The sequence below is a fragment of the Bacillus yunxiaonensis genome (genome assembly GCF_037104695.1).
GTDB lineage: Bacteria > Bacillota > Bacilli > Bacillales > Bacillaceae_G > Bacillus_A > Bacillus_A yunxiaonensis.
In genome coordinates this window covers 1-115,343 of sequence record NZ_JBAWSV010000006.1, presented here as the reverse complement: position 1 = coordinate 115,343, position 115,343 = coordinate 1, and the positions used below count along the sequence as shown (strand labels likewise).

114 protein-coding genes, 19 tRNA genes, 2 rRNA genes, 3 pseudogenes, 5 riboswitches and 2 other annotated features are annotated in these 115,343 nt (G+C 36.6%); of the genes and pseudogenes, 48 read left to right on the top strand and 90 right to left on the bottom strand.

The features are described from left to right. The first annotated feature begins 339 nt into the window (after nt 1-339). The 5 genes from WAX78_RS17950 (at nt 340) to WAX78_RS17930 (ending at nt 5,029) form a co-directional block, all read left to right on the top strand. A complete protein-coding gene (locus tag WAX78_RS17950) occupies nt 340-897 on the top strand; it encodes an NADPH-dependent FMN reductase (RefSeq protein ID WP_336483348.1) in 558 nt (185 codons plus the stop codon). Nucleotides 898-1,100: 203 nt separating this feature from the next. Next, nucleotides 1,101-1,745, top strand: coding sequence for an isochorismate family cysteine hydrolase YcaC (gene ycaC / locus WAX78_RS17945; protein WP_098308570.1), 645 nt, complete (start codon nt 1,101-1,103; stop codon nt 1,743-1,745). A 200-nt stretch (nt 1,746-1,945) separates the two neighbouring features. After that, the gene (locus WAX78_RS17940) at nt 1,946-2,590 is read left to right on the top strand and encodes a hydrolase (RefSeq protein WP_336483347.1); all 645 of its coding nucleotides are present in this window, start codon (nt 1,946-1,948) and stop codon (nt 2,588-2,590) included. Beyond that, the gene (locus tag WAX78_RS17935; protein ID WP_336483345.1) at nt 2,587-3,180 is read left to right on the top strand and encodes an antibiotic biosynthesis monooxygenase; all 594 of its coding nucleotides are present in this window, start codon (nt 2,587-2,589) and stop codon (nt 3,178-3,180) included. The genes WAX78_RS17940 and WAX78_RS17935 overlap by 4 nt, the downstream gene beginning before the upstream one ends. 13 nt (nt 3,181-3,193) lie before the next feature. After that, nucleotides 3,194-5,029: an amidohydrolase gene (locus WAX78_RS17930; protein ID WP_336483344.1), complete on the top strand. Its 1,836-nt coding sequence runs from the start codon at nt 3,194-3,196 to the stop codon at nt 5,027-5,029. A gap of 220 nt (nt 5,030-5,249) precedes the next feature. Here WAX78_RS17930 and WAX78_RS17925 read toward each other — a convergent pair. From WAX78_RS17925 to WAX78_RS17900, 6 genes and pseudogenes are all read right to left on the bottom strand, one after another. Beyond that, nucleotides 5,250-5,556, bottom strand: a pseudogene (locus WAX78_RS17925) (DDE-type integrase/transposase/recombinase); the annotation flags it as partial. 25 nt (nt 5,557-5,581) lie between these two features. Beyond that, the gene (locus tag WAX78_RS17920; protein ID WP_336483343.1) at nt 5,582-6,460 is read right to left on the bottom strand and encodes a LysR family transcriptional regulator; all 879 of its coding nucleotides are present in this window, start codon (nt 6,458-6,460) and stop codon (nt 5,582-5,584) included. A gap of 53 nt (nt 6,461-6,513) precedes the next feature. Continuing rightward, nucleotides 6,514-6,723, bottom strand: a pseudogene (locus tag WAX78_RS17915) (DMT family transporter); the annotation flags it as partial. Nucleotides 6,724-6,873: 150 nt separating this feature from the next. Further along, nucleotides 6,874-7,320 carry a MarR family winged helix-turn-helix transcriptional regulator gene (locus tag WAX78_RS17910; protein ID WP_336483342.1) on the bottom strand — a complete coding sequence of 149 codons (447 nt, stop codon included), beginning with the start codon at nt 7,318-7,320 and terminating at the stop codon, nt 6,874-6,876. Nucleotides 7,321-7,724: 404 nt separating this feature from the next. Then, entirely contained in the window at nt 7,725-8,915 is a 1,191-nt protein-coding gene (locus WAX78_RS17905; protein WP_336483341.1) for an MFS transporter, read from the bottom strand. After that, nucleotides 8,908-9,051: a hypothetical protein gene (locus WAX78_RS17900; protein WP_176524567.1), complete on the bottom strand. Its 144-nt coding sequence runs from the start codon at nt 9,049-9,051 to the stop codon at nt 8,908-8,910. The genes WAX78_RS17905 and WAX78_RS17900 overlap by 8 nt, the downstream gene beginning before the upstream one ends. A gap of 227 nt (nt 9,052-9,278) precedes the next feature. Between WAX78_RS17900 and WAX78_RS17895 the strand changes: the two genes are divergently transcribed. Further along, nucleotides 9,279-9,857 (top strand): TetR/AcrR family transcriptional regulator, encoded by a 579-nt coding sequence (locus tag WAX78_RS17895; protein ID WP_336483484.1) that lies wholly within the window; start codon nt 9,279-9,281, stop codon nt 9,855-9,857. Between the two features lie 598 nt (nt 9,858-10,455). After that, nucleotides 10,456-11,028, top strand: a complete 573-nt coding sequence (locus WAX78_RS17890; protein ID WP_336483340.1) for a manganese efflux pump — start codon at nt 10,456-10,458, stop codon at nt 11,026-11,028. A 65-nt stretch (nt 11,029-11,093) separates the two neighbouring features. Here the strand turns inward: WAX78_RS17890 and WAX78_RS17885 are convergent, their stop codons facing one another. From WAX78_RS17885 to WAX78_RS17875, 3 genes are all read right to left on the bottom strand, one after another. Further along, the gene (locus WAX78_RS17885) at nt 11,094-11,639 is read right to left on the bottom strand and encodes a GNAT family N-acetyltransferase (RefSeq protein ID WP_336483339.1); all 546 of its coding nucleotides are present in this window, start codon (nt 11,637-11,639) and stop codon (nt 11,094-11,096) included. 92 nt (nt 11,640-11,731) lie between these two features. Continuing rightward, nucleotides 11,732-12,277, bottom strand: coding sequence for a GNAT family N-acetyltransferase (locus tag WAX78_RS17880; RefSeq protein WP_336483338.1), 546 nt, complete (start codon nt 12,275-12,277; stop codon nt 11,732-11,734). A 75-nt stretch (nt 12,278-12,352) separates the two neighbouring features. Further along, the gene (locus tag WAX78_RS17875; RefSeq protein ID WP_336483337.1) at nt 12,353-13,612 is read right to left on the bottom strand and encodes an MDR family MFS transporter; all 1,260 of its coding nucleotides are present in this window, start codon (nt 13,610-13,612) and stop codon (nt 12,353-12,355) included. Between the two features lie 105 nt (nt 13,613-13,717). Here WAX78_RS17875 and WAX78_RS17870 point away from each other — a divergent pair, with 105 nt between their 5' ends. Further along, the gene (locus tag WAX78_RS17870; RefSeq protein WP_336483336.1) at nt 13,718-15,454 is read left to right on the top strand and encodes an SgrR family transcriptional regulator; all 1,737 of its coding nucleotides are present in this window, start codon (nt 13,718-13,720) and stop codon (nt 15,452-15,454) included. A 6-nt stretch (nt 15,455-15,460) separates the two neighbouring features. Here WAX78_RS17870 and WAX78_RS17865 read toward each other — a convergent pair whose 3' ends face one another. Continuing rightward, nucleotides 15,461-15,958, bottom strand: a complete 498-nt coding sequence (locus WAX78_RS17865; RefSeq protein WP_336483335.1) for an Lrp/AsnC family transcriptional regulator — start codon at nt 15,956-15,958, stop codon at nt 15,461-15,463. Between the two features lie 270 nt (nt 15,959-16,228). Between WAX78_RS17865 and WAX78_RS17860 the strand changes: the two genes are divergently transcribed. Then, entirely contained in the window at nt 16,229-17,158 is a 930-nt protein-coding gene (locus tag WAX78_RS17860) for a DMT family transporter (protein WP_336483334.1), read from the top strand. 183 nt (nt 17,159-17,341) lie between these two features. Here WAX78_RS17860 and WAX78_RS17855 read toward each other — a convergent pair whose 3' ends face one another. Together WAX78_RS17855 and WAX78_RS17850 are read right to left on the bottom strand one after the other, a co-directional pair. Further along, a complete protein-coding gene (locus WAX78_RS17855) occupies nt 17,342-18,475 on the bottom strand; it encodes a hypothetical protein (protein ID WP_336483333.1) in 1,134 nt (377 codons plus the stop codon). Between the two features lie 309 nt (nt 18,476-18,784). Beyond that, on the bottom strand, nt 18,785-19,147 hold the full coding sequence (locus WAX78_RS17850; protein WP_336483332.1) for a MerR family transcriptional regulator: 363 nt from the start codon (nt 19,145-19,147) through the stop codon (nt 18,785-18,787). Nucleotides 19,148-19,259: 112 nt separating this feature from the next. On the opposite strand from WAX78_RS17850, the gene WAX78_RS17845 reads away from it, so the two are divergent. Beyond that, nucleotides 19,260-20,021: an SDR family NAD(P)-dependent oxidoreductase gene (locus tag WAX78_RS17845; protein WP_336483331.1), complete on the top strand. Its 762-nt coding sequence runs from the start codon at nt 19,260-19,262 to the stop codon at nt 20,019-20,021. Nucleotides 20,022-20,113: 92 nt separating this feature from the next. On the opposite strand, the gene WAX78_RS17840 is transcribed toward WAX78_RS17845, so the two are convergent. After that, entirely contained in the window at nt 20,114-21,241 is a 1,128-nt protein-coding gene (locus tag WAX78_RS17840; protein WP_336483330.1) for a cation:proton antiporter, read from the bottom strand. A gap of 316 nt (nt 21,242-21,557) precedes the next feature. Here WAX78_RS17840 and WAX78_RS17835 point away from each other — a divergent pair, with 316 nt between their 5' ends. After that, entirely contained in the window at nt 21,558-22,961 is a 1,404-nt protein-coding gene (locus WAX78_RS17835; RefSeq protein WP_336483329.1) for an amino acid permease, read from the top strand. 90 nt (nt 22,962-23,051) lie between these two features. On the opposite strand, the gene WAX78_RS17830 is transcribed toward WAX78_RS17835, so the two are convergent. From WAX78_RS17830 to WAX78_RS17820, 3 genes are all read right to left on the bottom strand, one after another. Further along, the gene (locus tag WAX78_RS17830; protein WP_336483328.1) at nt 23,052-23,255 is read right to left on the bottom strand and encodes a hypothetical protein; all 204 of its coding nucleotides are present in this window, start codon (nt 23,253-23,255) and stop codon (nt 23,052-23,054) included. Between the two features lie 86 nt (nt 23,256-23,341). Further along, nucleotides 23,342-23,944, bottom strand: coding sequence for a DedA family protein (locus WAX78_RS17825; protein WP_336483327.1), 603 nt, complete (start codon nt 23,942-23,944; stop codon nt 23,342-23,344). 11 nt (nt 23,945-23,955) lie between these two features. Further along, nucleotides 23,956-24,234: a YkvA family protein gene (locus tag WAX78_RS17820; protein ID WP_336483326.1), complete on the bottom strand. Its 279-nt coding sequence runs from the start codon at nt 24,232-24,234 to the stop codon at nt 23,956-23,958. Nucleotides 24,235-24,650: 416 nt separating this feature from the next. On the opposite strand from WAX78_RS17820, the gene ku reads away from it, so the two are divergent. Beyond that, on the top strand, nt 24,651-25,472 hold the full coding sequence (gene ku / locus WAX78_RS17815) for a non-homologous end joining protein Ku (RefSeq protein ID WP_336483325.1): 822 nt from the start codon (nt 24,651-24,653) through the stop codon (nt 25,470-25,472). 90 nt (nt 25,473-25,562) lie between these two features. Here the strand turns inward: ku and WAX78_RS17810 are convergent, their stop codons facing one another. Together WAX78_RS17810 and WAX78_RS17805 are read right to left on the bottom strand one after the other, a co-directional pair. Beyond that, on the bottom strand, nt 25,563-26,342 hold the full coding sequence (locus WAX78_RS17810) for a DUF2935 domain-containing protein (RefSeq protein ID WP_336483324.1): 780 nt from the start codon (nt 26,340-26,342) through the stop codon (nt 25,563-25,565). Nucleotides 26,343-26,437: 95 nt separating this feature from the next. Next, a complete protein-coding gene (locus WAX78_RS17805; protein WP_336483323.1) occupies nt 26,438-26,827 on the bottom strand; it encodes a VOC family protein in 390 nt (129 codons plus the stop codon). Between the two features lie 107 nt (nt 26,828-26,934). Between WAX78_RS17805 and WAX78_RS17800 the strand changes: the two genes are divergently transcribed. The 4 genes from WAX78_RS17800 to brnQ2 all read left to right on the top strand — a co-directional run bounded on the left by WAX78_RS17800 (nt 26,935) and on the right by brnQ2 (nt 29,589). Next, entirely contained in the window at nt 26,935-27,150 is a 216-nt protein-coding gene (locus tag WAX78_RS17800) for a spore coat associated protein CotJA (RefSeq protein WP_336483322.1), read from the top strand. A gap of 20 nt (nt 27,151-27,170) precedes the next feature. Further along, nucleotides 27,171-27,422, top strand: coding sequence for a spore coat protein CotJB (locus tag WAX78_RS17795; RefSeq protein ID WP_098308290.1), 252 nt, complete (start codon nt 27,171-27,173; stop codon nt 27,420-27,422). A 12-nt stretch (nt 27,423-27,434) separates the two neighbouring features. Further along, nucleotides 27,435-28,004: a spore coat protein CotJC gene (gene cotJC, locus WAX78_RS17790; protein ID WP_098308199.1), complete on the top strand. Its 570-nt coding sequence runs from the start codon at nt 27,435-27,437 to the stop codon at nt 28,002-28,004. A 268-nt stretch (nt 28,005-28,272) separates the two neighbouring features. Then, on the top strand, nt 28,273-29,589 hold the full coding sequence (gene brnQ2, locus WAX78_RS17785) for a branched-chain amino acid transport system II carrier protein BrnQ2 (protein ID WP_336483321.1): 1,317 nt from the start codon (nt 28,273-28,275) through the stop codon (nt 29,587-29,589). A 156-nt stretch (nt 29,590-29,745) separates the two neighbouring features. On the opposite strand, the gene trpB is transcribed toward brnQ2, so the two are convergent. Next, complete coding sequence (trpB, locus tag WAX78_RS17780; RefSeq protein WP_336483320.1) at nt 29,746-30,942, bottom strand: tryptophan synthase subunit beta; 1,197 nt, start codon at nt 30,940-30,942, stop codon at nt 29,746-29,748. Nucleotides 30,943-31,018: 76 nt separating this feature from the next. Continuing rightward, nucleotides 31,019-31,283 (bottom strand) — a binding site (T-box leader). A gap of 262 nt (nt 31,284-31,545) precedes the next feature. Between trpB and WAX78_RS17775 the strand changes: the two genes are divergently transcribed. Next, nucleotides 31,546-32,136, top strand: coding sequence for a DUF2441 domain-containing protein (locus tag WAX78_RS17775; RefSeq protein WP_336483319.1), 591 nt, complete (start codon nt 31,546-31,548; stop codon nt 32,134-32,136). A 184-nt stretch (nt 32,137-32,320) separates the two neighbouring features. Further along, nucleotides 32,321-32,577 (top strand) — a binding site (T-box leader). Nucleotides 32,578-32,632: 55 nt separating this feature from the next. Then, nucleotides 32,633-33,991 (top strand): amino acid permease, encoded by a 1,359-nt coding sequence (locus WAX78_RS17770; protein WP_336483318.1) that lies wholly within the window; start codon nt 32,633-32,635, stop codon nt 33,989-33,991. A 350-nt stretch (nt 33,992-34,341) separates the two neighbouring features. On the opposite strand, the gene WAX78_RS17765 is transcribed toward WAX78_RS17770, so the two are convergent. From WAX78_RS17765 to WAX78_RS17750, 4 genes are all read right to left on the bottom strand, one after another. Next, nucleotides 34,342-34,908 (bottom strand): hypothetical protein, encoded by a 567-nt coding sequence (locus WAX78_RS17765; protein WP_336483317.1) that lies wholly within the window; start codon nt 34,906-34,908, stop codon nt 34,342-34,344. A gap of 576 nt (nt 34,909-35,484) precedes the next feature. Further along, nucleotides 35,485-36,477: an ABC transporter permease gene (locus tag WAX78_RS17760; protein WP_336483316.1), complete on the bottom strand. Its 993-nt coding sequence runs from the start codon at nt 36,475-36,477 to the stop codon at nt 35,485-35,487. Between the two features lies 1 nt (nt 36,478). Further along, nucleotides 36,479-37,381: an ABC transporter permease subunit gene (locus WAX78_RS17755; RefSeq protein ID WP_336483315.1), complete on the bottom strand. Its 903-nt coding sequence runs from the start codon at nt 37,379-37,381 to the stop codon at nt 36,479-36,481. A gap of 146 nt (nt 37,382-37,527) precedes the next feature. Beyond that, nucleotides 37,528-38,403, bottom strand: a complete 876-nt coding sequence (locus WAX78_RS17750; RefSeq protein ID WP_336483314.1) for an Ig-like domain-containing domain — start codon at nt 38,401-38,403, stop codon at nt 37,528-37,530. Nucleotides 38,404-38,826: 423 nt separating this feature from the next. On the opposite strand from WAX78_RS17750, the gene WAX78_RS17745 reads away from it, so the two are divergent. Further along, entirely contained in the window at nt 38,827-39,951 is a 1,125-nt protein-coding gene (locus WAX78_RS17745; protein ID WP_336483313.1) for an LCP family protein, read from the top strand. Nucleotides 39,952-40,119: 168 nt separating this feature from the next. Here the strand turns inward: WAX78_RS17745 and WAX78_RS17740 are convergent, their stop codons facing one another. From WAX78_RS17740 to WAX78_RS17680, 13 genes are all read right to left on the bottom strand, one after another. After that, nucleotides 40,120-40,899, bottom strand: coding sequence for a sulfite exporter TauE/SafE family protein (locus tag WAX78_RS17740; RefSeq protein ID WP_336483312.1), 780 nt, complete (start codon nt 40,897-40,899; stop codon nt 40,120-40,122). A gap of 100 nt (nt 40,900-40,999) precedes the next feature. Next, on the bottom strand, nt 41,000-41,479 hold the full coding sequence (locus WAX78_RS17735) for a DsrE/DsrF/DrsH-like family protein (protein WP_336483311.1): 480 nt from the start codon (nt 41,477-41,479) through the stop codon (nt 41,000-41,002). Nucleotides 41,480-41,557: 78 nt separating this feature from the next. Further along, on the bottom strand, nt 41,558-41,854 hold the full coding sequence (locus tag WAX78_RS17730; RefSeq protein ID WP_336483310.1) for a rhodanese-like domain-containing protein: 297 nt from the start codon (nt 41,852-41,854) through the stop codon (nt 41,558-41,560). A gap of 16 nt (nt 41,855-41,870) precedes the next feature. Further along, nucleotides 41,871-42,233 (bottom strand): rhodanese-like domain-containing protein, encoded by a 363-nt coding sequence (locus WAX78_RS17725; RefSeq protein ID WP_336483483.1) that lies wholly within the window; start codon nt 42,231-42,233, stop codon nt 41,871-41,873. 27 nt (nt 42,234-42,260) lie between these two features. Continuing rightward, nucleotides 42,261-42,488 carry a sulfurtransferase TusA family protein gene (locus WAX78_RS17720; RefSeq protein WP_336483309.1) on the bottom strand — a complete coding sequence of 76 codons (228 nt, stop codon included), beginning with the start codon at nt 42,486-42,488 and terminating at the stop codon, nt 42,261-42,263. 69 nt (nt 42,489-42,557) lie between these two features. Beyond that, nucleotides 42,558-43,688: an MBL fold metallo-hydrolase gene (locus tag WAX78_RS17715; RefSeq protein ID WP_336483308.1), complete on the bottom strand. Its 1,131-nt coding sequence runs from the start codon at nt 43,686-43,688 to the stop codon at nt 42,558-42,560. Nucleotides 43,689-43,736: 48 nt separating this feature from the next. Beyond that, the gene (locus WAX78_RS17710) at nt 43,737-44,306 is read right to left on the bottom strand and encodes a sulfurtransferase TusA family protein (RefSeq protein WP_336483307.1); all 570 of its coding nucleotides are present in this window, start codon (nt 44,304-44,306) and stop codon (nt 43,737-43,739) included. A gap of 87 nt (nt 44,307-44,393) precedes the next feature. After that, entirely contained in the window at nt 44,394-44,657 is a 264-nt protein-coding gene (locus tag WAX78_RS17705) for a metal-sensitive transcriptional regulator (RefSeq protein WP_035432943.1), read from the bottom strand. A 313-nt stretch (nt 44,658-44,970) separates the two neighbouring features. Next, on the bottom strand, nt 44,971-46,056 hold the full coding sequence (locus WAX78_RS17700) for a GerAB/ArcD/ProY family transporter (protein ID WP_336483306.1): 1,086 nt from the start codon (nt 46,054-46,056) through the stop codon (nt 44,971-44,973). A gap of 21 nt (nt 46,057-46,077) precedes the next feature. Next, complete coding sequence (locus tag WAX78_RS17695) at nt 46,078-46,308, bottom strand: hypothetical protein (RefSeq protein ID WP_336483305.1); 231 nt, start codon at nt 46,306-46,308, stop codon at nt 46,078-46,080. After that, nucleotides 46,305-47,501 carry a Ger(x)C family spore germination protein gene (locus WAX78_RS17690; protein ID WP_336483304.1) on the bottom strand — a complete coding sequence of 399 codons (1,197 nt, stop codon included), beginning with the start codon at nt 47,499-47,501 and terminating at the stop codon, nt 46,305-46,307. The genes WAX78_RS17695 and WAX78_RS17690 overlap by 4 nt, the downstream gene beginning before the upstream one ends. Nucleotides 47,502-47,534: 33 nt before the next feature. Continuing rightward, nucleotides 47,535-49,052: a spore germination protein gene (locus WAX78_RS17685; RefSeq protein WP_336483482.1), complete on the bottom strand. Its 1,518-nt coding sequence runs from the start codon at nt 49,050-49,052 to the stop codon at nt 47,535-47,537. Between the two features lie 144 nt (nt 49,053-49,196). Beyond that, nucleotides 49,197-49,517, bottom strand: a complete 321-nt coding sequence (locus tag WAX78_RS17680; protein WP_336483303.1) for a hypothetical protein — start codon at nt 49,515-49,517, stop codon at nt 49,197-49,199. 197 nt (nt 49,518-49,714) lie between these two features. On the opposite strand from WAX78_RS17680, the gene WAX78_RS17675 reads away from it, so the two are divergent. The 10 genes from WAX78_RS17675 to WAX78_RS17630 all read left to right on the top strand — a co-directional run bounded on the left by WAX78_RS17675 (nt 49,715) and on the right by WAX78_RS17630 (nt 63,776). Continuing rightward, entirely contained in the window at nt 49,715-50,830 is a 1,116-nt protein-coding gene (locus tag WAX78_RS17675) for a GerAB/ArcD/ProY family transporter (RefSeq protein ID WP_336483302.1), read from the top strand. 79 nt (nt 50,831-50,909) lie between these two features. Further along, a complete protein-coding gene (locus WAX78_RS17670; protein ID WP_336483301.1) occupies nt 50,910-51,032 on the top strand; it encodes a hypothetical protein in 123 nt (40 codons plus the stop codon). A gap of 522 nt (nt 51,033-51,554) precedes the next feature. Then, the gene (locus tag WAX78_RS17665; RefSeq protein WP_336483481.1) at nt 51,555-53,771 is read left to right on the top strand and encodes an MMPL family transporter; all 2,217 of its coding nucleotides are present in this window, start codon (nt 51,555-51,557) and stop codon (nt 53,769-53,771) included. A 1,083-nt stretch (nt 53,772-54,854) separates the two neighbouring features. Continuing rightward, complete coding sequence (locus tag WAX78_RS17660; RefSeq protein WP_336483480.1) at nt 54,855-58,049, top strand: bifunctional cytochrome P450/NADPH--P450 reductase; 3,195 nt, start codon at nt 54,855-54,857, stop codon at nt 58,047-58,049. 705 nt (nt 58,050-58,754) lie between these two features. Then, nucleotides 58,755-60,149 (top strand): sensor histidine kinase, encoded by a 1,395-nt coding sequence (locus WAX78_RS17655; RefSeq protein ID WP_336483300.1) that lies wholly within the window; start codon nt 58,755-58,757, stop codon nt 60,147-60,149. Nucleotides 60,150-60,306: 157 nt separating this feature from the next. Beyond that, nucleotides 60,307-61,380 carry an ABC transporter permease gene (locus tag WAX78_RS17650; protein WP_336483479.1) on the top strand — a complete coding sequence of 358 codons (1,074 nt, stop codon included), beginning with the start codon at nt 60,307-60,309 and terminating at the stop codon, nt 61,378-61,380. Then, nucleotides 61,380-62,093, top strand: coding sequence for an ABC transporter ATP-binding protein (locus WAX78_RS17645; RefSeq protein ID WP_336483299.1), 714 nt, complete (start codon nt 61,380-61,382; stop codon nt 62,091-62,093). The genes WAX78_RS17650 and WAX78_RS17645 overlap by 1 nt, the downstream gene beginning before the upstream one ends. Before the next feature lie 226 nt (nt 62,094-62,319). Next, the gene (locus WAX78_RS17640) at nt 62,320-62,688 is read left to right on the top strand and encodes an HsmA family protein (protein WP_336483478.1); all 369 of its coding nucleotides are present in this window, start codon (nt 62,320-62,322) and stop codon (nt 62,686-62,688) included. Nucleotides 62,689-62,869: 181 nt separating this feature from the next. Further along, nucleotides 62,870-63,268, top strand: a complete 399-nt coding sequence (locus WAX78_RS17635; RefSeq protein WP_336483298.1) for a DUF2871 domain-containing protein — start codon at nt 62,870-62,872, stop codon at nt 63,266-63,268. A 13-nt stretch (nt 63,269-63,281) separates the two neighbouring features. Continuing rightward, nucleotides 63,282-63,776 carry a CcdC family protein gene (locus WAX78_RS17630; RefSeq protein ID WP_413789205.1) on the top strand — a complete coding sequence of 165 codons (495 nt, stop codon included), beginning with the start codon at nt 63,282-63,284 and terminating at the stop codon, nt 63,774-63,776. Nucleotides 63,777-64,064: 288 nt separating this feature from the next. Here WAX78_RS17630 and WAX78_RS17625 read toward each other — a convergent pair whose 3' ends face one another. After that, nucleotides 64,065-64,799 (bottom strand): MerR family transcriptional regulator, encoded by a 735-nt coding sequence (locus WAX78_RS17625; RefSeq protein ID WP_336483297.1) that lies wholly within the window; start codon nt 64,797-64,799, stop codon nt 64,065-64,067. Nucleotides 64,800-65,282: 483 nt separating this feature from the next. Here WAX78_RS17625 and WAX78_RS17620 point away from each other — a divergent pair, with 483 nt between their 5' ends. Further along, nucleotides 65,283-66,485, top strand: coding sequence for a macrolide family glycosyltransferase (locus WAX78_RS17620; RefSeq protein WP_336483296.1), 1,203 nt, complete (start codon nt 65,283-65,285; stop codon nt 66,483-66,485). Nucleotides 66,486-66,545: 60 nt separating this feature from the next. Here WAX78_RS17620 and WAX78_RS17615 read toward each other — a convergent pair. The 3 genes and pseudogenes from WAX78_RS17615 to WAX78_RS17605 form a co-directional block, all read right to left on the bottom strand. Continuing rightward, nucleotides 66,546-66,887, bottom strand: a pseudogene (locus tag WAX78_RS17615) (stage V sporulation protein R); the annotation flags it as partial. 7 nt (nt 66,888-66,894) lie between these two features. After that, a complete protein-coding gene (locus tag WAX78_RS17610; protein ID WP_336483295.1) occupies nt 66,895-67,266 on the bottom strand; it encodes a hypothetical protein in 372 nt (123 codons plus the stop codon). A 327-nt stretch (nt 67,267-67,593) separates the two neighbouring features. Then, nucleotides 67,594-69,009 (bottom strand): SpoVR family protein, encoded by a 1,416-nt coding sequence (locus WAX78_RS17605; RefSeq protein WP_336483294.1) that lies wholly within the window; start codon nt 69,007-69,009, stop codon nt 67,594-67,596. A 167-nt stretch (nt 69,010-69,176) separates the two neighbouring features. Here WAX78_RS17605 and WAX78_RS17600 point away from each other — a divergent pair, with 167 nt between their 5' ends. Next, nucleotides 69,177-69,518, top strand: a complete 342-nt coding sequence (locus WAX78_RS17600; RefSeq protein ID WP_336483293.1) for a DUF952 domain-containing protein — start codon at nt 69,177-69,179, stop codon at nt 69,516-69,518. Nucleotides 69,519-69,558: 40 nt separating this feature from the next. Here the strand turns inward: WAX78_RS17600 and WAX78_RS17595 are convergent, their stop codons facing one another. The 3 genes from WAX78_RS17595 to WAX78_RS17585 all read right to left on the bottom strand — a co-directional run bounded on the left by WAX78_RS17595 (nt 69,559) and on the right by WAX78_RS17585 (nt 72,371). Next, nucleotides 69,559-70,119 carry a nitroreductase family protein gene (locus WAX78_RS17595; RefSeq protein WP_336483292.1) on the bottom strand — a complete coding sequence of 187 codons (561 nt, stop codon included), beginning with the start codon at nt 70,117-70,119 and terminating at the stop codon, nt 69,559-69,561. Nucleotides 70,120-70,291: 172 nt separating this feature from the next. Next, nucleotides 70,292-71,698 (bottom strand): sensor histidine kinase, encoded by a 1,407-nt coding sequence (locus tag WAX78_RS17590; protein ID WP_336483291.1) that lies wholly within the window; start codon nt 71,696-71,698, stop codon nt 70,292-70,294. Further along, complete coding sequence (locus tag WAX78_RS17585; RefSeq protein ID WP_336483476.1) at nt 71,685-72,371, bottom strand: response regulator transcription factor; 687 nt, start codon at nt 72,369-72,371, stop codon at nt 71,685-71,687. The genes WAX78_RS17590 and WAX78_RS17585 overlap by 14 nt, the downstream gene beginning before the upstream one ends. 183 nt (nt 72,372-72,554) lie before the next feature. Between WAX78_RS17585 and WAX78_RS17580 the strand changes: the two genes are divergently transcribed. The 5 genes from WAX78_RS17580 (at nt 72,555) to WAX78_RS17560 (ending at nt 77,786) form a co-directional block, all read left to right on the top strand. Next, a complete protein-coding gene (locus WAX78_RS17580; protein ID WP_336483290.1) occupies nt 72,555-73,187 on the top strand; it encodes a hypothetical protein in 633 nt (210 codons plus the stop codon). A gap of 241 nt (nt 73,188-73,428) precedes the next feature. Further along, a complete protein-coding gene (locus tag WAX78_RS17575) occupies nt 73,429-74,979 on the top strand; it encodes a spore germination protein (protein WP_413789204.1) in 1,551 nt (516 codons plus the stop codon). After that, on the top strand, nt 74,976-76,058 hold the full coding sequence (locus WAX78_RS17570) for a Ger(x)C family spore germination protein (RefSeq protein WP_336483289.1): 1,083 nt from the start codon (nt 74,976-74,978) through the stop codon (nt 76,056-76,058). Before WAX78_RS17575 ends, WAX78_RS17570 begins: the two co-directional genes overlap by 4 nt. A 13-nt stretch (nt 76,059-76,071) precedes the next feature. Then, a complete protein-coding gene (locus tag WAX78_RS17565) occupies nt 76,072-77,163 on the top strand; it encodes a GerAB/ArcD/ProY family transporter (protein ID WP_336483288.1) in 1,092 nt (363 codons plus the stop codon). Between the two features lie 59 nt (nt 77,164-77,222). Further along, on the top strand, nt 77,223-77,786 hold the full coding sequence (locus WAX78_RS17560) for a PCYCGC motif-containing (lipo)protein (protein ID WP_336483287.1): 564 nt from the start codon (nt 77,223-77,225) through the stop codon (nt 77,784-77,786). Nucleotides 77,787-77,861: 75 nt separating this feature from the next. Here the strand turns inward: WAX78_RS17560 and WAX78_RS17555 are convergent, their stop codons facing one another. Together WAX78_RS17555 and WAX78_RS17550 are read right to left on the bottom strand one after the other, a co-directional pair. Continuing rightward, nucleotides 77,862-79,283 carry a PH domain-containing protein gene (locus WAX78_RS17555; RefSeq protein ID WP_336483286.1) on the bottom strand — a complete coding sequence of 474 codons (1,422 nt, stop codon included), beginning with the start codon at nt 79,281-79,283 and terminating at the stop codon, nt 77,862-77,864. Beyond that, entirely contained in the window at nt 79,276-79,755 is a 480-nt protein-coding gene (locus tag WAX78_RS17550; protein WP_336483285.1) for a PH domain-containing protein, read from the bottom strand. The genes WAX78_RS17555 and WAX78_RS17550 overlap by 8 nt, the downstream gene beginning before the upstream one ends. Nucleotides 79,756-79,916: 161 nt before the next feature. Between WAX78_RS17550 and WAX78_RS17545 the strand changes: the two genes are divergently transcribed. The 6 genes from WAX78_RS17545 to WAX78_RS17520 all read left to right on the top strand — a co-directional run bounded on the left by WAX78_RS17545 (nt 79,917) and on the right by WAX78_RS17520 (nt 83,709). Next, entirely contained in the window at nt 79,917-80,183 is a 267-nt protein-coding gene (locus WAX78_RS17545) for a YhdB family protein (protein WP_336483284.1), read from the top strand. A gap of 351 nt (nt 80,184-80,534) precedes the next feature. After that, nucleotides 80,535-81,392 (top strand): LCP family protein, encoded by an 858-nt coding sequence (locus WAX78_RS17540; protein WP_336483283.1) that lies wholly within the window; start codon nt 80,535-80,537, stop codon nt 81,390-81,392. A 153-nt stretch (nt 81,393-81,545) separates the two neighbouring features. After that, nucleotides 81,546-81,977: a disulfide formation protein C gene (locus WAX78_RS17535; RefSeq protein ID WP_336483282.1), complete on the top strand. Its 432-nt coding sequence runs from the start codon at nt 81,546-81,548 to the stop codon at nt 81,975-81,977. Further along, nucleotides 81,977-82,393 (top strand): thioredoxin family protein, encoded by a 417-nt coding sequence (locus tag WAX78_RS17530; protein WP_336483281.1) that lies wholly within the window; start codon nt 81,977-81,979, stop codon nt 82,391-82,393. The genes WAX78_RS17535 and WAX78_RS17530 overlap by 1 nt, the downstream gene beginning before the upstream one ends. Before the next feature lie 74 nt (nt 82,394-82,467). Further along, complete coding sequence (locus WAX78_RS17525) at nt 82,468-82,683, top strand: DUF1540 domain-containing protein (protein WP_098308123.1); 216 nt, start codon at nt 82,468-82,470, stop codon at nt 82,681-82,683. A gap of 96 nt (nt 82,684-82,779) precedes the next feature. After that, nucleotides 82,780-83,709: a carbohydrate kinase family protein gene (locus WAX78_RS17520; RefSeq protein ID WP_336483280.1), complete on the top strand. Its 930-nt coding sequence runs from the start codon at nt 82,780-82,782 to the stop codon at nt 83,707-83,709. Nucleotides 83,710-83,994: 285 nt separating this feature from the next. On the opposite strand, the gene WAX78_RS17515 is transcribed toward WAX78_RS17520, so the two are convergent. The 3 genes from WAX78_RS17515 to WAX78_RS17505 form a co-directional block, all read right to left on the bottom strand. Beyond that, a complete protein-coding gene (locus WAX78_RS17515; protein WP_336483279.1) occupies nt 83,995-84,267 on the bottom strand; it encodes a hypothetical protein in 273 nt (90 codons plus the stop codon). Nucleotides 84,268-84,483: 216 nt separating this feature from the next. Further along, on the bottom strand, nt 84,484-85,257 hold the full coding sequence (locus tag WAX78_RS17510; RefSeq protein WP_336483278.1) for a L,D-transpeptidase: 774 nt from the start codon (nt 85,255-85,257) through the stop codon (nt 84,484-84,486). A 196-nt stretch (nt 85,258-85,453) separates the two neighbouring features. Then, nucleotides 85,454-86,323, bottom strand: a complete 870-nt coding sequence (locus tag WAX78_RS17505; protein WP_336483277.1) for an SDR family oxidoreductase — start codon at nt 86,321-86,323, stop codon at nt 85,454-85,456. A gap of 232 nt (nt 86,324-86,555) precedes the next feature. Here WAX78_RS17505 and WAX78_RS17500 point away from each other — a divergent pair, with 232 nt between their 5' ends. The 4 genes from WAX78_RS17500 (at nt 86,556) to WAX78_RS17485 (ending at nt 91,729) form a co-directional block, all read left to right on the top strand. Further along, nucleotides 86,556-87,857, top strand: coding sequence for an NCS2 family permease (locus tag WAX78_RS17500; RefSeq protein ID WP_336483276.1), 1,302 nt, complete (start codon nt 86,556-86,558; stop codon nt 87,855-87,857). Between the two features lie 89 nt (nt 87,858-87,946). Then, a riboswitch (SAM riboswitch) is annotated at nt 87,947-88,055 on the top strand. Nucleotides 88,056-88,141: 86 nt separating this feature from the next. Further along, nucleotides 88,142-89,254, top strand: coding sequence for a sugar ABC transporter substrate-binding protein (locus WAX78_RS17495; protein WP_336483275.1), 1,113 nt, complete (start codon nt 88,142-88,144; stop codon nt 89,252-89,254). Beyond that, nucleotides 89,251-90,735, top strand: a complete 1,485-nt coding sequence (locus WAX78_RS17490) for a sugar ABC transporter ATP-binding protein (protein ID WP_336483474.1) — start codon at nt 89,251-89,253, stop codon at nt 90,733-90,735. The genes WAX78_RS17495 and WAX78_RS17490 overlap by 4 nt, the downstream gene beginning before the upstream one ends. Next, nucleotides 90,719-91,729 carry an ABC transporter permease gene (locus WAX78_RS17485; RefSeq protein WP_336483274.1) on the top strand — a complete coding sequence of 337 codons (1,011 nt, stop codon included), beginning with the start codon at nt 90,719-90,721 and terminating at the stop codon, nt 91,727-91,729. Before WAX78_RS17490 ends, WAX78_RS17485 begins: the two co-directional genes overlap by 17 nt. A gap of 38 nt (nt 91,730-91,767) precedes the next feature. On the opposite strand, the gene WAX78_RS17480 is transcribed toward WAX78_RS17485, so the two are convergent. The 19 genes from WAX78_RS17480 to tenA all read right to left on the bottom strand — a co-directional run bounded on the left by WAX78_RS17480 (nt 91,768) and on the right by tenA (nt 107,770). Then, nucleotides 91,768-92,622, bottom strand: a complete 855-nt coding sequence (locus WAX78_RS17480) for a patatin-like phospholipase family protein (RefSeq protein ID WP_336483273.1) — start codon at nt 92,620-92,622, stop codon at nt 91,768-91,770. A gap of 160 nt (nt 92,623-92,782) precedes the next feature. Continuing rightward, nucleotides 92,783-93,928, bottom strand: coding sequence for a KdpD-like non-kinase potassium sensor (gene kdpDN, locus WAX78_RS17475; RefSeq protein ID WP_336483272.1), 1,146 nt, complete (start codon nt 93,926-93,928; stop codon nt 92,783-92,785). A 65-nt stretch (nt 93,929-93,993) separates the two neighbouring features. Further along, nucleotides 93,994-94,575, bottom strand: coding sequence for a K(+)-transporting ATPase subunit C (gene kdpC, locus WAX78_RS17470; RefSeq protein ID WP_336483271.1), 582 nt, complete (start codon nt 94,573-94,575; stop codon nt 93,994-93,996). An 18-nt stretch (nt 94,576-94,593) separates the two neighbouring features. Next, complete coding sequence (gene kdpB / locus WAX78_RS17465; RefSeq protein ID WP_336483270.1) at nt 94,594-96,693, bottom strand: potassium-transporting ATPase subunit KdpB; 2,100 nt, start codon at nt 96,691-96,693, stop codon at nt 94,594-94,596. A gap of 13 nt (nt 96,694-96,706) precedes the next feature. After that, nucleotides 96,707-98,374, bottom strand: coding sequence for a potassium-transporting ATPase subunit KdpA (gene kdpA / locus WAX78_RS17460; protein ID WP_336483269.1), 1,668 nt, complete (start codon nt 98,372-98,374; stop codon nt 96,707-96,709). A 19-nt stretch (nt 98,375-98,393) separates the two neighbouring features. Beyond that, nucleotides 98,394-98,474, bottom strand: a complete 81-nt coding sequence (gene kdpF, locus WAX78_RS17455; RefSeq protein ID WP_336483473.1) for a K(+)-transporting ATPase subunit F — start codon at nt 98,472-98,474, stop codon at nt 98,394-98,396. After that, the gene (locus WAX78_RS17450) at nt 98,474-98,575 is read right to left on the bottom strand and encodes a signal peptide protein (protein ID WP_336483268.1); all 102 of its coding nucleotides are present in this window, start codon (nt 98,573-98,575) and stop codon (nt 98,474-98,476) included. Before WAX78_RS17450 ends, kdpF begins: the two co-directional genes overlap by 1 nt. Before the next feature lie 97 nt (nt 98,576-98,672). Then, a riboswitch (cyclic di-AMP (ydaO/yuaA leader) is annotated at nt 98,673-98,816 on the bottom strand. Nucleotides 98,817-99,056: 240 nt separating this feature from the next. Continuing rightward, nucleotides 99,057-99,293, bottom strand: coding sequence for a hypothetical protein (locus tag WAX78_RS17445; RefSeq protein WP_336483267.1), 237 nt, complete (start codon nt 99,291-99,293; stop codon nt 99,057-99,059). A gap of 17 nt (nt 99,294-99,310) precedes the next feature. Continuing rightward, nucleotides 99,311-99,712: a hypothetical protein gene (locus tag WAX78_RS17440; RefSeq protein WP_336483266.1), complete on the bottom strand. Its 402-nt coding sequence runs from the start codon at nt 99,710-99,712 to the stop codon at nt 99,311-99,313. Nucleotides 99,713-99,805: 93 nt separating this feature from the next. Beyond that, nucleotides 99,806-99,952, bottom strand: a riboswitch (cyclic di-AMP (ydaO/yuaA leader). A gap of 93 nt (nt 99,953-100,045) precedes the next feature. Continuing rightward, a complete protein-coding gene (thiD, locus tag WAX78_RS17435; RefSeq protein WP_336483265.1) occupies nt 100,046-100,858 on the bottom strand; it encodes a bifunctional hydroxymethylpyrimidine kinase/phosphomethylpyrimidine kinase in 813 nt (270 codons plus the stop codon). 14 nt (nt 100,859-100,872) lie between these two features. Continuing rightward, nucleotides 100,873-101,892 (bottom strand): thiazole biosynthesis adenylyltransferase ThiF, encoded by a 1,020-nt coding sequence (locus WAX78_RS17430; protein WP_336483264.1) that lies wholly within the window; start codon nt 101,890-101,892, stop codon nt 100,873-100,875. Then, nucleotides 101,885-102,655 (bottom strand): thiazole synthase, encoded by a 771-nt coding sequence (locus WAX78_RS17425; protein ID WP_336483263.1) that lies wholly within the window; start codon nt 102,653-102,655, stop codon nt 101,885-101,887. The genes WAX78_RS17430 and WAX78_RS17425 overlap by 8 nt, the downstream gene beginning before the upstream one ends. 2 nt (nt 102,656-102,657) lie before the next feature. Further along, nucleotides 102,658-102,861, bottom strand: coding sequence for a sulfur carrier protein ThiS (gene thiS / locus WAX78_RS17420; RefSeq protein WP_336483262.1), 204 nt, complete (start codon nt 102,859-102,861; stop codon nt 102,658-102,660). A gap of 15 nt (nt 102,862-102,876) precedes the next feature. After that, nucleotides 102,877-103,986: a glycine oxidase ThiO gene (gene thiO / locus WAX78_RS17415; protein WP_336483261.1), complete on the bottom strand. Its 1,110-nt coding sequence runs from the start codon at nt 103,984-103,986 to the stop codon at nt 102,877-102,879. Next, nucleotides 103,970-104,599 (bottom strand): thiazole tautomerase TenI, encoded by a 630-nt coding sequence (gene tenI / locus WAX78_RS17410; RefSeq protein ID WP_336483260.1) that lies wholly within the window; start codon nt 104,597-104,599, stop codon nt 103,970-103,972. The genes thiO and tenI overlap by 17 nt, the downstream gene beginning before the upstream one ends. Nucleotides 104,600-104,609: 10 nt before the next feature. Continuing rightward, nucleotides 104,610-105,611, bottom strand: coding sequence for an ABC transporter substrate-binding protein (locus tag WAX78_RS17405; RefSeq protein WP_336483259.1), 1,002 nt, complete (start codon nt 105,609-105,611; stop codon nt 104,610-104,612). Next, nucleotides 105,608-106,360 carry an ABC transporter permease gene (locus WAX78_RS17400; protein WP_336483258.1) on the bottom strand — a complete coding sequence of 251 codons (753 nt, stop codon included), beginning with the start codon at nt 106,358-106,360 and terminating at the stop codon, nt 105,608-105,610. The genes WAX78_RS17405 and WAX78_RS17400 overlap by 4 nt, the downstream gene beginning before the upstream one ends. Next, complete coding sequence (locus WAX78_RS17395) at nt 106,357-107,106, bottom strand: ABC transporter ATP-binding protein (protein ID WP_336483257.1); 750 nt, start codon at nt 107,104-107,106, stop codon at nt 106,357-106,359. The genes WAX78_RS17400 and WAX78_RS17395 overlap by 4 nt, the downstream gene beginning before the upstream one ends. After that, the gene (tenA, locus tag WAX78_RS17390; RefSeq protein ID WP_336483256.1) at nt 107,075-107,770 is read right to left on the bottom strand and encodes a thiaminase II; all 696 of its coding nucleotides are present in this window, start codon (nt 107,768-107,770) and stop codon (nt 107,075-107,077) included. Before tenA ends, WAX78_RS17395 begins: the two co-directional genes overlap by 32 nt. A gap of 86 nt (nt 107,771-107,856) precedes the next feature. After that, a riboswitch (TPP riboswitch) is annotated at nt 107,857-107,957 on the bottom strand. Nucleotides 107,958-108,016: 59 nt separating this feature from the next. Further along, a riboswitch (TPP riboswitch) is annotated at nt 108,017-108,125 on the bottom strand. A 524-nt stretch (nt 108,126-108,649) separates the two neighbouring features. Between tenA and WAX78_RS17385 the strand changes: the two genes are divergently transcribed. Both WAX78_RS17385 and WAX78_RS17380 read left to right on the top strand, forming a co-directional pair. Beyond that, entirely contained in the window at nt 108,650-109,807 is a 1,158-nt protein-coding gene (locus WAX78_RS17385) for an SH3 domain-containing protein (protein ID WP_336483255.1), read from the top strand. A 6-nt stretch (nt 109,808-109,813) separates the two neighbouring features. After that, the gene (locus WAX78_RS17380; protein WP_336483254.1) at nt 109,814-110,149 is read left to right on the top strand and encodes a hypothetical protein; all 336 of its coding nucleotides are present in this window, start codon (nt 109,814-109,816) and stop codon (nt 110,147-110,149) included. Between the two features lie 316 nt (nt 110,150-110,465). On the opposite strand, the gene WAX78_RS17375 is transcribed toward WAX78_RS17380, so the two are convergent. The 23 genes from WAX78_RS17375 to WAX78_RS17265 form a co-directional block, all read right to left on the bottom strand. Next, complete coding sequence (locus WAX78_RS17375; protein WP_336483253.1) at nt 110,466-111,617, bottom strand: DUF3965 domain-containing protein; 1,152 nt, start codon at nt 111,615-111,617, stop codon at nt 110,466-110,468. A 659-nt stretch (nt 111,618-112,276) separates the two neighbouring features. Then, on the bottom strand, nt 112,277-112,696 hold the full coding sequence (locus WAX78_RS17370; protein ID WP_336483252.1) for a CBS domain-containing protein: 420 nt from the start codon (nt 112,694-112,696) through the stop codon (nt 112,277-112,279). Nucleotides 112,697-113,353: 657 nt separating this feature from the next. Then, nucleotides 113,354-113,425 (bottom strand) — tRNA-Glu (locus WAX78_RS17365). 1 nt (nt 113,426) lies between these two features. After that, nucleotides 113,427-113,501: transfer RNA gene (locus tag WAX78_RS17360), tRNA-Asn, on the bottom strand. 3 nt (nt 113,502-113,504) lie between these two features. Continuing rightward, nucleotides 113,505-113,581, bottom strand: a tRNA-Ile gene (locus WAX78_RS17355). A 10-nt stretch (nt 113,582-113,591) separates the two neighbouring features. Continuing rightward, a tRNA-Trp gene (locus tag WAX78_RS17350) sits at nt 113,592-113,662 on the bottom strand. A 3-nt stretch (nt 113,663-113,665) separates the two neighbouring features. Then, nucleotides 113,666-113,741, bottom strand: a tRNA-Thr gene (locus WAX78_RS17345). A 21-nt stretch (nt 113,742-113,762) separates the two neighbouring features. Continuing rightward, a tRNA-Phe gene (locus tag WAX78_RS17340) sits at nt 113,763-113,838 on the bottom strand. A gap of 12 nt (nt 113,839-113,850) precedes the next feature. Then, nucleotides 113,851-113,926: transfer RNA gene (locus WAX78_RS17335), tRNA-Asp, on the bottom strand. A gap of 2 nt (nt 113,927-113,928) precedes the next feature. Next, nucleotides 113,929-114,005 (bottom strand) — tRNA-Met (locus tag WAX78_RS17330). A 28-nt stretch (nt 114,006-114,033) separates the two neighbouring features. Then, a tRNA-Ser gene (locus WAX78_RS17325) sits at nt 114,034-114,126 on the bottom strand. An 18-nt stretch (nt 114,127-114,144) separates the two neighbouring features. Continuing rightward, nucleotides 114,145-114,220: transfer RNA gene (locus tag WAX78_RS17320), tRNA-Ala, on the bottom strand. A gap of 14 nt (nt 114,221-114,234) precedes the next feature. Continuing rightward, nucleotides 114,235-114,308 (bottom strand) — tRNA-Pro (locus tag WAX78_RS17315). A 9-nt stretch (nt 114,309-114,317) separates the two neighbouring features. Next, a tRNA-Arg gene (locus WAX78_RS17310) sits at nt 114,318-114,391 on the bottom strand. A gap of 3 nt (nt 114,392-114,394) precedes the next feature. Continuing rightward, nucleotides 114,395-114,483 (bottom strand) — tRNA-Leu (locus WAX78_RS17305). Between the two features lie 14 nt (nt 114,484-114,497). Next, a tRNA-Gly gene (locus WAX78_RS17300) sits at nt 114,498-114,572 on the bottom strand. 36 nt (nt 114,573-114,608) lie between these two features. Next, a tRNA-Leu gene (locus WAX78_RS17295) sits at nt 114,609-114,689 on the bottom strand. Nucleotides 114,690-114,706: 17 nt separating this feature from the next. Beyond that, a tRNA-Lys gene (locus WAX78_RS17290) sits at nt 114,707-114,782 on the bottom strand. Nucleotides 114,783-114,787: 5 nt separating this feature from the next. Then, nucleotides 114,788-114,862 (bottom strand) — tRNA-Gln (locus tag WAX78_RS17285). Nucleotides 114,863-114,867: 5 nt separating this feature from the next. Then, nucleotides 114,868-114,951, bottom strand: a tRNA-Tyr gene (locus WAX78_RS17280). Nucleotides 114,952-114,967: 16 nt separating this feature from the next. Further along, a tRNA-Val gene (locus WAX78_RS17275) sits at nt 114,968-115,043 on the bottom strand. A 4-nt stretch (nt 115,044-115,047) separates the two neighbouring features. Continuing rightward, nucleotides 115,048-115,163, bottom strand: a 5S ribosomal RNA gene (gene rrf, locus WAX78_RS17270). A 93-nt stretch (nt 115,164-115,256) separates the two neighbouring features. Next, a 23S ribosomal RNA gene (locus WAX78_RS17265) occupies nt 115,257-115,343 on the bottom strand; the annotation flags it as partial.

Below are 115,343 nucleotides of genomic sequence, written 5' to 3'. Positions count from 1 at the left end.
GTGGACTCTAAGCATGAAACTCTATTGTTCCGATGAATTCATTTTCTGTTTTTGTAACAATTCCCCATCTAATACCTTTTTCATCATGAAATAATTGCTGAACATTCCTCATATTCAATTCTAATAACAAAAATAGGTGACTATCAATATTGTTCTATCTATAGAATGTATAGGTAAAACCAATCAATTTTATGGTAAAAATAACTATAGTTACCATCTATACAAATTATAGATAATTTAGAATTGATTAACGAATTGGTTTTCAAATACTATAAATTTGTATAGCGCTTCATGTTCTGTGAATGCTGCTATAACTAATATAACGAAAGGAGGAAATATATGACTAAGACCATAGGCCTTATTTGTGGTAGTTTACGAAAAAACTCTTATAATCGAATCATTGCTCAATCATTAACAGGGATGGATGATTCCCATCAATTTCGCTGGATCGAGATAAATGATCTACCTTTGTTCAATGAAGACTTAGAAATAAGTGTTCCAGAAACAGTGACATCATTTAAATCTGCTATCCAGGACGTTGACGGTATCATTATTGTAAGTCCAGAGTACAATTCTGGAATTCCAGGCGTATTAAAGAATGCATTGGACTGGGCATCAAGACCTCGGGAATCTGCTGTTCTTAGCAGAAAACCGGTTGGTTTAATTGGTGCAACTCCTGGAGGATTAGGTACTGTTTATGCTCAAATGCAAATCAGAGAAATACTAGAAGCCATGCAAGTTTATGTTCTTCCATTTCAAAAAGTGCTGATTTCCCAAGTACATGAAAAGATTGATTCCGATCGGAAAGTGCTTACTGACGAACAAACAAAACGTTATCTTCAGCGTTATTTACAACAATTTGTAAATTGGATAGATAAAACTCCTATTTTAGATTAACAAAAGGAGATTGATAATTCTTAAAAATCAGTCTAATGTTTTTTTGATTTTTAAGAAAATTATTGGCGTGTCATAAGTTTATAGATAAATTAATATTAACGGTCAGTTTAGTTATAAACTAATCGTCACAAACGAAGAAATTTATGATAATATTCCACTTTTTAAACTTTCTTCGATTACTTAATTTTTAGGAGGAATACATAATGTCTGATCTCTATTCTCGTATTAACAAAGATGATGCTGTCGTTCTTTTAGTAGATCATCAAACTGGTCTTATGTCCGGACTAGTACGTGACTATGGTGTTGATGAATTCAAGAACAATGTTTTAGCTCTTGCTCACACTGCTAAGTTTTTTGATTTACCAGTTATTTTAACAACAAGCTTTGAAAACGGACCTAACGGACCTTTAATGCAAGAATTGGTTGATCTCTTTCCTCACGCACCAAAAATAGCTCGACCTGGACAAATTAACGCATGGGATAATGATGATTTTGTAAAAGCAATCGAAGAAACTGGAAAAAAACAACTTATCATCGCGGGCGTAGTTACGGATGTTTGCGTTGCTTTCCCGGCACTTTCCGCTATAAAAGCTGGATATGAAGTATTTGCTGTTACTGATGCTTCAGGAACTTTCAGTAAACAAGTTGCAGATGCTGCCAATACGCGTATGGCACATAGTGGCGTGCAACTTATGAACTGGTTTAGCGTAGCGTGCGAATTACAACGCGATTGGCGCAACGATGTCGAAGGTTTTGGCAATTTGCTTGCTAGTAATCTTCCAGGTTATCAAAATATAATTGGAAGCTATATGGGAGCTCAGCGAGATCTTAGTAAACAAAATGCATAAATTTATTCCTAAGAAATAGCTATAAATCACTTTTTTTTAAAGTGGATAGTATAAATTTAGCGCTGATTTAATCAGCGCTTCCTTTTAAATTAAGAAGTATAGCAAGCTTTTATTTTTACGATTACAGCTGAAATTAACAGAAAATATAATTGTTTCAAAAAAATTAATTTGAAACAATTCAAAAAAAGGAGTGTTTTATTATGAGTAATTTAGAATTGTTAACCCCGGAGAACAGTGCATTAATTTTGATCGATTTTCAGCCTCAAATGACTTTTGGGGTTGCAAGCATTGACAGACAAACATTGATTAATAACGTTATGCTGCTTGCTAAATCAGCAAAAGTTTTTAACGTACCTACTATTCTTACTACAGTTGAAACTCGCAGCTTTTCTGGTTATTTTTGGCCACAAATTCTTGACATATTCCCAAACCATGAAATTATAGAACGTAGTTCAATGAACTCTTGGGAAGATTCAAAATTTGTTGAGGCAGTTAAAGCAACAGGTAGAAAGAAATTGATATTTGCAGCACTTTGGACTGAAGTTTGCCTTGCATTCCCTGTGCTTGAAGCAATTAAAGCTGGATATGAAGTTTATGCAGTTGATGATGCTTCAGGTGGTACTAGTTTGACAGCACATAATGCTGCTATGCGTCGTGTAGAACAAGCTGGAGCAATTCCAGTGACAGCAATTCAAGTTTTACTTGAATACCAACGTGATTGGGCACGCAAAGACACTTATGATGCTGTTATGGAAATTGTAAAAGAACACACTGGCGCTTATGGTCAAGGCGTGGAATACGCATATACTATGGTACATGGCGCGCTTCCAAGCAGGAAAATATGAAACAAGAAAGAGTAACTGTCGGAGAAACTCATACAGGGAACACGCTGGATGCTGGCGGTGCAGTAACAACGATTGTTACATGGGAAATTCAAGAAGGTAGAGAAAAACAGTTTGAAACATGGAGACATGAAATCGAAGCTGCCGCTACTAAATTTCCAGGGCATTTAGGCGTAAATCTAATAGTCCCCAATAACGGATCCAGGGAGTATACGGTTATTTTTCGCTTTGATACGTATGAACATCTACGTGCTTGGCAAGAATCAGATATTCGTCGAGATCTGTTAAAAAAGGCAGAACAATTTCAAGCTACTAATCCAACTTACAAAACTGAAAGCAGTTTGGCTTATTGGTTTGTTACTCCGAAAACGCCAGTTCCACCGCCAAAATGGAAAATGTCTATTGTTACCCTTCTGGGTGTATGGCCTCTTAGCATGTTGGTTCCTAAAGTGATAGGACCTATTATAAAAAATATAAATCCTATTATGTCAGCTTTTTTTGTTTCTGTATGTATAGTGTCCTTACTATCATGGGTAGTCATGCCGATTCTCGGTAAAACATTTCATCCATGGTTACAGAATAATAGGAAGTAGATGAGGTGTGAACATGAATTTACCGGATATGATCTTATATAACGGAAAAATCACTACCCTTGACCCATTTCAACCTGAGGTATCGGCTATCGCCATAACTGATGGTTTAGTCACTGCAGTAGGTGGAGATGAGCTTCTTGATAGTGCCACAGAAAAAACCCAAAAAATAGACCTTAAAAGAAAGAGAGCTATTCCGGGCTTGAATGACTCTCATATACACGTTATTCGTGGAGGTCTTCATTATAATATGGAATTGCGCTGGGAAGGTGTGCCATCACTTGCTATTGCTCTGGAAATGCTTAGAGAGCAGGCAAGGCGTACACCTGCTCCTCAGTGGGTAAGAGTAGTTGGAGGTTGGTCTGAATTTCAATTTAAAGAAAGACGGATGCCAACTTTGGAAGAGATTAATGCTGTTTCTGAAGACACGCCTGTCTTTGTGCTTCATCTTTACGATAGAGCACTTGTAAATCGTGCAGGGCTGCGTGCACTGGGATACACAAAAGATACCCCAGACCCTCCGGGCTGTTTAATTGAGCGGGATAAACGAGGTAATCCAACGGGTCTTTTAATTGCCAATCCTAACGCTTCTATTCTTTATTCAAGTTTGGGTAGAGCTCCAGTACTTAATTTTGACGACCAGATTAACTCAACTCGCCATTTTATGCGCGAATTAAATAGATTAGGTATCACAAGTGCCATTGACGCAGGTGGTGGATTCCAAAATTATCCTGATGATTACAAAGTTGTTGAACATTTAGCTGAGAAGGATCAATTAACTTTGCGTATTGCTTATAATCTATTTACACAAAATCCAAATCATGAATATGAAGACTTTGCTTCATGGGCAAAAATTGTTTCTCCGGGTCAAGGAAATGATAAGTATAAAATGAATGGTGCCGGAGAAATGTTAGTATTCTCGGCAGCCGATTTTGAAAAATTTCAAATGCCACGGCCCAACCTAGCTACGGTGATGGAAGCTGACTTAAAGAAAGTAATTTCTCTATTGGTGGAAAACCGTTGGCCATTCCGTTTACATGCAACTTATGACGAGTCAATAACACGTTTCTTAAATGTTTTTGAGGAAGTCAACAGAGAAATTCCTTTTAATGGTCTACGCTGGTGGTTTGACCATGCAGAAACAATCTCAGATCGTAGTATGGAACGTGTTAAGGCTTTAAATGGCGGTATTGCCATCCAAGACCGCATGGCTTTCCAAGGTGAATACTTTGTTGATTTATACGGAAAGGAAGCTGCAAAGCGTACTCCTCCGATTTATCGTATGCTAGACCTGGGTATACCTGTTGGCGCCGGTAGTGATGCAACCAGAGTTTCTAGCTATAACCCTTGGGTTGCTCTTTACTGGATGGTTGCCGGAAAAACCATTGGTGGTCTTTCGATATACGATGAAAAAAATAAACTTGACAGAAAAGTAGCCCTGGAACTATATTCCAAAGGAAGTGCGTGGTTCTCTGGTGATGAAGGTAAAAAGGGAACCCTTGCAGTAGGTCAGTTTGCTGATATTGCTGTATTGTCTGCTGACTACTTTACTGTGCCGGAAGAAGAAATCAAAGACCTTGAATCATTACTCACCATTATGGGTGGGCAGGTTGTTTATGGAAATGATGAATTTAAAAATTTGTCACCTGAATTGCCGCCAGCATCACCTGATTGGGCACCAACGGGAGTTTATGGTTATGGTGGTGCTAACCTAGCCCACAATATACTTTCTCACGATGCCCATGATCACAAGTTACATAGTTGCAGTAACCCTCTCCATCAACACACTCATACCGTAATAGGAAAAGATGGAACTAAATGGGGTATTGGTTGTACTTGCTTTGCTTTCTAAGTCAGAACCATCGGTCTAATGCCGGTGGTTTTCTTTCTACAATAAGGGTTTGGGGTCGAGGACGGACCCAAATAGTAATGGTATTAAGATCATAATGGTAATATGGGTTCTGGTGCAAATAATATGTAGATTCGAAATAGCGGTGTATTCCTAACGGAATCTTATCTTATGCTGCATGTCCAAACAATTGATGGATGAATGCTTTCTGATTTTGAACAGACTAATCTCGCAAATTAGTCTGTTCTTTTTTGATCATATGCATGACTGCTAATCTGAAAATAATAGATGTAGCCGTGTCAAAAGACTTGAACCTTAACATTGGAAGGACTCAGCTCTTAATAAAATGAGGAACAGGCGCATATGAAAAGATACTTAGCTGATTTTATTTTTCCATTTTTCCTTAAATAAAAGTCAATGGTATTCCCTTTTGAATCGACTGCACCATACATATACATCCACTGCCCTTTGACTTTAATATAGGTCTCATTCCAAGATTTATAGATCATTTTCAACTTTCTTGAAATTTTCGTACTAGAATCATTATTGTTTCTATTATACTGATACTTTTTCAGGATCATTTAACTTCTGCATAAAGATACGTGCTGCAAAACTTAAAAATTTATCATCAAAGTGAATAAGATTAATATCTTGACTTGGTGTTGGATCAACAATACGAACTATGCTCAAAGAATCATTATTAACATAATCAGCCAGTGAGAGTGGTATTATGGCAACCCCATGTCCATTGCATACAAGACTCAATAGAGAAATAGAAGATTTTGTTTCTATATTTGCCTCAGATAAAGATAACCCTAAATTTTCACAATATATCTTAATTGATTCACGACAACTGCTTGAAACCATTATTCTACTCAGCCCTACTAATTCTCGAAAAGAAACAAATGATTTTTCATTCAAAGGATGATTTTTTGGAATGACAAGGACGAGCTCTTCGCTATACAAAAGTGTGCTTGTTAATGTGTCTGGAGTTTGAAAACTACGTGTGATCCCTATATCAATATTTTTTTCAACGATTTGATTTACAGCAACTTCTGATTCTATGATTTTTACTAAGATGTTGGGGTACTGTTGTTGAAATTGCATAATATAAGGTGTTAAATAGGTGAGGTCCTCTAATAACCCTCCTATAGTAATCACACCTCTTTTCACACCCTTTAATTCAAAGATCTCATTATGAACCTCGTCAAATAGCTGCATGATAAATTTACCTTTATCAAATAGTAACTTACCTGCTTCTGTAATTTTGATACCTCTTCCAACTCGATGAAATAAAGGTGTATCAAGTTCACCTTCTAACACACGTATTTGTTGACTTAAAGTCGGCTGTGAAATACCTAGAACTTCTGCAGCTTTAGTAAAACTACCATTATTACAAACCTGAATAAAATACTCTAAATGACGTAATTCCATTCTTGGCACCCACTCTCAGCTTTTATTAAAGATTCACTCTTAAAAGAATACTTAGCCCCTGCACTATATAAGTAGAGGGGGATTCCTTTATGAATCTTAATTTTTAATTTCCTCACTAGTAAAATAATAATAACCGCAATCAATCCAACAATGTGAATAAGAACGCTGGCTTTATAGTTTCCTATAACTTCTGATACGATGCCGTTTACTGGGATTATAGGTGCGATGAGAGCACCTATAAGTGCGGAAAGTAATTTATACATACCGCTTCCCCCTTGCATTTTTAAGGTTAATTTATCATGATTGGATTAACGAGTATTATGACATATGTCATAATACAGAGGGGATTTTTTACTTTTATTTAATTTATATTTAATTAGGATATTACTAATTCGAGATATATGTTTAAAAATTTATAGTTCTTGCGCATAATATCCTAGTTTTTTCAACTGTTCGATTATCACTTTTTTCTCACCAGAGTCCAAACCACCAAATATTTGCCGAATCGCCTCTTTATGCTGAGGGAAAATAGTATCCATCAATTCAATACCTTCTGAAGTAATTGACGCATACGTGACACGGCGGTCTTTAGGACATGGTTTTCGTATTAAGAACCTCTTCTTTTCCAACTTATCAACTACATACGTGATACTGCTACTTGCAAGTAATATTTTCTCTCCAATTTTTTGTATAGGCTGATCGCCTTTATTGTATAGTAACTCAAGAACTGCAAATTCAGTTGGATTAAGTCCATAACTTTTTATATCTTCTTCAATACGCTTTGTGATTGACTGTACTGCTCGTGATAATATAACAAATAACTTTAAAGATAAATTCTCATCATTATTAATCACACTCATAATTACCAATCCTTTGTAAAATATTTCTAATTAGAGATTTATTATATGATCGTCAAAATATTATGTCAATAATTCATTTTAGTTTTATCAAACCACTTATAATTTATTTCTCAACATGAAACGTATGGAATCGTAATAAATCAATTGGTAATATATAGACATCTCAATTGCGTTATTTCTTTTAAAGAGAGCTTGTTTTCTGACACAAGCTCTTTTTTTATCATAGTCTACATAGAATTCAGACATATTTTACATGGTGAGTTTTGTACCCTTACAGCGATAGAGACAAAAAATCTGGTTCTGGTGCAAAAACCTCAAAACAATTGCAATTAATCTCTAAAGCTTGGACATACCAAAAATTAAGCAGTCAGACGAATCCTGACTGCTTAATTTTGATTAAAGAACTATTTCTCCGTGGTAAAATAAAGCAGTGCTATGATCGGAAAAGCGATTCCCATCCATAATGCTGCACCCCATCCACCTGAGGCGTATGCCCATCCTCCGATAGAGGATCCAACAGCACCACCCAAAAAGAAAATAGCCATGAATAATCCGTTTAATCGACTACGAATTTCTGGCTCCAAAGAGAAAATCAAACGTTGACTAAGCACAAGGTTTGCGGATACTCCCATGTCCAACAGAATAGCTGCAACTACTAAAACAGCTATTCCAACGGGCGAGCTACTCCGAATCATGAGTGGTAGTAATAAAGAAACGATAACAACAGCGAGAGCTATCCCAGTGGCAAGCCGAGTCCATCCGCGATCAGCTAGACGGCCACCTACTGGCGCAGCTATCGCACCCGCAACTCCGACAAGCGCATACAGTGCTATATCTTTCTGAGAAAAATGAAAAGTAGGGCTAGACAATAATAACGGAACAGTAGTCCAGAATAAGCTGAAAGTCCCGAATACACACGCATGATAAATTGCACGACGGCGTAAGATCGGGGTAGTTCGCAGTAGTTTCCACATTGAACCGAGTAAGGCCGTATAGTTTGTGTTTGCCATTGGCCTCCTAGTAGGGAGTACTTTTGATAATATGATCGCTAAGAGAAGAATTACTGCCGCAGACAAGGCAAATATTGCATTCCATCCCCAAATGTCAGCTACTAGGCTTGATATCGGACGCGACAGCATGATGCCAAGTAACAGACCACTCATGACATTACCAACAACGCGGCCGCGTGTAGCTTCTGATGCAAGGTATGACGCAAAAGGTACGAGGACTTGTGCTGCGACCGATCCCAATCCGATGAAGAATGAAGCCACTAGGAAAAGAATGCCGTGTTTCACAAATACTGTGGCAGTCAGGGCGACTGCACTTAGAAGTAAAGATATAACTACTAGCTTTCGGTTTTCAACAATATCTCCTAAAGGCACAAGAAATAGTAAGCCGACAACATATCCAATTTGAGTTAGCGTTACAATCAATCCAGCACTACTAGTAGAAAGCCCAATTGCAGAACTAATTAACCCAACCAAGGGCTGTGCATAATAAAGATTAGCTACAATGATGCCACATGCAGTTGCTAGAAGTATGGTTAACCCCGTTGAAATATCTTTATCAATTGTTTGATTTTTTAAATTAGACATAGTTAACTCCTCCTATACCATTATCCCGAAGTTCTTGGATCATCTTGGCAAATGCTGCCGCAGTGTCAGACGCCATTTTACTAAATTGAGTCTGAACTGCATCCAACTCTTCTTTCAAGACTTTCAATTGTGCCATCTCTCTCCTCTCCCATGTATTATTGTAATAAGTTCTTGTGGAGTCTTAGGCTTAGTTGCATCAGTTAACATTGTAAGATTTTTTAACTTTCAAATACTAAACGTTTAGTTCATTAATTAAAATAAATAATATACTAAACGTTCAGTTTTGTAAATAGGCTATTTTGTTTTTTATTCAAATTAAGTATACTAAACGTATAGTTTATATTTTTGGAAGGAATGATTAATGTGCAAAGTAAAAGAGGTCGGCCGCGTAATGTCGAAACGCATAAGTCTATCCTTTCCGCATCCTATGAGTTATTGTTGGAAACGGGCTTTAAAGCGGTCACGGTCGATAAAATTGCAGATCGTGCTAAAGTTAGTAAGGCCACGATTTATAAATGGTGGCCTAACAAGGCAGCCGTGGTAATGGATGGTTTTCTTTTTGCTGCCGCTGCCAAATTGCCTGTGCCTGATACGGGCTCGGCATTAAATGATATTCTAATTCACGCCACGAGTTTAGCCAGATTTTTGACAAGTCGGGAAGGGACCATTATTACGGAGTTAATAGGCGAAGGGCAGTTTGATTCAAAATTGGCTAAGGAATATCGTACCCGATATTTTCAGCCCCGGCGACTCCAAGCTAAGCATCTTCTGGAGAAGGGAATTCAGCGAGGAGAATTGAAAGAAACTCTCGATATTGAATTAAGCATCGATCTCATTTACGGGCCGATTTTCTATCGTTTGCTCGTAACTGGCGAAAAGTTGGATGATTCCTATGTGCATCATTTGGTGATGAATGCGTTTGAAGGAATCCGATTGACCTGAATAACATTCGAACAAAAATTTATTTACCACGAAATTGCCGATTCTCCGCTCTCTCGATATAAGCCGTCATGACCTTTCATCACTTTAATATAGCTGAGCGATATCGACCATCGGAGAATCGAAGAGCACTTTTTGAATCTATACCTGACCGATAAACTGGGTTTCTAACCATATTAATGAATTGGATAGTGTGAATTTAGAGAGTATTGAGGAGCATTATATTATACGGATACAAATTTATCTTAAGTTGATGGGCATGTGTTGTGCCCCCTACTAGGAGGGAGTAGACTTTTTTGTTCATTTCATTGTTCTAAAAAAAAAGCAGAAGTATATATATTTCTACTTCATAAGTCAAATGATTTACGAAATTCCCCATTCTTATTTAAATCAGCTATATGGCTACTATCGCAAGACTGCGCATAGTAGTCTTTTTCTATTTTTCTAGGCACCAATTCCATAAAACCTTCATATAGTAAGAACAGATTTATTCCTCGGTAAAACGCCGCCGCAATATTCAGGGGAATGAAAAAAAGAAGTTCAGTGGGAGATAAAAAAAACCACTCATGGAAGTTTCACTTTATTTTTTGGAGGTTTTCCTATGCATTGGTTATCTATTTTACTTATCGGAATCGGAGCAAACTTAGATAATTTAGGAATTGGTTTATCTCTTGGAATGAAAAAAATGCACATGACAGTAATGGCTAATCTCTTTATTGCTATTATTTCTATGCTTGCGGCATATCTTTCAGTTGTAGCTGGTTCATTTATTTCGCAATATATTTCTAAAGATACTGCAAATATAAGCGGCTGCATTCTCCTTATTGGTCTAGGCACATGGACTATCTTATCTGAATATTTATCACGCCCTTCTCCTATTCTTCAAAATCCAGAGCAAGTAGACAAAGATGATAATAATACAATTTCTTGGAAAGAATCTTTTTACTTAGGAATTATTTTATCTCTAAATTGCCTTACAATGGGGTTTGGTGGTGGAATGAATGGACTTTCTCCAATTTGGACTGCAGTGTCTGTTGGATTCTTTTCATTCGTTTCCATTATGATTGGTTCGCAGTCTGGATATAAGCTGTCACAAACATTCATTGGCAAATACTCAAATGTTTTATCCGGCCTTTTACTCATTGTAATTGGTGTATATGAATTTTTTGCATGACCAGAAAATAAAAAGAATCCATTTTGGTCAAAATGGATTCTTTTTATTTCGAAGCGCCAATAAACTTAATTCCGAGTAAAAGCATTAGTTGGAAGCAAGGAGTAAACGTTCGTATCATATGGAACATTATTTTGATACATATAATTTCTAAGAACGCCTTCATTTTGAAAACCTAGTTTTGTTAGTAACACATTAGATGCTTTATTTTCTGTAAAAACAACTGCTCCAATACGAGTTAATTCAAGCTCAGTAAATCCATATGATATAACCTTTAAAACTGCTTCAGTGGCATACCCTTTCCCCCAGTGCTCAGGTAAAAGTGCATAAGCGATTTCAGCTCTCTTATGTTCAGAAGACCAGTCATGAAATCCAATCGTTCCAATAATCCCTTCTGTTTCTTTCCTTTCAATTCCCCATTTTATTCCTCGTTTTTCTTTGTAGTTATTTGAAAAATTCCTAATTATATTTTTCACCTGTTCTAGATCTGTTAATGGATTTTGCCCATAGTAACGTAATACATCTTCATTCGAAAAGCAATTCAATATCCCTTGTGCATCATCTTCTATTAGCTCTCTTAAGATTAGTCTTTCTGTTTCTAAGATAGGAAACATTCTCCCACTCCTTTTTATCTGCCTTCAACAGGCATGTATCACTTTAGAATTAGCAATCCTATTTTTATTTGCTACACTTATCACGATATAGTTTATCCATTAAACCTCCCCATCAAAATAGTATTATAGTAATTCCCATCCGATAGCATTTTGTCATTTTTCAAGATACCCTCTACTTCAAAACCGTATCTTTCATAAAGGCTTTTCGCTTTCTCGTTCGTTTCAAGAACATTCAAAGTGATTTTCTTAATTCCATGTGAGTCTGCCCAATTGACGGATTCTTTTAAAAGGTTCTTTCCAATACCGTATCCCCAATACTCTTGTAATACGCACACGCCGAATTCTATTTTATGAGATGTTCTTTTCAATTTATTTCCTGCACACCTTGAAAAACCTACAATTCTTCCATTCACTTCGGCTACTAAAAATAGATTACTAATACTGTCTGTATCCTCTTTAATGATCTTTTTAAACCCAACTTCATCTATGTATGCTTCGCCTTTTTCTCTATCTAAATTTTCTGTTTCGCCATCTATTTGTAATCGTACTTCAGATAATTTTTTTGCATCTTCTTCCATTGCAGACCTAATCATATAACGTATATTACGAATATAAAATTCTTTTGGGCTAATTTTCATTACAATTACCTCCTACCCTAACTATTTAACACCTTTTAAGAAAGCTACTTGTCCTCAAAACAAGCAGCCTTCTCATTACCCTATCTTCTCTACCTTCGCCCCTTGACGATGATACATATCAACTGCTTTTTTAAATAAGAATATGCTGCTTATCCCTATTAAACAGTACAAGATGCTCATTCCCCAAGAAGCAATAACGGAACCGATCATAATGCCGAGCGTTCCAACCATTTTCGCAATTTGAAAGACCATGCCGTTAATCGCCATATAGGAACTTCTTGCATCGTCCCTTGCCATATCTGCCCGAATAGACTGACTTACTGGAACATACATCATCTCTCCAATTGTTTGGAACAAACCTGCTAGTAATAAAATCCATAGACTGTTACTTGCTCCAAATATCGTAAATCCAATTGTATATATAAATAAACCTGTATAAAGCACTTTCCGGTCCTCAAAGTGATTCATGATTTTCACAACAAGAGCTGAAAATAAAACAACTAATACGGTATTCTCGGTGGAGATCCAACTTAGCATCCGAATACCGGTTAAATCAAAGTGATTTCCGTTCCATAGTGAAAATGTCATTGTTTCAAATTCTTTCTGCAAACGGACTCCAATATAATTGTTAATTTGAAACTCTAATGATAATGCGCATATGCTTGCCAAGCACAATACGATAAATGCTCGATCTTTTACGACAACCCGGTAATTATTTACCATATCCTGCAAAACGTTTTTCTTTTCCGCTTTCTTTTGAACTACATATACTTCTTCCATATAAACTGTAATTAAATACAATGTTAATAATGCAATACCTGTCAGCAGCATAAATAATTGGAATCGGTAGTGTTCAAAAAGAAGTCCACCGAAAATTGCACCAATGGCGATAGATAAATTGATTGCCCAGTAATTAATGCTGTACATCATTTTTCGGTTTTCCGGTGTACTTACATCAATCAACATCGCTTCTGTTGCTGGGTTCATCACGCCAGAACCAATGCTGTTTATAAGTAAAAAGACAAATGTGAGCCAAGGTGAATCTATATAATCTGAGTTCACAATACCCATGCAAGCAATAGAGACTACTTGAATTACCTGCCCAATAATCATGACCTTTTTCCGCCCTAATGTATCAGCAATATAGCCTCCATATAAGCCAACGATAAGTGAGGCAATGACATTCAATAACAATAAAAATCCTGCTAATGCTGCTCCTAATTTTATGGAGAAATAAATCGCCATAAACGGAAAAATCATCGTTCCTACTGTTCGAGTTAAAAAGGATGTAATAATTCTAATTTTAATGTTGCGATGCATAGACCAAAATCCCATATTTTTCCCCCTCCTCCTGTTTCTTCATTTTACTTTGAAAAAGAGGAAGAAAAAGGTTAAAATATTCAGAAGAGTTTCCCCTTTTAGAAAAAGGAGATGTATAACATGAAAATTATGGACCACTACATAAGACTAAGACTTTTCTTTCCAAATGAACAACATATTCAAAATAGTCTCCAGGAATTGGCTGCTATTTTATTTTGCAGCACAAAAAATGTGAAAATTTTACTTAAAAAAATGAGTGAAGAAAAACTGATTGAATGGATACCAGGGAGAGGTCGGGGAAATAAAACAGAAGTTCACTTCCTGCAAACATTTGGAGAAGCGATTTTACCGCATGTTGAAGAACTTTTAAAAAATGAGAAGTTAAAGGAAGTGTTTTTATTATTGAAAGAATCGCTGCCTTTCTTACTGCGAGAAAAGATAGAAGAGCGATTAAACACTTATTTTGGACATACAACTTCAGATGATTTATATGATGTATTAAAAATTCCATATAAACGAAAATTACTCTCCATTGATCCGGCATTTGCTGCCGTTACAACTGAAAGTCATCTTATTAGCCAAATCGTTGACACATTGGTGAGATATAACGAGGAAACAGATACATTCGAGCCCCATTTAGCACATACGTGGGAAATTAGCGAAGATCAATTGAAGTGGACATTTTATTTACGAAAAGGGGTTCGTTTCCACCACGGCAAAACGTTATCGGGAAAAGATGTAATCTTCTCATTCGAAAGATTACAAACCATTCACTCACCTTTTACTTGGTTAACAGAGGAAATTACTTCAATGGACACTCCTTCTCCTTTACAGGTAGTGTTTCATTTACGAAAACCGAATCGTTTTTTTCTCCATTACATAAGCTCTGTACAATTATCGATTTTACCGCATGACGTAATAATCCAAAATCACCAGTATATTGGTACGGGTCCCTTTAAAATCAAAAACTTCACCGAAGATCACATTATCTTAGAAGCATTTCCAGATTATTTTAAAGAGCGGGCACTACTGGATCGAATTGAATTTTGGCTCGTTCCAGAACGGTCCAACATACAAACAAATTACGTATTACCGAATATGAGATGTGAAGAAGAAAAAGCGGTGGAAACAGAAGAAATCGGCTGTATATACGCAGCGTTTAATTTTCAAAAAGACGGCCCGCAGCATGATTTTTACTTCCGAAAAGCATGGGCAGAAATAATGGACCCCACATCATTAATTCAAGACCTCGGCGGGAAACGTACGATGCCAGCTTATAGCTTCTTTCCTGATAAGAGCCGAACAATGTATAAAGAAACATCTTTATCTAAGGCAAAAGAATATTTACAACAAAGTACGTATAACGGAGAAATCATACACATTTACTTCTTTGCATTTAAAGATGGTGAACATGATGCTATATGGTTACAAAAACGCTCTGAATCACTTGGCATACGTTTACAGCTGCACCCATTTCCAATCACCGATTACTTTAACGAAGATATTACAAAACAAGCTGATATCATTTTAACAGGAGAAGTTCTCGATGCAGATCTTGAAATGGCCTTTTTACATATATTCAAAAATAAAAGCTGTTTTGTTCATCGATTTAGACATCCACATCTTCAAAAACAAATTGATAAACTGCTCGATCAATTTGTAGCAGAACCAAGTAAAGAAAAACGATACAACTTAATATATGAAATAGAAAAAATTCTTAGTGATCAATACCTTCTTGTCTTTTACTATCATGTCTTAAAAAGAAGAAGTTTCCCTTCCTCTTTGCAAAATGTCACCATTGATTCTTTCGGATGGACAGACTTTGCAAAACTGTGGATTCGTCCCCATACACAATAGGCGGAGCTAAACAGCTCCGCCATCTTTTTCGCTCTGCAGGGGCAATACAGTAGAATACTTAATTTCCCGCAGTGCTAAACTCGTTTGAATTCTCGTAATACCGAGCATATTTAATTTACGAATAAAACGTTCCAGCTCGCTTCGATCTCGATGTACAACTTTTAAAATATAATCATACTCCCCCGTTAAACAATGACATTCCAATACTTCCGGCATTTCGTGCATAGCCTTCTCTAACACTTCTAGCTTCTCCGCTTGATGAATATTTGTACTGACAAAAATAAAGCATAATAAATCAAATCCCAATTTCTCTTGATTTAAAATTGCTACTTGCCGATTAATAAAGCCTTCACTTTCTAATCGCTTCACCCGTGCATGTGTAGCTGGCGGCGAAAGATTAACGCGGCGTGCAACCTCCGCATTACTCAGCTGTCCTTCCTGTTGCAGCACATCTAAAATTTGTACATCTAAATCATCTAACCCCTTACGAACTACATGTTCCATTTCCAATCTCCCTTTTCCAAACAAACGATTATTCACCAAAACATATAACAACTGTACTTAAAATGAATAAAATTCTGCAAAATAACATAACAACTTTACATTATTTCGAATTTTATTAATTATACAAAACAACATATATGACAAACAAGAAAAATGCTACAATTTACATAGTTTAAAGTATATACATCATACCACCGTGCACAGTGGCTATCTTTCATCAAATGGGCAATGCGCAAGCCCTACTTTCTTGTAAAGGAGCTAACTCATATTATGCCTTATGTTATTTTATTACTCATCACAAGCTTATTGTGGGGCGGAAATTTTGTAGTGGGAAAATCTCTTGTCGGGCACGCTTCCCCTATGACACTGACTACTCTTCGGTGGATTATTGCAGTCATTTGTCTTTTCCCAATTGTATGGTTAAAAGAAAAGAAACTTTTTCCACCGAAAGATGCAATTCTTCCTTTATTTCTTATGGGGGTTACTGGTGTTGTTCTCTTTAACATTTTTCAATTTTGGGCATTAGAGCATACATCAGCAACAAATGTTGGTCTTATCTCTACATTAAATACGATTTCTATCGCTGTTTGTTCAGCTTTATTTTTAAAAGAAAAAATTAATATATTTCAAATTACATCTATGATTGTCTCATTTTTCGGCGTTACTCTCGTTCTTTCAAAAGGGAAAATAGATACATTGCTTTCCTTACATTTTAATATAGGTGATTTATGGATGATGGCTGCGGTATGTGTGTGGGGAATCTATTCCATTTGCAGCAGATGGGCAACGAAAAAGACGACACCAATGATGTCCACCTTATATTCTGGTATCTTTGGTATCATCATACTAGCTCCCTTTAACATCTCTCATTTTACTATTTCAAATATGAACGCTTCGTTCTTAGGATCCATTATGTATACAGGCGTTATCTCAACTGTGTTATGTATGGTTTTTTGGAATATCGGTGTCCAAAAATTAGGTGCGACTACTTCAGGTATTTTTTTAAATTTCAATCCTATTTTCACTTCCATCTTAGCGTTTCTATTATTAGGTGAACAAATGACGTGGATGCAAATTGTAGGAAGTGTGATTGTTATTGCAGGATGTTATTTATTCTCTCACTTTAAATCTCATGCGATTTCTAAACAAGAATATACAACGACGCAACACACAAGCACTCCCCTAGCACGGAGTAACTAATGACAAAGAAATCCCCCGCTTTCCTTTAAAGAATAAAGCAGCGGGATTTAGAGTTATATAAAACGCAATGAAAAAAGACTTCAGTATAACCGAAGTCTTTTTTCTTCATAAATCCTCAAAAAATTTGTATAAAACAGCTATTTTTATAGAATTTCATTTTCAACAAAAAGAAGCTATTATATTTTAATTTAGTAATTGGCCTGTTCCTGAGAAATAATATTTCTTCCCATCTACATATACTGGCCCAAAAGCAGCTTGTCCAGAAGGCATAAAATAATACCATTTATTTTGATCATATACCCAGCCAGTCGCCATTTCGCCTGATGAATAAAAATAGTAAGATTTATAGTTTATAGTTTTAAGACCTACTGCCATTTCGCCAGACGGATTTAAATAGTACCACTTTCCACTTTCGTATATCCAACCTGTTTGCATTTCACCAGATGTGTTTAAATAATACCATTTATTTTTATCTTGAATCCATCCCTTTGCCATTTCTCCTGATGCATTTAAATAGTACCATTTACCACCATATTGGAACCATCCTGTTTTCATCTCTCCAGACGGATTTAAATAATACCATTTGTTTTGATTGTATATCCAACCAACTGCCATTTCGCCGGACGGATTCATATAATACCATTTATTCTCATCTTCAACCCAACCAGTCATCATTTGTGCTGTGTTTGGATCAAAATAATACCATTTGCCTTCAATAGACCGCCAATTTCTTATATAATAATAATAATCGTCGTAAGGATTCAACACATAGTACCATTTATCTTCGTCCAATAACCAACCTTCAAAATGCATAGACGGATTTAAAATTTTAAATTGAATGACATCTGAATATTCATCTGCATTCGCATCAGGACTAACTCCAAAACGCGCGTAAATGTATAAATCATTCTCAAAATCTTTTTCCTCAAATGTAAAATGATACATTATGGGATCTTCTTCTCCAGATGTGAATTTACTCTCTGTTATGTATTCTAACGAACCATTTTCCTTTTCGCGAAACAGTTCTATTACATAATTCCTATCTCGAGAGGCAACGTCTCTATGATCTACTTCTATATCAATCGAATTCTTATCTGCCACCCAAGATGCTAATTTATGTTCATTCCCCTTGCTGTCTATTAAATTCCCAAGATATACACCATTCGGAGCAAGCGGATAATATTGCGAATTAAATATACTCTCTTCTTCATCTACATTCACCTGTTGTACAGAATCACTCATCGCCTGTGAATATGTAGGAAGAGAAAAAGTGAAGTAGATTGAAGCAATTAAAAACAGTAAAAAACACCTTTTCATTTAATCAATTCCTTTCTATATAATCTTATCTTTTTAGTTCGCCTTATTATAAAATCGCAAGATTTTCCTGTCTATAAATTTTCCTCAGGTAAAATTTAACACAAAATGAAACTTCCTTATAATCTAAAACAGTTCCTAAACAAAAATATACAACTCCGCAGCATACAAGTACTAACGTTGCACGCAGCAGCTAAAATATTGAATATATCAAAGAAATCCCGCCGCTTCTCTTTAAAGAATGAAGCGACGGGATTTCTAATTATATAGAGCGCAATACACTTAATTTATTTTCTCTTATAGAACCTGCATCTAATCTTGTTTACTGATGAAATCTTTGTAAGCGGAAATTTTATACTCAAGCATCTCATCCGCGGCTTTTAACGTTCTGATTTGTTCCTGAATAGAGTGCTTATGTTCTTCTAAAAGGTTTAATCGCTCTGTTGTAGTATGATCTCCTTCTAATGCTAATGAAGCATACTTCCTTATTTTTGCGATGGGCATTTGTGTTTCTTTTAACTTGATAACAAATTGCAGCCATTTAATATGCGAGTCGTTATATCGTCTGTCTCCACTGGCATCACGAACGGGAATTATAATTTTTTCCTTTTCGTAATACCGCAATGTATGCGTGCTTATCCTTAACATTTTAGCCACTTCACCAATAGTGTACATAAAAAACCCCCACATTAAATTCCTCTTGACTTAGAGTTCACTCTAATCAGTATAATCAGCTCATAGTTCTTTCACAATAAAATTAAATTAATAAAATTCAGGAGGAATTTATATGAAATATACGGTTATTACGGGTGCCAGTTCAGGAATTGGATATGAAACAGCTCTTGCTTTTGCGGCTCGCGGAAAAAACTTAATCCTAGCAGCACGCAGAACGGAGGAATTGGAAAAATTAAAATCAAAAGTGGCTGACATTAACGTAAATCTGGATGTTGTCATTCGAACTGTTGATCTATCTGTTACTGCAAATGTTTATGAATTCTACGAAAGTCTTCAGGATTATCAGATTGAGACTTGGATCAACAATGCTGGATTTGGAAACTTTGCTTCTGTTGGGGAACAAAATTTAAATAAAATTGAGAAAATGCTTCACTTGAATATTGAATCCTTAACTATTCTGTCCTCGCTTTATGTACGTGACTATGCAAATATTGAAGGAACGCAACTCATCAATATTTCTTCTGGAGGAGGATACGTGATTGTTGCTGATGCTGTGACCTATTGTGCGACAAAGTTCTATGTAAGTGCCTTTACAGAAGGGCTAGCACGAGAATTGAAAGAAAAAGGAGCAGCCATGCAAGCAAAAGTCTTGGCTCCTGCTGCAACTGAAACTGAATTTGCTAAACGTTCTTTAGATGCGGATGAGTTTACTTATAAAGGAGCCGTTCCAAAATTTCATACTGCAAAAGAAATGGCTGGATTTATGTTAGATCTTTACGATAGCGAGAAGGTACTTGGAATTGTTGATGGAGAAACGTATGAATTCGAATTAAGAGATCCAATTTATCCATATGTGACACGGACAAGAAAATAGTTTTTACAAATCACCGATTTCTGGTACGTTAAGAAGTTGGTGATTCTTAATAGGGGTAATGACAGGATACTGTCATTACCCCTATTACACTCTCACACAAAATACTTCTTCAACAAAGGCGGCGTAATAATCGTCGTCAAAATAACAACAATTACAATCGACGTAAAATTCTCTTTTGCTAATAAATTTGCAGTCAATCCATTTGAAGCAATAATTAGTGCCACTTCTCCCCTTGATACCATTCCCGCTCCAATACTAATAGAGGATCGTAAATCAAATCCCGTTAATCTTGCTCCGAGTCCTGAGCCGACTAATTTTGTCAATATAGCAATAATGGTCATAATGACAATGAACCATATTTGATTTCCTAATCCTTGAAAGGTAATTTCCATACCAATACTAACGAAAAAGACTGGGACGAAAATCGCATACGCAATTGGCTCAATTTTACGTTCTACTTCATGCTTATATGAAGTTTGTGAAATCGCGATTCCGGCAGCGAATGCCCCAATAATTCCAGCAATCCCCATGACTTCACTATAATAAGCGAATGAAAAACAAATAATGAGCGCTGCACTAATTAATGACTCTGAAACACGAAGCGGTGACAATACTTTCATAATGAAGGGGACACCTTTCCAGCTAATTAGAAAAATAGTAACAAAAAAGATGACTTTCTTCGCGATTATGAGTGTTACATTCACATCTTGTGAACCGAGAAAACTCATCACAAATGCTAACAATATAACAACGATAACGTCATCAAATACGGCTGCTCCTAAAATGGTGGTACTTTCCCTCGTATTCATTTTCCCAAGATCACGCAATGTTTGAACAGAAATACTAACAGAAGTAGCGCAAAGAAGCAGTCCTAAAAAAATCGCATGTGCCTGCGACATTCCAAATAAAAGGCCCGCAACATATCCTCCAATAAACGGAAAAATAATCCCCCCTATTGCTACAGCAAAGGACGATGTAAGATTGCGATTTAATTCCTCTAAATCTGTTTCAAGCCCTGCCATAAACATAAGAAGCAATACACCAATTGCACTTAGTTCATCAATAAGCTCAGAACTATTAATAATGCCAAACATAGCTGGACCAATAACAATTCCAATAATTAATTTTCCTAATACAGCCGGTTGTCCAAGCCGAACACTAATATCACCAGCAAGTTTTGTGCAAAGTAAAATGATGACAAGTTCAAAATAAAATAACATAGTATCTACTCCTACATAAAAAATGCATTAATTTCTTACAATAGTGTTTGCTCAAATATGTCGTTTTATTTGTTACACTTTACATTGACGAAATATTCTGAATTATGATAAATTTACTAATGAAATTACATATTTATCCTAAAAATAACGTACAACTGCACCATTCTCCATTTTATTTATACATAATACTATTTCTACTCTCTACTTAGTGCTTTAAGGGGCTACGTCCAAACTTAGCAGTTGTATCTATTTATCCCGTACTAACGGGCAGTAAGACCCCCACTAATGATTAACTTTATAGAGAGGAGATTCAAATTTGAAAACACTTTTACGAAAGAAACCCCTTACGACCGAAGCACCACGTCAACTCAATCGAACATTAGGTGCCCTTGATTTAACCTTTTTAGGAATTGGAGCTGTTATCGGAACAGGTATTTTTGTTTTAACCGGTATTGTTGCGGCAAAGCATTCTGGTCCTGGTATTATGCTATCCTTTCTACTCGCTGCCTTTACGTGTGCATGCGTCGCTTTTTGCTATGCTGAGTTTTCATCTTCTATCCCAATTTCAGGAAGCGTTTATACATATGCTTATATGACAGTTGGAGAAATTGTCGCTTTTATCATCGGCTGGTGTTTAATGCTTGAATATTTGCTCGCAGTTGCTGCCGTTGCTGTCGGCTGGTCTGGTTATTTACAATCCCTGCTGCTCGGATTTGGAATCAAACTCCCGGCCATCATCGCCTCTGCCCCCGGTATAGGAAAAGGAGGCATCATTGATTTACCAGCTGTCCTCATTATACTTCTTATTACAACATTATTAAGTAGAGGCATTCGCGAAAGCGCTCGCATAAATAATATTATGGTACTCATTAAACTAGCCGTCATTATTGCTTTTATCGTTGCTGGCGCAAAATATGTAAAACCAGAAAACTGGACACCGTTTCTGCCATTTGGTTACGATGGCATTATCGCCGGTGCCGCAACTGTATTCTTTGCTTTTTTAGGCTTTGATGCGATTGCAACTGCTGCTGAAGAAACAAAGAAACCACAGCGCGACTTACCAATTGGAATTATTGGTTCTCTTCTTATTTGTACCGCACTATATATAATTGTTTCCTTTGTATTAACTGGTATGGTTCCTTACACACAATTAGACGTATCAGATCCAGTTGCTTTTGCTTTGAGGTTTGTCGGTGAAGACACGATTGCTAGTTTGCTGGCAGTAGGGGCAATGACTGGAATGACAACTGTTATTCTCGTCGTTATGTACGGACAAGTCCGTGTCTCTTATGCGATGAGCCGCGATGGATTATTGCCAAAAGCTTTATCTCGCGTAAATGAAAAATTCAAAGTTCCTTTAGTAAACACATGGATTATGGGTATCGCCGCTGCTGCACTTGCTGGTTTATTAGATTTACATCTGCTTGCAAATCTTGTAAGCATCGGTACATTAACAGCATTCACGTTCGTTAGCCTTGCGGTACTTATTTTACGAAAAACACATCCAAACTTACCAAGGGCATTCCGAGTGCCATTCGTTCCTATCTTACCAATCGTTGCAATTTGCTGTTGTCTATACTTAATGTTTAACCTTTCAAAAGAAACATGGATTGGATTTGGAGTATGGCTAACAATCGGTTTATGCGTATACTTTTTCTATTCGAAACGAAACAGTAATCTACTCATTGCCAAAACGGATGATGAAAAAAAAGAAGCGTAAAAAAGAAAGCTCGCTGTTTCTAGCGAGCTTTCTTTTATGTTCCAAGAACTGTTTAATTTACGTAATCAATCACCAGTTAGAAGTTGTACTTTATTTTTGTTCTTCCTTCCTCTTTTTCCAAGTTTCAATACTTTCAAAGAAAAAGTTAATAAACAACGCTCCTAATCCCGCTAATATAAAAGTGATTAAAAAAAGAACCCACAGGCTTTTCTCTTGCAAATATTTATACCCGACTAGGAGCACAACAATAATCCATATATATTCAAGAATTCTTTTTATCGCTTTTTTCGACATCTAATCCGCTCCTTCTAAACAATCTCTATTCTATTTTAACATACTCTCTTCTTCTTTAAAGAACGGTCATATATAGAGTCCCCATATCAATATTCTGTTCTACTTTTTTTCTTAACCATTTTAGAAATAACCATTCCAATCATAAAAACAAAAACAACACCTAATATAGGCAACATATACTGATCCACAATAGCGCCAGCCTTCTGCCAATGCGGGCCAAGCTTCATTCCAATATAAATATACATGGTGGTTACCGGTACCATCGCCACAAATGTGTAGATAGTAAACTGCACAATATTCATTTTCGCCATTCCGCATGGAACCGAAATAAGTGTGCGTACACCTGGAATAAATCGTCCGGTAAATGCTACCACGGGTCCATATTTTGCAAAGAAATCGTCCGCTTTTTGAATTTGTTCTTCTTTAATGAAAAAATACTTTCCATATTTGAGTAATAGCGGACGACCTCCGTAATATCCTAGGGCATACAATGTTAATGGTCCTGTTGTTCCTCCAATTGTTCCCGCTAAAACCGCAATCCAAAAAGTCATATCACCTTCATATACCCAATATCCAACGAGCGGTAATACAATCTCAGCAGGAACAAATTCAAACGTTAAAGCAAAAATAACGCCAAAATAAGAGAATTGTTTTAAGTAATGAATAAAATCTAAAATAAGCTGTTCCATCTATCTTTCTCCTATTCTACTAATCCATATTTATCCTGCAAATGAACAGGTGCCATCTTGACAATGCGCTGCAAAATAAACAGAATCACCGCTACATCATCCAGCACACCAAAAAACAATAAAAAGTCTGGAATGATATCGAATGGAAACATAACATATCCACATAAAAATAAGATAGAAAGTACCTTTTTCTTAAATTCCACATCCTTTGATGTAAAGAATTCATATAAAAACGGAATAAATTTACGAACTTGGAAAATCAGACGTATTCTTTTCCACAACTTTCTCATATTCCTTCTCCTCTCTCGGTCTCCTATTACAGCATACAAAAAGGACCTTTACCAAGATGGTAAAGGTCCTAAAAAGACAATAAGGGGCCTCTACCACGTCTGGTAAAGGTCTCACTAACAACATATTGTTGCTAATAAAGCCGAGGGTTTCTCCCTGTAATGACGACTTTATTATTAAAGTTACTCCCCTTTATATACGTAATTTTATAAGGTCATCTTAAAAGGTTTAATAGAAAATGTCAATACTTTCTATCACTGCAGTAATTGATTAAAATGCTTATTGTCTATTCATACTCTATTACTTAGTAACGCTGTCTACTGAAGTGCCTATGTATAAGAAACCTCCATCGCTAACATAATATATATATTCATTTTCTTTACATAACAATAATTCTATATATAAGGAGGATATTCTTGTGCATACAATTTGGAAAGGCTCTCTCTCACTTGGGTTGTTAAAGATCGGGATTAAATTGTATAGTGCAGTAGAAGAAAAAGATATTAAGTTACTACACCTGCACAAAGATTGTCTTACACCTATTAAATACAAAAAGATCGCTCCCGATTGTTCAGATGAAGAAGTAGAAGAAGCAGAAATTGTGAAAGCTTACGAATACGAACCCCATAAATATATTATTTTAGAAGAACAAGAATTAAATGATTTGAAAAAAGAACACGAATTACGAGCAATCCGCATTCTTTCATTTGTTCAACAAGATGAAGTAGATTCTATTTTTTTCAATCGTTCTTATTTTATTGGTCCTACTCCAGGTTCAGAAAAGGCATATTTATTATTAAAAGAAGCTCTTGAACGCACAAATAAGTTAGGACTTGTACATATTTCGCTTCGTCAAAAACAACATTTAGCAATCATCCGTAATTTTCATGAAGGTTTAATGCTGCAAACAATTCACTATTCAGATGAAATACGAAAAATTGAAAGTGTTCCAAATCTACCGAAACATGAAGAAACACCTTTGCAAAAACAAGAGCTCGTTGCCGCAATGAATCTCATTCATCACCTTACAACTCCCTTTACACCAGAAGAATATACAGATGAATATAGAGAAGCCCTCCTTGACCTCATTGAAGAAAAAATAGAACATCACGAAAAAACCGAAACCATTTTCCAATCTAAAAATATTGTAGATATCATGGCAACATTAAACGCTAGTATTGAACAAACAAAGCAACTATCTAAGCAAAAAAGCAAAACAAACAAACGGAAAGCAAAATAAGGTGAAACTTCCATCAGTGAGGGACTTCATTTCACACTCATGGAAGTTTCACTCCCCAAAAGCAGCGGGGTAAATAAACTTTTCATGCTTCTAAAAAGGTGTACACTTTGGAATCTCTATCCCTGAAGATTGTGCAAGTTTTAATAGGTAATAACACTCTTCCCTTGTCATATGATCTGCCATTCTCGCCGAAAACGAACTTAACACTTGTTCCGATAACTCTAGTTCTTCTAATTCATGAAGAAAACGTGAAAATAAAGTAATCTCTAACGAGACATCTTTTGTAAATTTCTTTAAGGCTGGAAAAGATGTTAATTCTGACCGTAAATAACCAGTCATTTCAACCGCTTTTATATAAAATTGCTCAAAATGCTTTTCGTACGCTTGGCTTTTTTCTTTTAAACGCTTCTCAACAAGATCTAGTTCGCCAGAAATGGACCCTGCATGACCAGCTGCATCTATTAACCATACGAGATGATAATGTAATTCGTGAAAAAGAGGAGGCACTTTACCCTCCATCAAGTTTTTAAGTACTGTTATGTATTCTTCCACTTCATTAACCATATGATTAAGAAATGTAGGTGTAAGATGAATGACGATTTTCCCTTCCAATTGTTTACGAATAATATGCAATTTAAAATTTCTAATCTCATTTGCAGCTTCATTCGCCTCTTTTGCAAATGAAATTAGGTTGGCAGTCTGAAGTTTCGTTGACAACTCACCAAATTTTTGCTCAAAATACATTGCCTTTTGAATTTCTTCCTTTTCCTTTGGGGCTAAAGCATCTACCAAAAAGTGCGCGTGATCTCCTAAAACTCTTAACCAAAATTTATGCTCAAATAAGGCACTTTCTTCATAAGCTCGATTCACCAGATTCTCCCCCTCGCAGCAAACATTCTCTATTATGTATATTCATCAAGCTCTTTCGTATGTGTACCCGAGGCAGAAAACAGCCCTAGAAGATGTTAAGCTAAATTTTTACTCTTCAATTGTGCTTGCAGCTGAATCATATGTTGATCCGGGTCATAAACGGATAGCACTTTTTTCCCCTCTACATAATCTTCCATTTCTGTATACGTTACATGGTAGTAATCTAATTTTTTAAGTAGATTTTCCAGCTCACGCAATTGCATATTCACTTCTATTTTTGGAAAAATTCCTTCCTCATTCACCGCTTGTTTTCTTTTATTTACAATACAACAAATTCGCACAGATCCAACATCATACCATACCCCTGGCAAGTCTAATTGAGGACGCTGTCTACTAGGCTCAAAACCTAATATCCCCTCATAAAAATATAATGTTTTCTTCAAATCTCTTACCTCTAATAAAACAGAATGTACAACCTTGTCCACAATCCAGCCCCCTTTCTCACCTATTAGTTGTTGTATATGAGTCATAAATAGTAATTATGTTCGAATACAATACATAATATCAGTGTTTCATCTAGGAGGTGTACACATTGGAAAAATCCGTAAAATCGTATGTACCATTTCACGGTCCTAATGACCCATGTCCACCAATAGGAAAAAAATACTACTTTACTCCCCCGCATTTGTATATGGGATTTCAACCACCAAATTTACCGCAATTCCCGCCAAATGAAGCATTAAAAAAAGGGACTTTGTGGCCTGCATTATATGATTACTACGAAAACCCATATAAGAAAGGACGGTGAGAAAAATCGTGGCTCAACAAATGCCAGATGAATTTTATAAATGGATGGAAGAACTGCAGGAACTCGATTTTGTATTAGTAGAGCTTACTTTGTATTTAGACACCCATCCTGATGATGTTGCATCAATTAATCAATTTAATGATTTTTCCTATAAACGTAGATTACAAAAACAACAAATTGAAGAAAAATACGGACCTCTTCAACAATATGGAAATAGTTATTCAAAAGCACCTTGGGAATGGAATAAAGGGCCTTGGCCTTGGCAAATGTAAAGGAGCAAACATATGTGGATATATGAAAAAAAATTACAATACCCTGTGAAAGTAAGTACTTGTAATCCAAAACTTGCGAAATTTTTAATTGAACAATACGGCGGTGCCGATGGCGAATTGGCTGCCGCATTACGCTACTTAAATCAACGCTACACCATTCCAGACAAAGTTGTCGGCTTATTAACAGACATTGGAACAGAAGAATTTGCACACCTCGAAATGATTGCGACAATGGTGTATAAATTGACCAAGGATGCCACACCTGAGCAAATGAAAGAGGCCGGACTTGATGCTCATTATGCTGACCATGATAGTGCCATTTTTTATCACAATGCCGCAGGCGCTCCTTTTACAGCAACATACATACAAGCAAAGGGCGATCCAATTGCAGATTTATACGAAGATATAGCTGCGGAAGAAAAAGCGAGAGCAACCTATCAATGGCTTATTAATATGTCTGACGATCCTGATATAAATGATGGATTACGTTTTCTACGAGAACGCGAAATTGTTCACTCCCTACGCTTTCGAGAAGCAGTCGAAATTTTAAAAGAAGAACGAGATCGCCAAATTTATTTTTAAAATGTAACTATGCACATACTAATTATAGTATGTGCATTCTTTATACTCTCTTACGTCAATCATGCATCAAAACATACTGACTTCCCCTTCAAAATTCGAAAACTAAATTGTAGTACAAGCAGTTTAGCGAGCCACTATTTCTGAATAAATTATTATCTTTAAATATTTTCTGTTGCTTTCTAGTCATCAGACCATTAAAATAAAAGCAACTAATCGACAAATTATTTGAATTTTCGACAAAATTTTATCTAGGAGGAATTTTATAGAAATGCGCACAACCTTAAAACCATCCCAAATTCTCTCCATTAGCTTATTGCTATTTGCGATTTTCTTTGGTGCTGGTAATATGATTTTTCCGCCCCTGCTCGGTCTTTCGTCTGGAAAGGATATGTGGATTTCTATTTCAGGGTTTATAATTACCGACGTTGGTTTATCACTATTAGCAATCGTTGCTGTTGCATTAGCTGGCGGTAGCTTTGGAAAACTTGCAAGCCGTGTTCATCCAAAGTTCGCAACGATTTTTGCCATCATTATTTACCTTTCTATCGGTCCGCTTTTCGTTATCCCGCGTACAGGCTCTGTTTCATACGAAATCGGAATTGCACCAATTTTTCAAAGTCACTGGTATTCAATGTTACTCTTCACAGGGATTTTCTTTACGATTGTCTACTTCTTATCATTAAATCCTTCCAAGTTAGTAGATCACATTGGAAAAATTTTGACGCCTATTTTACTTATTATTATTGCTGTAATGGCAACAAAAGCGATTCTTTCACCAACAAGTTCTTTTGCTACTCCTATTGGTGACTATAAAGAAATGCCATTTTTTAAAGGTTTCTTAGAAGGATTTTTAACATTAGATGCGATTGGAGCCCTTGTATTATCTACCATTGTAGTGAATGCGATTCGTCAAAATGGCGTAAATGATAAAAAAGCAATTACGAAATATACGATTATATGCGGAAGTATTGCCGCTTTGTTCTTAACGATCGTTTATTTCTTATTAGGTTATATCGGGGCATCAAACGCACAACTTGGCCAATTCGAAAACGGCGGGCAATTATTAGCGGCTGTTATGTACCATCTATTTGGGACAAGCGGTAACATATTATTAAGCTTAGCAATTATTTTCGCTTGCTTAACAACAGCAATTGGTGTTGTTAGTGCATTTGCTAACTATTTTTCAAACGTTTTAACAAATGTATCATACAAAAAACTTGTATTGTGGGTTTCTGTATTTAGCTTTGTTGTTTCTAACTTAGGCTTAAGCTTATTAATTAAAATTACATTGCCAGTATTAATTATTCTTTATCCAATTACCATTATCTTAATTTTCGTATCCTTTATTGATAAGTATACAAAAAGAAAGCCTAGTGTTTATATCGGAGCAATGATTGCAGCTTTTATTATAAGTTGTATTCATGCACTTGATAACATCGGAATGATGCCTGCTGCCATTACTTCTATTGCAAATACAATTCCATTTTATCAATTAGGAATTGGTTGGATTGTTCCAGCAATTATCGGCGGTATTATCGGTTATTTTGTACCGCAAACAACAGCGCAAGTTTCAACAAATGAATAAGCATCCGTTGAGGGACTTCCTCCCTCACGGATGCTTATTTTTTTATCCCACTATTTGCGGGCTGGAAGTTTCACTTTACCTCAAAATCTTTTATAATACATGTGCTTTGTTATTTTACGAAAGTATTTCGTTGTACCAGAACGAGATACTTTCTTTTTATTTTTCATTTTTATTCTCTAATTCAAATACTTGTTGCACGTCTTTATCGCCACGACCTGATAAGTTTACAATAATCGTTTGCTCTTTAGACAAAGTAGGTGCAAGCTTCATCGCATACGCTACAGCATGTGAGCTTTCAAGCGCAGGAATAATGCCCTCTACTTTTGATAACGCATGAAATGCAGCTAATGCCTCATCATCTGTAATGGATACATATTGTGCGCGGCCTGTGTCTTTATAATAACTATGTTCAGGGCCTACTCCTTGATAGTCTAAACCAGCTGCAATTGAATGTGCCTCAGCAATGTCACCATTCTCATCTTTCATCATATAACATTTAAAGCCATGAATAACTCCTGGCTCTCCCGCTGTTAACGGCGCAGCATGCAAGCCTGTTTCAATTCCTTTTCCTCCTGGTTCAACACCGACCATTTTTACTTCTGTATCCTTATAAAACGGCGCAAACAAACCGATAGCATTACTACCGCCACCTACACAAGCAACGATATAATCTGGAAGACGATTTTCTTTTTCAAGATGTTGTTGCTTCGCCTCGTACCCAATTATAGATTGAAAATGACGGACAATCGTCGGATACGGATGCGGACCTAATGCAGAACCTAATAAATAAAATGTATTTTCATAATGAGTTGCATAATCTACTAAAGCAGCATCTACAGCTTCTTTTAACGTACGTCCCCCTTCTTGTACAGCAACTACTTTAGCGCCCAGTAATTCCATACGAAATACATTCAATGCTTGGCGTTCTGTATCTAACCCACCCATATAAACCGTACAATCTATTCCAAACATCGCACATGCCGTTGCTGTTGCAACTCCATGTTGCCCTGCTCCTGTTTCAGCAATAACCCTCTTCGCTCCCATACGTTTTGCCAATAATATTTGTCCAATTACGTTATTAATTTTATGTGCACCTGTATGATTTAAATCTTCACGTTTTAAATAAATTTTGGCACCACCTAACTGCTCACTTAGACGATTCGCATAATATAACGGATTCGGACGACCTACATACTCTTTTAAATAATATTGAAATTCCGTTATAAACTCTGGATCATCTTTGTACATATCAAAAGCCTCTTCTAAATGCTTTAATGCTTGCTGTAATGGTTCTGGTACAAAGCTTCCTCCATATTCTCCAAAGAATCCCTCTTTTGCTTGTAATAATTCCATCTTTTTATCCTCCCTTTCAAAGTAAAAACGATGAGAATTTGAGCAATAAAAAAGCCCTCTACATACCTATTGGTATGTAGAGGGCGATATATTACGATACCGTGGTGCCACCTCTATTGATCTTCTATCCTACTAGAATAAAAGAATCCACTTTTATTGGATACGGAATGTTACATTCGATATCCTCATCCTTGTAACGGCGGAACCCGGGTCGCATACTCCAAATGTTTCAACGTACCTCTCGTAAGCCCATTCCCTATGATCTGTCGTACTGGTTCACACCATTCCCAGCTCTCTGCAACGCCTCAACTATAGGTACTCTTCTTACTCATCGATTTTTACTTATTTAGATTTGATTTTGATTATATATAGCTTGTAATGCAGTGTCAACTAAAACAGAATGACAAGAATCTACATTATTTTAAAATAATAATAGTTCTCGCAATTCGAATACATCTAGTAAGATAATTTATTTTTTATAACGCTGTTTTTTTAAGATTGTTGTTTTAAGCAAATGTTTTATAACAATAGTACAATTAAAATAAACGGCAATCAGTGTAACACCCAACCATTTGCGGCTACTGATGAAATAGGAGGCAGATTATGAAAGAGAACGAATTGTACGCTTATCATATTGTTACTAGAAAGAAAATGAGTCTTGGGCAGATAATCAACTTTGATAAGAACCAAAACAATACCTTATACCATTTCTTCTTTGAGAGGGAACAATTGAATTCAAAAGGCGAAGACTTTATTCAAATTTTTCAAGGTCATTATACAAATGAAGGCTTGAACTTGAATGAAGAAGATTCCGAAGTAGCTATTAAGTATATAGACCAAACAATCAGAGCTATTAGAGAAGTAATAGTAGAAATGGTTAGACTGCAAGAATATCCTGAATATCCTTCAAGATTGTCTTGCTTATACGCTGCGAAAAGCTATGAAGACGCATTGAAATGGAAAGAGTTATTTGACTCTTACAATCGTAACGTTTTACAGATTGTTAAACTACGAGTTATTGGGAGTTCTTTTGAGGGAGATGGAAACCTTTTACCAAAGGAAGATGGAGTTCCTTTCTCTCAAAAAATTGAACAAGCTAGAGAATATTGGAAGGGTAATGTAAAAAACGAGCTTCCTGAGCTATTGATTAACGGAAAAATTGAAGTGGTGGAAATTATTAATGATTTCTCATAAACCAGTAAATTATCTTGAAGACAAATTAAAATATAAAAGTCCTAAATCCTTCTCACAATGTGAGAGTTCCTTTATTCTCCTTTAATTTTGAAGTATATAAAATTTCATAAAATTCTTGACATCCAAATTTTCTTTCTATATATTAATCCATAACATTAACAAAACATCTTATAAGACAGATATAATAAACACAATGATTAGGAGTAGTAGAAGAATTCTCATGATGTGCAGAGAGCTGTGGGGTGGTGGAACACAGTCACATGAAACTTCGAACTCGCCTAGGAGTGGAAAAGCTGAACAAAGTAAGATATGTTAGGCTTTTACGGTTGATTTACGTTATAAAATTTAGCATAAATAATGTGCAAAAAGCTGGATTTCCCTGTATGTGAGGAAATCAATAAGAGTGGTACCGCGGTAGGTTCTAGGCCCATCGTCTCTTCAAAGAGATGATGGGCCTTTTTATATATTTACAACATAGAGAGGAAGGGAAAATCATATGACAAATAAACAAGAAAGTTTAACACGCACGATAACAGCACGCCATATTATGATGATGGCTCTAGGCGGGACTATAGGCGCTGGACTGTTTAAAGGAAGTAGTACAGCTATCGATATGGCAGGACCATCGGTAATTATTGCCTATTTATTGGGAGGAATAATCTTAATGTTTGTCATGAAAGGCATGGCTCACATGGCATTAGAAAATCGACAAGCTAGAACATTTCGAGATTTAATTCAACCCGTTCTAGGTAAGTATGCAGGATATTTTTTAGATTGGATTTATTGGAAAATGTGGGTGCTAAACATAGCTGCAGAGTCATTAGTAGCAGCTACATTCCTTCAATATTGGTTTCCAAATATACAAATTTGGATTTTAGCTTTAATCGTTTCTATCGCTGTTACTATGGTAAATTTATTTTCAGTGAAACTGTTCGCAGAAACAGAATATTGGCTTGCGTTATTAAAGATTACTGTCATTGTATTATTTATTGTATTTGGTTTTATTGTTCTATTAGTTCCATTTCAAACTCATACTGCAATAGGATTTTCTAATCTATCATCACACGGTGGATTTTTTCCAAATGGTATGCATGGATTAATTTCAGCTATGCTAGTCGTAATATATTCATATGGTGGTGCCGAAATGATAGGTGTCACTTTAGCGGAAACGAAAAATCCTGAAAAAGCTATACCAAAGGCTGTAAGAGGAACACTAATTCGAATTATTTCTTTTTACATTTTACCTTTCTTTATCATAGTCAGTTTGATTCCATGGAATCAAGTAAATGGGGTTCCAGAAAGTCCGTTTGTAATGGTATTTAAAGCTATAGGAATTCCATATGCGGATCACGTTATGAATGCAATTATCCTATTAGCCATTATCTCTTCCATGAATGCTGGATTATACGCATCTTCACGTATCGTATATACACAGGCACAAGATGGACAACTTCCAAAAATATTTACAAAGTTGACTCGAAAAAAAGTCCCTATTTATGCAATCCTAGCTTGTACATCTTCTTTATATGTAGGAGTGCTTATCTCTTTATTTGCCGGAAGCAAAACGTTTAACTATTTAATGGGGTCTCTTGCGTATACAGTATTATGCATTTGGATTATTATTACGCTAGCGTATTTGAAAATTCGTGTGCAACAATGGAAGGAAAATATCTATTCAGCTCGCTATTTTCCTTATACAACATTCGCATCTCTTTTGATTTTAATTTCCATATTAGTAAGTGTAGTTGCTACTACTTCTATAATGGTGACAATTATCACATTTTGTATTTATTTATTGATTACCTTGATTTATTTCAAAGCTTCTTCTCGTTTCACCATGAAACAAGCTGCTTAATGGAGTGGATGTTCCCCGTCAAGGAGAAAAATTCTATTTCATGCTCAAATTAGAATTTTAATTGAGCTCATAGAAACTGAGAAAAGGAAATTTAGAAGGCGACTCCTGCACCCAGGAACAGAACGTATATTCTATGTTAATCGTATTGGTTATCAATAATTTGTTCAAATTTCAAATGGATCTGTGGTATCGAATCCAGAGACGGTTGTTCTTGTACAGGTACGTAATGAAGCAAATGAAGGATAGTGACATAATCAAATGTTGTTTAGCATGCCATTAAAGTTTTATCATTTTCTGCGAGAAGACCCCCACTTCAAGACGCGTTTGCGTCTAAGTGGGGGTCGTTCAATTTAGAGCCACGTATGAATCAGCATGGAACACACAAAAGCAAATGAAAGATAGTAATGCCAATTTTTATCTTTTCGTTTGTATCGTAGAAATCCCAATGTTCCTAATGCAAGAAATAAAAGATACGAAATAACGCCTGATATAGACACTGCATCTGTTTTCCATTCATAAAATACCATAATAATGGAATGCATGGTAATCAATGCGAAAGCAAGAACTGCAATCGGAACATGAAATAACTTCACCCACTTCAACATTTTTGAAATGAACGCTTTCATCTCTTTGCCTAATTTTATTTTTTTGAGTCGTAATACAAAATAAAGAGGAAACATGGCAAATGCAGCAAAAATACCAATTCGACCTAAAGAAGCTTTATTTTTCGCATAAGATTTCAAAGGACTTTTCATGTGGTGCTCAAATTGATGGTCTGCATGTGTTGCTATATTTGTTGTTAATGAGTCCCTGTGTTCAATTGTCCAAAATCCACATGCAAGAATAACGAAAGCTGCTATGATTGCAACATAAATTAATTTCCTCTCTTTTGGATTTTTAATCCACTGTTTTAGCATAAAAAACTCCTAACTTAAAATGTTCATTAGATTTTACTTATTACAACAGTCTCTTATTGTACAGCTATAATATTAAATTATTCTTAAAGCAAACTTAAAAAATTCCCATATTCATTTAACGATTTATCCGAAAGAATTCTCCTTCCTCAAGCGCGTGCAGGGCGATCGTCCTGCGGTAGGGACGCCGTGAATCTAAGCCGCCTGGTGACATGGGGCGTTAGCCCTGTGGATGACCCAGGAATAAAAGAGAAAGGTATTTTATCTTTCGAAGCCCCCACTTCAAGACACATTAACATCTAAGTGGTGGGTAGTCACATAATAAACAAACAAATAAATAAAATTAAATTTTTTCCACAGCCTAAATATACGAACACAGGTTCCTTTGTTGTTGTATACATAATAGACCATCTCTTCAACCTCTAATTATGGAGTATATCATGTAAGAAAAAAGAGGATATATGCCCTTATATTGGACATAGTATCCTCTTCTAATTATAGTCTGTTTAAATGAATCCAGCTGCTTATTTTTCACTTCCTACAAATGGTCTTCCGCACAGTAATAAAAAAAATCTACATTCACATCGTATTCTTAAACACAAACAATTCTTCTGTTGCTATAGTTTGTTTCTCTTCTCTCTTCTCCTGTTTTGTACTCTCCCCTAGCTTTGCCTTCATTGCTGCATCCTGTATACATTTTACGATTATATTTCCTGAAAAAATGGTTAATCCAAAACACGTAATAGGTACAAGTGGAATCCACGGATGAACTGTTAAAAAGCGAAAATAGACCCCAATTAATCCCGACCATTCATGAGTGAAAGAATCGATATCCCCGCCAAAAAAAATAACTGTTCCTCCAAAGAATAAACCTAATAAACCGAGATGCAGCAAAATAATAAGCGTTTGCACAAATTGTTGCATAAATACAATGCCAAAGGTCGAATACAAGTGTGGAAAAACATGCTTCATGATAATATGTCTTCTACTGCCGCCTAGAATTCTAGCAGCATCAATAAATTCTTCTGTTAATAACTTACGAATTTCATTGGCAATGTATAAAGAAATTGTCGGAACCGCCAGCACCGTTAATAAAATAATTTCAAACGAAGCTCGTTCAAAAAAGGTAGAAGTTTCCTCGCCATTGTTAAATGGAATTGCATATTGTAGTAAGAAAGACGCAATCATAACCATTGGAATGATTGTAAAACTATCAAAAAAAGCTTCTAATTTTGTAAATCCCCGCTTTATGTATGTTCCAAGAAAAACACCGAAACAAATGCCCAATATTATACGTAATAACGCAATAAGTACAGATACACCGATTGTCCACTTCGCACCCTCAATGACTAAATTTAATAAATCCATTCCCTTGTCATCTGTTCCAAGCCAAAACTGAAATGAAGGCGGAAATGGGGGTACCTCAGGTGTTCCGTCTTTATTAAACTGAATGGACACTTTTCGAATATGCCCATCGTTAAAAAGGGTGTTTCCAATACTTAATAGAACGAACACGACAATAAAAGACACACTCATCCAAAACCGTTTATCACGCTTCATATGTTGCCACATCTTATAGCCTCTCTTTCATTGCATTAGGCACGAGATAATGAAATAACTTAAAAATAATAAAAATAGGTATATAAAGAAGCAATATACTCACTGTAAAAATAAGAATACCTGATGTAAAATTAGCACTTGCGGCTACTCTTACAAATACAAACATGCCATACGTATTAAAAATCCATTCAATAATATACAAATTCGATAGCATAAACCAAATATTTGTTTTTGCAAAAAAGAGCGTACTTAATAACACATTGCGTAATACATGATGATTTAAAATGTAGAGCTTATTTAATCCTTTTGCCTTTGCAAACAGCACATAATCTTTTTCAAGTTCTGTTTCAAAACGCAGTAATAATAGTTTTATAAACATAATTGTTGTTGGTACACTTAAACAAATAATTGGTAATCCTCGAATAGATTTCTCGCCCACCCCCGAAATATTCACAGCTAAAATACCTGTTTGTTTAAAAATCCAAATGACGAAAAGCTGCGAGCCGATGATAAGAAGAATATCCGGAATAGATTCAAGAAAGAGTAAAAATGATTTGATTTTCTCTTGAACACTAGTGTTGCTGCGTAAAATAATATAAACAATTAGAAAAGCAATCAAAAGTGAAATAAAAAAAGAAGCTAAAAAGATAATCATCGTTTCTTTATAATGGACAAATAATTGGGGAAATAATGGTCTTGGTTGTGGATGTGGATCTCTAGTAATTGGTACATACGTCATCGATGACATATGTACTAAACTATTACACACCATTTTTACTGTCTCTATATATTTATTAAAGTCTATTTTTAAACCTTGAAATAAACCAGGCAAAGCTCCTAAGCAAATAATCCCGATAACCGATAAAAAGAACTGCACAATCACTTCCGAACTATGCATGAAAACCTTCTTTACCATACCCCTGCTCCTATCCGTTTTCTTCCATTTTATATACAAATTTTTTAATTGTAAATATTTTCTGTAAATTGATATGTTAAAGAGGGTATCTCAAAAATAGCGGGATAAACATAAAAAAGCTGCTGGATGATGCAGCAGCTTTTTCACTATTTATTTCGATGATAAATCAATTTCGTTGTGACATTATCCCCAAAATAGGTTTCAGATCCATACTCTCCAGGAGCAACAATTTTAGTTGTTAGCAAAACTTTATTTCCTACTAATTGAATTGTCGCCTTTTGCAAAACATAACTTCTCATATTAGTAAATGAAAAAGTTCCAACCCCATTATTATCAAATGTAACAATAGCAGCTTCCTGTGCTCCATCAGGTTTCGCATTTTCGCAACTTCTTGATTTTTGGCCATGCATTTGTGCACCTAATTGAACTCTCGCAACATTTTTTTCACTAAATTGTAATGTGGCAAAAATTCCATTTCCACAATAGTCGTCTGAGTCTGTCCACGTTCCGTCATAAGAAGTAAAGTCCTTTACGCTTTCAACTTCTTTTGGTGCATTGGTTTCTGCTTTCTGCTCACTTTTCTTTTCTGCTGCCTCAGATACATTTTCTTTTGCTGTCTCTTTTAATTTATATGTTACTTTCAAAGGTTTTTCAATCGTTGAACCATCTGCCATTTTCACTTTACTTGTTATAAATACTGTATATGTACCTTGTTGTTTCTCTTTATCCTTAGGCTCAATAATAACTTTTGTCCCATCAATTTTTAACTTGCTATCTACTTTTGCATTTTCTTCATCCATTACATAAACAGATTCGGGTGTCACCGTACCAGGATCAATTTTCTTTTTTAAATCAACTTCCATTGGATCCTTCGCAGTAATAGATACTTGTACTGGAACTTCCTCAAAATGGTCGGTTTTTGCTACATCTTTTGACGCGGGTTGTTGCTTATTAAAACTACATCCTACTAAACTAATCCCAAATAAGCCTATTAAAAGCGTATACTTTATTGCTTTGTTCATAAATATCCCCCAATTATTCATTTATATATTAATTATGATGCGCCCCTCTTTATCTCCCTATTCGCGGGCAGTAAGTCCCCCCACTGATGGAAGTTTCACTTTATTATACCAAAAAACGGAAAGTATTATAGATTTATATAAAGATTATATAATTAGGTTTACATGCCACCTATCGTTATGAAAAACAATTCCGCAAAAGGTGAAAATGATACTATCGCAATCGTTCCAAGTACATCAAATTACTATTCATTCAAACCTAATTACAAATTACTAAAACCCACCACCTCCTCTTTATACAAAGTTAATAGACCGAACATTCGTAAATTGTAAATAATTTTTAATGTTCTTTTTTATAACAAAGAATTATAATTAATTGATGTAAGCGTTACACAGGCTTCAATTATGAATGAAGGAGTATATCAAATGGATCAACAACCAAATTTACGTGAGCATAAACATAAAAAAAGCTATAAAGGTTTTAAAATTGCAGCACTTGTTATTGTATTATTTTTAGTTAGCGGGGGAGGCTACACTTGGTTTTTAGTGAATAAGGCATCTTCTGCTGTTCGAAATGCTTCTCATGATCTAGAACGCGGTGATAAATCTGATTTACGTGAACAGGCTGTCAAACCCATTTCTAATAACGTATCTGTTTTAATTATGGGGATTGATGAAAATCAAGGACGCGAAAAAGAGTACGCTGGCTCATTTCATACAGATGCGCTGCTACTCGCAACTTTTAATAAAGATAGCAAAACAGTAAAACTAGTAAGTATTCCACGTGATACATACTCGTATCTTCCAATAGAAAAGAAAAAAGATAAAATTGCACATGCATATGCATTTGGTTCTGTGAAAAATGGAAAAGATGGTGGCCCTCAAGCTACTATTGATGCAGTAGAAAAACTATTTAATGTTCCTGTCGATTATTTTGTAAAGTTTAACTTTAAATCTTTCATTAAAGTTGTCGATGATTTAGGGGGAATCGACATGGATGTACCCGTTACATTTACAGAACAAGATAGTAACGATACAGCTGGTGCCATACATCTCGAGAAAGGATACCAGCATCTAAATGGAGAACAAGCCCTTGCCTTAGCAAGAACACGCAAAATCGATAGCGATGCTATGCGCGGCCAACGTCAACAGCTGGTTATTGAAGCTACTGTGAAAAAATTAGCGAGTGCTGGTTCCATAACAAAAGTAGGAAAAATCATTGATGATATTAATGGGGATTTTAAAACAAACTTCTCATTTGATGACATGTTATCATTCTACAAATATGGTATAGGTTCTTCAATTACAAAAGTACAACTAGCCGGCGAAGACTGCTATATGTCAGAAGATAAAATCTGTAAACCTACTTATGCTCCGAAACATACGTATTACTACATGCCTGATAAAAAAAATATAGCTGACATAACAAAACAACTTCGTGATCACCTTGGACTTCCTGCTGATACAAAGCGTGTAGAACAAGAAGAATCAGAAGATAATCAAAAATCATCATCCAAGAGTAAAACAACCAAGTCAACCAATAACAATTAATGTGAGAGATAGGTCCTATGAAAATGGGGCTTATTTTTTTATAAACAAAAAGAGCCGCTAATCTCTTAGCGGCTCTTCCTCGTACTTCGTATACACCATCTTGCGATTTTATCCCGCATTAACAGGCAGTAAGCCCCCCAGCTCAAGATTCAGAGAAAAGTGAAGAAATTACAACAACATATCCATCCAAATTTTAACCGATGTTGCAACAATTAATATCGCTAATATCCACTGTAATATTTTTTGATTCGTTTTTTTACCGACACTCGCTCCGATAGGCGATGCAAGTAAACTGGCGATAGCAATGATAATAGACGGAAATACAATTACTTGTCCCGTAGAAATTTTTCCAATCATAATACCTATAGATGAAATAAACGTAATCGCTAATGACGTTGCAATTGTCATACGTGTAGGCAATTTCAGGATAACAAGCATAATGGGTACTAAAAGAAAAGCTCCTCCTGCTCCAACAATCCCTGAAGCAGAGCCTACAATAAAAGCTAAAACACTAGCTAACCATTTATTATACGTGAGTTCCTCTACAGATAAATCGTCACGATTCTTTTTCGGTACAAACATCATAATGGCTGCAATTGTAGCTAAAATCGCATACACAACATTCACTTGATTTTCATCTAATACTTTTGAACCGAGACTCCCTATAAAACTCCCTACTAAAATACTCGTTCCCATATATAACACTAATGTCTTATTTATATAACCACTTTTGCGATACGCCCATACACCTGCAAAAGTCGCAAAAAACACTTGTACAGCTGTAATTCCACTTACTTCATGCGCCGTATACCCTGCAAATCCTAATAACGCGGGAATATACAAAATCATGGGATAGTTAATAATGGCACCACCAATGCCGACCATTCCTGAAATAAATGAACCGATAAATCCAATGATAAAGAGCACAATGATAAAGCCAAGGCTCATGTTCCTTCTTCCCCCTTTTGAAAAGAAGGTATCCTATTCATAGAATACCCTATGTTTCGATACGTACAACTACCCATTAGAGATTTAAAAGGGGTTGAATTTAAATAAACAAGTTCACATTTCCTTCAGACGCATCCGCTAAATATGCTGCTACTCCTGCAAATTCGACATCTTCCATAATTTCTTCTTCTTTTAGTCCTAATAAATCCACTGTCATTTGACAAGCGACTAATTTTATTCCTTGTTCTTTCGCCATATCAATTAAGTCTGGCAGTGGCATTGCATTATGTTTTTTAATGACATGCTTAATCATTTTCGGTCCCATACCTGCAAAATTCATTTTCGATAACCCCATCTTATCTGCACCGCGGGGCATCATCTTTCCAAACATTTTCTCTAAGAAATTTTTCTTTGCTTTTATCGGCTCATCTTTACGAAGCGCATTCAATCCCCAAAATGTATGAAAAATGGTTACTTCTTGATCATACGCCGCTGCACCATTTGCGATAATATACGCTGCCATCGCTTTATCGTAATCCCCGCTGAATAACACAATTGTTGTTTTTTTCTTTTGTTCCATATCGAATCCTCCCGTCACTACATATACCCGTATAGGTAATTGAAAAATCCGTACAAAGTCCTTTCATCTATTTCATAACTACTCTGTTTTCCCTTCCCAAGCCAACATACCACCATTCATATTAATAACTTGGAAGCCCTGACTTTCTAAAAATTGAACTGCTCGCGAGCTTCTGCCACCAGAACGACATATAATCACGTACTCTTTATTTTTATCTAACTCATGCATTCGAAACTCTAATAAGCCAAGTGGAATATGAAGCACTCCTGGAATTTTCCCTTCCACAACTTCTTCTACCTCACGCACATCAATCATGTTTACCGTTTCATTACTCATAAGTTTATGTTCTAATTTTTTCGCAGTAATTTCTCTCATTTTTCATACATCCTCCTTAGCCCCAAGCGTTCATACCGCCTGAAACATTTACAATGTGTTTGAATCCCAGTTTCTTTAATACTTTTGTTGCTTGTTTACTTCTCATTCCACTCTGGCAAATTACAATTACTTCTTTGTTTTTATCTAAGCTATTTGCTTTTTGTACTAGTTCATTTAATGGCATATTTCGAAAACCTTGGATATGATTGCCTCTAAATTCCCCTGGTGTACGTACATCAATCAATTGCTTATTCTTTTTCTTAATCTCATCTTTTAGTTCTTTTCCGCTTATATTTTTTACTCCCTTAACAGGTAAAAAACGAGAAACAATAAACCAAGCAATAAGTGTAATAAAAACGATGTTCAATGCTGCATTCATACTCATACAACATACCCTCCAAATTTCTTATGCTTTTTTAATCCAGAACTTTAAAACTCCATCTTCTTCAACATGTTGTAATACTTCGTGCCCACCCGTTTGTGCCCATGCTGGAATATCTTTTATAGCACCTTTATCTGTTAAATGAACTTCGAGAATCTCTCCAGACTGCAAAGCATCCACTGCTTTTTTTGTTCTTACGATTGGCATTGGGCATGCTAAACCTTTTGCATCTAATACTTGTTTTACATTCATTTTATATACCTCCAGTGGTATGTTTCATTTTAAATTTGTTTCCTAATAGAAGATAACTAGAATCTCATGTTATTCGTGTACTGCACAGCGATTTGGCCCTATTTCCATTTCACGCTGTTCTTCTTCATTTGGATTGATTTTCCCCATATTCGTTTGACGAATTTCTTGATATGCATTCGGCTGTGGCGGTAAGTTTTCTGTAACTGTTTTACGAAACTCTGCCTCATCCTCAATATTTAATCCTGCATTCTCTACAAATAAATCTTTCAATTTTGCGCTAACTACGCCTTGTTCATCCAGTTCACTCACTTTAGAATAATGAGCTGGTAAAACAATTAACTCTTGAGATAATGCTTTGTAACGTTTATATAAAGTAGTACGTAAATCACTTACCCAGTCTTCTGCCTTACCCGCAAGATCTGGGCGACCGATGGAATCTACAAATAAAATATCACCTGATAAAAGATAAGAATCATCTACGATAAATGACGTACTTCCAATTGTATGACCTGGTGAATAGATTGCCTGAATGTCAATTTTTGTTGTTCCAACTGTAATGACAGTTCCTTCTACAAGCGGCTCATAAGAAAATACGACCTCTTCTGCATCTTTTGGTGGTAACCAATACGTACCGTTTATCTTCTCAGCTAACTTACGACCGCCAGAAATATGATCGGCATGTAAATGTGTATCTAAAACATTCGTAATCACAACACCTTGTTCTTTCGCAAAACTTTCATAAGCTTCGATTGTGCGTACAGAATCAATCACTGCCGCTTCACCATTCGAAACAACCATATACGATAAACAACCTTTTCCGACGCGGTTAAATTGATAAATGCTTCCGCCATCTTTTAAATTACCTACTTTAATTGGTTTAACATACTCACTCCAAGCTTTCATACCACCAACTAAATAATAGACATTCTCTATGCCAGCTTCTGCGAGTTGTTCAGCAACAAACATAGAAGATCCTTCTTTCGCACATACAACAAGAATATCTTGATTTTTTGGCAATTCAGCCAAAATACCGTCTACACCTTCTAATAAATCAAAGTATGGCTTATTAATAGACGCTACTTGCTTTCCTTCGATTTTCCAATCCACATAATCAGCTTCATTACGAACATCTAAAATAAACAGTTCTTCAAACAACACCTTCTCAGCAACATCTTTCGCTTGTAATCCTACAATACTCATTACCTTACCCCCTATGGTATATTTTCATTTAAAAAAATAAAAAACTCTTTATTCCTGCTCCAAAGTACCTTGCCACTGCGACATACCATGGATTACATTTTTCACATTCAAGAAACCTTGTTTTTCTAATAACTGACATGCTAGATCACTGCGGCTGCCTGTGCGGCAAATGACATAAATCGGTTTTGTTTTATCAAGCTCACTCCATCTTTCTTCTAAATCACCAAACGCAATTGAGACAGCAGATGGCACATGACCAAAAGCAAATTCAGCTGGTTCCCGTACATCTAATACAATACAGTCTTCTTGAGATGCTAATTTATTTTGTAGTTCTTCATTGGTCATTGTATGAGGATATTGAATGGCTTCCTTCATTTCCTCTTGAGGTGCTTTTCGTAAATAATGCTTCAAAACACCGTTCTCGTCTTTCGTACCGAGATATTGATGTCCTACATTTTTCGCCCAAGCTTGAATATCAGCTACTGAGCCTTTATCTGTTGCTTCCACTTCAATGACTTGCCCTGCTTCTAATGTGTCCATTGCTTTCTTCGTCCGAACAATTGGCATTGGGCATGCTAAACCTTTACAATCCAAAGTAGTATTAACTTTTATACTCATGTTTCATTCCTCCTGAAACTATCGCTATACATATACCTGTATGGGTATAATGATATTGTTTTTAAAATCTGTCAACGCATTGACAGATTATCTACTCTTTACAAGTAGTTGTACAGCCTCTTTGATTACATCTTCATTAGACGTATCACCTTTTTCAAACTGCTCGCGAAGACATTTTTCTAAGTTCGTTCCGACAATTAATCCAATCGTACGATCCATCGCAGAACGTGATGCAGTCAGTTGTGTAATCACTTCTTTACAATCTTTTCCCTCTTCCATCATGCGAAGCACACCGCGAATTTGTCCTTCAATTCGCTTCAAACGATTTTTCATATCTTGACCATATTCCAATGTATGAGCACCTCCATACTTTTATTTGTTTTATGTTAAAGTAAAGTGTTTATTTAACCTTATACACGTATATTATACCGTGGAGGGTATTTTGTAAACCCCTCTTCTGTTCAATCGCAATACATAGAAGCACTATCGGAATGAACGTCATAATAGCTGTTCCATAAAAAATTACAATTTTTTAATTATTTCTACGCAATGTTTAAATCTACAAAATAGTGTATATGTAATGAATCTATAGGCGTGGAGTTTCTTTTTCGCACGATAGCGATTGGCGTAACAAAATGATTGACCGTTTAAAAGAGTATAGTCTTTATTCCCTCATTTTCTTTTTTATAAGAGCAATAGACAGAAGTAAAAACGGGAGTACGACTTGCAAAGAAAAAAAGTAAAAAATTCCAGCTGTGGACAAAAAGGCAAATAATTGTTGAAAACTGGAAGTTATCCAAAAAACAAATATGACTTGGAGAAATCCAAGTGGAAACACAAAACGCTTATAATCCTGCACGTTTAGATACTGTGCCGTTCCAAGTGTAAGCACATAATAAATAGCTGAAACTTTAACAAAGACACCTGCAACCCAGATTGCCATAATAATTGACTCAATATGCTCGAAAAAATTGGCGATGCTGATATACCTAGCAACACTTAATACCGGATATACAGACTCTGAAACAATCCCGCCTAATACAAAGATTGCAATCAAATTTGTAACGATCATGGTCAATACAATAGCCACAACAGAAATCATGCCCCATTTCCGTCCTTTTTCTGGATCTTTTAAAAAAGGAAGAAAAAAAGACATATAAAAAAATTCGTTAAACCATAACTGAATTGGAATCGCTCCTTGTATAGACGGTAAAATACCATTTCCCATGATAGGAAGTATGTTATGGAATTCCATATCGGGTAGAAGTAAAAATCCCATCAACAGAAGAAGAAGAATAAACACCGGAAGGAAAATTAGTGTCGCACGTGCTAACACCTCTACTCCCCCGTATACAACAAACGCGTTAACTAGTACCATACTAGCTACCACGATAGACATCGGGGTTCTGGGGAGAAAGTTTGCAATGAACTCTGCGTATTCCCGGAGAACAATGCCATTCAAATAAAGATGAAAAAACAAATACATAAATCCAAGAGTCTTTCCGGCAATCTTTCCGATAATGCGCTCACTATACTGCATAATATTCTCATTAGGATAAAGCTTGTTCAGTTTCCAGAAAACAGACAATACTAGAAAAGCAATGAGCGAGGCCCATATCGGTGATAGCCAGAGGTCTTGCTTTGCATATTTGCCGGCAACTGATGGAAGAGTCAGAATACCTGTGGCCAATATGATAAAATATAGTATCATCGCCATTTGTAAAGATGAGATTTTCCCTTTCTCAATCATTTCCCTTGCTCCTTCCTTTTCCTACTTTTTCTCAAGCAGCTTACCAAGTGGTTTAAAAAGCTTCTCAATCATCTGCGTAGGACCCGGCATGTCTGGAAAGAGCAGCAAGAGGATGGCAAGCAGCCATCCCATCATCGTTAAGGTCACAAAGGCCGCTTTCTCCCTTTTCTGATTCCGATCCATTTTTGGCCATTCATACAAAACAATTAGAACCACGCATACTGTTATTCCTGCTACCTTTATCCATTTCATTTCTTTTCTACCTCTTTTTCTTTCAAACCCGCCGGCGTGGTAGATAAACCAGGTCGGCGTACACGCGTTTTAACAGCTATTTTCACGTCCACTTGCGGAAGGATCTTATCCCAATGACCTTTGACTTTCTCCCATTCTTTTGGGTATCTGCGGTGAAACGCATCTGCGAAACCGAACACGTCCGCATTCATCCCTTTCTTTACCTGTTTCAGGGACAGGTTCATTCGCTGTTTAATCTCTTTTGCCATCTCCTTTTCTAGTTTCTTTGTAATGTTGGGACTCATAACGTCAAGATGACTTCCATTTTGTACAATCGTCCCTTCCGATGTGACCTTCGCTAGGATCTTCCACTTTCCATTCTCGATTGTAGGAAGGAGCTTCGTCGTTTGCCGAATAGGATCTAGCGATATGGATTCTCCTTTTTTAGGATTTACTGTAATCGAAGTCACTTGGATGTCATTTCGTAACCACAATAGTCCTCTAGTTACTTTAGTATTAATTTGACCAATCATTTTATCTTTCTTAAAAATAGCGGTCTCAGTTATAGGGGCACTCTTTTTTTCTTTTAAAACTTTAATCAAAGGCAAAAGAGCCGCCCCTGAATCACCTGTTACCATCTGTTCAAAATCTTTCACGGTAGTACTCATACCTATGTGCATCTCAGAGAGCTTTCGGAGCCCTTCTCCCATGTATAACTCTAGCGATGGCTGAAATTTTAGAATGTCGGCTGCCTCTTTATCACTGACAAACAAATAAGCACGTTCCCGAGGTTCCGGGTGGCGAAGGAAAAAGTCAATTTGTTTATGAATACCTCCTGCTTTCGCAAGTTTGTTACCGAAAATATACGTTTTACAGTGTCCCCAGAAGATTTTGCGTGTAATCTTCGTCTGGAGCTTTGACGCAGCATCTGCTATATTCTCTCCAATCGCCGATCTCACCAAGACCTTAGAGCCTCCCCCACTTCCTCCACCTCCTCCAGCTCCCTGCTGCCCGCCGCCCACAGCTCGAGGAATTAAAATTTGTAAGGTAAGTCTGATGTTTTTTCCTTTTTCTTTATCAATGGCAGCCCCTAACACCAGCGCCATATCATTCACTTCCTTTCTGTCCCAGCAACCGGTAAGCAGGAAACTAGCCGACAAAAAGAAAAGAATGAGGACCGGCTTTATGATGTTTTGAGATAGAAAGAGATTCATTCTTTTTCACATCCTTCTCGTCATGTCTTTGTTCTACTGCTCGTCTTTCCCACTTGGATTCGGCTTTTGTCCGGGGGACTGTCGGTACTGATTGAATTCACCAGTTAAATGGGGACGTGTGTTCATCATCCACCATGGAGCCCGAATCAAGGTATCTTTCAACTCACGCCCCTTCATTGGAGCAATGGGTGTAAGGTATGGAACCCCAAAAGAACGCAGCGCACATAAGTGGACAACGATAGCAATTATTCCAAGCATAATTCCAAGCAAACCAAGTAAACCGGCAAGAAACATAATAGGAAAGCGTAGCATTCGTAACGCAATCCCTTGTGTATAGTGCGGTACCATAAAAGATGAAATGCCTGTAATCGCAACAACGATGACCATCGGAGCGGAAACCAGGCCAGCTTGAACGGCAGCTTGACCAATGACCAAAGCGCCGACAATACTAACGGCAGCCCCGACCTGTTTTGGAAGTCGAACCCCTGCTTCACGCAGCGCTTCAAATGTAATCTCCATTAGTAATGCTTCCACAAGAGCCGGAAAGGGAACACTTTCCCGTGAAGATGCCGCACTAATTAGCAAGGTCGTTGGCACCATTTCCTGATGGTAGGTAAGGACTGCTACATAGAGAGAAGGCAAAATAAGAGAAAACACCATAAACGCAAAGCGCAACAAACGGATGGCTGAACTAATCAGGAAACGCTGGTAATAATCTTCCGACGATTGAAGTAAGGAAAAAAAGCTAATAGGAGCAATTAAGACAAAAGGTGTACCGTCCACTAGAATCACTACACGCCCCTCTAAGAGATTAGCAGCTGCTACGTCAGGCCGTTCCGTATTGATGAGTTGAGGAAAAGGGGAATAGGGATTATCTTCAATCAATTCCTCGATATACCCACTTTCCAATACACTATCTATTTCAATGCGTTGTAAGCGGTTTTTGACTTCCTCAATAAGAGTTTGATCCGCAAGTCCTTCTATGTAAGCAATTACAACATGAGTACTAGTATATTTCCCGATTTTCATCGAATTCATCTTGAGAGCAGGACTTTTGATTTTACGGCGGAGGAGAGAGGTGTTGACCCCTAATGTTTCCACAAAACCTTCCCTTGGCCCACGCACAACATTCTCTGCTGTCGGTTCTTCAATTGCTCGCTTTTCCCATTTAGCCAATCCCAAGGCAAACCCGGACATTTCTTGTTGTACTAAAAGTATGGGGTTCCCGACAGAAATATTCTCTATACAATCTGCAACTGTCCTGACCTCTTTCATCTTTGAAATGTGGATCTTTTTCTCTAACATTTCACGTGGACTAAGACCCTTTTCTTCCGTTTCCGACATAAGTGGGGTTAGCACATGATTATCGATCTCCTCTATATTAGATAACCCCTCTACATAAACAAGAACAGCTTTCGTTTGTCCACTAATTAAAAACGTCCGGAAGGCTACATCAAAGCAATCCTGATACATGGAGCGAAGAACCTGTAGGTTTTCATCCAGGTCGGAAGAAAGTAAAACTTGTTGCTCAGCGACTGGCAGTTGTTTCATATGGCGTTGTTTTCGCTTGTTTCGAAACAATATGGACAGCTCCTTCCTTTCGATTGTATGGAAAATCGTAATGAAACTTATCTTTATCTTGCGATGTATCTATTAAACCTATCCTATCTAATTAGGGGTATCGCCACATCGCTATTAAGCCAAAATAAATTTATATTCATATAACGAAAAAGCGCTATTCTTTTTGTAGAAATATACAGGAAGGATGGCGTTTTTGTATGAATTTATCGATTCAAGATGAGTTTCGCTTATTAGCTTAAGAATTACAGCGATATCTATCTCCATATATTCTTCTACTTTATTAAATTTTTGTTGCAGCCATTCCAACACATTAGGTGAGTTTAAGACGATTCTTAACAGTTGATCAGACATTTTCGATTTCGTCATTCCACAGCTTGTTGCTAATCTAGATAGTTTTTCTGTCATACTTATTAATAGAAATGCTGAACCGGACACACCTTTTCCCGTCCAAGTTTCGTTCCTTTGCTACCTCCGAAAGATTCTTTAATAAACTCATTAAAAACTCCCTCCTTACTACCAGCATGTAAGCCGAGTAATTCCGAAAATGTCCTATAACTTCTTTATGCTTATAAATAATTACCTCCTTGTGCATCCTAATAGTAAAAAAATAGATAAAATGAGGTAGGTAAGCCATGATTGAAAAAGGAAAAATTTCATCTTTTCAGATGGGAATTATAATGTATGTAACCGTATTGGCCACAGCTATTTTGGTTCTTCCATCGGCTGCAGGGAAAAGTGCGAAGCAAGATCTCTGGCTATCACCAATATGGGCTTCCCTGATCGGTTTTCTGTCATCCTGGATTTTCATTAAGCTAAACAAGTTGTATCCCAGGGAAAATATTATTCAGTACAGTGAGCATATTATTGGAAAGTTCGCCGGAAAGGCCCTTGGGTGTATATATTTATTTCTTATTCTTTTTGAGAATGGCTTGGTTATACGGGACTACGCTGAATTTATCATTATCTCCTTCCTTCCTAAAACCCCACTATACGTCATGTTTTCTAGTATAGTGCTCGTCAGTGCACTTACTGTATACGGTGGAATAGAAGTACTGGCACGCGCAACACAAATTTTCTTTCCAATATTCACTCTTCCTTTTCTGCTGCTGATAGTTCTGCTTCTACCCGATATGGAATTCCATAACATACTTCCTATCATGGGAAATGGAGTTTTACCATCTATCCGAGGAGCAATTGATGTTCAGTCATGGTTAGGCGATTTTTTTTATATTTCTTTTTTACTGCCTTTTCTGCAAGATCGAGAAAATAGAAGTAAATGGGGCATGTTTTCTGTTACGGCTATTGTACTGACCATGGTGATTACAAATTTGATTGCGATTTTTGTATTCGGCGGGATTACTCAAAATTATATATATCCATTATTAAATCTTGTTAAGTATATCAGTATCGCTAGTTTTTTTGAGCATATTGAAGCGCTTATTATGGCATTGTGGGTTATAGGTATCTTTGTTAAAGTTTCTGTCATTTATTATGCGCTTGCACTTGGGACAGCCCAGTGGATAAACGTGTATGATTATAAACCATTTGTGCTTCCATTGGGGTTTCTCCAAGTTCTATTTGGTTTTTGGGTAGCTTCCAATTTTCAGGAACTAGCATCATTTTTATCCAAGAGCTCAATTTTTTTCTTTTTTTCTATGCAAATCGTACTCCCACTTTTTCTTCTGTTAATTGCTTTTATGAAAAGAAAATTAGGAGATAAAGATCTTACTCATTCAAACATTCGATAATTTGCAAATTGTAAACTTGGGCAGTTGTTCTAGACCAGTAACGGCTGATTTACTTTATATAATGTGAAAAAAGTTAAAAATGGTATCTCGCCAACTGGAAACTTTATCTTTTGTAACAATTCGAAGATATAAACCGCATGATATCGAAGACGAGGGTGTAAATAATAACTACCTTCAAAAAGAATTTGAAGATGAAGACTAGTTTAATCAGCTATCCTTAAATGCTCAATTAATAGCGATTACTCAATTGCAGTCGTTTTTTAGTTATTTAACTAAGTATATTTACTCGTCCTTTGAACAAAGCCCACTTTTCTGGCCAGTTGTTGGAGAGCTTGTGAGGACAAAGATCGTTGCAATACCTGTGAAAACAGAATAAGTTCATTTGAAACCTCGCTACACATAAAAAACACCATCCTCTCCACTATATTACAGAAAGAATAGCGTTTTTTTGTTTTTGGGGTAATGATTTGCTCTAGCTTGATGGGCATGTAGCGATACCCCTTTATAGATTTCTTTTTTCATATGCAATTTATCATTTAAAAACGACGCAAATTATCTCCTAAAGTTACACAACATTTCGAGCTCAATATTTCCATTTGTTCACAAAATAGAAACAAAGTTAAGAACTAATTATCGACACAATTTTTGTAATATTCTGTTCATATTCTGTTCATATTTCTATTCTAAAATTTTCATGAAATTAAAAAAGGAGGTTACATATGTGATGAATCGTCCTTTATCCAAACTTGCTCGCTTCATAAGTAGTCCAAAGGGTGCCAAAATAGTTTTAATTGCTTGGATTCTTGTTATTGGCGTTTTAAGCCTCATCGCACCATCAGCCAAAAAGTACGCAACAAGCAGCGGTGAAGGAAGCATACATGAAGATACGCCGTCTGCTGTAGCGCAAAAGATATTAGATGAACAAATTCCATCTAAAGATGGTGCCGTCGCCCTCCTTGTTTTTCATGGAAAAAACGCCATCACTGAGGCCGAGCGCGCAAAAATTTCAGAAATTAGCAAGTGGCTTTCTTCAGATGATAAACCAAAAAATGTAGCAAGTGCATTACCATTCCACCAACTCCCCAAAGCCACACAAGATAAAATGTTTTCCAAAGATAACACGACTATTCTTTTAAATGTTGCGCTAACGAAAGGTTTAGAATCAGATCAAATTTATGAGACATTAGATCAAATTCGAAACCATGTAAAACAAATGGATATCGGTGACTTAAAGCTTGAGATTACAGGTCCAGCTGGAATTGCAGCGGATACGATTACGCTGTTCAAAAATGCTGACTTCGTATTAATGTTTGCAACAATCGGATTAATTCTCATTATATTAATCATCATTTATCGTTCCCCATTGCTCGCTGTCATTCCATTAATCATTGCTGGTATCGTATATGAAGTAGTCGATCGCATTTTAGGATTAGCAGGCAAAAATGGATGGTTCGTCGTTGAAAAACAAGCTCTTTCCATTATGATGATTCTGCTCTTTGCAGTTTTAACAGATTATTGTTTATTCATCTTAGCTCGTTATAGAGAGGAATTAAAAAAGACTGATTCGAAGTACGATGCCATGCAGACTGCATTAACGCAAGTAATGGAACCTATTCTCTTCAGCGGCGGAACAGTGCTGGTTGCGATGCTTACATTGTTCTTTGCTGTTTTTAATGCATATCATAACTTTGCCCCAGTATTTTCAGTTGCCATGGTGTTCATTCTTCTTGGAGGCATCACACTCATTCCCGCTCTATTTGCACTAGTAGGTCGAAAAGCATTTTGGCCTTTCATTCCAAAAGTAGCCGAAAAAGAAGAAAAGTTAAGCGGCTTCTGGACAAATGTAGGCACTTTTGTAAAGAAAAAGCCTTCCATCACAGCAGGTATACTTTTAATTATGCTAATCCTTGCCTCAATTAATGTCGGATCCATGAAATATTCATTTAATTTAATGAAGTCATTTCCAAATGACACTTCATCGCGGCAAGGTTTTGAAATTTTAGAGGAAAACTTTCCACCAGGACAATTAGCACCTGTGACTGTTATTTTAAAATCAGACAAAGAAATTGTATTAGACCAACCATTTGTTGAAAAATTAGCTTCATTATCAAACTCAATTAAAGAACTAGATGGGGTAAATACCGTCACACCTGAAATCACTTCAGGATTATCCACACCCAATTCGAACTTACCAAAAAATTTCTTATCAGAAGAAAAGCATGCCATCAGACTGCAATTGACTTTACAAGACAATCCTTACGACAAAGCAGCTTTAAATACAATAAGTAAACTACGAGACAATAGTAAGGACTTGTTAACGAAAAGCGGCTTCGATTCAGAACAATATTCATTGCATTATGGTGGGCAGACAGCACAGCAACTAGATGTGCAATCTTTAAATCAGAAAGATACGATCGTGACGTTCTCACTCATTTCAATTTTCATTTTCATTATGCTTGCATTCCAATCAAGATCTATCATTATAGCACTAACAATGATGATAACAATGTTACTTTCCTATGCGGCAACCCTAGGGCTGGGATGGATGATCTTTCATTATATTTTAGGTTACGATTCAATTAGCTATCGTCTACCAGTCTACACCTTTGTATTTCTCATTGCATTAGGAGTCGATTATAATATTATGCTTGTATCTCGCATCAAGGAAGAGGCACAAAAGTATGAATGGAAAGAAGCTGTGGCACGCGGGGTTGCTTTAACAGGAGGCGTCATTTCATCAGCAGGTATCATACTCGCAGCTACATTCGGCGTACTCATTACACAACCACTGCAGGAACTCTTTCTGTTCGGTTTGACGATGACAATGGGAATTTTAATTGATACGTTCCTTGTTCGGGGTATGCTGCTCCCTTCGATTCTAATTTTTTTCAAACCAAACCGTTCTAAACAGATTTCATCAGTCCCAACAGATTTGAAATAACCGTAAGATAATTGTTCCACCTGTAGCTTTGAAATAAAGTGAAACTTCCGTCAGTGGGGGTTTTCTTCATCCCACACTGACGGTTAGTTGAACCAATCGGGCTTTTACGGGCAGTTGTCCCCCACCTATCTTCTTAAGAAAAGCGGAAGCGGCTCGCTCAGAATCGCAGGACGTTGGAGCTCAAGGCGGAGAGGCGCTTTTTTCCTCGTCCGAGGGGGCGGAGATTCTAGCCGCTAGAACTGGACAATGCTTCACTCTCAATCTTGAGGTGAGAGTCTTACTGCCCGTTAATGCGGGATAAAGTTTGATCAAAAATGCCTCGCAATCCAAATTTTTACGATAAATAAAAAGAATCCATTTTGAAAAAAGATTGATCAAAATGGATTCTTCCCCAGCAGATTTAAGTTTGGTTTTTATAAAAAAGTTTGATCATTTCTACCTATGTTGTTCAACAATCGCGCCCGATTACGGAAGATCATTCTAAAAGTTTTGCTGTACTTATCTTGCAGAATAGCCACCCGTTAATTTAAGTGAAAACATTCACATTCTGCAGAAGAAATCACTTCATAGAAACCATCAATAACATATGTCATAGGTAGGAATTGATTGCATAAAAGAATGAACCTTTCAATTCACGAGGGAACATGGCCCCTCTGTTAGCAAGTTGGAAAACTAATTGCCAAAAATCAGCCTGGATTGATCAATCCTTTACCTAGCATCATAATCATAAGCATATTGGTAAAGTATAGAAATGAAGCTAAACGATTCTATATGATTAACTTTTAATCCCAAGCCTTTTCACGACCAAACTTATCCTTTTATTGTAAAAGGGATCGAATTGGATGTTCTTGCAGACCAGCATTCGGAGGAACTCATTGTCATGTTGTTATCATCCGTTGCATATCAACAGGCCACCCCTCATGTTTTGGGGAACTTTACAACTGTAACAAAAGACAGAGAGAGATGGAAACAAGTTATCAAACACAGCTTAAAAGTAAACTTTTTAAAGTAGTGCAGATAGGTAAAATTTTTCAAGCAAGAATAATCACTAAAATAGCATGCTCTTTTGAAAGGATGTTTTTAATGAAAAAGCTTAATGATATTCCCCAACCTAAAACGTTTGGTCCATTAGGTAATGTACCTCTACTTGATAAAGATAAACCGCTCCTATCGTTTATCAAGCTGGCGGAAGAGTACGGTCCCATTTTTCGGCTTCAAACTCCAGGAGATACCGTCATTGTCGTTTCTGGGCATGAACTGGTAGCAGAAGTCTGTGACCAGTCACGGTTCGATAAAAGTGTAGAAGGTCCTTTAGCAAAGGTTCGTCCCTTTGCTGGAGACGGGTTATTTACAAGTGGAACACACGAGCCTAACTGGAGAAAAGCCCATAATATTCTGATGCCTACATTCAGCCAGCGGGCAATGAAGGATTACCATGCCATGATGGTCGATATTGCCGTACAGCTCGTTCAAAAATGGGCACGGCTTAATCCGAATGAAGAGGTGGATGTCCCGGGGGATATGACCCGTCTTACATTAGACACGATTGGTTTATGCGGTTTTAATTACCGGTTCAACAGTTATTATCGTGAGACTCCTCATCCTTTTATCACCAGCATGGTCCGTGCTCTAGATGAAGCGATGCATCAAACACAACGATTAGATATACAGGACAAACTCATGGTGAGAACTAAACGTCAATTTCAGCATGATATCCAAGCCATGTTTTCTTTAGTGGATAACATTATTGCCGAACGTAAGGCCAATGAAAACCAGGAAGAAAATGATTTGCTTTCCCGTATGTTAAATGTGAAGGATCCGGAAACGGGCGAAAAACTGGATGATGAAAATATTCGTTTCCAAATCATCACCTTTTTAATAGCCGGGCACGAGACAACAAGTGGATTGTTATCCTTTGCGATCTATTACTTATTAAAAAATCCGGATAAATTGAGAAAAGCCTATGAAGAAGTAGATCGGGTATTAACAGGGCCCACTCCAACATATCAACAAGTTCTGCAGCTTAAGTATATCCGGATGATTTTAAATGAATCGCTGCGTCTATGGCCTACCGCACCAGCATTCAGCCTTTATGCAAAAGAAGACACGGTGATTGGCGGAAAATATCCGGTAAAGAAAAGAGAAGATCGGATTATGGTTCTTATTCCACAGCTGCATCGAGATAAAGATGCATGGGGGAACAATGCAGAAGAATTCCATCCCGAACGGTTTGAAGATCCGGATAAAGTTCCTCATCATGCTTATAAGCCATTTGGAAATGGCGAGCGGGCATGTATCGGTATGCAGTTTGCCCTTCATGAGGCCACTCTCGTACTGGGAATGCTTCTCCAGCATTTTGAATTCATCGATTATGCGAATTATGAGCTGGACATTAAACAAACATTAACGTTAAAGCCAGGTGATTTTAAGATAACGGTTCGCTCCCGAAATCAAGCTGCCATCCGTCCATCTGTCCTAACACCTGTAGCAGAGACGCCGGAGGACCATAAGACGGAACAGCAAGTTCAGAATGCAGCTTCTCTCCAAGGACTCAATAATCGTCCGCTTCTTGTTCTTTACGGCTCTGATACTGGAACTGCTGAGGGTGTAGCACGGGAACTTGCGGATACAGCGAGTTTGCATGGCGTACGGACTGAAGTATCGTCTTTAAATGACCGAATTGGTAACTTACCGAAAGAAGGAGCCATTCTCATTGTTACTTCTTCTTATAACGGAAAGCCACCGAGCAATGCTGGACAATTCGTACAATGGCTTGAAGAACTACAACCTGGTGAGCTACAAGGTGTTCATTATGCGGTGTTTGGCTGTGGAGATCATAACTGGGCCAGTACCTATCAGAATGTCCCGAGATATATTGACGAGCAGATGGCTCAACAGGGAGCCACAAGGTTCTCAACACGCGGAGAGGGAGATGCAAGTGGAGACTTTGAGGAACAGCTCAATCAATGGAAACAAAGCATGTGGTCGGATGCGATGAAAGCTTTTGGATTGGAGCTCAATGAAAATGTAGAAAAAGAACGCAGTACCCTAAGCCTTCAGTTTGTCAGTGGCCTTGGAGGGTCTCCTCTTGCTCGTTCGTACGAAGCAGTGAATGCAACTATTGTGGAAAATCGCGAACTCCAATCAGCTGGCAGTGATCGAAGCACTCGGCATATCGAGGTGGCCTTACCGCAAGGAGTTACTTATCACGAAGGAGACCATCTCGGAGTGCTTCCACACAACAGTGAGGAAAATGTCAGCCGCGTTCTCCGTAGGTATAATTTGAATGGAAATGATCAAGTAGTGCTGACAGCAAGTGGACGAAACGCAGCTCATCTGCCACTTGATATGCCTGTTAGTTTACGTGATCTTCTTAGCTATAGTGTGGAAGTGCAGGAAGCAGCAACCAGAGCACAAATACGGGAACTGGCATCTTTTACGGTTTGCCCTCCGCACAAACGCGAATTGGAAACTTTAGTGGAAGAGGGAATTTACCAGGAGCAAATATTAAAGAAACGTATTTCCATGTTAGATCTTCTCGAAAAGTACGAAGCATGTGAAATACCGTTTGAGCGGTTTTTAGAACTTCTCCCTGCACTCAAACCGCGTTACTATTCTATTTCAAGCTCACCACTCGTTGCCCAGGATCGCCTGAGTATTACAGTTGGTGTTGTAAGCGGACCTGCACGGAGTGGACGAGGCGAATATAAAGGGGTCGCTTCTAACTATTTAGCTCAACGTCACAACGAAGACAATATTGCTTGTTTTATTCGTACTCCACAATCAGGTTTTCAGTTGCCAAAAAATCCTGAAACGCCAATTATCATGGTTGGACCAGGAACTGGGATTGCACCATTCCGAGGGTTTTTACAATCACGGCGCATCCAGAAACAGCAAGGCGTAAAGTTAGGAGAAGCTCATCTATATTTCGGTTGTCGTCATCCTGAACAGGATTATCTCTATCGTACAGAATTACAAAAAGATGAAAAGGATGGCATATTATCCTTACATACAGCTTTTTCGCGTCTGGAAGGACATCCAAAAACATATGTACAGCATTTAATGAAACAAGATGGAGACAAGTTAATTTCTTTATTAGATAACGGCGCTCATCTTTATATATGCGGTGATGGAAGTCGAATGGCTCCGGATGTAGAGGATACTCTTTGTCAAGCTTATCAGCGAAATCATGGGGTAAGTGAACAAGAGGCAAGAAATTGGTTAGACCAATTGCAACGTGAGGGACGATATGGAAAAGATGTGTGGGCTGGAATCTAAGCTCCGTATTAGACAGTAATACACAATATTTAAAAACAAAAATCCCGTATCCTTTATTGGATTTGGGATTTTTACTTAAACATAGATATCCAATTTTCTTTAAAGGTGTTATTCCACGAACTGGCCCTTTAGTTGAGTAACTCTAATGCTACCCAACGGTTCCTTAATCCGCCTTTCAGTTCAGATCTTCTTTTCACTTTTCACTATAAAAACACCCCTTTAGATAAAGTGAAACTTCCGTCAGTGGGGGGCTTCATCCCCCACTGACGGAAAGCTCTCACCAATCGGGCTTTTACGGGCAGTTATCCCCCACCTATCTTCCTTGCTTCTCTCTGAACCTTGAGGTGGGGGTCTTACTGCCTGTTAATGCGGGATAAACAGATCCAAAGGGGCAAAACATCGCAACTTTTTTACAAACAGTTAATCTGTATTTCAAATCAATACCACCCGCTATTTCTTATTTTAGTGGTTCATCGTTTTAATGAGATGAAAAGTGTGCTATCAGTTTTACTGACAGCACACTTTTTGCTTTATTCGCAATTGTAATAACGTGTTCATCTTCTGTTCATAAACATTTCTTATTCTACAAACGTAGAACTCCGTCAGTTTTTTCTTCCTCCCCCACTTCTCTTGTTTATTTCTCAAAATTTTAAGGTGGAAGTCTTACTGTCCAAAATTAGAAAAATGAATTAGAGGTGAAATACTATGCGATCATTATATTCACGATTTGTCATTATATCGATTTTTATTATGTTAATTAGTAGTGTTGTAGCATTTTTACTTACAAATGTATATTATCATGTGTACTTAAAACCATATAACAGTGAGAAAATTTTAAAGTATGCAGAAGAAGTAAAGTATTTATATGAAAAGAATACGGAACTTACTAAAGATGATTATTTACAATCTATTTCTAGCCTCGGCTTTGAAATTTACTTAGTAGACGATAAAAAACAAGGTAAGCGGTACGGCGATGATTTCAAGAAAATGAATATTAGCGCAGGGACGATTGAACATGTATTAAACGGAAATATATACAATGGGATTTTAACATATCCTAATCGCTTATTTGCTACCGGCTTTTTTGACAATACACTTTCGAATAGTATAGGAATTCCTGTTGAAAATAACGGTAAAGTGTATGCGCTATTTATTCGCCCAGATATTCAACAGCAATTTGGAGAATTACGTATTTTCTATGCTGTTTTATTAGGATTAACTATTACAATCAGCCTGATTTGTATCGCGATAGCTACCCGCTTTGTCGTTCGCCCTATTCAAAGATTTACAGGCGCGACAAAAGAAATTGCAAGTGGTAACTATGATTTAGCACTGCCAGAAAATCGCCGCGATGAAATTGGAACACTTGCAACTAGCTTTCGGAAAATGGCCAAAAGATTACGAAATTCAGAACAGATGCGCCAAGAATTTGTTTCGAATGTTTCACATGAATTTCAGTCACCATTATCATCTATCCAAGGATTTTCCAAAACATTACAAACAAATGATTTAACGAAATCTGAGCAGACACATTACTTAGAAATCATTGAATCAGAAAGTCGACGCATGTCCAGTTTATGTAAACAATTATTAATGTTAGCATCGCTTGATAAAGAAGCTCTTACTTTACTTAAGCAACCTGTTGATTTAGGGAAACAAATAAAAGATATTATTTTTATGCTTGAGTGGGAATGGCGAACAAAAGAACTTGCAGTTGAAATGGATGTTCCTAACATACAAATTTACGGAGATGAAAACTTGCTTCATCAAGTATGGACCAACTTGTTTACCAATAGCATTAAATTTACAGAAAGCGGTGGAACAATTTCATTTGAAGCAGAAAAACTGGAAACAGAGTGGCGTATTTCGATTACTGATATGGGTATTGGTATACCTGAGAATGAAATCAAAAAAATATTTGATCGTTTCCATAAAGTCGATAATGCCCGAAACAGAAATGTAAACGGAAGCGGATTAGGTCTTTCTATTGTAAAAAAAGTAGTTGACCTTCATGGCGGAGCAATAACAGTTGAGAGTGAATTGGGAAAAGGCACTACCTTCTCTATTTACCTTCCAAAACAAGAAGAAGAGTCTATCTAAAGGATAGGCTCTTCTTGTTTGAGACTATCACGTTTAAAGACGTCTACATTTTGCGTGCACTTTCCCATTAGGAAAATCTGTAATCTTTTGTTCATATTCCGTTCATATTTCCTCTTTATGATAAGAGCATAGAACGAAACAAGGAGGAATGAACGTAATGTTTTTAGCACTTAAAGAATTAAAACAATCAAAATTACGATACGGATTAATCGGTACAATTATGATGCTTTTATCATTTCTTGTACTTATCATATCAGGTTTAGCAAATGGTTTATCTCATGATAATGCCTCTTCTATTATCGAAATGAAAGCGGACAAGTTTGTAGTATCAAGTGATGCCGAGGGTAAATTATTACGCTCTCAAATTAAGAAAGACGACGTAGATAAAGTATTAGCACAAGTTGATGAAAAAGATGCGGTTCCAATGCATCTTAAAATGACGACATTTACAAAAGAAGGAAGTTCAAAAAAAGTTGACGCTGCTATTTTTTCAAGTAAACAAGATTCATTCATTGCCCCAAAAGTGATTGAAGGGAAAAACAGCGCTTTAGCAGACGATGAAATCGTTGCTGATGAATCTATCAAAGAAAAGGGTGTAAAGCTTGGAGATAAGCTAGTAGATCCTATTTCTAAGAAAACTTTCAAAGTTGTCGGTTTTACAGAAAATCAAATGTTCAGCCATACACCAGTTGTTCATATGAATGAAAATGTATGGAGCAGCATTGCACTGCCGAATGAAAAAGATTACAGTATCATCGCTCTAAATACTGATAAAAAAATCGATAATGCAGATAATGTAAAAATTGTTGATAAAAAAGAAGTACTTCAAGGTATTCCAGGTTATAAAGAAGAACAAGGAACGTTAACGATGATTATTGCGTTTTTACTTGTAATTTCAGCATTATTAATCGGTGTTTTCTTCTATGTTATTACATTACAAAAAACACACCAATTAGGCGTATTAAAAGCAATCGGAACAAAAAACTCATATTTAGCAGGTAATTTAGTTGTACAATCTATCTTCTTATCTGGTGTTGCTCTTGTAATCGGCATTGGCTTAATCCTTGCAGTGGAAACTATTTTACCAGCCGGCATGCCATTCTTATTAACAACAACAACAATCGCACAATATTCAGGTATCTTTATCTTAATTAGTGCATTCGGTACACTAATTTCTCTATATCAAGTATTGAAAGTAGATGCACTAGAAGCAATCGGAGGTGGAATGTAATGGTAACAGAAGTGAAATGGGATAACCCAGCGTCATTATTAAAGCTTGAACAAGTAAGTAAAGTATATGGCGAAGGAGATACAGAAGTAACTGCCCTGCATCCAATTACATTAGATGTAAAAGAGGGCGAATTTATCGGTATTGTTGGTCCGTCAGGTTCAGGAAAAAGTACATTGCTTTCCATTGCAGGTGCACTTCTTTCCCCTTCAAAAGGAAACATTTATATTTCTAACCAAAACGTAACGAATTTATCTGAAAAAGAGATGACAAGTATTCGTTTAGAAAAAATTGGATTCATATTCCAATTCGCAAATCTCGTACCTTTCTTATCGGTTAAAGAACAACTTTTATATATCGCTAAGTTAAAGGGAGAAAATAAAAAAGAAGCTGACAAGTTTGCAACTGAATTACTGAAAACATTTGGATTATCACATCGAATGAATCATTATCCAAATCAACTTTCAGGCGGTGAAAAACAACGTGTAGCCATCGCTCGTGCTTTTATGAATAATCCAGACTTAATTTTAGCCGATGAACCTACTGCTAGCCTTGATTCAAAACGTGCTAGAGAAGTAGTTGAATTAATGAAGCATGAAGTTAAGAAAAAGAAAAAAGCAGCCATTATGATTACACACGATGAAAAAATGCTTGATGTATGTGATCGAATTTTAACACTTCGAGATGGAAAATTACTAAAAAGCAACGAAATCTAAAAGCAAATGTTAAATTAGAAAAACTTTCTTATCCCCTTATTTGACTAGGGAATAAGAAAGTTTTCTTTCATTTAAAATACACCTTCACTTTTTATTTACATCATAATACAATTCTAATATAATGATTAAGCAAATTTTTATGTAATATTGCGTTCATATTCTATTCATAATTCTCATGTAACATGCTTTATATAAAGCAAATGATTCTTAGGAAGGAATGATGAACGTGTTAGCATCTGCTATTACATGTATTACAGCTGCACTTATTTTTTATACAATCGGAGTATGGAGTGAAAAATTTCAAAAAACATTAAAACCTTGGCACGTCGTTATTTTTTGGCTTGGATTAGTGTGTGATACGCTCGGAACTTCATTAATGGAGAAAATGGCTTCAGCAGGATCTCTCCTCAGCTTTCACGGAATCACAGGCCTATCAGCAATTTTACTTATGCTATTTCATGCTGTTTGGGCAACAGTTGTGTTAATAAAAAAAGATAGAAAAATGATGACAACATTCCATACACTAAGCGTTATCGTATGGTTCATTTGGTTAATCCCATATATTTCTGGCCTCATATACGGAATGACAAGATAAAGTGAAACTTCCGTCAGTGGTCCCCCACTGACGGAAAGCTTTCACCAATCGGGCATTAACGAGCAGTAAGCCTCTCTGGATCTTGAGGTGAGAGGCTTACTGCCCGTTAATGCGGGATAACTTTTAAATATGGCTCTATTCCCAGAAATAAACATTGCTAATACTACCTTAGGAGGTTATTATGAAAAAGTTATATAATGCATCTTTTGTCTATTTAATTATCGGTTTATTTTCCGGTGTATTTGCAAGAGAATATGCAAAAGCGCAGGGAATTCAAGGCACTACTCTGCTGAACCTTTTGCACACGCATATGTTAGTCCTTGGATTTTTGTTCTTTTTAATTGCCTTTGCATTATCAAAATCATTTGCATTTCATGAAGTAAAAGGTTTTAACGCGTGGTTCATCGTTTATAATATAGGATTGATTGCAACAGTTGGTTCACTGGCGGCCCGTGGACTTCTTCAAATAAATGGAACTGATTTTAAAGGATTAAGCCATATAGCAGGAACGTCTCATACTATCATTGGCATCGCTCTAGTTTGGTTTATGATTTTATTAAAAAAATCATACAAAGGATAAAAGGAGATAAACTATGAACTTAAATATAAACTTCCCCGTTATAATGAGTATTGTTGCTCTTTGCATGGCTATTGGAATGATGATTATTCGCTTAAAATCAGCAAAGAAACCTGTATCATTAAAAAAAATTATACTCCCACCAATTTTTATGAGTACGGGAGCATGCATGTACATCTTACCAGAATTTCGATTAACAACATCAGAAATTTGGGAAGCTGTTATCGTTGGTTTATTTTTCTCTATTTTTCTTATTAAAACATCAAAATTTGAAATACGCGGAAAAGATATTTATTTAATACCTTCTAAAGCATTTATTTTTATTTTAGTCGGGTTACTTGCTGTCCGCATCGGTATGAAAGAATATTTAAGTCAATCAATTGATTTAGGACAATTAAGCGGTATGTTCTTCTTACTTGCTTTTGCGATGATCGTATCTTGGAGAGTTGGAATGTATCGTGCATTTACGAAATTGCAAAAGGAAATGAATTCTGTAGGAAGCAGCCTTTAATTAAAAAAGCGCATCTCTAAATAACGTGAGCCCGGTATTGTACCAGGCTCACGTTATTTATTTTCTATAGTGTTGGCTTCCCTAGCGACCTTTACACACACTTCCGATGTGAAAAACCAAGAGTAAAACTACTTACGAGTTGTAGTATTGCTCTTTAAAGTTACTTAAATATTAATAAATGCAATAGTAAATGCCCCCATTATTCAATAATCCCGTTCGATTGGGCAAAAAGAAAAAGCCGTAGTTATACAAATGCTTACGACTTTTTCTGTGATAATAAAAATGAATTTAACTGTGTGACACAGCATCCTTAATGTAGTCAGAAAGCTGTTTATCAATCTTATTTATCCCTAATTTCTCTCCTACTTCAGGATTTTCTTTATAATAACGTTCAGCTGCTTTGGAGATTTCAGGATCCTTAAAAGTCAACTTATTGAGGAGTTCATTCCATTGTTTTGCCAATCGTGTTACGTCTAGGTTTTCGGGTGGTGTTCCTTTCTCATATTCCATTCGTATCTTTGCAGTTATTTCAGCCCATTCACTTACACATTGTTTTCTTTCCTCTAGTCCCATTTGTTTGAACATCTTATCTTGTTGTTCTTGGGTAAAATAGTTTTCTTTACTCATATTTATCACCTCAATTAAATTTATAAATTGTTCTGCGCTCACTTCTTGTTGACTGTTAAACAACTCATATATTCTTTCCAACCGACTGCACAATTGTTCTTGTATCCGAATGGACTCTTTTACACTTTCTAGCTGTACTTTTATAACTTCGACTGGATTTAAATTTGGATCTTCTATCATTTCTTTAATCTGACCCAAAGCAAAACCTAACTGCTTAAGTGACATGATTTGTTGTAACTTGGCAATATCTGTTTCAGTGTAAATCCTATGTCCCTTATCAGATGATTCCGAAGGAGAAAACAATCCCATCTTGTCATAATGATGGAGCATCCGTACCGTAAGTCCAGTTTGTTTAGCTAATTCTCCAACTTTCCAAGTTTTTTTATTCAGAATCAACCCCTCATTTCGTACGAAGTAATTTCACCGGTAAAATTACTATACAACCTGACATCGTGTTAGGTTCAAGTTTCTTTTTAAAACTTTTTTGTTGTTTATATTCATAACAGTTTTCATAAAAAAGATGCCTTCCTATTAAAGAATCACATCCAAATTTAGGACTATTGGCGACTGAAAAAAACATTTACTTTATTAGTTTTTAAATAACAGGAACAACCGAAAGCTATGGGCTTAGATTGGCAGTTGTTAAAAGAATAATCGATTTGCACTTCGTGGATCATGTAGAAGAGAAAGAAACAACGTTTAAAGTAAAAAAATGAAATGATTAGTTATGAAAAATTTATTTTTTAACATACGTTAGGTCACATAGAGGACACACAACTATCGTATTCTGATACTTGTAATTGAGTTGAGCAATGATGTAGGACAGTGATCCGTACTATTACACAATTTAGAGAACATTTTACCTAAGGAGTGATTATAATGGCACGTGTTTTATTTATTAATGGTGGATCAGAAGGACATATCAATCCAACAATTGGTGTTGTACAAGAGCTTATTGCACGCGGAGAAGAGGTAGTGTACTTCACAATAGAAGCTTTTCGGGAGCGTATCGAGAAAACGGGAGCTACTGTACGAACATTTGATGACCAAAAATTTATAAAAGCCTTTATCTCAGGTGGAAGAAATTATTTATCCGAAAGAATCAACGGTCTTTTACATACGGCAGATATCATTATACCTAGTGTTCTTGAACAGATTCAGGGAGAACATTTTGATTATATCATTCACGATTCTATGTTTGGCTGTGGACGTTTACTTTCTCAAATTCTAAAGCTCCCCGCAATTAATTCGTGTACATCTTTTGCTCAGACTGAAATATCATTTGAAAGAATGTTAGAACATCTTTCGCAAAATATCCCAACAGAAATTGCGAAAAGGATAAATAATGATTTTCAAAACCTAACAACAAAAATTAAAGAAAAATATGGTGTTGAAATCACTTCTCCTTATGAAGTTTTTTGTAACCCTGCACCACTTACAATCGTTTATACAACTAGAGAATTTCAACCCTTTGGAGAAACATTTGACGAAACATACAAATTTGTAGGTCCATCCATCTCTTCACGATTAACACAAGAAAACTTCGACCTTACTACAATCAAAGGAAAAAGCCCAATTTATATTTCACTGGGTACTGTCTTTAATCAAGCAATTGATTTCTATAAGCTTTGTTTTAAGGCATTTGGGAACACTGATCATACCGTTGTCATGTCTATTGGGAAAAAAGTTCAAATATCTGATTTAGGGAATATTCCTAAAAACTTCATTGTAAAAAATTATGTTCCACAAACCGAAGTGCTAAAACACTCTAAATTATTTATCACACATGGTGGAATGAACAGTACCCATGAAGGTCTCTATTACGAGGTTCCGCTAATTGTAATCCCACAAAGCGCGGACCAGCCTTTTGTCGCTCAAAGAGTTGCTAATATCGGAGCAGGTATCAATTTAAGCATGCACAGTCTGAGCGCTGACCAACTCCGTGAAACTGCGGACCAAATATTACACAATCCGTCTTTCCTAAAGGCTGTTGGCAATATTAGCGAATCCTTTCAAAAATCGGGCGGGTATCACCAAGCTGTTGATGAGATTTTCGAATGTAAAAGTAAATATGATATCTAAATATAAATAGCTCTCTTTTACACTGCTAACAACAAAAAGCCGCTGGTTCCCCAGCGGCTCTCACACATACTTCCGATGCACCATCTTCCCATCATAAGAAAACACAACATTCTTATTCTCCACAATCGACTCCATCACCGTTCTTCCCCATAACTGATAAATGTATAGCAATACTTTCTCTAAATATTTCAGGTCCAGTTCAATTCCTTCATAACAATGCTTAATTTACAATTCTCCGTTCTTTAAATGGTCTCCATCTTCAACAACTAAATACGAAAATCCACCGTTTGTTCTCATATTCACTAACTAATCACGAACATTTTCCCAATCTTTATCGATGACTTTATAATCTTTTCCTTGGCGCTGGAATAAGTACATATCTTCGCGCATGACAACCCCTTTTTTTGCACTACTCCCTCAAACCCGCTCCAACAACTTTTCCTGACTTTTCATCTACAAGTTTAATAATGTCGCCCAATAAGCCACTCTTTGTAGAGCGGAACATAACAGTTGTCACTTCTTGTCCCTCAAAAGAACGGTCTGTTAAAACAAATCCCTTTGTATCTGCAATCGTTTTACTTACTTGAGCTTCTTTCCATTCACCAATCACTTCTTTTTTCTGCGAATCAGAAAGTGAGTTCCAAGCAATTTCTCGTACATCTTTCGTTGTTTGTGCTGTTTCTGTTTTGTTGTTCGTTTGCTTATCAGTCGTTTGACATCCACCTAATAGTAGCGAGGAAAAGATAACTACTGATAGAAGTATAGACTTCAATTGTTTCAAAGTAATCCCTCTCCTGTTCTATTCCTTTATTACCATTTTCCATATTTTGGTGCATACTCCTTCTTTTCATTCGAAACTCCAATGAAACAAGGGTTTTTTCATAAAAAATTGGCCTTCTGCTCACAAGTTTGTTCAATTCCTATATGCATCTAAATGAGACTGCCGTGTCAAAGTCGGCACGTTGACAACCTAGAAAACACAGAAGAGTTGTTCATTCTTTGGCATCTTTTCGTACGATAACAGGATATGCCTAAAAACAGATACAACGTTTAATGAAATCACTTTCTAAAAACCAAAAAGCCACTACATACATAGTGGCTTTCCTTATTACACATACTTCCGATGCACCATCTTCCCATCATAAGAAAACACAACATTCTTATTCTCTACAATCGACTCCATATGCACCGTTCTTCCCCATAACTGATAAATGTATGGCAACACTTTCTCTAAATATTTTAAATCAAGTTCAATACCTTCATAACAATGCTTAATGTACAATTCTCCGTTCTTTAAATGGTCTCCATCTTCAACAACTAAATACGGAAATCCACCATTTGTTCTCATATTGACTAACTGGTCCCGAACATTTTCCCAATCTTTATCGACGACTTTATAATCCTTCCCTTGCCGCTGGAATAAGTACATATCTTCCCGCATAACAAGTTCTTTGTTTAAGTAATTTCGCAGGAATGATACGTCCCATTCAATTTCGCGTACTTCAAAGATTTTCTCCCTTCCTGAGTTTGGTTTTGCGCCTCGGCGTATCATTTCTTCTGTCGGATTATCGTAGCGTTCTTCAATATCTTCGAAAATTTTGATACCGAGATAGTACGGGTTAATACTTGTTTTTGACGGTTGAACAACCCCTGCGTTTAGTTTTGCAAATTCAATGGCTTCATCTGAACCTAAATCCATTTCACGAAGGATACGTTGATGCCAATACGAAGCCCAGCCTTCGTTCATGATTTTCGTTTCAAGCTGCGGCCAGAAATACAGCATTTCCTCACGCATCATCGTTAAAATATCACGTTGCCACTCTTCTAATTCGCGGCTATATTCTTCAATAAAAAGAAGTAAATCTTTTTCTGGTTGCGGAGGAATTTTTCTTTTCTTCCGCACATTCGGTAATTCTCGTTTCTTATTTCGATCCTCTAAATTCCATAAATCATCGTACGGCGTGGCAGCCCTCTTTACTTCTTCCTCTTCTTGATCATCCGCACTCCATGCAAGCTTCGGTCTCATAAGCGAAGGATCAATGTGCTCTTGAATGGCTAGCACAGCATCTAAAAAGGTTTCTACTTCTTTTTTACCGTATTTATGCTCATAATTTTTAACTCGCTCTGCAGTTGCCGCCATACTTTCAACCATATCGCGTTTCGTATTAGAAAATCGAATATTATTTTTAAAGAAATCACAATGTGCCAATACGTGAGCGACAATAAGTTTATTTTGAATCAATGAATTTGTATCGAGCAAAAAGGCATAACATGGATCGGAGTTAATAACGAGCTCATATATTTTACTAAGTCCTAAATCATAGTGAAGTTTCATCTTATAAAATTGCTTTCCAAAGCTCCAATGTGAAAAGCGCGTTGGCATGCCATATGCACCAAATGTATAAATAATATCAGCCGGACAAATTTCATAACGCATCGGATAAAAATCTAATCCAAACCCTGTCGCAATTTCCGTAATTTCTGAAATTGCATATTGCAATGCTTTGTCCTCACTACTTCTCATAGTTTTCCCCCTCCTTACATATTCCCTTATGACAGTGTATGAAGGAGAACAAGCTTTCATGAAGATTAAAGAAATTACCTCAATTTATTTTGTCTTTTAGATGCGATTACCTTGCAAAACATGTAAAATTCCCTTTAGAGAACATTCATGACAAAGGGGATAATCTTATGAATACAATTATTAAAGTTATGACAATGCAAGCATGGGAAAATGCAAAAGAAAAAGGAGTCATTATCGAACCTTCCTTACAGGAAGAGGGATTCATTCACTGCTCATTTCTCAATCAATCATTACAAGTTGCTCACAAACATTTTGCAGCAGAACAGTCTATTGTATTTTTAACAATCGATCCAGATCGTGTACAAGCAGAAATTAAGTACGAATTAGCTGCAAACGGGGAACATTATCCACATATTTATGGTGTCATACATACGAATGCAATCACAAATGTTCATACGTTAACTCGACATAAGGATGGAACTTTTACACTCCCAGCAGAGCTTATATAACAAAGAAGGATGCTTACAATTTAATAAGCATCCTTCTTTGTTACCCTTCAATAATCTCTAACTTCTCCGTAATTGGTGTACGCTCTTTTCCTTCTGGAGCTTTATCAAAATACCCAACATGTAGTATACCAACAATTCGTTGTCCTTTCGTTAAACCAATTTCTATCATGAAAGCAGGATTGTAAATAAGCCCGCCAGTTTTCCAAACAACACCTAATTGACGTTCCCAAGCTAGGAGCTGGAAGTTTTGCATGAATGCACATACAGCGGCATAATCTTCATCACGCTGCGCTTGGCGTGGATCTTCATCCATATAAACAACAATTTGAGCTGGCGTACTCATAAAACGTTCTGTTAACATTTTTCCGCGTTTTTCTCTTTCTTCTGGCGAAAAAGAGTTTAAAACAGCGCCTACAAATTTTTTACGGCCATCCCCCATAAATAATTTACATTTCCATGGCTCTCGGTGCTGATGATTCGGTGCCCATGTGGCATCATTTAATAGTTCAATTAATAATTCCTTTTCTACTGATTTATTTGTAAAGGTGCGAATAGATCTTCTTTCTTTAATAACATTTGCAACGGAAGCATAAGTTGTCATATATTCCTCTCCCTCATAATTTTATATCTATATGTATATACTAATAATTGATAAAGATTATCATTATCAATTATAGTCTAGTTTCCTCATATAAATCAACATTTAATATAATAAAATAAACGCCCCAATTTCAGTAAAATAAAAAAATCGCCTTACTTAGTAAGACGATTTTTTATCGTGGAAAACATATGATAAACGTTGTTCCTTTATCTTGTTCACTCTTTACTTTAATCGTTCCGTTATGCAATTTCACAAGTTCTTTTACAATCGATAGTCCTAATCCAAATTCACCATAACTATTTGTCCTAGATGTATCAGCTTTATAAAAACGTGACCATATTGCAGATACCTCTTCTCGGTCCATCCCAATACCAGTATCTTCAATTTCAATAATTGTCATTTGCCTTTCTTCTTTTCCACGCAACATAATTGTTCCATTCTCGGTAAATTGCAGACTATTTTTTGTGATGTTCAGCAAAATTTGCAATAGCCGGTCATAGTCAGCATAAACAAATAAACTAGCGGGGACATCAATTCCAATTGTATTTCCCTTTTCCTCTGCTTGCAGTTCTAATTGTTCACTAATCACTTCAAAAACCTCTTTTACTTCAATCTCTTCTTTTTGAAGTGTGATTTCATTAGAAAGAATCTTTTCGTAGTCCAATGTTTCATTGACAAGGCGAATGAGTCGCTTTGTTTCTTGTTCCATCATCTCAAAGCAGCGCTGCTTTTTCTCCTCCGGAATGAGGTCATTTTTCATTCCTTCTACTAAACCATTGATTGTCGTAAGCGGTGTTTTTAATTCATGTGAAACATCGGCAATAAATTGACGCTTCCGCTTTTCTAAACGATTAATTTCCTTCTGCGCTTTATGAAGCTGCATTGCCATATTGTTAAAATCATCTCCGAGCAAGCCAATTTCATCGTATTGTCCAATAGGAACCTGCACATCATACTGACCTTTTGAAATCATTGCGGTTGCCTGGCGAAGACGCTGCACCCGCTTTACTAAAGAGCGTGAGAAAAAAATACTGACCACTAGTACAATCAGAAAAGTAATACACGCTGTAATTAATAAATATCGATTTAATTCTGTAACAATTTGAAGTGTGCTGTGAATGGGAGCTGTTAACATCACCCCGCCCCGCAGTTCACTATCTTTCATATATGGAAGCACAACAACTGATACGGGCTGTTCAAACCTTTTCACGTCTCGCTTTATCTGCAATGTTTCACCATGTTGAATTTTCTTCCATTCCGCTTCACTTAACAAAGGTTTTTGTTTTAAACGAAATGACGGCTGTATAATCTCGCCTTTTTCATTAAAGATAAAAAACTTCGTATCGCGTGCATGCAGTATACTCGAAAAATGCTTTAATTTTACAGCACGAACATCCATTTCTTGTTTCTCAAGCTCGGAAATAATTTTAGTTCCGTAAGAAGTAAGCTCTTCTACCTTTGTCTTGTAAGCTAGATTTTCAGCTAAACTTAAAAACAGGACACTTAATAGAATAAATGCAACAAGTAAAATAAAAACGTAACTGAACAATAGCTTATAAAAATATTTAATCCTTTTCACAGCCAGCTACCGCTTCATCAAATTTATAACCAACGCCCCAAACCGTGTGAATCCATATATGTGAGCCCGTGCTAATTTTTTTACGAAGCCGTTTAATATGTACATCCACCGTTCGTTCATCTCCGTAAAATTGATATCCCCAAATACGTTCTAAGAGCTGCTCCCTTCGAAATACTTGGCGCGGGTGCTTCGTGAAAAAAGCGAGCAACTCAAACTCTTTTGGCGTTAAATTTTCCACTTTCTCACCGTCTAAAAATACTTCTCTTGTTTCTTCATTAATATGAAAATGATTTACTTCATTTCTTACCTGCTTTTTTGATAAACGGCGTACAACCGCCTTCATCCTTGCGATTAACGTAAGCGGACTAAACGGCTTCGTAACATAATCATCTGCCCCAATTTCTAATCCTAGCACTTGATCGGCTTCACTATCTTTTGCTGTTAACATGATAATAGGAACATCACTGCTTTCTCGTATTTTTTGACACAGTTTTATACCATCCATGCCTGGAATCATCCAATCTACAATAAGCAAATCCCAATCTTTCTTTTGAAACAATGAATATGCTTCTAAACCATCTGCGACAAATGTTGCTTGAAAGTCTTCTTTCATAAAAAACATTTCAAGCATTGAACACACGCTCTCATTATCCTCTACAATTAACACATGCATCGCAGCATCTTCTCCATTCATTGAAATCTTTTTCTCCATTTTAAAACTCTTATCATATGGAAACAACTTTCTATTTCTCTTTTCTATCTTACAAAGAAAAACATAATTTGTTCATAGTTTTGTCATACTTTTTGGATAAGCTATATAACGCAAGCAGTTTACTACTTATAGGAGTGATAAAACATGAAGAAAAAGTTAGTAACAGGAATGTTAGCGGTATCATTATTATGCGGAGCAACATCGCTTACGGCATACGCTTCTACCGATAGCTCGCAAGCAGAAACAAAACAAGAAACGAAACAAGTAGCAAAACACCACAAACTCATTTCTGAAGAACAATACAAATCATTAATAGAAAAAGGATATAAAAAACATGAAATTTGGAAAGCAGCACGCATCGCAAAATTAAGTGGAAAAGATATTAATGCTGTATTAGAGTACTATAAGCAAAAGCATACATGGAAAGAAACTGCGCAGCACTTTGGCGTTGATCCAAAGAAACTTCATAAATTTCATAAACATCATATGAGTAAAGAGATGGAAGGAAAACTGTTACAAAAAGTAGCAGACATGCAAAAATCCACTCCAGATCAAGTGAAACAAACAATGCGCGACTATGAAGTATCTTTATTCCACCTTGCCGTACTGAACATTATTTCACAAAAAAGCGGCACATCATTAAATGATGTATTAAAAATGAAAAAAGACGGTATGAATGTAAAACAAATTGCTGAAAAATTAAATGTAAAAAAAGAAGATATTAAAACAGAAATGAAAAAATTAAAAGCATCCTTGAAAATGGAAAAAGCACAATAAGTAAAAAAGGAAGAAGCAACTACATGCTTCTTCCTTTTTTATATAAAACCACAATTCCTTATACGTTAAGTGCACATCTTCGAAAGCTAACTTATAACAAGATTATGTTTCTTTTCCTCTACTATTATTCAGAAAAATATGGCATATCCCAACTTACTTTTCACATAATTCTCCGTATAATTCTACATTTATTTCTAAAAACTAACAGAGGTATTTTCTAAACCGTAAAGAGGTGAACCCTATGTTTCGTTTACCATTCGGAAAAAAAGAAGAAGAAGAAAAACAAGAGAAACAAGAAAAACAACAAAAGAGTAATAAAAATAATTGTTCCATACCAGAATTTATTGAAACAATGAAACAATCTATGGATTTTCTGCATTTCAACATAACTGACGATGGGAATTTACGTATATTTTATATCAAATCCGTATCAGAAGAGCTTGTACTAAAACGTTTTATTCTTTCTCCTATAAAAGAACAGCTAGCAAACATTGAAAAAATAGAAGATTTATCTAACATTGTTCCGATTGAAGAAATTATCTTATCTCCTTCTATAGAGGAGATTCGCGAAAAATTATTAGGTGGATTTATATTAATACAGCTTCGAAATGTCTCACAAGAGGATGATTATGCTCTAATTCGTGCCGAAAGTACAGTTCCAGGCAGTCGTATATATAATGATACTGAAAATGAATATAGTGTTGTTGGACCGAAAGTTGGATTTGTTGAAAGTCTCGATGTCAATCTTCATTTATTGAGAAAAAATGTTGTAACAGAAAATCTTATCTTTAAAGAAGTTACAGTTGGGTCTTTATCAAAAACACAGCTCGTTGTTGGTTATCTCGAAGGAATTACAAATGAACAACATGTCAACACTGTAGTGCAAAGATTACAGGATACTGATTTTGATGTTCCATTTGATTCAACATTAGTTGAACAACTCATTAGTGATAATAGTAATTCACTTTTTCCGCTTCTGCTATCTACAGAGCGCCTAGATCGCGCTATATACGCATTAATATCTGGGCAAGTAATCATTATAACAAATGGTTCTCCCTATGTTCTGGCTGGCCCGACAACTTTATTTGATTTCTTTATTTCACCAGAAGATTATTATTTACCGTGGATTATTGGATCATTTTTTCGTTTTATTCGATTTTTCGGAGCTTTATTCTCTATTTTTTCTTCAGCAATTTATACAGCTGTTTTAACATATCATTATCAAATGATTCCAACAGATCTAGTAGGCCCTATTATTTTCTCGAGAGCAAATGTCCCTTTTCCGCCTGTATTAGAAGTTCTTTTTTTAGAAATTACGATTGAATTATTACGAGAAGCGGGAGCACGCTTACCGCCAAAGATTGGACAAACACTTGGTATCGTCGGTGGCATTGTCATCGGGCAAGCAACAGTGGAGGCTGCTTTGACAAGTACAATTTTACTCATTGCCGTTGCTCTATCAGCACTCGCTGCTTTTACAACACCAACAATTAAAATGTCTAACACGATTCGTATCCTACGATTTCCACTTATTATATTAGCTGGTATGATGGGCGGTCTCGGTTTAATAATTGGCTTTACTTTTATTTTGGCTCACTTAATTCATTTAAAATCACTTGGTTCACCTTACTTATTACCACTTTATCCATTTAGAGGTATTGATTCATCGGAAGCATTTGTCCGCTATCCGTTCAGTATGTCAGCAAAGCGTCCTTCTTACCTCCGACCAAAATCAAACTGGCGCTTTAATCCAATAAAAGCAAAAACAAAACAGCATGGTGACAAAACATGAGAAACTTTTTCTTTCCATTTCTTATATGCTTACTATTTTTTCTTTCTAGTTGTGTACAATCACAAATTGTAGATGAAATGCGAATTGTTCATACTGTTGGATTTGATTTAACTAACGATAACGAAATTAAAGGAACTATTATATACCCTGTTTACAATCTTGGGAAAAATAAAACCCCAAAAACATTATCATCAGTCGGGCGCTCAGGAGAAGTAGTAGCAGCTAATTTAGCTGCCAAATCTCCTCACAAGATAGTAGTAGGTCAAACACGAATGATTGTATTTGGATCAAGTTTAAGTAAACAGGGAATTTCAAATATCATTGGAAATTTGCAACGCGATCCGAATATTGGACGAGATGTACAAATTGCATTTGTAGATGGCACAGCAGAACAATTACTAAAACATACAGTGAAAAACGGATCTCTATATTTATCAGAACTAATTGATCAAAATGTTGCAAACGAAAGTATACCGAAAACAAATTTACACGTTTTTCTATATAATTATTTCTCATTTGGATGTGATCCTTTTCTTCCCTATATCCGAATAGACGGTGAAGATTCTGCTTCTCTTCAAGGCCTTGCATTTTTAAAAAAAGATAAAATTATGATGTATGCGAATCCTGAAGACTCATTTTTAATCAAATTAGTCATAAATCCAACTAAAAATGGACGATACGAAGTGAATATACAAAGAGGAAAAAATAAGGGTGTTGCTGTCATTCACAGCTTATCGGGGAATAGCACCTATCATATTACAGATAACAATTCTTCACCTAAAGTAGAAATTAAAGTGACATTAAATGGTTTAATTAAAGATTCCCCTAGCTGGATTAATTTAGAAAATCCTAAAAATATTTCTTATATTGAAGCACAATTACAAGAAAATATTGAGAAGCATGTAACGGCACTCATCCGTCAATTTCAAAATAAAAACATAGATCCACTTGGAGTTCGTGATCAAATTAAAAGTCACTCTAGAAAGTGGAATATGAAACAACTTTCAAACATGTATCCATCTATAGATGTTTCTGTTAAAGCAAAAGTCAACATTGTACAATCTGGAATTGGAGAATGAGGAGGAGAAAAAAATGAATCTACATAGCAAAGAATTTACGGTTTCTCCTTATTTTACGTTTTTTTTAATTCACTCTCTTCAAATAGGCGTAGGAATTTTAGGCTTTCAGCGTATTATAATTAAAGATGCTGGCTATGATGCTTGGATTTCCATTATTATCATGGGAGTCATTACACATGTCGTTTTATTTTGTATGCTTAAAATGCTTGAAAAAGATAATGATTTAATTAACATTCATACTACATGCTTCGGAAAATGGCTAGGTAAAGTCTTTTCAATATTCTTTATGATATATTACGGACTATCTTGTCTTACTATTTTTCGAACATATATTGAAGTTGTTCAAGTATGGGTATTCCCTACTATAAAATTATGGCAAGTTGGGCTTATCATTTTATTCGTCGTGTACTACATTTTAAGTGGAGGTTTTCGCTCTATAGCAGGTATGTGCTTTTTGGGCGTTATCTTGCCTCTTTTTATACTTGCTTTTTTCGTTTTCCCGCTTAAATACGCTCATTTCCGCAATATTTTACCTGTTTTCACTCACTCTTTTGCCGATATTATGCTATCGGCAAAGAAGGCTTCGTTAGAATTTCTAGGATTTGAAGCATTACTTATGTTTTATCCACTTATTGAAAAAGGAAAAAGCGTAAAGCGGTGGGCACATTTTAGTATTTTTTTTACAACCTTGCTATATGTGTTTGTAGCCTTGCTATCATTTGTTTATTTCAGTGAAGGCCTGCTACAGCATACAGTATGGGGGACATTAACAATGTTCAAAATCATTAAAATCCCTTTTATTCAGCGGTTTGAATACGTGATTATCTTCCTTTGGTTTCTCATCATTTTACCAAATCTTTGCTTAACAATATGGGCTTCTTGCCAAGCTGCACACCGTTCTTTTCAGTTGCCATTTAAGGTTGCTTTTCCAATATTTATTGGCAGCATTTATATTAGCTCCTTATTTTTTATGAACCGTGAATCCATCAACACATTAAATACGTATACTTCTAAATTTGGATTGTATTTAATATATGTTTATATACCTGTCCTTTTTGTTTGGCACTATTTTTGTTATCGGTTGAAAAATAACACTTCCTCATAGGAAACAACTGGGGGGGACTGTTACAATTTTAGTAAAATTAAAATAAAGGAGAAATGTTGATGAAAAAGCCGCTTTTATTATGCAGCATGACAGGAATACTTGCCTTTACAATGATTGGCTGCACGAATACTGAAGATAAACAGTCAGCAAAAGAAACAAGTTCCTCCACTTCATCACATGAACATAAACAACCAGCAACAGAAATATATTGCTCCACTTCACCACATGAACATGACCAAGAACAAAGGGATATCGCCGAAACAACAAAAGGAATCGATACGCTCCCTTCTTTTTTATCTAATCATGATGCGCAAATAAAACAAGTTTATGCTGTAGCAGCAAAACACGCTGAATTACTTCAATGGATTCCATGCTACTGTGGATGCGGTCAAAGCGTCGGGCATAAAAGCAATAAAAACTGTTTCATTCGTGAAATCAAAAAAAATGGTCAAGTTGTTTGGGATTCTCATGCAACAACTTGTTTAAATTGTCTACAGATTGCATTAGAAGCGGCAAGATTACAAGACAAAGGAAAATCACCGCTTGAAATTCGAAAATACATCGATAATAAGTATAAGGAAGGCTATGCGAAACCAACACCTACTCCAATGCCAAAAGAATAGAGTAAAACTTCCATCAGCGGAGGGCTTACTCCAAGAATAGCGAAATAAAAAACGAGGGAGATAATCCCTCTTTTTTTATGCAAAATTACTCTCTTTTTCGTAAGAATACCATCTCCGAAGCGAAGTTCCAACTGTATCGTCTGCATCTTTTATACGAAATGTCATGTTTTTCGCACCCGATTTCACACATATTTTCACATTACATAACGCTGATGGTTCTTGAAGTAATGTTTTGGAAACCGTTAACGCCTGTATATGACTTTTTTTTGTATACACCGTTATTCTTCCAATTCGGCGATATATGACAGTAAGTTGCTCTCCCGTAATACACCAACGCGCATCATAGTATCTCCGATAACCTAAGACTGCACCAACAATAAGAAAAATAGGTGCTGCATATTTTACCATTGAATTTTGAGGTAATGTAATCGCTATGAGTAAAAGAACAGGCATAATAACTCTTATCATATAGCGCTCAAATGATCGCTTTGGTAAATGTTGAAACGAAGACGGAGCTCGATAATCAGGAAAATAACGCTGTAATAAATATGGAATATGGCTTCGCTTTACGAGCGGAAAACAGACAAGGCGAAAACCTGCGTATTCTTCTTCTTTCGAACTCGCACTCACAAAACGAATTGTAGCATAACCAAGCCATTGCCGAATTATATTTTCCTCTACTTTAATTGCTTGAATACGATCAAGCGGAACGATAAGTTTTTTCTTCTCAAATAATCCCCTCGTAATAACAAGGTCATCCTTTTGTTTTACAACTGTAAATCCATGATATTTTTGATATACAAGTAACGTACCGAGTAACCATCCCGCTGTAAGAACAGCAATTGCAACTTCTCCGTAAAAAGAAGGTGTTTGTGACTGAAAATTTTCTAACTTAAAATGAATCGAAACGTACTCATCTATCTCTGTATAAATACCAAGCAGCACCGAAAATACAAAGCCAATACTGCCTGATGTAGCCGCATATAAAAACGTCTTTTTATTCGATAATGTGAATACTGGTAGTACAGCAATATCCTCTTGTTTCATTCTCTTTCTTTCAGAAAGCTGGTCTTGAATGTGAATCGCTTCTTCTTTTGTAATGATTTGTAATACTACTTCTGCTCCTTCCCTATTTCCCGCTGTATCAATTTGCAGTTCCGTTAATCCAAACAAACGATGAATTATATTTTGTGATTCATGAATTGCCTGAATTCGTTCTTTCGGAATGTACTTTCGTTTTTGGTTTAACCATCCTTTCTCAAGAATCACTTGCTCTTCAGTAATCGTATATGTAAATCGATACCAACGCATCCAAGCAATACAGGTAAGAATAAACAAAGGTACAAAGCTAAAAATAATCGTATTTATCAAAATAGAAAACGGTAAGCTATTGCGAAACTTAAATAAGAAAATAAGATAAAGTGGAAATAATGCCGATGCATGTTTCACAACTGACAATAGAATTGACAACGAATGAATTCTATTTCTTCTATACATCAGCAACCGCCACCTGCGCTAAAGTAGAAAGTTGCCCCCGTAAATATTCTGCATCTTCATATGCAATCGCTGGAATTGTATGAGTTGTCGCTGCTGTCGTAATATCCACTGATGCTAATTGGTAATAACGTAAAAATGGGCCTTGCCTTACATCTACATGTTGCACACGAATCATAGGAATTAATGTTTTCTCTGTAATAAATACCCCTCGCTGTAAGTCAATCTCCTGCCCACGTATCATATAGCGCCACCTCTTCCATCTAAGCTTTGGATATATACCAATTGTAAAGATAGCATGTCCACCAAAAAAACAAAGAAATAAGAGTTGTAAGTTTGTCATACTTCGAAATGCGTCAAGCCAATATATCGCTCCGCCATAAGCAATCCAAACAATAATATTGATTGAAAATGCCGTTAATCTCCATACTTGAATCGCTCGTTCATCAACCGATTTTAGTAACCTTTGACTCATTGACTCACCCTCTCCGCCTCTTTATTTTCTTAATTTTCTTTCTATTTATTATAAACATATTTCCTTTTCTTTCCCATAACATTCTGTTAACAAATTCTTTCAAGTGTATTTCTTCTTTTCCGTCACACACTATATATAACTCCTCACTAAGGAGGTACACCATGCAAACATACACCGACTACGATAAAGCTCTCTATTACACGTATTGCTGTAACTGGGAGAAGCTGCTTGTACTTATGGTACAAACAGAAGATGAGCTGTTTTCGAAACGAATTGAACACTTTCTACATGCTTATCAATACGGTAAAGATTTATCAGAAGTTGATAAAAAACTCCAACTTTTGTTTCAATATATTGATCATGCAACGCAAAAAACATATACAGAACAAGCGGAACAAGCGGAACAAGTAGAGCAATTTCATATGTAAATAAAGTGAAACTTCCATTAGTGGGGTGCTTTATCCCCACTGATGGAAAGCTCTCACCAATCAGGCTTTTACGGGCAGTTTTCTCCCGTCTAGCTTTTGGCTTTTGCGGGACTTACTGCCCGTTAATGCGGGATAAAGTGAAACTTCCATTAGTAGGGCGCTTTATCCCCCACTGATGGAAAACTCTCACCAATCAAGCTCTTACTACCATAAAAAGCTATCCCTATGCACCGGGATAGCTTTTTTGTATATTTTTCCAAACCATCGTTCATAATACATAATGAATATTACGTAGACGGACGTGATCATGTGAAAAAACATATGTGCTTATTTTTATTTATTGCATTATTTATGATCGGCTGCCAAAAATCATCCAAACAAAATAATCCGGAACACTTCCAACCATTTCATGGAGCTAAAAACGAGCAAGGACCATTTAACGTACTACTTATCGGAAATGATTCTCGCGGAGAAAAACAAGCTAGAGCTGATACAATTATGATTGCACAATACAATAAAAAAGAAAAAACCGTAAAACTCGCTTCTATTATGCGTGATAGCTACGTAGAAATTCCTATCTATGATAAAAAATATAATAAAATTAATGCCGCCTACTATTATGGAGGTCCTGAATTATTACGAAAAACCATTCAACATAACTTCGGAATCGATGTATCACATTACGTTACAATTGACTTTGCGGCATTCGAAAAAATTGTAGATACCGTCGCTCCAGAAGGAATTACCGTAAATGTAACGCAAACAATCATCGATGATATGGGATTACATTTACAACCTGGACCCCAACGATTACATGGAAAAGAATTACTAAAATATGCACGTTTCCGTCATGATGCTGAAAGTGACTTCGGACGTGTCGGGCGCCAACAAGAAGTACTACAAGCTCTGCAAAAAACCTTTACCGAAAAAGTTCAATCCGTAGACGGTGTATTCCAATTACCTACGATCATACAAGACCTTCTCCCTTATATCCATACTAGTATGGATGCTCAAACATTATTTTCACTCGGTAGCAACGTTCTATTGCATCCTATTGAAAAGATGGAAACAATGCGAATTCCAGTGGCAAATGGATATGAACCAAAAACATACGAGCATGCCGGGGCAGTATTACAGCTTCACCCACAAAAAAATAAAGAAGCAATTCAAAAATTTTTTATCGATTCAACGAAGGCTGTTAATCGTTAAAACCAAGTAAAAACAAGGTGTACATCACCTTGTTTTTTTATTTCCAAGTTTTCAGCGCAAAAAACTTTTATTATGTTGAATGTTTTCTCTTTCTTTTCCACTCCTCCTCGTACTATAATTTTGTATGTAACTATTATAAGAGAGGTATAAAGAATGGATCACGAAAAAAAACAAGAAACTTTGTTATTTACTGCTTGGGGAACTTCGTTTATTGCTACACTCGGAAGCTTATATTTTTCCGAAATTATGAAATTTGAACCATGTACATTATGTTGGTACCAACGTATTTTTATGTATCCATTTGTGTTACTACTTGGCATTGCAGTTGCACGCAAAGATTACCGCATTGCCACATATTCCTTACCAATCGCAAGCATCGGTGCCTGTATATCGCTATATCATTATGCCCTTCAAAAGATACCTGCTTTCTCAGCAGCTGGAGCAGCATGTGGACGAGTGCCTTGTACAGGAGAGTATATTAATTGGTTTGGTTTTATCACAATTCCATTTCTAGCACTAACTGCTTTTGTAATTATTTCTATTTGCAGTTTTCTTTTACTAAAAACAAATAAGGAGATGAAATAATGAAGAAAATGTTTCTTTTTGGCGGCATTGTCGTCGTTTTATTAATCGCTATTTTTGCAGTAACAAAAGCTGAACAAAAACAAGAAAACAAAACAAATTACTACACAAATAAAATTTCTCTAGAAGATATTCGAAAAAACATAGCAGAAAAGAAAGATCAAATAATTTACTTCTACCAAACAGACTGTGTACACTGTCAAAAAGTATCACCGATTATTGTTCCAATGGCAAAAGATATGAATATTGATATGAAAGTCATTGACTTGGAAAATCAACCAGAGGCTGTGTGGGACGAATTTAAAATTACAGCTACACCAACTATCATTCACTTTAAAGAAGGTAAAGAAGTAAGCCGCATTGTAGGAGAACAACCGAAAGATAAGTTCAAAGAATGGTTTACAGCAAATAATAAGTAACAAGAAAAGGAAACTTCCTTTATACATGAAGTGAGTACAAAAATCTCACACTACTTGTATAAGGAGGGGATCCTATGCCAGAAGTACGATGTTCTGTCTCCAACTGTTCATTTTGGGGACAAGGTAACTTTTGTCAAGCAAATGCCATCCTCGTTCAACCTGACTCTCAAGAATCTATACAATCAGAGGACGAGTCATTTACAGATACAATATTATCTGGACAAACGATAGAAAGCTCGGCAACAACGAGTGTAGAAACATGTTGCCATACCTTTCAGCCAAGATACTAAACAACTACCCATCTCGCACTGCATGAGATGGGCTTTCTTTTTTCTCTTTTTCCTTTCATACTATATACAAAAGAAAACCAGTTAGGAGCGAATGAGATGAAACAAGTTTTCTGTATTGGAGAATTATTAATTGATTTTGTTTGTCGTGATACGAACGTATCGTTAATGAATGGGATAAGATTCGAAAAGAAAGCGGGCGGTGCTCCTGCAAATGTCGCTGCAGCAATTACAAAGTTAGGTGGAAAAGCTACTTTTATGGGACAAGTCGGAAATGATTCATTTGGAGAATTTCTAGAAAAAACTTTACGAGATGCAGATGTTGATACATCTATGCTTATAAAAGAAAAACAAACGACTCTTGCCTTCGTTTCTCTTGATTCACATGGTGAGCGTGATTTTACATTTATGCGCGGAGCAGACGGTGAATACAAGTTTGAACAAATTGATTTATCAAAAATAAAACAAGGCGATATCATTCACTTTGGTTCAGCTACAGCATTGCTGCCAGGACAATTAAAAGACACGTACATAAAGCTTTTGCAATATGCAAAAACAAAACAATTATTTATTTCCTTCGACCCAAATTACCGAGCTTCATTAATTACAGACTTGCAGCAATTTCGTAAAGACTGCATCACTTTCATCGCTAACGCTCATTTTATAAAGGTAAGTGATGAAGAAGCAACCCTTCTTACTGGTGAAACAAATATGTATAAAGCCGCTGAAGTATTATTATCATACGGAGCAAAAACTATTGCCATTACACTTGGGGAGCAAGGTACACTTCTTACAACAAACGAAGATCAAACTATTATTCCATCCATTAAGGTACAACAAGTCGATACAACCGGTGCCGGCGATGCTTTTGTCGGTGCAATGCTGTATCAGTTTGCAAAAGAAGAACGCGTTCATATGGATTTTACAACATTACAACAATATATATCATTTGCAAACAAAGTTGGTGCACTTACCTGCACCAATTACGGGGCAATTTCTTCCCTTCCAACACTTGAAGATATAAAGTGAAACTTCCATCAGTGGTTTTTTTCCACTGATGGAAAGCTCTCACCAATCGGGCGCATGCCAGCAGTTATCCCCCACCTATCTTCTTAAGAAAAGCGGAAGCGGCTCGCTCAGAATCGCAGGACGCCCGCGCCCAAGGCAGAGAGGCGCTTTTTGCCTCGTCCGAGGGGGCGAAACGACCGGAGATTCTAGCCACTAGAGCTGGACAATGCTTTCTCCTGAATCTTGAGGTGGGGGTTTTACTACCCACGAGTAGCGGGATAAAAGCGTACGATTAATCGTACGCTTTTATAATAAAATAACCCCCTGTTTCCAAGAAGCATGCATCATTGAAATGTATACAATAACAATAAAAACCGTACCAAATAATGTAACCCATCGATATATATCATTTCCACATTCTCTTGCCTCAACAAATGCCCATACAAAACCCACTAATAATAATAAGTCTATATATGGAATGTACATAGAAAAAATAAATGAAACAAACAAATATATAACAAATAAACAAAGTGTAATTAAAAAAATTGTAAATGCAAATTTACTGTCTCTATTTCGCATAGCATATGTCCCCCTCAGCTTTACAATATTATATTCAGAGGGGAATTTTGTTGCGTTAAAAAAGGATACCCTGCCCCAGCGGTACCCTTTATCCCGCATTAACGGGCAGTAAAGACTGAAGAAGAACAAGGCAGAAAACTGCCCGTAAAAGCCCGATTGGTTCAACTAACCATCAGTGGGGAATGAAGAAAAGCCCCCACTGATGGAAGTTTCACTTTATTCCACTTCATATTTTCGTTTGTATATATTACTCAGTACAGAGTAAGGGATTTGTTCATACCTTACCGTTGTTTCTTTTTCATCCATAATATATAAATTATTCCCTATGTAATACAGTCCTTTTTTTCTTTGCGAATACACAGGATATACTTCATTTGGTAATACTGTTTTAACTGCTGTAAATTGCCCGTTCGGCTCTTGCCAATATATTTTCGTCTGATCTATCATCCTAATCTTACCAATTTGTTCTTCCTTTACCACTCTTCCATTCCAACTAACAACCCGGTATCCAAATTGATGTGCTGCATATTCAGGAGATGTATGAAAATGAGCAATAATTACCTTCGTTTGTAATGGAACTCGGTCATACAGCCATTGAATATCTCGATCATACATACGAATACATCCATTTGACTGACGACTGCCAATCGACCATTCACGATTTGTCCCATGAATCCCATATTCATTTTTATTTAAGCCCATCCACCTAGTGCCGAGTGGATTATTAGGTGCACCGCCCGGAATATTTTTTCTGTGATATGCTTTATTTTTATATTTATTAATAATGCAAAATGTTCCTTCTGGCGTGGGAGTGCTTGTCCTTCCTGTTGTGACAGAAAAAGTTCGCACATAATTTCCATCTTCAAAAAAAGATAATTGGTTTGTCTCTAGATTTATAAGTAATAAATGATCTGTCTTCTCAGCAGAAACAATTGGTACATATAAAAAAAAGAAAAGAAATAACAATGTAAGTGAACATGCTTTTCTCATCAATGTCACCTCCACATTCCCCTCAAAATCTCACCATAACATACTATGGTTCATTTAGTTTTTACTATAAATCCAATTCTTATGAATGAGAGCTGACCTTAAAGGTCAGTCTCTTTTTTACGCGCTCTTAAAAATATCGGCGCTTCGGCACTATCCGACATGCAAATAGTCGGTTCACCAGCTAGTCCAATACCATCTAACCGTTTACAATAACGCCGCCATTAATATGAAGCATTTGTCCAGAAACATAAGTAGAATCATCAGAAGCTAAATACACATATGCCGGTGCTAACTCAGATGGTTGTCCCGGCCGTTTCATTGGTACATTGCTGCCAAATTCCGATACTTTTGTCTTATCAAAACTTGATGGAATCAGCGGTGTCCAAATTGGACCTGGTGCAACTCCGTTAACACGAATACCTTTTGGAGCTAAAGATTTTGCTAATGAACGTGTAAAGGAAACTATCGCTCCTTTTGTTGCTGAATAATCGATTAACTGCTCATTTCCTTCATACGCCGTAATGGAAGCAGTGTTCACAATTACATCACCTTGTTTTAAATGAGCAAGTGCAGCTTTTGTTATATAAAAATACGAGAAGATATTAACCCGAAACGTCTTTTCAAGTTGCTCTGCTGTAATTTGCTCTAAACCTTGCTGCGGATATTGCTGAGCAACATTATTTACAACAATATTTAAACCTCCTAATTGCTTTGCAGCCTCCGCTACAACTTGCTGACAATGCTGTTCATCACTTACATCTCCCGGAAATAAAAAACATTGTACACCTTGCCCTTCTACCCAGCGCTTCGTTTCTTCTGCATCTTCATGTTCATCTAAATAAGCAATCGCTATATTCGCACCCTCTTTTGCAAAAGCAATCGCTACTGCTCGGCCAATTCCGCTATCCCCCCCTGTAATAAGTGCATATTTCCCTTGCAACTTCCCACTTCCTTTATACCTCTCATCTATACATTTTGGGCGTGGATTCATGATTTTCTCAATTCCCGGCTGTTTCTCTTGATGTTGCGGTGGCAATGTTTTCTTTGGTTGTTCTTGTTGTGTCATACAGAAAAACCTCCTTATCATATGTCCTTCTTATGATGTGCGAAATCAAAAAATATACTTATTCTTACAAAAACGAAATATATGCGCAAAAAAGACGTTTAATATTCGAAATTTCATCATAAAATACAGAGAAATATGAAGTTTTTTATACAAAACTCTTGCAAAAAAATAACATAACGAATATTATATATAACTGTTGTGACAATTATTCGTAAAAAGAAAGGATGTTTTTATGTTTAACCTTTCAAAACATCAAACTTCTATTAAAACTGAAATTATGGCTGGTATTATTACCTTCTTAACAATGGCATATATTATTGTCGTAAACCCTGTCATCCTTGGTGATGCAGGCGTTCCATTTGAACAAGCATTTACAGCGACAATCATCGCCGCTGTTGTTGGAACATTATGTATGGCACTCTTTGCAAATTTACCAATTGCAATTGCACCAGGTATGGGTTTAAATGCTTACTTTGCTTACTCTGTTGTAAAAACTCATGAAGGTATGACATTTGCAATTGCTTTCTCTGCTGTATTCGTAGCAGGTATGATTTTAATTTTGCTATCATTAACTTCTTTCCGTACAAAATTACTGGAAGCTATTCCTGAAAATTTAAGACACGCAATTACAGCTGGTATCGGTTTATTTATCGCATTTATCGGCTTACGTCTGACAGGCATTGTTACGAAGCATCCCTCAAATTTGGTTGGGCTTGGGGACCTTCACTCTCCGCCTGTCTTGCTTGCTTTGGCTGGACTTGCTATTACGTTAGTACTTATGTCTTTAAACGTAAATGGCGCATTATTTATCGGTATGTTATTAACAGGAGTTATCGCTTACTTTACTGGACAATTAACGTTTTCAAACGGAATTACATCTCTGCCAGGTTTACCTGAAGGCGTAATTGTTTCCAATCCAATCACAGCGTTTTCTGATGTAATTAACTACGGATTATATGGCGTTGTCTTCTCGCTCCTCCTTGTAACATTATTCGATACAACAGGTACATTACTTGGAGTTGCACAGCAAGGTGGATTTATGAAAGATGGAAAACTTCCAAATTCCGGACGCGCCCTTCTTTCAGATTCTATCTCAGCAACGATTGGCTCAATGTTCGGTACAACACCAACGACTGCCTATATTGAATCTTCTGCTGGCGTTGCAGCTGGTGGCCGTACAGGTTTAACAACACTAACTGTTGCGATATTATTTGCAGTAGCTGCATTCTTTGGCCCGCTTGTCGGCGCAGTATCTGGTGTTGCCGCTATTACATCTCCATCATTAATTATTGTTGGTAGTTTAATGATGGGCGCAGTTCGTCACATTGATTGGGATGCATTTGATGAAGCTTTCCCAGCATTTTTAGTCATTTTAACTATGCCGCTTACATCAAGCATTGCAACAGGTATTGCACTCGGCTTCATTTCATACCCGCTTATGAAAATGGCAAAAGGGCAATTCCGTGCAGTTCATCCACTTGTGTACGTATTTGGTATTTTGTTCGCTTATCAGTTAGTATTCTTACCACATTAAGCTTCCTCTTTATGAGGAAGTTTTTTTATAAAAAAGATTTGACACTTATATATAAATGTGGAATAATTCGAACTAGTTAAATATTTGATGTCTTATCAAGAGCAGGTGGAGGGATGAGCCCTACGAAGCCCGGCAACCGACCCATAAATGGGCACGGTGCTAATTCTTACAACACGCATATGTGTTGAGAGATAAGAGAAATGTGATAAGACGTCTTTTCTATGAAAAGGCGTTTTTTATTTCCTCTCCCTCCCCGCTCTTGTAAATTGGGGAGGGATTTTTTTATGAAGAAATTATGTTCAATCTTATTAATTATTCTATTATTCACATTAACAGCCTGTAAAAGCGAACAAGATGCTGTTTCAACACAACAACAACAAACAGCTACAAAAGAAACAACTTCAAAACAAGAAACTTCACAAACGGAAATTCCAAAACAAGTACAAAAACCTTTAAAAGTTGCTTTAATTATGCAAATGTCTATTGGCACTTTCTCTTCTCAATATATTGAAGGAGTAAAAAAGCAAATTGAACAATTCGGCGGAAGCGTTCAAGTGTACAACTCCGATAACGATTTAGCAAAGATGGCTGCCAATTTAGATGCTGCTATTAACGCAAAAGTGGATGGAATTTTAATTGATCATGGGCGCTCTGAAGCATTAAAACAAGGTGTAGAAAAAGCATTACAAGCAAATATTCCCGTCGTAGCATTCGATAACGATTTACGTTTACCTGGTGTTACTGTTATTGATCAAGATGACTATAGCCTCGCATGGAAATCGTTAAAAACACTAGCTGAAGATTTAAATGGAAAAGGAAATATTGCCGTTGTATGGGTTGGCGGATTTGCTCCTATGGAACACCGCAGTGTCATTATCGATGCCTTTTACAAACGTTACCCAAACATAAAAGAAGTAGCCCGCTTTGGTACAGCTAGTAACAATACCGCTCTAGATACGCAAGCACAAGTAGAAGCATTGCTAAAAAAATATCCAAAAAAAGGAGAGTTAAATGCTATTTTTGCCGCTTGGGATGAATTTGCAAAGGGTGCAGTAAAAGCACTAGAACAAGCAGGCCGAACAGATATAAAAGTATACGGTATTGATTTAAGCAACGAAGATTTACAACTCATGCAAAAATCAAATTCTCCATGGGTCGCAACAGCTGCTACAGATCCAGCTGAAGTAGGGAAAGTACAAGTACGCTTCTTATATCAAAAGATTGCAAGAGAACATACGCCAGATATTTATTCATTAGAACCACACCTTGTAAAGAAAAGTAATTTACCGACTGAAAATGTAGCAATGGAACAGCTATCGAAATACATAAACGGCTGGGGCAACTCAAAAGATGCTTACTCACCTTGGATGAATAAATTAGAGAAGGAGAAGAAATAATGACATTTTCACTCCAAAACATTACACATCATTATACAGATGTCCCGGTATTACAAGATGTTTCTATGACGATTAAAAAAGGACAAATACACGCGTTACTAGGAATGAACGGAGCAGGAAAAAGTACTTTATTAAAAATTGCAACCGGAGAAATCACTCCGGTTGCTGGAAAACTTCTCATCGATGAGAAAGTAGTCTCTTTTTCTTCACCACGAGATGCAAAAAAACATGGCATTGCTTTCGTAACACAAGAAGTTGATCATGGATTAGTTCCAAATTTGTCTGTACTAGAAAATGTACTCCTTGATTATTTAGCTATGCAAAACAAAACACTTTTTTCAAAATCAAAACATGCAAAGCTTGCAGAACATTATTTGCAAGCTGTACATGTTGATTTGAATATATGGGAAGACATTTCAAATTGTTCTTTACACGAGAAACAATTACTGCTCATTGCTCGTGCACTATCAAATAACGCATCTTTTCTCTTATTAGATGAACCTACTTCTTCACTTGGTCCAAGAGAAGCAGAAAACTTCGGTAATTTATTACAACAATTAAAAGCACAAGGAATTGGCATTGTTTTAATTTCTCACCGCATGTCAGAAATTAGACAATATGCAGATGTTGTAACTGTATTACGAGACGGAAAAGTCGCACTATCTGAAGCCACTTCTGCAATTACTGACCAGCAAATTGTTGAAGCGATGACAGGAAAACAAATGACACTGCATGCGAATACACAAAACAAGTTAGAAACACCATATATATTCCAAGTTGACAATCTTTCTGTCCATCGGAATCGCCCTCCTCTTTCCCTTCACATTCGCCAAGGAGAAACAGTTGTCATATATGGGTTAATCGGCAGTGGAAAAACGACTCTCGCAGAAACATTATTTGGTGCTCGTCATTCTTATGTAGCAACTGTCAATAAGAAAAACGTAAACATTAAAACACCGCGTGATGCCATTCAAGCAAAAATCGCGCTCGTACCAGAGGAAAGAAGAAAACAAGGATTATTTTTATCGGAAAGGATTACAGATCATTTAAATTTACATCAATCCGGCTGGAAACAATCGCGTTCAGAAAGAAATCATGCGGAAGCAGCGATTTCTTCATTTCGAATTTCGCCAAACGATCCAAATGCATTCATCCATTCACTTAGCGGCGGGAATCAACAAAAGGTTTCTATAGCAAAATGGATTGGGTTTAACCCAAACATATTTCTTTTAGACGAACCTACAAAAGGAGTAGACGTTGCTGCGAAGCAAGATATCTTTCAATTTATTAAACACATCACAGCAGCTGGTAGCTCGGTTATATATTTCACTGGGGAACAAGATGAAGCATTACAAATCGCAGATCGCATTCTTGTATTAGCAAACGGAGAATTTATAGGAGAATATCTTCCACATGAACTATCTCCAGAACAACTTTTACATCTATCTGAAGGGGGCCATTCCATTGAATCTAGTTCATGAAACAAAATCAAAAAAGCAACTTATATCTACTAATCTTTTCTATCAATTTAGCACAATCGCTATTATTATAGGTGTTACTATTTTCTTTTCAATTGTAAATGATTCTTTCTTAACTTATAAAAATATTAGTGATATTTTACGCTCCGTTTCTATTGTTACATTACTTGCAATCGGAGTTACATTTACACTAATTGTTGACGGTTTCGATTTATCAGTTGGATCAACAGCTAGCTTAGCAACAATTGCTTCTGCAGCATGTCTTGTTTTATACAGACAGGAATTGTTACTTACACTACTAATCCCCATTTGCTGCGGGCTATTAGTTGGATTGCTAAACGCATTACTCATTATCCGTATTAAACTACCTGATTTACTTGCTACATTAAGTGTGATGTACATTGTTAACGGAATTCACCTAACATTTTCAAAAGGCTCTTCTATTTATGAAGGAATGTCTAGCACGAACGGAACTGCTTCCGGACATTTTATCCCTTCTTTTTTATTTATTGGTCAAGGCTCTATCGCAAGTGTCCCGGTTCCTGTAATCATTATGCTCATCACTGTACTAGTTTCATATTTATTTTTAGAAAAAACAACGTATGGACGCTTCTTTTACATGACAGGTGGAAACCGTGAAGCTGCTCGATTAGCCGGAATTCCTACAGATCGTTACCGTTTATACGCCTATATGATTAGTGGGCTTCTCGCTTCTATTGGCGGCATCGTTCTTAGCAGCCGTATTGGAACTGGTCAAGTATCAGCTGGTGCACCGCTATTAATGGATGCTGTCGCTGCCGCTTATATTGGCTATGCAATGTTTGGTGCAAAAAAACCGAACGTAATTGGAACTTTTCTTGGCTCTATTCTAATTGGTATCATTTTAAATGGTTTAACAATGATGAACGTTCCTTATTATGCTCAAGATATTGTAAAAGGAAGTATTCTCGTTGCTGCTCTTGCCTTTTCATTCACCAAAAAGAAGCTTGCTCGCTAAATAAAAGGGTGACTCATATACTTTTGAGTCACCCTTTTTTATTTAGCAAGAAATTGCACTAAATCTTCATACGTTTTCTCAGCATCTTGAAATCCTTGCTCGTACAAGCGCTGTAATTTTTCTGGATTCTTCTCCATACGATCCACTTCTAATTGATCTGTCGGACGAATAACAAATATATTCCCAGCTGCTTCTTCTTTTTCAATATAATGAAGTGTCTCATTATATACTTCGTAACGAGCTAGCATTGTGTTTACTAAATTAGGATATTTTTTATACGCTTTAGCTGCAACCCATCCAAATTTTGATTTTTTCTTCGCATATCCTTTATTTCTTGTCAAAATAACAACTGGTTTTTGGCAGCCGTCTATCTGTGCCTTTCGAACAGGAATTGGATCTGAAATTCCACCATCCAATAGCTTTTTCCCGCCAAATTCTACAACAGGTGCTACAAATGGCAATGAACTTGATGCCTGTAATAATGTTAATGCTTCTTCCTGTGTACGGCCTTTTTCAAAATAAACAGGCTGTCCAGTTTCACAATCCGTCGTTCCAACAAGAAAATGCTGCTCATTATTGAAGTAAGTTTCAAAATCAAATGGGACATGCTGTGTTGGAATTTCACGAAAAATAAAATCCATATCAAACAGCTGACGCTTTTTCCACAAGTTTTTATACGATAAATATCTTGGATGTGTCACATATTCAATGTTTACTGTTTTATTTCTTTCTTTTTGTCTTGAAAGATACGACGCCGCATTACACGCACCCGCGGATACACCAATCACATACGGAAAATATAAATCATTTTCCATAAAAAACTCCAATACACCAGCTGTATATACGCCGCGCATACCGCCGCCTTCTAATACTAAACCCGTATTTTTGAGCATTTCTTTCTCCTCTTTCTACATAATATATATAGACTTTAATCATTCACATTGTTAAGTATCTCTTTCTATTATATAGAAAATTTTTAAGAAACCCTATTCAGAAGACTTACAAAATAAAAAAATCGTATTCATACAAATGAATACGATTTTTTGGCATACCCTATCGCCGCTGATCTGCCACAATATGAATATCAATATTCTCCGTCTGTCTCATAATCTCATTCACAATCGAACCTTTTCGAATTTCTTCCCATCTTGTTCTTGCTGATTGTCCTAATAAAATTTGTGTTACCTGCAATCGTTTGGCAACTTGAATAATCGTATCTGCAGGCTTATTTCCTTTGGCTTCTTCTAATAAAAATGTAGCGTCAAACTGACTCGTTAAAGCTTTCCATTCTTCAATAACCTGTTTCCTTGCTTCTGATAAAGATTCAATATTTTCTCTTTCTACATTTAATACATATAACTCTGCATTTAAACGGTTTGCCATGCGCCAACCTCGACGAATGAGCTTTTCTGCTGTGGAACTGTACTGAACACAAACAAGAATTTTTTCTTTCACTCCAATTGGTTCTTCAGCAAATTGACTGATTTTCTCATCCATATCATCTGCAACTTCTCGAAGTGACAATTCACGGAGCGCACCTAAATTATTAAGCGTAAAAAAATGATTTAAACTGCGCTGAATTTTTTCTTCCTTATATATCTTTCCATCCATCAATCGTTTTCTAAGTACTTCCGGCGTTACATCCACAAGCTGAATTTCATTTGCCTTTTGTAAAATAAAATCAGGAATGCGCTCCCTTACTTTCACACCTGTAATTTGCTCCACAATATCATGTACGCTTTCTAGATGCTGGATATTAAATGCAGATAAAACATCAATACCGGCATCCAATAATTCTTCCACATCCATATAACGTTTTTTATGTTTAGAGCCTGGAATATTTGTATGAGCCAACTCATCAACAATAACAACTTGCGGTGCCCGTTTTATAATTGCTTCTACATTAAGCTCGTGAAACACTTTTCCTTTATACTCAATTTCTTTCAAAGGAACAGCCTCTAAATCAGCAATAGCATCGTCTGTTTCTTTTCGCCCATGTGTTTCAATTAAACCAATAACAACATCAATGCCTTCTTTTCGCATCTCCCTTGCATCAAAAAGCATTTTATAACTTTTCCCCACTCCAGGAGCTGCTCCGACATAAAGCTTTAATTTCCCACGGTTCAGTTGACGAATATATTCTAAATATTCTTCTGGTGTACGCCTTTGGAACGTTGGCTTATAGTCATCTGCATACATCACAAATTCCCCCTATCCCACCAAACAACGCTACCCCAATCTAGGCGATTGAGGTAGCAGTGTTACTATTTCATCATTTTTTGTAATTCTAGATTTAACTTCAACACATTGACACGATCTTCGCCAAATAGTCCGAGTGCTTTCCCCTCTGTTTGAGATTCAATAAGCTTATTGATTTTTTCTTTCGGAATATTCGTTATTTTAGAGATACGATTCACTTGTGCGTAAGCTGCCTGTGGACTAATATCAGGATCTAATCCTGAACCTGAATTCGTTACTAAATCCATCGGAACCTCTGTAACAGGAACTGCCCTATTTTCCTTCTTCCAATTTTCCACACTTTCTTCTACACGTTTTAATAAATCTGGATTAGATGGTGCATAGTTATTAGATCCGGATGCTTCTGCTTTATATTCTATACTAGACACACGTCCATGAAAATAACGTGGATCTGTAAAGTTTTGACCAATTAACTTTGAACCAATCACTTCATTTTTTTCATTATATATAAGACTTCCGTTCGCATTATCTTTCATAACCGCTTGTGCGATTCCTGTAACAAGCAATGGATATACAAGCCCGCATACAATAAGAAACGTAAAGGTTATACGAATGACAGGTGAAAGTATCTTTTGTTTTTCAAACATTTTCATTTCCCCTTTTCCTTAAATGAACAATCCTACAATCATGTCAATCAGCTTAATACCAATGAATGGAACAATCATTCCACCAAGTCCATAGATAAGTAAATTACGTCCTAACAATGCATTAGAGCTCATCGGTTTGTAAGCAATCCCCTTCATTGCTAACGGAATAAGCAGCGGGATAATAATCGCGTTAAAAATAAGCGCTGATAAAATCGCTGATAACGGTGAATGTAAATTCATAACATTCAAAGCTTCCATTTGCGGAATTGCCAAAGTAAACATCGCTGGAATAATCGCAAAGTATTTCGCAATATCATTTGCGATACTAAATGTTGTTAATGCACCACGCGTCATTAATAGCTGCTTACCGATTCCTACAACTTCAATAATTTTCGTTGGGTTTGAATCTAAGTCAATCATATTTGCCGCTTCTTTCGCTGCAGCGGTACCGCTATTCATCGCAAGCCCAACATCCGCTTGCGCTAAAGCTGGTGCATCATTTGTACCATCACCTGTCATCGCAACAAGCTTTCCTTTTTCTTGCTCTGCTTTAATAACTGCAATTTTATCTTCCGGTTTACATTCCGCTACAAATTCATCCACACCTGCTTCTTTCGCAATGGTTGCTGCAGTGAGCGGATTATCACCTGTACACATTACTGTTTTTATCCCCATTTGACGAAGCTGTTCAAATCGTTCACGCATACCTGGTTTGACAGTATCTTTTAAATAAATTAATCCGTAAATACGATCATTCGCTGCAACTGCAAGTGGTGTACCACCTTCTTTTGCAATTAAATCAGCTTTTTGATTTAAGTCTTTCGGAACTATACCACCTTGTAATTGTACCCATTCAAGTACAGCACCAACTGCACCTTTTCGTACTTTTGTACCATCTACTAAATCAACACCGCTCATTCGTGTCTCGGCTTTAAATGGCACAAACTCACCTTGCTCAGCAAGTGTACTGTTATAAGAGAATGCTTTTGATTGTACGTATTCAATAACCGAACGTCCTTCTGGTGTTTCATCTAACACGGAGCTAAGCGCCGACCATTTTGCAACTTGTTCAATTGTTTCATTTCCCACTGGCAAAAGCGTGTGCGCCATACGATTACCGAATGTAATTGTACCTGTTTTATCTAAAATAATTGTGTTAATATCACCAGCTGCTTCAACTGCCTTACCACTCATTGCTAAAACGTTAAACTTCGTTACACGGTCCATCCCCGCAATCCCAATTGCAGATAGCAAACCACCGATTGTTGTTGGAATTAAACAAACGAGCAGTGCAACAAGTATGGACATATCAATTTGAAAACCAAGATAATTCGTAAAGATTGGTAATGTAACAACAACGATTAAGAAAATAAGTGTTAAACTCGTTAATACCGTATTAAGAGCAATTTCATTTGGTGTTTTTTGACGAGATGCTCCTTCTACTAAAGAAATCATTTTATCTAAGAAAGATTCACCAGGATTACTCGTAATTTGAATTGTAATTTCATCACTAACAACGATCGTACCGCCTGTAACGGAGCAAAAATCACCACCAGCCTCTTTCATAACTGGTGCAGATTCCCCTGTAATAGCTGATTCGTCAACAGACGCTAAACCGCGAATAACTTCCCCGTCACTTGGAATCATTTCGCCTTGCTTTACAATAACAACGTCGCCTTTTCTTAGTTCAGTTGCTGAAATTTGAACAACATCTCCATTTTCTTTTATTACATTTGCAAATACATCTTTTTTAGATTGTTTTAACGAATCAGCTTGCGCTTTTCCACGTCCTTCTGCCAATGCTTCTGCAAAATTAGCAAACAAGACAGTGAATAATAGAATAAGAGAAACCGTTATATTGAACCACCCTGGGATATTTTTAGATACATTCGGTAGAAATGATAAGATCAACGTTAGGAAAAATCCAATTTCCACCACGAACATAATCGGATTTTTCACCATAACTTGTGGATTCAATTTTGCAAATGCTTCTTTTATAGCATGTGTGATAATATCACGATCCATTGTTTTCTCTTGCTTTACTTCATTTTCTGCTACTATTTTTGGTGATGCAATCGATTGATTTGGTTGTTTATCTTTTACCACTACAGGTTTCATCATTTACCCTCCATTACTTCAATGTAAGAAATTCTGCGATTGGCCCTAACACTAACATTGGGAAGAACGTCAATGCTCCAACAATTACGATTGTTCCAATGAAAATGCCCCCAAATAAACTATTATCTGTACGGAATGTTCCGATTGTTTCTGGTACTACCGTTTTCTCTTTTAATGAAGACGCTACAGCCAGCATTGTAATTAAACTAAAATAACGTCCTAAAAACATCACTATACCAGTCGTAATATTCCAAAATGCTGTGTTGTCTCCTAAACCTTCAAAACCTGAACCATTATTCGCAGCCGAGGAAGTATATTCATATACAACTTGTGTTAAACCATGAAACCCTGAATTTGAAATCGCATCTGTTCCTAAATGAGTTGAAAAAGCCAGTGCCGAAAATCCTAAAATCAATAACGGATGAAATAGTATTGTTACCGCAATCAATTTCATTTCCTTGCCTTCAATCTTTTTCCCTAAAAATTCTGGTGTACGTCCCACCATTAATCCCGATATAAAGACAGCGATCATTGCGTACATAATGATATTGACAAAACCTGCACCAACGCCGCCAAACACTGTGTTTAACATCATATTTACAAGTGGTACCAATCCACCAATTGGCGTTAACGTATCGTGCATTGTATCAACAGCACCTGTTTCTGCTGCAGTTGTTACAGTAGCATACAGTGAAGAGAATACTGTTCCAAATCGAACTTCTTTCCCTTCCATACTGCCCTGATTATGCTGCATACCCATTTGATTTAACGCTGGATTCCCATGTAATTCTGCCGTCACAATTGTTGAAAATCCCATTAAAAACACGATGAATAAAGAAGCGAAAAGAACACGTCCTTGTTTTTTATTCCCAACCATTCTTCCATACGTAAATGGTAAAGCTGTTGGTAACAGCATCATTAGCATCATTTGTAAAATGTTACTTATTTGACTTGGATTTTCAAATGGATGTGCCGAATTTGCTCCGAAAAACCCTCCCCCATTGTTCCCTAATTCCTTAATAGAAACGAAAGAAGCAACTGGACCGCGTAATATACTTTGTTTTGCCCCTTCAATTGTATGAGCTGTAACTGCTCCGTCCAACGTTTGCGGTACACCTAGAGCAACGAAGATCAACGCTGTCACAAAAGCAATTGGAAGAAAAACCCTTGTTAAAGCGCGTGTAAAATCTACGAAGAAGTTCCCAAGCTCCTTACCTGCTAATCCTCTTATAAAAGCCATTACAAGCGCTAATGTTGTTGCTGGCGCTGTAAACATTAAAAATGTAATCGCGATTAATTGCGACAAGTATGATAAACCATTTTCACCGCTATAATGCTGTAAATTTGTATCTGCCATAAAACTAATAGCCGTATTAAAGGCAAGCGTAGGTTCCATACCTTTAACATGAGCTGGATTTAATGGCAATACTCCCTGTAATCGAAAGATGAAATATACGACAACAATCATAAAACCATTAAGAGCAACTAATGATAGTGCGTATTGCTTCCAACTCTGGTTATAAGGTTTAATACCCGAGATTTTGAAGATGATTTTTTCAACAGGGCCAAATATTTTGTCTAATTTACGATTCCCTTGGAACGCCTTCTCTAAATAAATCCCCATTGGTTTTGCAACAAGAACAAATAATATCATTGTGATCAAAACTGCAATCCAAACCATAATAAACGCTTCCCCCTAATTAAAACTTTTCTGGATTTAATAACGCATAAACTAAGTACACAGTAAGTGCGGCAACAATAATAAATACTGCAATACTCATTACTTCTTCCCTTCCTTCACAACATTATCCGACCATCTTGCAAGACCAATCATTGATCCAACTAACACGATTAAAATCCCTATCATAGCGATATCTAACATATTCATCCCTCACTAAATGTAAAATTTTACCATTAAAAGCATAAAAAAGAACACTGAGGATCTACTCAGTGTTCAAAAATGAACAACACAAAAGTAAACCTCCTCTCCAAACGCTTACGAGGTTAGCTGTCGGATTCGGGCCTAAAGAGTAGCCCTACTTTCGTAATGAAAGATTCACCCCAAGTGACAATGCACAAAATTGGTTCCCCCGCTCCATTTCTGGACTCAGCGATATCAGGTTGTTTTTTGGAAATTTTATGAACAATTTATGAATGTAAATATACTCCTCTAAATTTTACTTGTAAAGAGGTGAAATAGCTAAAATATGAAAATATAAGATCTGTTAAACGCTTACATTAATAAGAAATACTCTTTTATCATCTTTTTTCTTTTGTTTTCTTCTTTTTTCGTAAAATAGACGTTCTTTTGCAAATTTAAAACAAGAAGGTTATCTCAATACATGAGATAACCTTCTAAACACTTAATCTAAATCATGAAAAAAAGAACGTAAATTACGACCTCTAACATATACTTGCACTAATTCCGTATGTTGTTTCTCATATTCGATAATGTCTTGCTCTAAATATAAACAAATATCTTCTGGTGGAAGAATTACAGATGGCTTCGGAAAGAGTGGATCATATTCAACTAGCTCATGTACTCGTTCTAACGATAGAGCCCAGCGCGTTGCTAAATCACGACAAAGGAATATTTTCATATTCGTTTCCTCCGCTCCTACTCTAAAATCAAAAACGAAATGTTATCACAAGTTGTAAACACCACTAATTTAACTCCTATCGTTTCATAGAGGTGCTTTGGATATTGTTTATTTCGCGTGACAACTGTAATAGGCGCATAAAAAGAAAAGCGAATACGCTCTGCAAAGAAACTAATTGTGGATAATTCATCTCCTAGCAAAATTACTTTTTTAATTCCTTTACACATTTTCACAATCATTCTTGCATCATTTGGACAGCAATACGCTTGCTGAAATCCACAAGCTTTCACTTCATTAACCATATGCTCATTCTCTGTGAAAATGATTATTTTACTTTGTAAAGGCGCTAAACTTTGTAAACTCTTAATTTTTTCCGCTTCTCCTACACAAATGAGTGTGTACTCTTTTTCCTCATCCATGTATTTCATCCTCCCCGCATAAAAGAATTTTAAATTATGTTATTAAAATTCTTTTATACTAGTCGGACCGATGAATTGATGTATTCATTTGCATCATCCTCTCTCAATACGCTTACGGAGTTAGCTGTCGGATTCGGACTTTGAGAGTAGCCCTACTTTCTCTAAGAAAGATTCACCCCTAGTGACAATGCACAAAATTGGTTCCTCCGCTCCAGACTCTGGATTTAGCGTTCTAGAAAAATAGATTCTGGCTGATATAGTACTCCTAATTTTGGAAAAAGTAAACAAGAAAAAAGCCAGTTTTTTCAACTGGCTTCTTCGAAAAATACATATTTATACATTTACATTTTTACGTCCATAAGCAAAATGATTCGTCGGTCCATGCCCGCTTCCAATGTTCAGTTCGTCTTCAATTGCTATACTAATAAAACACTTCGCTTCACGAACTGCTTCTTCAATTTCATAACCTTTTGCTAGTCCTGCCGTTACAGCTGCGGCAAATGTACATCCGCTTCCGTGTGTTTGTGCTGAATCAATACGTTCGCTTCTGTACTCCATAAATTCATTGCCATCAAACAATAAATCTATTACTTCATTTCCTTGATACGCCGCATGTCCGCCCTTCATAACAACAAACTTCGCGCCTAAATTATGCAGTACTTTCGCAGCTTCTTTACTATCTTCAATTGTATGAATCTTCATCCCTGTTAATACTTCAGCTTCAGGAACATTTGGAGTAATTACCGTTGCAAGCGGCAACAGATGTTCTTTTAATGCCGCAACAGCTTCTTGTTGTAGTAAAGATGCTCCGCCTTTTGCAATCATAACAGGATCTAGCACAATATTATTCCATGAAAATGATTTAATGTTTTCAGCTACAATTTTAATAATTTCACTGCTAAATAACATACCAAGTTTCACTGCATCTGGCGTTAAATCGACACCGATTGAATGTAACTGTTCTTGAATACCTTCTACTGGAACAGGATACACTCCTTGTACACCAAGTGTATTTTGTGCAGTAATCGCTGTAATTGCTGTCATTCCGTACACACCGAGCTCTTGAAACGTTTTTAAATCAGCTTGAATACCTGCACCGCCGCCGCTATCAGATCCAGCAATCGTTAATGCTTTATTCACTTTCATTTCACTCACCCTTTTTAACCAAAGTAACGATGATATATCGTTTTTGCTTCTGCTATATCTTTTGTACCATGTACAAGCACACGGCCGTCTTGAAATGCTACTAATCGTTTATCGTCAACAGAAAACGATAATAAATACGGATTAACTGTTAAATCCATGACACGACCTTGCAGTAGATTTTTATACATAGAAAGATCGAACTGTTCTTTATATGGCGGACGAATTTGCACTGTATTTCTACCGCACAAAACAGCTGTCTTAGAAGTATTCTCTTTACTTAAATACGGATAAACTGCGTCCTCTCCGCATGATAAACATTGTTTTTTTCTCAATTTCTGTACATTCATACATGAATATTCATTTTTCCATACATCAAATGAAACGAGTCCATCACGAAGGGCTTCATAATCCTCTACTAAAATCTTTAATGCCTCTGCAATTTGATGTGATACAACGCTTGATACAGCAGGTGAAATAATCCCTGCTGTATCACATGTCGCTCCGCCAAGAGGGATAGATTGTAGTAAACAAGATAAACACGGTGTCCTTCCTGGTAAAATCGTATAAGAAAGACCGTAACTACCGACACAGGCTCCATAAATCCATGGCACTGAATGTTTTTGTGATATATCATTTACAATAAAACGGGTCTCAAAATTATCCGTTGCATCAATGATAAGATCTACACCTATAATAAGCTCCTCTAGTTCTTCTGCTGTTACATCTTGTACGTAAGCTTCTACAACTACATCGCTATTAATAGCTTGTAAACGGCGCTTTGCTGCTACTGCTTTTGGTAAATGATTTTGTACATCTTCCTCACAATATAACTGTTGGCGCTGCAAGTTACTCCAATCAATGTAATCGCGATCAACAATCGTTACTTTGCCAACTCCAGCGCGAACAAGCATCTCTGCATTCGCGCTGCCAAGTGCTCCTGCACCAATAATGAATACATGTTTTTCTCTTATTTTTTTCTGTCCTGCTTCTCCAATTGGAGAAAACAACACTTGACGGGAATATCGGCTATTCAAGAATACTCATTCCTTCTAAAGGACTGCTTGCAGTTGCACAGCGCTTACGTGCAATACGTCCCGCTTCAAAACCTAATCGACCTGCATGAATACTAAGTTTCATTGCTTCCGCCATTTTCACAGGATCTTTCGCTCCGGAAACAGCTGTATTCAATAAAACACCATCTGCTCCTAATTCCATCGCAAACGCTGCATCAGCTGGGCTACCGATACCAGCATCAACAATAACCGGAACAGTTGCTTGCTCAATAATAAAGCTTAAATTTAACGGATTTACAATACCAAGACCAGAACCGATTGGTGATGCACCTGGCATAATTGCATGAACACCTAATTCTTGTAATTTACGTGCTAACACAACATCATCAGACGTATACGGCAGAACAATAAACCCTTCTTTTAATAACATTTCGGATGCTTTTAACGTTTCAACTGGATCTGGCAATAACGTTTTATCATCACCGATTACCTCTACTTTAATCATGTCACATAATCCTGATGCTTTCGCTAGTTTCGCAATGCGCACTGCTTCTTCTGCTGTTTTTGCTCCTGCTGTATTTGGAAGAAGTGTATACTTTGTTACATCAATTTTTTCTAGTAAATTCGGTTGCTCAGCATCAAAAATATCCATACGACGCACCGCAAACGTTAAAATTTCTGCTTCTGATACTTCAATTGCTTTCTTTTGTACATCAAAATCAGAAAATTTCCCTGTTCCTAATAACAGCCTAGAATGAAAAGTAAATGGTCCAATATTTAACATAATCAACCGCCTCCTACGAATGTTACAATTTCAATTTGATCTCCATCGAAAACAGATGTATCTTGATGATCATCTTTTTGTAAAATGTCTTGATTGCGTTCTACAACAACAATTTTCTTCTCTAATCCTAAATGAGCAAGCAAATCAGCTACCGTTTCAACTTCACTTGGTACCTCTACTTGCCTACCGTTAATTTTTAAGTTCAAGCTTTCATCCCCTTACTAAATAGATTGTGAAAGCAATGAATCTAGTAAACGATTATCTTGCTTTCCGTCTATAAGATCAGCCATATATTGACCCGAAACTGGACTTAATAAAATTCCATTTCGATAATGGCCAGTACAAGCATATAAACCAGTAATTTCTTCATGCATACCGATATACGGCATACTATGATTTGATTGTGGACGTAATCCTGCCCATGCACTTTCCCACTCTGCTTCTTTTAATGCTGGCAGGATACGATAAGCACGCTCTAATATAGAAGTAATACTTTCTGGACGCACCGCTTTGTTATATGTATGAGGTTTCATTGTTGCCCCAATGACATAACGTCCACCGCGTTTCGGTGCAATATAAAATCGCTCTTGAAAAATAGGGGCTTGCAGCAGCGGCTTACGACTGCGCACCGCAACAACTTCACCTTTAACAGGATATGTCCCCCACTCACTATGAAAATATTCTAGTAGTTTTGTACTCCACGAACCGCCAGCAATTACTACTTTTTCACATAATATGGTTCCTTCGGTTGTAAGCAATCCTGTCACATGATTACCCTTAATTTGAATATCAAACACTTCAGTTCCTTCATATATATCCGTTCCAGATATCGCAGCAGAGTGAGCAAATGCTTTTGTCAGCTCAGGTGCAATTACATGGCCATCTTTTGGATGATATACCGCTCCAATAATAGAAGAGGATAAATATGGTTCCTTTTCGCGCAGTTCTTTACCTGAGATAAAATGCGACTCTTCTCCTGTTTGTTGCTGCCATTTCATAATATGAAGGAGTCGCACGCTCTCTTCTTCACTTTGAGCAATGCGGTAAATTCCTTTTTCTTCATATCCTATATCAATTCCGGTTTTATCACGCAATACACTTGCAAGCTTTGGAAACATCGCGCGGCTTTGCCTACCTAATTCAAACAGCGGATCGTATTCATCCCATTCCGCCTGTACACCTAGTAATCCAGCCGCTGCTTTAGACGCTTCAGAAGCAATCTTTTGTTTTTCAATGATGGCAACTTTATAGCCTCTTTCAGCAAGAAAATGTGCAACTGAACTTCCGATTACACCGCCGCCAACGATGGCAACATCATATATTTTTTTCATGATTTCTCGCCCACTTTCGTATCGTTTCCTTATATAATTTCGCTTGCTCATTCGGTTTTACTGCGCTTAAAATTCCGGACATAATTGCAATACCGGTAGCCCCAGTGCCAAGTACTTCTGCTGTATTATCTGGAGTAATCCCGCCAATAGCCGTAATCGGGATTGTTAAACGTTTTGCCATTTCCGTAATTTCTTTTAATCCTCTTGGCGGGACTCCTTTTTTGGAGTTTGTTTGAAATAAATGTCCATACATAAGAGAATCCGCACCGCCTTTAAAAGCTCCAATAGCTTCTTCAAGTGAATGAACAGAATAACCAACATGTAAATAAGAAAACTTTTCTTTTACAAATCTTATATCAGCGCTGCGATAGCCAAGCTGTACACGTCTAATATTTAATAAAATCGCAATATCAATTCGATCATTGATTACAAGCTTAGAAGAAGGAAAGCCCTTATTTAAGAGCTTTTCTACACCTTCATATAACTCTTTCGTACTTTTCTCCCGCTCACGAATGTGCAAATAATCTATTTCACTTTCAATCTCAGTTGCTATATTTGCTAACTTTTCAAATGACATACGACCATTTGATATGACGTGAAGCTCATCTTTCATATACATTCGCCTACTTTAAAATGTTTTCATACAACTCATTTGCCGGAACAATTTCTTTTGCCATTCCTTTTTCTTTTAACCATTTATTTTGTTTTTCCCATGAATCTGCTGTATCCGATAAAAATGGTTCATCTTTTGTTTCCATTTTATCTAATAAAATTTTCATACTTTCTTTCTCAACTTCTGGAATAAGCGGGAAATTTTCTTTTTCTTGATGGTCTAATAAAATATTTAATGCTTCATCTGGATTTTTCTTCGTAAATTCATAACCTTTTTTCGCCCCGCGTAAAAAGGCTTGCAATGTTTCTTTATCTTTCTTCAATGTTTTGTCACCTGTTACAAATACAAGTTCATGATAGTTTGGTACACCGTAATCTGCTGGGTTAAAATATGCTGGGTCAAAACCTTCGTGGCGCAGTACCGGTACTTCATGATTAATATATGCGCCTGTAACAGCATCTACTTTTTTCGTAGTAAGAGCCGGTACTAAATCAAAACCAACATCCACTACTTTTACGTTATCTGGATTTCCGCCATCTTCTTTAATCATCGTTTTTAAATACTCTTCACTTAACGGTGTTCCTGAATATCCAACTGTTTTTCCTTCCAAATCTTTTGGAGAAGAAATACCAGCTGATTTTAGCGATACAACATGGTTTAAAGGTGAGCGAACAACCGCTCCGATAGACTTCACTGGAATGTTTTCATTCGCTCTAGCAATAACAACATCAGGCTGATAATATAATCCAACCGTTACTTTTCCTGCTGCTGCTAACGTTAAGGGATCAGTTGGATTTGAAGGGAATTTAATATTCACCTTTATACCTTCTTCTTTAAAATATCCTTTTTCAATTGCTGCATAAATAAAGCTATGCACTGCATTTGGATACCAATCGAGCATTACAGTTACTTCTTTTTCACCTTTTTTCTTTTCTGATGCCGAATTACTAGAACACCCGGCAACCATCGCAATTAATAATGTAAACACAAAAATGCGTTTTAATAATTTCATGAATGCTTCCTCCAACTAATAAACTTCTTCTCTAACATAGAAACAAGTAATACAAAGAAAATAGCAAGTAATGACAATAAGACAATTGGTGCAAATACACCCGCCCCATCCATTTGTGTCATCATTCGTTTACTAAAATAACCTAGTCCTGCTTGCGCCCCAAGCCATTCTCCAATTGCTGCTCCAATAACACTGAACGGCACAGCCACCTTCAAAGCGGAGAAAAAATACGGAAGTGCGGATGGTAATTTCAATTTTAAGAAAACATCTTTTTTTGTTGCACCATATGTAATTAAAAGCTCTTCCCATTCCTTTTTCGTACTGCGGAGACCATCATACGTATTCACCGCAATTGGAAAGAACGTAATAAGTACTGTGACAACAACCTTACTCCAAATAGAATAGCCAAACCACAAAACAAATAATGGTGCCAAAGCTGTAACTGGAATCGTTTGGGAAGCAACTAATAGTGGATAAAATGCTTTCTCAGCAAATGAGCTCATACTCATCACCATTGCTAAACTAACACCTAATACAACGGAAATGACAATACCAATAACTGTAACAGAAAGAGTTGCTGGTAAATGCACCGTAAGCAATATATCCCGCAAATCCCATATTTTTTGAACAATGGCACTTGGGGATGGTAAAATGTACATTTCATCGAGAATCCGCGCCCCTACTTCCCAACCAATAAGAAAAATAGCAGCAACAATAAAAGCTGGAACATAGTCTACAATTCTCTTCATACAAGTACCTGTCTTTGTAACATCCCAATGAGTTCATCTTTTAATGCCAGCATTTCTGGACGATGCAAATCCTTTCGAGATCGTTCTTGTCCAAGAGGTACAATCCGCTCTGTTAATGATGTAATGGGCTGCTCTGTTACGATAAAAATACGATTGGAAAGATAAAGCGCTTCCTCTACATCATGTGTAATAAATACAATCGTTTTTTGCCAATGTTTCCATTGTTCAAACAGCCACTCTTGCAGATATGCTTTCGTCAATGCATCGAGTGCACTAAATGGTTCATCTAATAGTAAAAGGTCGCCGCCCGTTAACAACGTACGAATAAAAGATACACGTTGACGCATTCCACCTGATAAATCTTTTGGCTGTTTATTTTCATACCCTTGCAGTCCAAACTGCACCAATAATTTTCGTGCTTGCATTTGTGCTTCTTTTTTCTTCACACCTTGACATTCAAGAGGCAATGCTGCATTTTCGATAATCGTTCGCCATGGAAGTAACATATCTTTTTGTGGCATATAACCAACAGGATGATTCGTTTCTCCAATTACATCAATAGTGCCCTCGCTTGCTTCCTCAAGTCCTGTAATGAGTCGAAACAATGTACTTTTTCCGCAGCCACTCGGACCAATAATACTAACGAATTCTCCTTGTTGTACTGCAACATCAAGATTCGCTATAATCTGCTTCTCCTCATAATGAAAGGAAACATTATGAAATTGTAGTATGTTCTTGCTCCTCAAAACCCCACATCTCCTTACGATATGCCATATCCCAGAATAAATATTCAAAACGACTGGAATATAAGAAGATTTCTTCTAAACGATTTCGTTCTTCTTCTGTTTTTCCAATTGTAATTTCATTAAATAAATCAATTAACCACACGCAAAGATTTCCATATTCTTCAGAACTATACCCTTGAATCCACTCGCCAAAAAATTCATGATCGCGTGCTCCTGGAATATCATTCAAGCGCTTTCCAATCTCCCAATAACTCCACATACATGGAAGCAACGCTGCAATTAACTCAGCAAGTGTACCGTTTTGTGATACAGACATCATATAGTTTGTATATGCTAGATTCATAGCAGACGGCTTTGCTAATTCCATTTCTTCAACAGAAATTCCTAAACGCTTTGCATATTGTTTATGAATCGTCATTTCTCCATTTAAAATTCCATCGATTTGTTCAGCAAACTTCGCCATTACTTTTGGATTTGTTGCTTTTACAACACCAATTGCATATAATTTTGCGTAATCTAACAAATACAAATAATCTTGAACAATATAATATTGAAATCTATCTTTCTCTAATGTTCCATCTCCCATACCTGTTACAAATGGGTGATTATGACTCTTCTCCCAAACAGGTTGCACCTTTTCAAATAGTCTTTCACAAAATGTCATCTCCGCTTCCCCTTCCTGTATATATGTTTCCAAATAAAAAACCACTTCTATATAAGAAGTGGTCCACAGCAAACAAAAGAAAAACCTATTTGTTGTTTCCACTTCCCTACGCTAGTATCACCTAGATCAGGTTATAAGGGTTAAGGTTTCTACCTCTCTCAGCTTTCAAGCACCCCTAGTGGTGTTCTATAAAATTTTCAATAAAAAATCCCCGTTTCTATACGCAAAGAAACGGGGACGTTATATATATCGTCCAAATTGCTTCCCTACGCTAGCATCATCTAGATCAGGTTCAAGGGTTAAAGACTATAGGTCTTACTCTCAGCTAGCAACACTAGCTCCCCTAGCATTATATTCATTTAACATAGTCAGTATACCATCGCCATATATCATCGGCAACTCTTTTAAGTTATAAAGTCAAATTTCCATATGTGTTAATTTTAGACAAAAAGTGATTAGTTAGGTCACTCTATGTCTTACGAGAGACTTTTCATCTTAAAGCTTTCCCCTAAAATATCAATGTTTTGAGCGAGATAAAGTGAAACTTCCATCAGGGGGGTTCTTCATCCTCCACTAACGGTTATCTCCCACCTATCTTCTTTGTTTTCTCAGAACTTTGAGGTGGGAGTCTTACTGCCCTAAAGTAGCGGGATAAAATATCATTCTATGTATTTTGTAAGTTCAGAAAAACGCAAATTCCTTCTATCTATTTCCATAACACTGATAAATCTGCTATCCTTTTATTATATGACTTTATAGTATTAAAAAATGTTCATTTATTTTTCAGTATTACATTTCTATGCATACAAGACAAATTAAATATTGTTATATTATAATTAAGGATATAGAAATTTATTACATAAGGAGGCCTCTAATTATATGAACATGAAAGCCGCAGCAATGACAGCAGCTACTGTCGCAGTCGCTTCTATGCTCCCGTCTATGACAGATTCCACTGTACAAACCGTATCAGCACAGCAAAAAACAAAAATAAAAATTGGTTATGTAAAAACGAATACATTACAAGTGTACACTAGCCCTAAAGCAACAGATTCTGTTATTGAAACCATTCCAAAGAACACTCCAGTTACAATTCTTGAAACAACAAACGAATGGTATAAAATTCACACTCAAAATAAAACTGGCTATGTAAAAAAAGAAGCAATTTCTTTAGCAAAAACAAGCAATAGTAAGCAACAATATATCGTTAATGCAGATGCATTAAACGTTCGCTCTGAGCCAAATACGCAATCTGAAATTATTGATGTATTACCGAATGGAAAATTTGTTACGATTCAAGAAGAACAAGAGGGATGGTATAAAGTTATACATAATGGAACAAGTGGCTATGTAAAGAAAGAATTTTTATCTAACGTAGCTCAGCCATTAGTAAAAGGAATTACTGTACAAGGCGGAAGTTCTTATTATGTGGCTACTCCAGTATTAAAAGTACGCAGCGGTGCAGGAACAAATACAGCTATTATTGGCTCTTTACAGAATGGAGCACAAGTACAAGTCGTCGGAAAGGTTGGCACATGGTATAAAATTCGCTACGGATCTGGATATGGCTATGTCGGACAACAATATATACTGCAAGGAAAACAGCAACCACAACAACAGCAAGCTAAACCATCTATTCCAGCTGTATTTAAATATCCAACTCAAGGGAACGTGAGCTCAACATTTGATGTACGTTGGGGACAGATGCACTATGGTGTAGACTTTGCGGCAACCGGAAATGTTCCAATTCAAGCTGCTGCACCTGGCACTGTTGTTAAGTCGTACTATTCTACAAGCTATGGAAATGTTGTATTTGTTGCCCATTATATAAATGGGAATTTATATACAACTGTATATGCTCACATGAGCAATCGTGCGGTTAAAGTAGGCGATAAAGTAGCAACGGGCCAATTGCTCGGTTATATGGGAAATACAGGACATTCCACTGGTCAACACTTACATTTTGAATTACATAACGGGGAATGGAATTTTGAAAAAACAAATGCAGTAAATCCGCTTCCTTACCTAGTTAGGTGATGTAAGATGACACGTAATATTCCACTAATTATTGAGTATTTAGCATTTTTCGGTCTAATTTGTTGCTTATTAATTTACAATACAAACATTGTATTTTTAAGCATCACTATTGCATTTGTTGCTTGTGAAGTGATGATGGAAGTATTCAAAATTCGATTAAAACGACATATTTCACACATATATACTGCACTGTTCATTATAAGTTCCTTACTAACAAATATTATTTTCACTGGACTACATGCCGCCGCAATTTTTCCGGTATTCTTTATGACTATTCTTCTTATAGTATCTCAATATATATATGTTCCAGAATATCGTAAACAGCAATATCAAGAAACATAGAAAGAGGGAAAATATTGCAACGCTTCTTCAAAGCTAGTCTAACAAAATCTTTTTCAGACTTATATGAAAGAATGAATGAATTTTTTGGTATTAAAGAAAATAGAAATAGCCAATTCCTTTTATATGGAATGATTTCTCTCATAATAATCTCTTTTTTTATTTACTATTAAATAAGGATTCCACATAAAGTGGAATCCTTATTTGTATTCTACGCTATTTCTTTTTATTAGATAAAGTATGCCTTCTCAAAGGAACGCACTTTATAAATTCACGTAACCATTAGTGGAAAAAACACCAAATTAGGGAAAGACCCACTTTAGCCACATGCATATTGTTCATAAATAAAACTTAAGTTATATTTATGTTCTAAGTCCATACGCTGTTCATCGCTACACCAGTAAAATAAAATGTCATGTATTGATGCATAGCGCTTATTCTTTAAAAATTGCTTAATAAAAGAAGGGAAACAATTTGGTAATTGTATAAATATATAATTGCGTAGTAGTTCCTCTTTGTAGCCTACTCCTTTACATATATACATGAGTTCTTCACAATAATATGCATGCTGTGGAACTTGAATCATCTCGAAAAATGGAACATATGATAATAATTTCCCGATAAAATGCTCATATTTTTTTATAAATTCAAATGACATATATTCCATTATTTCTTTTATAACAAATAAATAATCATCAACATGAGTTGTCTTTAATGGATTAAGATGATCTGATATTTGTGCAATCACCGCATGCTGACATGCTACAACAGCTCGGCTTGGTTCATAATATGTTAAGAAATCCGTGCATTTTCTATATTTTTTCAATAAATCTAGTGTGTATAAATCATAAATATATGTATTACAATATACCGCTAACTCCATTAAGTTTCCATCTAACTTCTCTTTTGATAATGTCTTCGCTTGTTTACAAAGATATAGAAACATAAATTCCAACATTTCTTTATGCGACAAAAGTACCTTATACTTTTCAATACACTCTACATTAAATTTAATTCTTTCCCAAATAAAGTAATCATTGCTATCTAACTCGGCAACTTTTTGTTTTATAATTAAATAATTCCAAGCAACTACTTGTGTAAACACATCCCATGATTCATACTCTAAAGATGTTTGTACGAATTCCTCTAATCCTTCTTCAACCATAAAACAATATGCTCGTTCATACCATCCTACTTCTTGACATAGACGAACAATTCGAACTAAAGTTGGCATTTCATCTTTATGAAACTTTGGTAAATCATGTGATTTTTTCATTCCATATAAAATAAAAGGAATTAAATTTTCTTTCTTGTAAAATTCTTTTTCTTTCCAAGCCAGAATAGTTCGTTCTTTCCCTTCTCCTTTTGGACGCTCTGGTATAAGCAAAGAGAACAAGTCCGCAAAATTTTCTGGCTTTTCATACGCATCCGTAACCAAATTCCAATTAGGTTCGGTTTGCATAATCGTCATATAATTCCCCCTCCCTTTTCTATATGTATGATAAAATGCTTACATGTTAATCTATATTATTAATATTACTATATTCAAAATAACATATGATACTTATATTTATTAGTATACCACTTTTTTCATATGATAATAGTTGTTAACAAAAATTTCAAATGTAAATTACATAAGGTGAAACTTCCATCAGCGGTTTTTTCATCCCTCACCTATCTTCCTCGTTTCCCTTTGAATCTTGAAATAGGAGTCTTACTGCCCACGGATTATGAATTAAACCAATCGATTATATTTTGGAAGTTTATCCCTACCCTAATTTGCTTTCTACTAAATTTTAAGATGAAAGTATTACTACTCGCAAATAGTGAGATAAAATGAAACTTCCAACAGTGAGTTTTTTCATCCCTCACTGTTGGAAAGCTCTCACCAATAGAACGTTTACTGACAGTTATCCCACCTATCTTCTTTAGAAAAGCGGAAGCGGAAGCGGATCGCTCAGAATCGCAGGACGCCTGCACCCAACACAGAGAGGCGCTTTTTGCCTCGTCCGAGGGGCCAAACGACCGAAAATTCTAGCCGCTAGAGCTGGACAATGCTTTTCCCTCAATCTTAAGGTGAGGTTCTTGTTGGCCACGAATAGCGGGATAAAAAACAGCATAAAATATTCTTTACTTTATATCCTCTGATATTTCACTTAAGGCAACACCCGCTTGATCATCTGCATATTTAGTTGTCGCTAAATCCCCAAGTGATAACATTCCAACAATTTGTCCATGTTCAATTACCGGCAATCTTCTGATTTGGTAACGTGCCATTAACTCTGACGCTTTTTCAACAGCGTCATCAGGAGACACTGAAATAATTTGTGTTGTCATAACATTTGTAATTTGATTAGAACCTGGGTGCTTTTCTGCAATTCCTCTCACAACTAAATCACGGTCTGTTACAAGACCAATAACGTGATTATTCTCTACAACAGGAATCATCCCTATATCTTCTTCTTTCATTTTCACAGCTGCTTCATACACATTATCTAGCGGCGTACAATGTACAATATTTGTGCTCATCAATTCTCTAACAGTTGTCATAAATATATACCCTCCTTTACACACTTTAGCCTTTCCAATTCTCCTTATTTAAATTCGCAGTTCCTAGAAAGATGAATGCAATACGATACGCTCATCTCTGTAAAAACAAAGGATTTTTCTCTTTAACAACCTCGGACAATTGTCTAAATAGCGCCAGCTAAGGACAATTAGACTTTTAGTCACTAGTCATAGAACTATAAATTAAGTTGGGTATTCTAAAATATGACGATCCATCTAAGATCATTAGAATTGAGAAGAGAAAATATTGATTTTATTCATCAGTGCAGCTAAAATAGTCAATCGATAAAATATAATGTATAATGTTCTTTCCTAATTACACAAAATAATACAAAATCCTTTATTATTCACAATAAAAAATGAAATATTTCATAATATGTTAAAAATAAAGTGACACTCTCATCAATAGGGTTTTCTTCATCCCTCACTAATCGAGCTCTTATGGGCAGTTATCACCCAGCTATCTTCTTTGACTCCTATGAGCTTTAAGGTAGATTTAGAAATAATAGGATAAACATGTTTGTAAGGAGATTATTGATCAAGGAAGTAATTATGGTTTGATAAAACAAAGATATAGAAGATATAGTATCTATTTTCTTCAAAAAAAAAGAGTCAGCATATTGCTGACTCTTTTTTTAGTGACCCGTACGGGATTCGAACCCGTGTTACCGCCGTGAAAGGGCGGTGTCTTAACCACTTGACCAACGGGCCATGGCTCCGCAGGTAGGACTCGAACCTACGACCGATCGGTTAACAGCCGATAGCTCTACCACTGAGCTACTGCGGAATATGGTGGGCCTAAATGGACTCGAACCATCGACCTCACGCTTATCAGGCGTGCGCTCTAACCAGCTGAGCTATAGGCCCATATTTCTTACAGGGGCAGTAGGAATCGAACCCACACCGGAGGTTTTGGAGACCTCTGTTCTACCTTTAAACTATGCCCCTAAGTGGTGCCGGCTAGAGGACTTGAACCCCCAACCTACTGATTACAAGTCAGTTGCTCTACCAATTGAGCTAAGCCGGCTAGTTTACAAAAAAAAAAAAATGGTGGCTCGGGACGGAATCGAACCGCCGACACGAGGATTTTCAGTCCTCTGCTCTACCGACTGAGCTACCGAGCCTTTATGTAAAAATGGCGGTCCCGACCGGGGTCGAACCGGCGATCTCCTGCGTGACAGGCAGGCATGTTAACCACTACACCACGGGACCATTGGTTGCGGGGACAGGATTTGAACCTGCGACCTTCGGGTTATGAGCCCGACGAGCTACCAGACTGCTCCACCCCGCGATGATATAATATTCTTTTAAATAAAAAATGGAGGAGGTAGAGGGATTCGAACCCCCGCGCGACTCTCGCCGCCTGTCGGTTTTCAAGACCGATCCCTTCAGCCGAACTTGGGTATACCTCCGTATATATGAAGCTTTAATGGTGGAGCCTAGCGGGATCGAACCGCTGACCTCCTGCGTGCAAGGCAGGCGCTCTCCCAGCTGAGCTAAGGCCCCATTTTTTAAAACTATCGGGAAGACAGGATTCGAACCTGCGACCCCCTGGTCCCAAACCAGGTGCTCTACCAAGCTGAGCCACTTCCCGTTAATAAAGCGCGCCCGAGAGGACTCGAACCCCTAACCTTTTGATCCGTAGTCAAACGCTCTATCCAATTGAGCTACGGGCGCATATGGTGCCGAGGGCGGGGGTCGAACCCGCACGGTGGTCACCCACCGCAGGATTTTAAGTCCTGTGCGTCTGCCTGTTCCGCCACCCCGGCGTCATATTGAAAATTGGAGCGGAAGACGGGATTCGAACCCGCGACCCCAACCTTGGCAAGGTTGTATTCTACCACTGAACTACTTCCGCAAAACATATATGACTGATTGCTTATTTAATTAAAAGTGCGGGTGAAGGGAGTCGAACCCCCACGCCAAAGGCGCCAGATCCTAAGTCTGGTGCGTCTGCCAATTCCGCCACACCCGCATATTATATTTTAAAAATGGTGAGCCATGAAGGACTCGAACCTTCGACCCTCTGATTAAAAGTCAGATGCTCTACCAACTGAGCTAATGGCTCTTAAATGGCTGGGCTAGCTGGATTCGAACCAGCGCATGACGGAGTCAAAGTCCGTTGCCTTACCGCTTGGCTATAGCCCATCAAATGGTGGAGGGGGGCAGATTCGAACTGCCGAACCCGAAGGAGCGGATTTACAGTCCGCCGCGTTTAGCCACTTCGCTACCCCTCCGACATTTAAATATATATGGTGGAGGATGACGGGATCGAACCGCCGACCCCCTGCTTGTAAGGCAGGTGCTCTCCCAGCTGAGCTAATCCTCCATTTGCCTGGCAACGTCCTACTCTCACAGGGACAAAGTCCCAACTACCATCGGCGCTAGAGAGCTTAACTTCCGTGTTCGGTATGGGAACGGGTGTGACCTCTCTGCCATCATTACCAGACTTTTATTATTATACACATTCTTTTCAGAATGTCAACAGGAATTTCAAAAAAATATATTCCTTCAAAACTAGATAACATTTGCTTCATATTATATGGTTAAGTCCTCGATCTATTAGTATTCGTCAGCTCCACATGTCACCATGCTTCCACCTCGAACCTATCAACCTGATCATCTTTCA

Coding starts and splice junctions, on each gene's coding strand:
- WAX78_RS17950 (WP_336483348.1), top strand. CDS start 340: ATGACTAAGACCATAGGCCTTATTTGTGGTAGTTTACGAAAAAACTCT.
- ycaC (WP_098308570.1), top strand. CDS start 1,101: ATGTCTGATCTCTATTCTCGTATTAACAAAGATGATGCTGTCGTTCTT.
- WAX78_RS17940 (WP_336483347.1), top strand. CDS start 1,946: ATGAGTAATTTAGAATTGTTAACCCCGGAGAACAGTGCATTAATTTTG.
- WAX78_RS17935 (WP_336483345.1), top strand. CDS start 2,587: ATGAAACAAGAAAGAGTAACTGTCGGAGAAACTCATACAGGGAACACG.
- WAX78_RS17930 (WP_336483344.1), top strand. CDS start 3,194: ATGAATTTACCGGATATGATCTTATATAACGGAAAAATCACTACCCTT.
- WAX78_RS17920 (WP_336483343.1), bottom strand. CDS start 6,460: ATGGAATTACGTCATTTAGAGTATTTTATTCAGGTTTGTAATAATGGT.
- WAX78_RS17910 (WP_336483342.1), bottom strand. CDS start 7,320: ATGAGTGTGATTAATAATGATGAGAATTTATCTTTAAAGTTATTTGTT.
- WAX78_RS17905 (WP_336483341.1), bottom strand. CDS start 8,915: ATGTCTAATTTAAAAAATCAAACAATTGATAAAGATATTTCAACGGGG.
- WAX78_RS17900 (WP_176524567.1), bottom strand. CDS start 9,051: ATGGCACAATTGAAAGTCTTGAAAGAAGAGTTGGATGCAGTTCAGACT.
- WAX78_RS17890 (WP_336483340.1), top strand. CDS start 10,456: ATGCATTGGTTATCTATTTTACTTATCGGAATCGGAGCAAACTTAGAT.
- WAX78_RS17885 (WP_336483339.1), bottom strand. CDS start 11,639: ATGTTTCCTATCTTAGAAACAGAAAGACTAATCTTAAGAGAGCTAATA.
- WAX78_RS17880 (WP_336483338.1), bottom strand. CDS start 12,277: ATGAAAATTAGCCCAAAAGAATTTTATATTCGTAATATACGTTATATG.
- WAX78_RS17875 (WP_336483337.1), bottom strand. CDS start 13,612: ATGGGATTTTGGTCTATGCATCGCAACATTAAAATTAGAATTATTACA.
- WAX78_RS17870 (WP_336483336.1), top strand. CDS start 13,718: ATGAAAATTATGGACCACTACATAAGACTAAGACTTTTCTTTCCAAAT.
- WAX78_RS17865 (WP_336483335.1), bottom strand. CDS start 15,958: ATGGAACATGTAGTTCGTAAGGGGTTAGATGATTTAGATGTACAAATT.
- WAX78_RS17860 (WP_336483334.1), top strand. CDS start 16,229: ATGCCTTATGTTATTTTATTACTCATCACAAGCTTATTGTGGGGCGGA.
- WAX78_RS17855 (WP_336483333.1), bottom strand. CDS start 18,475: ATGAAAAGGTGTTTTTTACTGTTTTTAATTGCTTCAATCTACTTCACT.
- WAX78_RS17850 (WP_336483332.1), bottom strand. CDS start 19,147: ATGTACACTATTGGTGAAGTGGCTAAAATGTTAAGGATAAGCACGCAT.
- WAX78_RS17845 (WP_336483331.1), top strand. CDS start 19,260: ATGAAATATACGGTTATTACGGGTGCCAGTTCAGGAATTGGATATGAA.
- WAX78_RS17840 (WP_336483330.1), bottom strand. CDS start 21,241: ATGTTATTTTATTTTGAACTTGTCATCATTTTACTTTGCACAAAACTT.
- WAX78_RS17830 (WP_336483328.1), bottom strand. CDS start 23,255: ATGTCGAAAAAAGCGATAAAAAGAATTCTTGAATATATATGGATTATT.
- WAX78_RS17825 (WP_336483327.1), bottom strand. CDS start 23,944: ATGGAACAGCTTATTTTAGATTTTATTCATTACTTAAAACAATTCTCT.
- WAX78_RS17820 (WP_336483326.1), bottom strand. CDS start 24,234: ATGAGAAAGTTGTGGAAAAGAATACGTCTGATTTTCCAAGTTCGTAAA.
- WAX78_RS17795 (WP_098308290.1), top strand. CDS start 27,171: ATGCCAGATGAATTTTATAAATGGATGGAAGAACTGCAGGAACTCGAT.
- cotJC (WP_098308199.1), top strand. CDS start 27,435: ATGTGGATATATGAAAAAAAATTACAATACCCTGTGAAAGTAAGTACT.
- brnQ2 (WP_336483321.1), top strand. CDS start 28,273: ATGCGCACAACCTTAAAACCATCCCAAATTCTCTCCATTAGCTTATTG.
- trpB (WP_336483320.1), bottom strand. CDS start 30,942: ATGGAATTATTACAAGCAAAAGAGGGATTCTTTGGAGAATATGGAGGA.
- WAX78_RS17775 (WP_336483319.1), top strand. CDS start 31,546: ATGAAAGAGAACGAATTGTACGCTTATCATATTGTTACTAGAAAGAAA.
- WAX78_RS17770 (WP_336483318.1), top strand. CDS start 32,633: ATGACAAATAAACAAGAAAGTTTAACACGCACGATAACAGCACGCCAT.
- WAX78_RS17765 (WP_336483317.1), bottom strand. CDS start 34,908: ATGCTAAAACAGTGGATTAAAAATCCAAAAGAGAGGAAATTAATTTAT.
- WAX78_RS17760 (WP_336483316.1), bottom strand. CDS start 36,477: ATGTGGCAACATATGAAGCGTGATAAACGGTTTTGGATGAGTGTGTCT.
- WAX78_RS17755 (WP_336483315.1), bottom strand. CDS start 37,381: ATGGTAAAGAAGGTTTTCATGCATAGTTCGGAAGTGATTGTGCAGTTC.
- WAX78_RS17750 (WP_336483314.1), bottom strand. CDS start 38,403: ATGAACAAAGCAATAAAGTATACGCTTTTAATAGGCTTATTTGGGATT.
- WAX78_RS17745 (WP_336483313.1), top strand. CDS start 38,827: ATGGATCAACAACCAAATTTACGTGAGCATAAACATAAAAAAAGCTAT.
- WAX78_RS17740 (WP_336483312.1), bottom strand. CDS start 40,899: ATGAGCCTTGGCTTTATCATTGTGCTCTTTATCATTGGATTTATCGGT.
- WAX78_RS17735 (WP_336483311.1), bottom strand. CDS start 41,479: ATGGAACAAAAGAAAAAAACAACAATTGTGTTATTCAGCGGGGATTAC.
- WAX78_RS17730 (WP_336483310.1), bottom strand. CDS start 41,854: ATGAGAGAAATTACTGCGAAAAAATTAGAACATAAACTTATGAGTAAT.
- WAX78_RS17725 (WP_336483483.1), bottom strand. CDS start 42,233: ATGAATGCAGCATTGAACATCGTTTTTATTACACTTATTGCTTGGTTT.
- WAX78_RS17720 (WP_336483309.1), bottom strand. CDS start 42,488: ATGAATGTAAAACAAGTATTAGATGCAAAAGGTTTAGCATGCCCAATG.
- WAX78_RS17715 (WP_336483308.1), bottom strand. CDS start 43,688: ATGAGTATTGTAGGATTACAAGCGAAAGATGTTGCTGAGAAGGTGTTG.
- WAX78_RS17710 (WP_336483307.1), bottom strand. CDS start 44,306: ATGAGTATAAAAGTTAATACTACTTTGGATTGTAAAGGTTTAGCATGC.
- WAX78_RS17700 (WP_336483306.1), bottom strand. CDS start 46,056: ATGATTGAGAAAGGGAAAATCTCATCTTTACAAATGGCGATGATACTA.
- WAX78_RS17695 (WP_336483305.1), bottom strand. CDS start 46,308: ATGAAATGGATAAAGGTAGCAGGAATAACAGTATGCGTGGTTCTAATT.
- WAX78_RS17690 (WP_336483304.1), bottom strand. CDS start 47,501: ATGAATCTCTTTCTATCTCAAAACATCATAAAGCCGGTCCTCATTCTT.
- WAX78_RS17685 (WP_336483482.1), bottom strand. CDS start 49,052: ATGAAACAACTGCCAGTCGCTGAGCAACAAGTTTTACTTTCTTCCGAC.
- WAX78_RS17675 (WP_336483302.1), top strand. CDS start 49,715: ATGATTGAAAAAGGAAAAATTTCATCTTTTCAGATGGGAATTATAATG.
- WAX78_RS17670 (WP_336483301.1), top strand. CDS start 50,910: ATGGTATCTCGCCAACTGGAAACTTTATCTTTTGTAACAATTCGAAGA.
- WAX78_RS17665 (WP_336483481.1), top strand. CDS start 51,555: ATGAATCGTCCTTTATCCAAACTTGCTCGCTTCATAAGTAGTCCAAAG.
- WAX78_RS17660 (WP_336483480.1), top strand. CDS start 54,855: ATGAAAAAGCTTAATGATATTCCCCAACCTAAAACGTTTGGTCCATTA.
- WAX78_RS17655 (WP_336483300.1), top strand. CDS start 58,755: ATGCGATCATTATATTCACGATTTGTCATTATATCGATTTTTATTATG.
- WAX78_RS17650 (WP_336483479.1), top strand. CDS start 60,307: ATGTTTTTAGCACTTAAAGAATTAAAACAATCAAAATTACGATACGGA.
- WAX78_RS17645 (WP_336483299.1), top strand. CDS start 61,380: ATGGTAACAGAAGTGAAATGGGATAACCCAGCGTCATTATTAAAGCTT.
- WAX78_RS17635 (WP_336483298.1), top strand. CDS start 62,870: ATGAAAAAGTTATATAATGCATCTTTTGTCTATTTAATTATCGGTTTA.
- WAX78_RS17630 (WP_413789205.1), top strand. CDS start 63,282: ATGAACTTAAATATAAACTTCCCCGTTATAATGAGTATTGTTGCTCTT.
- WAX78_RS17620 (WP_336483296.1), top strand. CDS start 65,283: ATGGCACGTGTTTTATTTATTAATGGTGGATCAGAAGGACATATCAAT.
- WAX78_RS17605 (WP_336483294.1), bottom strand. CDS start 69,009: ATGAGAAGTAGTGAGGACAAAGCATTGCAATATGCAATTTCAGAAATT.
- WAX78_RS17600 (WP_336483293.1), top strand. CDS start 69,177: ATGAATACAATTATTAAAGTTATGACAATGCAAGCATGGGAAAATGCA.
- WAX78_RS17595 (WP_336483292.1), bottom strand. CDS start 70,119: ATGACAACTTATGCTTCCGTTGCAAATGTTATTAAAGAAAGAAGATCT.
- WAX78_RS17585 (WP_336483476.1), bottom strand. CDS start 72,371: ATGCATGTGTTAATTGTAGAGGATAATGAGAGCGTGTGTTCAATGCTT.
- WAX78_RS17580 (WP_336483290.1), top strand. CDS start 72,555: ATGAAGAAAAAGTTAGTAACAGGAATGTTAGCGGTATCATTATTATGC.
- WAX78_RS17575 (WP_413789204.1), top strand. CDS start 73,429: ATGTTTCGTTTACCATTCGGAAAAAAAGAAGAAGAAGAAAAACAAGAG.
- WAX78_RS17570 (WP_336483289.1), top strand. CDS start 74,976: ATGAGAAACTTTTTCTTTCCATTTCTTATATGCTTACTATTTTTTCTT.
- WAX78_RS17565 (WP_336483288.1), top strand. CDS start 76,072: ATGAATCTACATAGCAAAGAATTTACGGTTTCTCCTTATTTTACGTTT.
- WAX78_RS17560 (WP_336483287.1), top strand. CDS start 77,223: ATGAAAAAGCCGCTTTTATTATGCAGCATGACAGGAATACTTGCCTTT.
- WAX78_RS17555 (WP_336483286.1), bottom strand. CDS start 79,283: ATGTATAGAAGAAATAGAATTCATTCGTTGTCAATTCTATTGTCAGTT.
- WAX78_RS17550 (WP_336483285.1), bottom strand. CDS start 79,755: ATGAGTCAAAGGTTACTAAAATCGGTTGATGAACGAGCGATTCAAGTA.
- WAX78_RS17545 (WP_336483284.1), top strand. CDS start 79,917: ATGCAAACATACACCGACTACGATAAAGCTCTCTATTACACGTATTGC.
- WAX78_RS17540 (WP_336483283.1), top strand. CDS start 80,535: ATGATCGGCTGCCAAAAATCATCCAAACAAAATAATCCGGAACACTTC.
- WAX78_RS17535 (WP_336483282.1), top strand. CDS start 81,546: ATGGATCACGAAAAAAAACAAGAAACTTTGTTATTTACTGCTTGGGGA.
- WAX78_RS17530 (WP_336483281.1), top strand. CDS start 81,977: ATGAAGAAAATGTTTCTTTTTGGCGGCATTGTCGTCGTTTTATTAATC.
- WAX78_RS17525 (WP_098308123.1), top strand. CDS start 82,468: ATGCCAGAAGTACGATGTTCTGTCTCCAACTGTTCATTTTGGGGACAA.
- WAX78_RS17520 (WP_336483280.1), top strand. CDS start 82,780: ATGAAACAAGTTTTCTGTATTGGAGAATTATTAATTGATTTTGTTTGT.
- WAX78_RS17515 (WP_336483279.1), bottom strand. CDS start 84,267: ATGCGAAATAGAGACAGTAAATTTGCATTTACAATTTTTTTAATTACA.
- WAX78_RS17510 (WP_336483278.1), bottom strand. CDS start 85,257: ATGAGAAAAGCATGTTCACTTACATTGTTATTTCTTTTCTTTTTTTTA.
- WAX78_RS17505 (WP_336483277.1), bottom strand. CDS start 86,323: ATGACACAACAAGAACAACCAAAGAAAACATTGCCACCGCAACATCAA.
- WAX78_RS17500 (WP_336483276.1), top strand. CDS start 86,556: ATGTTTAACCTTTCAAAACATCAAACTTCTATTAAAACTGAAATTATG.
- WAX78_RS17495 (WP_336483275.1), top strand. CDS start 88,142: ATGAAGAAATTATGTTCAATCTTATTAATTATTCTATTATTCACATTA.
- WAX78_RS17480 (WP_336483273.1), bottom strand. CDS start 92,622: ATGCTCAAAAATACGGGTTTAGTATTAGAAGGCGGCGGTATGCGCGGC.
- kdpDN (WP_336483272.1), bottom strand. CDS start 93,928: ATGTATGCAGATGACTATAAGCCAACGTTCCAAAGGCGTACACCAGAA.
- kdpC (WP_336483271.1), bottom strand. CDS start 94,575: ATGTTTGAAAAACAAAAGATACTTTCACCTGTCATTCGTATAACCTTT.
- kdpB (WP_336483270.1), bottom strand. CDS start 96,693: ATGAAACCTGTAGTGGTAAAAGATAAACAACCAAATCAATCGATTGCA.
- kdpA (WP_336483269.1), bottom strand. CDS start 98,374: ATGGTTTGGATTGCAGTTTTGATCACAATGATATTATTTGTTCTTGTT.
- kdpF (WP_336483473.1), bottom strand. CDS start 98,474: ATGAGTATTGCAGTATTTATTATTGTTGCCGCACTTACTGTGTACTTA.
- WAX78_RS17450 (WP_336483268.1), bottom strand. CDS start 98,575: ATGTTAGATATCGCTATGATAGGGATTTTAATCGTGTTAGTTGGATCA.
- WAX78_RS17445 (WP_336483267.1), bottom strand. CDS start 99,293: ATGAAAATATTCCTTTGTCGTGATTTAGCAACGCGCTGGGCTCTATCG.
- WAX78_RS17440 (WP_336483266.1), bottom strand. CDS start 99,712: ATGGATGAGGAAAAAGAGTACACACTCATTTGTGTAGGAGAAGCGGAA.
- thiD (WP_336483265.1), bottom strand. CDS start 100,858: ATGAAAGTGAATAAAGCATTAACGATTGCTGGATCTGATAGCGGCGGC.
- WAX78_RS17425 (WP_336483263.1), bottom strand. CDS start 102,655: ATGTTAAATATTGGACCATTTACTTTTCATTCTAGGCTGTTATTAGGA.
- thiO (WP_336483261.1), bottom strand. CDS start 103,986: ATGAAAAAAATATATGATGTTGCCATCGTTGGCGGCGGTGTAATCGGA.
- tenI (WP_336483260.1), bottom strand. CDS start 104,599: ATGAAAGATGAGCTTCACGTCATATCAAATGGTCGTATGTCATTTGAA.
- WAX78_RS17405 (WP_336483259.1), bottom strand. CDS start 105,611: ATGAAATTATTAAAACGCATTTTTGTGTTTACATTATTAATTGCGATG.
- WAX78_RS17400 (WP_336483258.1), bottom strand. CDS start 106,360: ATGAAGAGAATTGTAGACTATGTTCCAGCTTTTATTGTTGCTGCTATT.
- tenA (WP_336483256.1), bottom strand. CDS start 107,770: ATGACATTTTGTGAAAGACTATTTGAAAAGGTGCAACCTGTTTGGGAG.
- WAX78_RS17385 (WP_336483255.1), top strand. CDS start 108,650: ATGAACATGAAAGCCGCAGCAATGACAGCAGCTACTGTCGCAGTCGCT.
- WAX78_RS17380 (WP_336483254.1), top strand. CDS start 109,814: ATGACACGTAATATTCCACTAATTATTGAGTATTTAGCATTTTTCGGT.
- WAX78_RS17375 (WP_336483253.1), bottom strand. CDS start 111,617: ATGACGATTATGCAAACCGAACCTAATTGGAATTTGGTTACGGATGCG.
- WAX78_RS17370 (WP_336483252.1), bottom strand. CDS start 112,696: ATGACAACTGTTAGAGAATTGATGAGCACAAATATTGTACATTGTACG.